General features: G+C 69.9%; 120 protein-coding genes and 4 pseudogenes (2 of these 124 running past the window's edge). 73 read left to right on the top strand and 51 right to left on the bottom strand.

Features of this window, described 5'->3' with window-relative positions; translation table 11 throughout:
* The 6 genes and pseudogenes from Acor_RS46275 to Acor_RS43230 all read left to right on the top strand — a co-directional run.
* Positions 1 to 255: pseudogene (locus Acor_RS46275) on the top strand (response regulator transcription factor) (its annotated part extends 159 nt beyond the left edge of the window); the annotation flags it as partial.
* Between the two features lie 100 nt (positions 256 to 355).
* Entirely contained in the window at positions 356 to 1,627 is a 1,272-nt protein-coding gene (locus tag Acor_RS15135; RefSeq protein WP_155337264.1) for a sensor histidine kinase, read from the top strand.
* 58 nt (positions 1,628 to 1,685) lie between these two features.
* A complete protein-coding gene (locus Acor_RS43245) occupies positions 1,686 to 1,937 on the top strand; it encodes a COG4705 family protein (protein WP_218034297.1) in 252 nt (83 codons plus the stop codon).
* Positions 1,922 to 2,140: a hypothetical protein gene (locus tag Acor_RS43240; protein ID WP_218034296.1), complete on the top strand. Its 219-nt coding sequence runs from the start codon at positions 1,922 to 1,924 to the stop codon at positions 2,138 to 2,140. Before Acor_RS43245 ends, Acor_RS43240 begins: the two co-directional genes overlap by 16 nt.
* A 4-nt stretch (positions 2,141 to 2,144) precedes the next feature.
* A pseudogene (locus Acor_RS46270) lies at positions 2,145 to 2,315 on the top strand (hypothetical protein); the annotation flags it as partial.
* A gap of 13 nt (positions 2,316 to 2,328) precedes the next feature.
* A complete protein-coding gene (locus Acor_RS43230; protein WP_218034295.1) occupies positions 2,329 to 2,508 on the top strand; it encodes a hypothetical protein in 180 nt (59 codons plus the stop codon).
* A gap of 3 nt (positions 2,509 to 2,511) precedes the next feature.
* On the opposite strand, the gene Acor_RS15125 is transcribed toward Acor_RS43230, so the two are convergent.
* Positions 2,512 to 3,087 carry a TetR-like C-terminal domain-containing protein gene (locus Acor_RS15125; protein ID WP_155337263.1) on the bottom strand — a complete coding sequence of 192 codons (576 nt, stop codon included), beginning with the start codon at positions 3,085 to 3,087 and terminating at the stop codon, positions 2,512 to 2,514.
* 77 nt (positions 3,088 to 3,164) lie between these two features.
* On the opposite strand from Acor_RS15125, the gene Acor_RS15120 reads away from it, so the two are divergent.
* Complete coding sequence (locus tag Acor_RS15120) at positions 3,165 to 3,650, top strand: FBP domain-containing protein (protein WP_155337262.1); 486 nt, start codon at positions 3,165 to 3,167, stop codon at positions 3,648 to 3,650.
* Positions 3,651 to 3,653: 3 nt separating this feature from the next.
* Here Acor_RS15120 and Acor_RS15115 read toward each other — a convergent pair whose 3' ends face one another.
* Positions 3,654 to 3,974 (bottom strand): ArsR/SmtB family transcription factor, encoded by a 321-nt coding sequence (locus Acor_RS15115; protein ID WP_246238658.1) that lies wholly within the window; start codon positions 3,972 to 3,974, stop codon positions 3,654 to 3,656.
* Positions 3,975 to 4,057: 83 nt separating this feature from the next.
* On the opposite strand from Acor_RS15115, the gene Acor_RS15110 reads away from it, so the two are divergent.
* Positions 4,058 to 5,065, top strand: coding sequence for a cation diffusion facilitator family transporter (locus Acor_RS15110; protein ID WP_155337260.1), 1,008 nt, complete (start codon positions 4,058 to 4,060; stop codon positions 5,063 to 5,065).
* Between the two features lie 19 nt (positions 5,066 to 5,084).
* Here the strand turns inward: Acor_RS15110 and Acor_RS15105 are convergent, their stop codons facing one another.
* Entirely contained in the window at positions 5,085 to 6,095 is a 1,011-nt protein-coding gene (locus Acor_RS15105) for a LacI family DNA-binding transcriptional regulator (RefSeq protein ID WP_155337259.1), read from the bottom strand.
* Positions 6,096 to 6,284: 189 nt separating this feature from the next.
* Here Acor_RS15105 and Acor_RS15100 point away from each other — a divergent pair, with 189 nt between their 5' ends.
* From Acor_RS15100 to hydA, 14 genes are read left to right on the top strand one after another with little or no spacing between them, the layout of a single operon-like run.
* Positions 6,285 to 7,244 (top strand): dihydrodipicolinate synthase family protein, encoded by a 960-nt coding sequence (locus tag Acor_RS15100; RefSeq protein WP_155337258.1) that lies wholly within the window; start codon positions 6,285 to 6,287, stop codon positions 7,242 to 7,244.
* On the top strand, positions 7,241 to 7,513 hold the full coding sequence (locus tag Acor_RS15095; RefSeq protein ID WP_155337257.1) for a (2Fe-2S)-binding protein: 273 nt from the start codon (positions 7,241 to 7,243) through the stop codon (positions 7,511 to 7,513). Before Acor_RS15100 ends, Acor_RS15095 begins: the two co-directional genes overlap by 4 nt.
* On the top strand, positions 7,503 to 8,873 hold the full coding sequence (locus Acor_RS15090; protein ID WP_155337256.1) for an FAD/NAD(P)-dependent oxidoreductase: 1,371 nt from the start codon (positions 7,503 to 7,505) through the stop codon (positions 8,871 to 8,873). The genes Acor_RS15095 and Acor_RS15090 overlap by 11 nt, the downstream gene beginning before the upstream one ends.
* On the top strand, positions 8,870 to 10,039 hold the full coding sequence (locus Acor_RS15085) for an NAD(P)/FAD-dependent oxidoreductase (protein ID WP_218034294.1): 1,170 nt from the start codon (positions 8,870 to 8,872) through the stop codon (positions 10,037 to 10,039). Before Acor_RS15090 ends, Acor_RS15085 begins: the two co-directional genes overlap by 4 nt.
* Positions 10,036 to 11,301: a metal-dependent hydrolase family protein gene (locus Acor_RS15080; protein WP_155337255.1), complete on the top strand. Its 1,266-nt coding sequence runs from the start codon at positions 10,036 to 10,038 to the stop codon at positions 11,299 to 11,301. Before Acor_RS15085 ends, Acor_RS15080 begins: the two co-directional genes overlap by 4 nt.
* Entirely contained in the window at positions 11,298 to 13,349 is a 2,052-nt protein-coding gene (locus tag Acor_RS15075) for a hydantoinase/oxoprolinase family protein (RefSeq protein WP_155337254.1), read from the top strand. The genes Acor_RS15080 and Acor_RS15075 overlap by 4 nt, the downstream gene beginning before the upstream one ends.
* Positions 13,342 to 15,060 (top strand): hydantoinase B/oxoprolinase family protein, encoded by a 1,719-nt coding sequence (locus tag Acor_RS15070; RefSeq protein ID WP_155337253.1) that lies wholly within the window; start codon positions 13,342 to 13,344, stop codon positions 15,058 to 15,060. Before Acor_RS15075 ends, Acor_RS15070 begins: the two co-directional genes overlap by 8 nt.
* A 6-nt stretch (positions 15,061 to 15,066) precedes the next feature.
* A complete protein-coding gene (locus tag Acor_RS15065) occupies positions 15,067 to 16,641 on the top strand; it encodes an ABC transporter substrate-binding protein (protein WP_155337252.1) in 1,575 nt (524 codons plus the stop codon).
* A gap of 6 nt (positions 16,642 to 16,647) precedes the next feature.
* Entirely contained in the window at positions 16,648 to 17,691 is a 1,044-nt protein-coding gene (locus tag Acor_RS15060; protein ID WP_155337251.1) for an ABC transporter permease, read from the top strand.
* On the top strand, positions 17,688 to 18,512 hold the full coding sequence (locus tag Acor_RS15055; protein ID WP_155337250.1) for an ABC transporter permease: 825 nt from the start codon (positions 17,688 to 17,690) through the stop codon (positions 18,510 to 18,512). Before Acor_RS15060 ends, Acor_RS15055 begins: the two co-directional genes overlap by 4 nt.
* Positions 18,509 to 19,336 (top strand): ABC transporter ATP-binding protein, encoded by an 828-nt coding sequence (locus tag Acor_RS44330; protein ID WP_155337249.1) that lies wholly within the window; start codon positions 18,509 to 18,511, stop codon positions 19,334 to 19,336. The genes Acor_RS15055 and Acor_RS44330 overlap by 4 nt, the downstream gene beginning before the upstream one ends.
* Positions 19,333 to 20,151, top strand: a complete 819-nt coding sequence (locus Acor_RS44325; RefSeq protein WP_155337248.1) for an ATP-binding cassette domain-containing protein — start codon at positions 19,333 to 19,335, stop codon at positions 20,149 to 20,151. The genes Acor_RS44330 and Acor_RS44325 overlap by 4 nt, the downstream gene beginning before the upstream one ends.
* A complete protein-coding gene (locus Acor_RS15040) occupies positions 20,148 to 20,525 on the top strand; it encodes an allophanate hydrolase-related protein (RefSeq protein ID WP_170316939.1) in 378 nt (125 codons plus the stop codon). The genes Acor_RS44325 and Acor_RS15040 overlap by 4 nt, the downstream gene beginning before the upstream one ends.
* Positions 20,522 to 21,904, top strand: a complete 1,383-nt coding sequence (gene hydA, locus Acor_RS15035) for a dihydropyrimidinase (protein ID WP_155337247.1) — start codon at positions 20,522 to 20,524, stop codon at positions 21,902 to 21,904. Before Acor_RS15040 ends, hydA begins: the two co-directional genes overlap by 4 nt.
* A 4-nt stretch (positions 21,905 to 21,908) precedes the next feature.
* On the opposite strand, the gene Acor_RS15030 is transcribed toward hydA, so the two are convergent.
* Positions 21,909 to 22,451: a TetR/AcrR family transcriptional regulator gene (locus Acor_RS15030; RefSeq protein ID WP_155337246.1), complete on the bottom strand. Its 543-nt coding sequence runs from the start codon at positions 22,449 to 22,451 to the stop codon at positions 21,909 to 21,911.
* Between the two features lie 40 nt (positions 22,452 to 22,491).
* Here Acor_RS15030 and Acor_RS15025 point away from each other — a divergent pair, with 40 nt between their 5' ends.
* Positions 22,492 to 23,658, top strand: a complete 1,167-nt coding sequence (locus Acor_RS15025) for an MFS transporter (RefSeq protein WP_479688457.1) — start codon at positions 22,492 to 22,494, stop codon at positions 23,656 to 23,658.
* 149 nt (positions 23,659 to 23,807) lie between these two features.
* Positions 23,808 to 24,557, top strand: coding sequence for a dienelactone hydrolase family protein (locus Acor_RS15020; RefSeq protein ID WP_155337245.1), 750 nt, complete (start codon positions 23,808 to 23,810; stop codon positions 24,555 to 24,557).
* Here the strand turns inward: Acor_RS15020 and Acor_RS15015 are convergent.
* Complete coding sequence (locus Acor_RS15015) at positions 24,541 to 25,023, bottom strand: Lrp/AsnC family transcriptional regulator (RefSeq protein WP_218034293.1); 483 nt, start codon at positions 25,021 to 25,023, stop codon at positions 24,541 to 24,543. The genes Acor_RS15020 and Acor_RS15015 overlap by 17 nt on opposite strands.
* Positions 25,024 to 25,123: 100 nt before the next feature.
* Here Acor_RS15015 and Acor_RS15010 point away from each other — a divergent pair, with 100 nt between their 5' ends.
* The gene (locus Acor_RS15010; protein ID WP_155337243.1) at positions 25,124 to 26,161 is read left to right on the top strand and encodes a Glu/Leu/Phe/Val dehydrogenase dimerization domain-containing protein; all 1,038 of its coding nucleotides are present in this window, start codon (positions 25,124 to 25,126) and stop codon (positions 26,159 to 26,161) included.
* A gap of 72 nt (positions 26,162 to 26,233) precedes the next feature.
* Positions 26,234 to 26,590, top strand: a complete 357-nt coding sequence (locus tag Acor_RS15005) for a PRC-barrel domain-containing protein (protein WP_155337242.1) — start codon at positions 26,234 to 26,236, stop codon at positions 26,588 to 26,590.
* A 46-nt stretch (positions 26,591 to 26,636) separates the two neighbouring features.
* Here Acor_RS15005 and Acor_RS15000 read toward each other — a convergent pair whose 3' ends face one another.
* On the bottom strand, positions 26,637 to 26,885 hold the full coding sequence (locus tag Acor_RS15000; protein WP_155337241.1) for a hypothetical protein: 249 nt from the start codon (positions 26,883 to 26,885) through the stop codon (positions 26,637 to 26,639).
* Positions 26,886 to 27,034: 149 nt separating this feature from the next.
* Here Acor_RS15000 and Acor_RS14995 point away from each other — a divergent pair, with 149 nt between their 5' ends.
* A complete protein-coding gene (locus tag Acor_RS14995; protein ID WP_155337240.1) occupies positions 27,035 to 27,235 on the top strand; it encodes an ATP-binding protein in 201 nt (66 codons plus the stop codon).
* On the top strand, positions 27,232 to 27,423 hold the full coding sequence (locus Acor_RS43220) for a hypothetical protein (RefSeq protein WP_155337239.1): 192 nt from the start codon (positions 27,232 to 27,234) through the stop codon (positions 27,421 to 27,423). Before Acor_RS14995 ends, Acor_RS43220 begins: the two co-directional genes overlap by 4 nt.
* A 38-nt stretch (positions 27,424 to 27,461) precedes the next feature.
* On the opposite strand, the gene Acor_RS14985 is transcribed toward Acor_RS43220, so the two are convergent.
* From Acor_RS14985 to Acor_RS14975, 3 genes are all read right to left on the bottom strand, one after another.
* The gene (locus tag Acor_RS14985) at positions 27,462 to 27,734 is read right to left on the bottom strand and encodes a hypothetical protein (RefSeq protein ID WP_155337238.1); all 273 of its coding nucleotides are present in this window, start codon (positions 27,732 to 27,734) and stop codon (positions 27,462 to 27,464) included.
* 263 nt (positions 27,735 to 27,997) lie between these two features.
* The gene (locus tag Acor_RS14980; protein WP_155337237.1) at positions 27,998 to 29,002 is read right to left on the bottom strand and encodes a DUF2278 family protein; all 1,005 of its coding nucleotides are present in this window, start codon (positions 29,000 to 29,002) and stop codon (positions 27,998 to 28,000) included.
* A 473-nt stretch (positions 29,003 to 29,475) separates the two neighbouring features.
* Positions 29,476 to 29,826 (bottom strand): winged helix-turn-helix transcriptional regulator, encoded by a 351-nt coding sequence (locus tag Acor_RS14975; protein ID WP_246238657.1) that lies wholly within the window; start codon positions 29,824 to 29,826, stop codon positions 29,476 to 29,478.
* 120 nt (positions 29,827 to 29,946) lie between these two features.
* Here Acor_RS14975 and Acor_RS14970 point away from each other — a divergent pair, with 120 nt between their 5' ends.
* Positions 29,947 to 30,825, top strand: coding sequence for an SDR family NAD(P)-dependent oxidoreductase (locus tag Acor_RS14970; protein WP_218034292.1), 879 nt, complete (start codon positions 29,947 to 29,949; stop codon positions 30,823 to 30,825).
* 315 nt (positions 30,826 to 31,140) lie between these two features.
* Here Acor_RS14970 and Acor_RS14965 read toward each other — a convergent pair whose 3' ends face one another.
* On the bottom strand, positions 31,141 to 33,264 hold the full coding sequence (locus Acor_RS14965; RefSeq protein WP_155337234.1) for an alpha-L-fucosidase: 2,124 nt from the start codon (positions 33,262 to 33,264) through the stop codon (positions 31,141 to 31,143).
* 832 nt (positions 33,265 to 34,096) lie between these two features.
* On the opposite strand from Acor_RS14965, the gene Acor_RS14960 reads away from it, so the two are divergent.
* From Acor_RS14960 to Acor_RS43210, 3 genes and pseudogenes are all read left to right on the top strand, one after another.
* Complete coding sequence (locus Acor_RS14960) at positions 34,097 to 34,813, top strand: SDR family oxidoreductase (RefSeq protein WP_155337233.1); 717 nt, start codon at positions 34,097 to 34,099, stop codon at positions 34,811 to 34,813.
* A gap of 52 nt (positions 34,814 to 34,865) precedes the next feature.
* Positions 34,866 to 35,060, top strand: a pseudogene (locus Acor_RS46265) (NAD(P)H-quinone oxidoreductase); the annotation flags it as partial.
* Positions 35,015 to 35,515, top strand: coding sequence for a zinc-binding dehydrogenase (locus tag Acor_RS43210; protein ID WP_308805651.1), 501 nt, complete (start codon positions 35,015 to 35,017; stop codon positions 35,513 to 35,515). The pseudogene Acor_RS46265 and the gene Acor_RS43210, both read left to right, overlap by 46 nt.
* Here Acor_RS43210 and Acor_RS14950 read toward each other — a convergent pair.
* A complete protein-coding gene (locus Acor_RS14950) occupies positions 35,508 to 36,809 on the bottom strand; it encodes a hypothetical protein (protein WP_155337232.1) in 1,302 nt (433 codons plus the stop codon). The genes Acor_RS43210 and Acor_RS14950 overlap by 8 nt on opposite strands.
* A 589-nt stretch (positions 36,810 to 37,398) precedes the next feature.
* Here Acor_RS14950 and Acor_RS14945 point away from each other — a divergent pair.
* The 4 genes from Acor_RS14945 (at position 37,399) to Acor_RS14930 (ending at position 41,115) form a co-directional block, all read left to right on the top strand.
* Positions 37,399 to 38,430, top strand: a complete 1,032-nt coding sequence (locus tag Acor_RS14945) for a polysaccharide deacetylase family protein (protein ID WP_246238655.1) — start codon at positions 37,399 to 37,401, stop codon at positions 38,428 to 38,430.
* A gap of 208 nt (positions 38,431 to 38,638) precedes the next feature.
* Entirely contained in the window at positions 38,639 to 39,613 is a 975-nt protein-coding gene (locus Acor_RS14940) for an SPFH domain-containing protein (protein ID WP_155337231.1), read from the top strand.
* A 41-nt stretch (positions 39,614 to 39,654) separates the two neighbouring features.
* Complete coding sequence (locus Acor_RS14935) at positions 39,655 to 40,332, top strand: GntR family transcriptional regulator (protein ID WP_218034289.1); 678 nt, start codon at positions 39,655 to 39,657, stop codon at positions 40,330 to 40,332.
* A gap of 51 nt (positions 40,333 to 40,383) precedes the next feature.
* The gene (locus Acor_RS14930; RefSeq protein ID WP_246238654.1) at positions 40,384 to 41,115 is read left to right on the top strand and encodes a dihydrofolate reductase family protein; all 732 of its coding nucleotides are present in this window, start codon (positions 40,384 to 40,386) and stop codon (positions 41,113 to 41,115) included.
* On the opposite strand, the gene Acor_RS14925 is transcribed toward Acor_RS14930, so the two are convergent.
* The 3 genes from Acor_RS14925 to Acor_RS14915 form a co-directional block, all read right to left on the bottom strand.
* Positions 41,056 to 41,550: a beta-class carbonic anhydrase gene (locus tag Acor_RS14925; protein WP_155337229.1), complete on the bottom strand. Its 495-nt coding sequence runs from the start codon at positions 41,548 to 41,550 to the stop codon at positions 41,056 to 41,058. The genes Acor_RS14930 and Acor_RS14925 overlap by 60 nt on opposite strands.
* A 186-nt stretch (positions 41,551 to 41,736) precedes the next feature.
* A complete protein-coding gene (locus Acor_RS14920; protein ID WP_155337228.1) occupies positions 41,737 to 43,143 on the bottom strand; it encodes a hypothetical protein in 1,407 nt (468 codons plus the stop codon).
* Between the two features lie 168 nt (positions 43,144 to 43,311).
* Positions 43,312 to 44,139 carry an NmrA family NAD(P)-binding protein gene (locus tag Acor_RS14915; protein WP_155337227.1) on the bottom strand — a complete coding sequence of 276 codons (828 nt, stop codon included), beginning with the start codon at positions 44,137 to 44,139 and terminating at the stop codon, positions 43,312 to 43,314.
* 782 nt (positions 44,140 to 44,921) lie between these two features.
* Between Acor_RS14915 and Acor_RS14910 the strand changes: the two genes are divergently transcribed.
* Positions 44,922 to 45,554, top strand: coding sequence for a hypothetical protein (locus Acor_RS14910; protein ID WP_155337226.1), 633 nt, complete (start codon positions 44,922 to 44,924; stop codon positions 45,552 to 45,554).
* A gap of 19 nt (positions 45,555 to 45,573) precedes the next feature.
* Here the strand turns inward: Acor_RS14910 and Acor_RS14905 are convergent, their stop codons facing one another.
* Positions 45,574 to 46,329 carry an MgtC/SapB family protein gene (locus tag Acor_RS14905; RefSeq protein WP_246238653.1) on the bottom strand — a complete coding sequence of 252 codons (756 nt, stop codon included), beginning with the start codon at positions 46,327 to 46,329 and terminating at the stop codon, positions 45,574 to 45,576.
* Positions 46,330 to 46,730: 401 nt separating this feature from the next.
* Here Acor_RS14905 and Acor_RS14900 point away from each other — a divergent pair, with 401 nt between their 5' ends.
* Positions 46,731 to 47,297, top strand: coding sequence for a TetR/AcrR family transcriptional regulator (locus tag Acor_RS14900; RefSeq protein WP_155337225.1), 567 nt, complete (start codon positions 46,731 to 46,733; stop codon positions 47,295 to 47,297).
* A complete protein-coding gene (locus Acor_RS14895; RefSeq protein ID WP_155337224.1) occupies positions 47,294 to 48,175 on the top strand; it encodes an SDR family NAD(P)-dependent oxidoreductase in 882 nt (293 codons plus the stop codon). The genes Acor_RS14900 and Acor_RS14895 overlap by 4 nt, the downstream gene beginning before the upstream one ends.
* A gap of 74 nt (positions 48,176 to 48,249) precedes the next feature.
* Here Acor_RS14895 and Acor_RS14890 read toward each other — a convergent pair whose 3' ends face one another.
* Positions 48,250 to 48,783 (bottom strand): YceI family protein, encoded by a 534-nt coding sequence (locus Acor_RS14890; RefSeq protein WP_155337223.1) that lies wholly within the window; start codon positions 48,781 to 48,783, stop codon positions 48,250 to 48,252.
* Positions 48,784 to 48,874: 91 nt separating this feature from the next.
* On the opposite strand from Acor_RS14890, the gene sigJ reads away from it, so the two are divergent.
* On the top strand, positions 48,875 to 49,762 hold the full coding sequence (sigJ, locus tag Acor_RS14885; RefSeq protein ID WP_155337222.1) for an RNA polymerase sigma factor SigJ: 888 nt from the start codon (positions 48,875 to 48,877) through the stop codon (positions 49,760 to 49,762).
* A 149-nt stretch (positions 49,763 to 49,911) separates the two neighbouring features.
* On the opposite strand, the gene Acor_RS14880 is transcribed toward sigJ, so the two are convergent.
* Positions 49,912 to 51,483 carry a gamma-glutamyltransferase family protein gene (locus tag Acor_RS14880; RefSeq protein WP_155337221.1) on the bottom strand — a complete coding sequence of 524 codons (1,572 nt, stop codon included), beginning with the start codon at positions 51,481 to 51,483 and terminating at the stop codon, positions 49,912 to 49,914.
* Positions 51,484 to 51,692: 209 nt separating this feature from the next.
* On the opposite strand from Acor_RS14880, the gene Acor_RS45430 reads away from it, so the two are divergent.
* The 5 genes from Acor_RS45430 (at position 51,693) to Acor_RS14860 (ending at position 54,218) form a co-directional block, all read left to right on the top strand.
* Positions 51,693 to 51,827 carry a hypothetical protein gene (locus Acor_RS45430; protein WP_281353222.1) on the top strand — a complete coding sequence of 45 codons (135 nt, stop codon included), beginning with the start codon at positions 51,693 to 51,695 and terminating at the stop codon, positions 51,825 to 51,827.
* A 33-nt stretch (positions 51,828 to 51,860) separates the two neighbouring features.
* The gene (locus Acor_RS14875; protein WP_246238652.1) at positions 51,861 to 52,544 is read left to right on the top strand and encodes a class I SAM-dependent methyltransferase; all 684 of its coding nucleotides are present in this window, start codon (positions 51,861 to 51,863) and stop codon (positions 52,542 to 52,544) included.
* Positions 52,545 to 52,631: 87 nt separating this feature from the next.
* A complete protein-coding gene (locus tag Acor_RS14870) occupies positions 52,632 to 53,384 on the top strand; it encodes an SDR family NAD(P)-dependent oxidoreductase (protein WP_155337220.1) in 753 nt (250 codons plus the stop codon).
* 31 nt (positions 53,385 to 53,415) lie between these two features.
* A complete protein-coding gene (locus Acor_RS14865; RefSeq protein WP_155337219.1) occupies positions 53,416 to 53,751 on the top strand; it encodes an ArsR/SmtB family transcription factor in 336 nt (111 codons plus the stop codon).
* Entirely contained in the window at positions 53,748 to 54,218 is a 471-nt protein-coding gene (locus tag Acor_RS14860; RefSeq protein ID WP_155337218.1) for an SRPBCC family protein, read from the top strand. Before Acor_RS14865 ends, Acor_RS14860 begins: the two co-directional genes overlap by 4 nt.
* Positions 54,219 to 54,531: 313 nt before the next feature.
* Here the strand turns inward: Acor_RS14860 and Acor_RS14855 are convergent, their stop codons facing one another.
* The 10 genes from Acor_RS14855 to Acor_RS14810 form a co-directional block, all read right to left on the bottom strand.
* A complete protein-coding gene (locus Acor_RS14855) occupies positions 54,532 to 55,410 on the bottom strand; it encodes an NAD(P)-dependent oxidoreductase (RefSeq protein WP_218034288.1) in 879 nt (292 codons plus the stop codon).
* A gap of 92 nt (positions 55,411 to 55,502) precedes the next feature.
* Complete coding sequence (locus Acor_RS14850; protein ID WP_155337216.1) at positions 55,503 to 55,898, bottom strand: carboxymuconolactone decarboxylase family protein; 396 nt, start codon at positions 55,896 to 55,898, stop codon at positions 55,503 to 55,505.
* A complete protein-coding gene (locus Acor_RS14845) occupies positions 55,895 to 56,287 on the bottom strand; it encodes a cupin domain-containing protein (RefSeq protein ID WP_155337215.1) in 393 nt (130 codons plus the stop codon). The genes Acor_RS14850 and Acor_RS14845 overlap by 4 nt, the downstream gene beginning before the upstream one ends.
* Positions 56,288 to 56,315: 28 nt before the next feature.
* Complete coding sequence (locus Acor_RS14840; RefSeq protein WP_218034287.1) at positions 56,316 to 57,251, bottom strand: NAD(P)-dependent oxidoreductase; 936 nt, start codon at positions 57,249 to 57,251, stop codon at positions 56,316 to 56,318.
* Positions 57,248 to 58,096: an SDR family NAD(P)-dependent oxidoreductase gene (locus Acor_RS14835; protein WP_155337214.1), complete on the bottom strand. Its 849-nt coding sequence runs from the start codon at positions 58,094 to 58,096 to the stop codon at positions 57,248 to 57,250. The genes Acor_RS14840 and Acor_RS14835 overlap by 4 nt, the downstream gene beginning before the upstream one ends.
* 21 nt (positions 58,097 to 58,117) lie before the next feature.
* Positions 58,118 to 58,900 carry an N-acyl homoserine lactonase family protein gene (locus Acor_RS14830; RefSeq protein WP_155337213.1) on the bottom strand — a complete coding sequence of 261 codons (783 nt, stop codon included), beginning with the start codon at positions 58,898 to 58,900 and terminating at the stop codon, positions 58,118 to 58,120.
* On the bottom strand, positions 58,897 to 60,366 hold the full coding sequence (locus Acor_RS14825; RefSeq protein ID WP_155337212.1) for a flavin-containing monooxygenase: 1,470 nt from the start codon (positions 60,364 to 60,366) through the stop codon (positions 58,897 to 58,899). Before Acor_RS14825 ends, Acor_RS14830 begins: the two co-directional genes overlap by 4 nt.
* A gap of 12 nt (positions 60,367 to 60,378) precedes the next feature.
* Positions 60,379 to 60,945 (bottom strand): carboxymuconolactone decarboxylase family protein, encoded by a 567-nt coding sequence (locus tag Acor_RS14820; RefSeq protein WP_155337211.1) that lies wholly within the window; start codon positions 60,943 to 60,945, stop codon positions 60,379 to 60,381.
* Positions 60,945 to 61,853: a cupin domain-containing protein gene (locus Acor_RS14815; protein WP_155337210.1), complete on the bottom strand. Its 909-nt coding sequence runs from the start codon at positions 61,851 to 61,853 to the stop codon at positions 60,945 to 60,947. Before Acor_RS14815 ends, Acor_RS14820 begins: the two co-directional genes overlap by 1 nt.
* Positions 61,854 to 61,874: 21 nt before the next feature.
* On the bottom strand, positions 61,875 to 62,639 hold the full coding sequence (locus Acor_RS14810; protein ID WP_155337209.1) for an HpcH/HpaI aldolase family protein: 765 nt from the start codon (positions 62,637 to 62,639) through the stop codon (positions 61,875 to 61,877).
* 248 nt (positions 62,640 to 62,887) lie between these two features.
* Here Acor_RS14810 and Acor_RS14805 point away from each other — a divergent pair, with 248 nt between their 5' ends.
* From Acor_RS14805 to Acor_RS14765, 9 genes are all read left to right on the top strand, one after another.
* On the top strand, positions 62,888 to 63,679 hold the full coding sequence (locus Acor_RS14805) for an IclR family transcriptional regulator (RefSeq protein ID WP_170316938.1): 792 nt from the start codon (positions 62,888 to 62,890) through the stop codon (positions 63,677 to 63,679).
* A gap of 125 nt (positions 63,680 to 63,804) precedes the next feature.
* Positions 63,805 to 64,857, top strand: a complete 1,053-nt coding sequence (locus Acor_RS14800) for an extracellular solute-binding protein (protein ID WP_155337207.1) — start codon at positions 63,805 to 63,807, stop codon at positions 64,855 to 64,857.
* Between the two features lie 3 nt (positions 64,858 to 64,860).
* The gene (locus Acor_RS14795; RefSeq protein WP_155337206.1) at positions 64,861 to 65,769 is read left to right on the top strand and encodes an ABC transporter permease; all 909 of its coding nucleotides are present in this window, start codon (positions 64,861 to 64,863) and stop codon (positions 65,767 to 65,769) included.
* Positions 65,766 to 66,557, top strand: a complete 792-nt coding sequence (locus Acor_RS14790; RefSeq protein WP_155337205.1) for an ABC transporter permease — start codon at positions 65,766 to 65,768, stop codon at positions 66,555 to 66,557. Before Acor_RS14795 ends, Acor_RS14790 begins: the two co-directional genes overlap by 4 nt.
* Complete coding sequence (locus tag Acor_RS14785) at positions 66,554 to 67,645, top strand: ABC transporter ATP-binding protein (protein WP_155337204.1); 1,092 nt, start codon at positions 66,554 to 66,556, stop codon at positions 67,643 to 67,645. Before Acor_RS14790 ends, Acor_RS14785 begins: the two co-directional genes overlap by 4 nt.
* Before the next feature lie 16 nt (positions 67,646 to 67,661).
* Positions 67,662 to 68,591, top strand: a complete 930-nt coding sequence (locus tag Acor_RS14780) for a DUF6282 family protein (protein WP_218034286.1) — start codon at positions 67,662 to 67,664, stop codon at positions 68,589 to 68,591.
* The gene (locus tag Acor_RS14775) at positions 68,588 to 69,388 is read left to right on the top strand and encodes an N-acyl homoserine lactonase family protein (RefSeq protein WP_155337203.1); all 801 of its coding nucleotides are present in this window, start codon (positions 68,588 to 68,590) and stop codon (positions 69,386 to 69,388) included. Before Acor_RS14780 ends, Acor_RS14775 begins: the two co-directional genes overlap by 4 nt.
* Positions 69,385 to 70,194: an SDR family NAD(P)-dependent oxidoreductase gene (locus Acor_RS14770; RefSeq protein ID WP_155337202.1), complete on the top strand. Its 810-nt coding sequence runs from the start codon at positions 69,385 to 69,387 to the stop codon at positions 70,192 to 70,194. The genes Acor_RS14775 and Acor_RS14770 overlap by 4 nt, the downstream gene beginning before the upstream one ends.
* Before the next feature lie 2 nt (positions 70,195 to 70,196).
* Entirely contained in the window at positions 70,197 to 70,976 is a 780-nt protein-coding gene (locus Acor_RS14765; protein ID WP_218034285.1) for a carboxymuconolactone decarboxylase family protein, read from the top strand.
* A gap of 14 nt (positions 70,977 to 70,990) precedes the next feature.
* Here Acor_RS14765 and Acor_RS14760 read toward each other — a convergent pair whose 3' ends face one another.
* The gene (locus tag Acor_RS14760) at positions 70,991 to 71,131 is read right to left on the bottom strand and encodes a hypothetical protein (protein WP_155337201.1); all 141 of its coding nucleotides are present in this window, start codon (positions 71,129 to 71,131) and stop codon (positions 70,991 to 70,993) included.
* A 76-nt stretch (positions 71,132 to 71,207) separates the two neighbouring features.
* Positions 71,208 to 72,182 (bottom strand): NAD(P)-dependent alcohol dehydrogenase, encoded by a 975-nt coding sequence (locus Acor_RS14755; protein WP_155337200.1) that lies wholly within the window; start codon positions 72,180 to 72,182, stop codon positions 71,208 to 71,210.
* Between the two features lie 433 nt (positions 72,183 to 72,615).
* Here Acor_RS14755 and Acor_RS14750 point away from each other — a divergent pair, with 433 nt between their 5' ends.
* Entirely contained in the window at positions 72,616 to 77,001 is a 4,386-nt protein-coding gene (locus tag Acor_RS14750) for a glycosyl hydrolase family 95 catalytic domain-containing protein (protein ID WP_174876147.1), read from the top strand.
* Between the two features lie 60 nt (positions 77,002 to 77,061).
* On the opposite strand, the gene Acor_RS14745 is transcribed toward Acor_RS14750, so the two are convergent.
* From Acor_RS14745 to Acor_RS14735, 3 genes are all read right to left on the bottom strand, one after another.
* The gene (locus tag Acor_RS14745; protein WP_155337199.1) at positions 77,062 to 78,141 is read right to left on the bottom strand and encodes a DUF5685 family protein; all 1,080 of its coding nucleotides are present in this window, start codon (positions 78,139 to 78,141) and stop codon (positions 77,062 to 77,064) included.
* Positions 78,142 to 78,161: 20 nt separating this feature from the next.
* Positions 78,162 to 79,277 (bottom strand): winged helix DNA-binding domain-containing protein, encoded by a 1,116-nt coding sequence (locus Acor_RS14740; RefSeq protein ID WP_155337198.1) that lies wholly within the window; start codon positions 79,275 to 79,277, stop codon positions 78,162 to 78,164.
* A gap of 85 nt (positions 79,278 to 79,362) precedes the next feature.
* Entirely contained in the window at positions 79,363 to 79,938 is a 576-nt protein-coding gene (locus Acor_RS14735) for a DinB family protein (protein ID WP_246238651.1), read from the bottom strand.
* Positions 79,939 to 80,038: 100 nt separating this feature from the next.
* Between Acor_RS14735 and Acor_RS14730 the strand changes: the two genes are divergently transcribed.
* The gene (locus tag Acor_RS14730; RefSeq protein ID WP_155337196.1) at positions 80,039 to 81,028 is read left to right on the top strand and encodes a helix-turn-helix transcriptional regulator; all 990 of its coding nucleotides are present in this window, start codon (positions 80,039 to 80,041) and stop codon (positions 81,026 to 81,028) included.
* On the opposite strand, the gene Acor_RS42200 is transcribed toward Acor_RS14730, so the two are convergent.
* Positions 81,029 to 81,640 (bottom strand): hypothetical protein, encoded by a 612-nt coding sequence (locus Acor_RS42200; RefSeq protein WP_170316937.1) that lies wholly within the window; start codon positions 81,638 to 81,640, stop codon positions 81,029 to 81,031.
* 137 nt (positions 81,641 to 81,777) lie between these two features.
* On the opposite strand from Acor_RS42200, the gene Acor_RS42195 reads away from it, so the two are divergent.
* Positions 81,778 to 82,302 carry an ATP-binding protein gene (locus Acor_RS42195; RefSeq protein ID WP_170316936.1) on the top strand — a complete coding sequence of 175 codons (525 nt, stop codon included), beginning with the start codon at positions 81,778 to 81,780 and terminating at the stop codon, positions 82,300 to 82,302.
* A gap of 148 nt (positions 82,303 to 82,450) precedes the next feature.
* Entirely contained in the window at positions 82,451 to 83,704 is a 1,254-nt protein-coding gene (locus Acor_RS14715; protein WP_155337193.1) for an FG-GAP repeat protein, read from the top strand.
* Positions 83,705 to 83,728: 24 nt separating this feature from the next.
* Here the strand turns inward: Acor_RS14715 and Acor_RS14710 are convergent, their stop codons facing one another.
* On the bottom strand, positions 83,729 to 84,913 hold the full coding sequence (locus Acor_RS14710; RefSeq protein ID WP_155337192.1) for an erythromycin esterase family protein: 1,185 nt from the start codon (positions 84,911 to 84,913) through the stop codon (positions 83,729 to 83,731).
* 162 nt (positions 84,914 to 85,075) lie between these two features.
* On the opposite strand from Acor_RS14710, the gene Acor_RS14705 reads away from it, so the two are divergent.
* Positions 85,076 to 85,618 (top strand): dihydrofolate reductase family protein, encoded by a 543-nt coding sequence (locus tag Acor_RS14705; protein ID WP_155337191.1) that lies wholly within the window; start codon positions 85,076 to 85,078, stop codon positions 85,616 to 85,618.
* A 138-nt stretch (positions 85,619 to 85,756) separates the two neighbouring features.
* On the opposite strand, the gene Acor_RS14700 is transcribed toward Acor_RS14705, so the two are convergent.
* Genes Acor_RS14700 through Acor_RS14690 form a run of 3 tightly spaced genes read right to left on the bottom strand, consistent with a single transcriptional unit; the run spans position 85,757 to position 87,416 of the window.
* Positions 85,757 to 86,500, bottom strand: coding sequence for an SDR family oxidoreductase (locus tag Acor_RS14700; protein WP_155337190.1), 744 nt, complete (start codon positions 86,498 to 86,500; stop codon positions 85,757 to 85,759).
* 57 nt (positions 86,501 to 86,557) lie between these two features.
* Positions 86,558 to 86,989 (bottom strand): nuclear transport factor 2 family protein, encoded by a 432-nt coding sequence (locus Acor_RS14695; RefSeq protein WP_155337189.1) that lies wholly within the window; start codon positions 86,987 to 86,989, stop codon positions 86,558 to 86,560.
* 22 nt (positions 86,990 to 87,011) lie between these two features.
* Complete coding sequence (locus Acor_RS14690; RefSeq protein WP_155337188.1) at positions 87,012 to 87,416, bottom strand: cupin domain-containing protein; 405 nt, start codon at positions 87,414 to 87,416, stop codon at positions 87,012 to 87,014.
* A gap of 288 nt (positions 87,417 to 87,704) precedes the next feature.
* Between Acor_RS14690 and Acor_RS14685 the strand changes: the two genes are divergently transcribed.
* The 4 genes and pseudogenes from Acor_RS14685 (at position 87,705) to Acor_RS14675 (ending at position 90,062) form a co-directional block, all read left to right on the top strand.
* Positions 87,705 to 88,604, top strand: coding sequence for an RNA polymerase sigma-70 factor (locus Acor_RS14685; protein WP_246238650.1), 900 nt, complete (start codon positions 87,705 to 87,707; stop codon positions 88,602 to 88,604).
* 212 nt (positions 88,605 to 88,816) lie between these two features.
* Positions 88,817 to 88,972 (top strand): annotated as a pseudogene (locus Acor_RS46260) (histidine kinase dimerization/phospho-acceptor domain-containing protein); the annotation flags it as partial.
* A gap of 59 nt (positions 88,973 to 89,031) precedes the next feature.
* Positions 89,032 to 89,217, top strand: a complete 186-nt coding sequence (locus Acor_RS46255) for an ATP-binding protein (protein WP_422664807.1) — start codon at positions 89,032 to 89,034, stop codon at positions 89,215 to 89,217.
* Positions 89,218 to 89,237: 20 nt separating this feature from the next.
* On the top strand, positions 89,238 to 90,062 hold the full coding sequence (locus tag Acor_RS14675; protein WP_155337186.1) for a sensor histidine kinase: 825 nt from the start codon (positions 89,238 to 89,240) through the stop codon (positions 90,060 to 90,062).
* Positions 90,063 to 90,069: 7 nt separating this feature from the next.
* Here the strand turns inward: Acor_RS14675 and Acor_RS43205 are convergent, their stop codons facing one another.
* Positions 90,070 to 91,692: a fibronectin type III domain-containing protein gene (locus Acor_RS43205; RefSeq protein ID WP_246238649.1), complete on the bottom strand. Its 1,623-nt coding sequence runs from the start codon at positions 91,690 to 91,692 to the stop codon at positions 90,070 to 90,072.
* Between the two features lie 281 nt (positions 91,693 to 91,973).
* On the opposite strand from Acor_RS43205, the gene Acor_RS14660 reads away from it, so the two are divergent.
* Positions 91,974 to 92,537, top strand: coding sequence for a GNAT family N-acetyltransferase (locus Acor_RS14660; protein ID WP_155337185.1), 564 nt, complete (start codon positions 91,974 to 91,976; stop codon positions 92,535 to 92,537).
* 7 nt (positions 92,538 to 92,544) lie between these two features.
* Here the strand turns inward: Acor_RS14660 and Acor_RS14655 are convergent, their stop codons facing one another.
* The 8 genes from Acor_RS14655 to Acor_RS14625 form a co-directional block, all read right to left on the bottom strand.
* On the bottom strand, positions 92,545 to 93,306 hold the full coding sequence (locus Acor_RS14655; RefSeq protein ID WP_155337184.1) for an ABC transporter permease: 762 nt from the start codon (positions 93,304 to 93,306) through the stop codon (positions 92,545 to 92,547).
* A complete protein-coding gene (locus Acor_RS14650; RefSeq protein ID WP_155337183.1) occupies positions 93,303 to 94,112 on the bottom strand; it encodes an ABC transporter ATP-binding protein in 810 nt (269 codons plus the stop codon). Before Acor_RS14650 ends, Acor_RS14655 begins: the two co-directional genes overlap by 4 nt.
* Positions 94,113 to 94,233: 121 nt before the next feature.
* Positions 94,234 to 94,656 carry an SHOCT-like domain-containing protein gene (locus Acor_RS14645; RefSeq protein WP_155337182.1) on the bottom strand — a complete coding sequence of 141 codons (423 nt, stop codon included), beginning with the start codon at positions 94,654 to 94,656 and terminating at the stop codon, positions 94,234 to 94,236.
* A gap of 11 nt (positions 94,657 to 94,667) precedes the next feature.
* Entirely contained in the window at positions 94,668 to 94,928 is a 261-nt protein-coding gene (locus tag Acor_RS14640; RefSeq protein ID WP_170316933.1) for a hypothetical protein, read from the bottom strand.
* Complete coding sequence (locus tag Acor_RS14635; RefSeq protein WP_218034283.1) at positions 94,925 to 95,302, bottom strand: DUF2089 domain-containing protein; 378 nt, start codon at positions 95,300 to 95,302, stop codon at positions 94,925 to 94,927. The genes Acor_RS14640 and Acor_RS14635 overlap by 4 nt, the downstream gene beginning before the upstream one ends.
* Before the next feature lie 55 nt (positions 95,303 to 95,357).
* Positions 95,358 to 95,636 carry a hypothetical protein gene (locus Acor_RS43200; RefSeq protein WP_218034282.1) on the bottom strand — a complete coding sequence of 93 codons (279 nt, stop codon included), beginning with the start codon at positions 95,634 to 95,636 and terminating at the stop codon, positions 95,358 to 95,360.
* A gap of 192 nt (positions 95,637 to 95,828) precedes the next feature.
* Positions 95,829 to 95,957: a hypothetical protein gene (locus Acor_RS45425; RefSeq protein ID WP_281353221.1), complete on the bottom strand. Its 129-nt coding sequence runs from the start codon at positions 95,955 to 95,957 to the stop codon at positions 95,829 to 95,831.
* Between the two features lie 139 nt (positions 95,958 to 96,096).
* Positions 96,097 to 97,371, bottom strand: a complete 1,275-nt coding sequence (locus Acor_RS14625) for a dioxygenase family protein (RefSeq protein ID WP_218034281.1) — start codon at positions 97,369 to 97,371, stop codon at positions 96,097 to 96,099.
* Between the two features lie 102 nt (positions 97,372 to 97,473).
* Between Acor_RS14625 and Acor_RS14620 the strand changes: the two genes are divergently transcribed.
* The 4 genes from Acor_RS14620 (at position 97,474) to Acor_RS14605 (ending at position 99,825) form a co-directional block, all read left to right on the top strand.
* On the top strand, positions 97,474 to 97,926 hold the full coding sequence (locus Acor_RS14620) for a carboxymuconolactone decarboxylase family protein (protein ID WP_155337180.1): 453 nt from the start codon (positions 97,474 to 97,476) through the stop codon (positions 97,924 to 97,926).
* A 29-nt stretch (positions 97,927 to 97,955) separates the two neighbouring features.
* A complete protein-coding gene (locus Acor_RS14615; protein WP_155337179.1) occupies positions 97,956 to 98,246 on the top strand; it encodes a hypothetical protein in 291 nt (96 codons plus the stop codon).
* Positions 98,247 to 98,339: 93 nt separating this feature from the next.
* A complete protein-coding gene (locus tag Acor_RS14610; protein ID WP_246238648.1) occupies positions 98,340 to 98,786 on the top strand; it encodes a nitroreductase family deazaflavin-dependent oxidoreductase in 447 nt (148 codons plus the stop codon).
* 259 nt (positions 98,787 to 99,045) lie between these two features.
* A complete protein-coding gene (locus Acor_RS14605) occupies positions 99,046 to 99,825 on the top strand; it encodes a methyltransferase domain-containing protein (protein ID WP_155337178.1) in 780 nt (259 codons plus the stop codon).
* A gap of 187 nt (positions 99,826 to 100,012) precedes the next feature.
* Here Acor_RS14605 and Acor_RS14600 read toward each other — a convergent pair whose 3' ends face one another.
* The 4 genes from Acor_RS14600 to Acor_RS14585 form a co-directional block, all read right to left on the bottom strand.
* The gene (locus Acor_RS14600; RefSeq protein ID WP_170316932.1) at positions 100,013 to 100,987 is read right to left on the bottom strand and encodes a methyltransferase; all 975 of its coding nucleotides are present in this window, start codon (positions 100,985 to 100,987) and stop codon (positions 100,013 to 100,015) included.
* A 406-nt stretch (positions 100,988 to 101,393) separates the two neighbouring features.
* Positions 101,394 to 101,744: a DUF3703 domain-containing protein gene (locus tag Acor_RS14595; protein WP_155337176.1), complete on the bottom strand. Its 351-nt coding sequence runs from the start codon at positions 101,742 to 101,744 to the stop codon at positions 101,394 to 101,396.
* On the bottom strand, positions 101,741 to 102,538 hold the full coding sequence (locus Acor_RS14590) for a cation efflux transmembrane domain-containing protein (RefSeq protein WP_155337175.1): 798 nt from the start codon (positions 102,536 to 102,538) through the stop codon (positions 101,741 to 101,743). The genes Acor_RS14595 and Acor_RS14590 overlap by 4 nt, the downstream gene beginning before the upstream one ends.
* Positions 102,535 to 102,945 (bottom strand): ArsR/SmtB family transcription factor, encoded by a 411-nt coding sequence (locus Acor_RS14585; protein ID WP_155337174.1) that lies wholly within the window; start codon positions 102,943 to 102,945, stop codon positions 102,535 to 102,537. Before Acor_RS14585 ends, Acor_RS14590 begins: the two co-directional genes overlap by 4 nt.
* 192 nt (positions 102,946 to 103,137) lie before the next feature.
* Between Acor_RS14585 and Acor_RS14580 the strand changes: the two genes are divergently transcribed.
* The 4 genes from Acor_RS14580 to Acor_RS14570 all read left to right on the top strand — a co-directional run bounded on the left by Acor_RS14580 (position 103,138) and on the right by Acor_RS14570 (position 106,892).
* Positions 103,138 to 103,590, top strand: a complete 453-nt coding sequence (locus Acor_RS14580; protein ID WP_155337173.1) for a VOC family protein — start codon at positions 103,138 to 103,140, stop codon at positions 103,588 to 103,590.
* A 209-nt stretch (positions 103,591 to 103,799) separates the two neighbouring features.
* Complete coding sequence (locus Acor_RS14575; RefSeq protein WP_246238647.1) at positions 103,800 to 105,332, top strand: MmpA family trehalose lipid delivery protein; 1,533 nt, start codon at positions 103,800 to 103,802, stop codon at positions 105,330 to 105,332.
* A gap of 137 nt (positions 105,333 to 105,469) precedes the next feature.
* Entirely contained in the window at positions 105,470 to 105,601 is a 132-nt protein-coding gene (locus Acor_RS45420; protein WP_281353220.1) for a hypothetical protein, read from the top strand.
* Between the two features lie 94 nt (positions 105,602 to 105,695).
* A complete protein-coding gene (locus tag Acor_RS14570) occupies positions 105,696 to 106,892 on the top strand; it encodes a glycosyltransferase family 4 protein (protein ID WP_246238646.1) in 1,197 nt (398 codons plus the stop codon).
* A gap of 14 nt (positions 106,893 to 106,906) precedes the next feature.
* Here Acor_RS14570 and Acor_RS14565 read toward each other — a convergent pair whose 3' ends face one another.
* Positions 106,907 to 107,644: a class I SAM-dependent methyltransferase gene (locus tag Acor_RS14565; protein ID WP_155337171.1), complete on the bottom strand. Its 738-nt coding sequence runs from the start codon at positions 107,642 to 107,644 to the stop codon at positions 106,907 to 106,909.
* Between the two features lie 108 nt (positions 107,645 to 107,752).
* On the opposite strand from Acor_RS14565, the gene Acor_RS14560 reads away from it, so the two are divergent.
* Positions 107,753 to 110,378, top strand: partial view of an alpha-(1->3)-arabinofuranosyltransferase domain-containing protein gene (locus Acor_RS14560; RefSeq protein WP_155337170.1) — the 5' portion only. The gene runs 1,499 nt beyond the window's last position; the window shows 2,626 of its 4,125 coding nt (coding positions 1-2,626); the start codon lies at positions 107,753 to 107,755; its stop codon lies beyond the right edge, outside the window.

Here is a 110,378-nt window from a genome sequence, read left to right as displayed (position 1 = left end):
CTGGTCAAGCCCTTCGCGTTCGCCGAACTCATCGTCCGCCTGCACGCCCTCGCCAGGCGGGCCATCCCGCCCGCGGCCCCGGCGGGGCTCCGGCTCGACCCCGCCCGCCACGCCGTCTCCGAAGGAGAGCGGACCATCCGGCTCACCCCCATCGAGTTCCGGCTGCTCGCACCTCTGCCGGCCCGTCCCGGCGAGGTCGTCCGCCGCCGGGCGCTGATCACCGCCGCGTGGCCGGACGGCGCCATCGTGCATGACAACACGCTCGACTCGTGCGTCACCCGCCTGCGCGCAAACTGGCGCGACTCGGGACGCCGGCCACCATCACCGCCGCGCGCGGAGTCGGATACCGGCTCTCGTGATCCGCCGCCGTCTGATCGTCGTCACGACCGCCTCCGTGGCCGCGGCCCTGCTCCTGCTGACGGCGGGCCTCTGGATCGTGCTGTCCCGCGGCCTCGACCACGACGCCGATCTCGTGCTCCGGTCCCGTGCCGAGGCCGCGATGACCACCCTGGAGCTCATCCCGCTGGGCCTGGCCGTCGAGGACCCGCCGCTGGACCAGATGATCGACGACAACGCATGGGTGTTCGACGGGGCCGGACGGGTGCTGGCTCAGCCGCGCGCGCCCGCCGACGTGGCGCGCGCCGCCGCGTCGCTCCGGGGGAGCGCCCGCCCGGCCGGTCGCGACGTGGGCGGCGTCCGGCTGCTCGCGGTGCCCGCCCCGCAGGGTGGGTCGGTCGTGGTCGGCGTCTCGCTGCGCCCGTACCGGGACAGCGGGCGGATCGGGCTGCTCGCGGCACTCGTCCTGGACGTCATGGTGCTGGGTCTCACGGTGGCGCTGACCCGGCACGTCGTCCGGGCCGCGCTGCGCCCGGTCACCGCCATGACCCGGCAGGCCCTGGAATGGAGCGAGCACGACCTGGACCACCGGTTCTCCTGGGGACCGGCGCGTGACGAACTGACCGGGCTGGCCGCCAATCTCGACGTGCTGCTCAATCGCGTCGCGGTCAACCTGAGGCACGAACGGCTGCTCAGCGCCGAAATCGCCCACGAACTGCGCACGCCGCTCGCCCGGCTCCGCGCCGAGGCCGAGATAGCCCTGCTCAGGCCCCGCCCGGCCCCGCAACTGCGCGAGGCGCTGGAGGGGGTCGTCACGCACGCCGGCGAGCTCACCGAGGTGGTCGACACGCTGCTGGCGTTCTCCCGGACGACGCCGGGCTCGTCCGGATGCCGGGTCGCCGACGCACTGAACGGAATCGAGGACGACGTCGCTCTCACCTATGACTGCGCGCCGGGCCTGCGCGTGAGCTGCGCGGCCGATCTGCTGGCGCGCATCCTGGCGCCGCTGCTGGGCAACGCCCGCGCCTACGGCTCACGCGGCGCCCTCGCGGTCGGCGTCGAGGGCACCACCGCGACGTTCACGATCACCGACGCCGCGCCGGGCGTCCTGGCGGGCGAGGAAGAGGTCATCTTCGAGCCGGCCCGCCGGGGCAGCGCGGCGCACCTGGCCCCGGGCTCGGGGCTGGGCCTGGCCCTGTCCCGGCGGCTGGCCCGCGCGGCCGGCGGCGACGTGACGGCTGTCACCTCACCGTGCGGCGGGCGCTTCCAGGTGCGGCTGCCCCTCGCCTGAACACGGTCAGGTGAACATGGTCAGGATAGTGTCAGGCGGCCGGTGCGAACCTGCGGCCATGACGACTCCCCACCTCACCAAGGTGCCGCGGCTCACCCTGTACTTCTGGGTCATCAAGGTGCTCTGCACCACCGTCGGCGAGACCGCCGCCGACTTCCTCGACGTGCACCTGGATCTCGGCCTGACCAACACCACCTACCTCATGACCGCGCTGCTGCTGGCCGCGCTCGTCATCCAGTTCTCGGCCCGGCGCTACGTGCCCGGCTCTACTGGCTCGTCGTCGTGCTGGTCAGCGTGGTCGGGACCCTGATCACCGACAACCTCACCGACAATTTCGGCGTCCCGCTCGAAGTGACGACGGTCGCGTTCGCCCTCGCGCTCGCGGTCATCTTCGCCGGTTGGTACGGCGTCGAGCGCACCCTGTCGATCCATTCGATCCGGACGATCCGGCGGGAGGCCTTCTACTGGGCGGCCATCCTGTTCACCTTCGCCCTGGGCGCCCGCGGCCGGTGACCTCGTGGCCGAGTCGTTCGACCTCGGCTACGCGCTGTCGGGCCTGGCCTTCGCCGCCGCCATCGCGGCCGTCGCGCTCGCGCACTACGGGTTCGGGCTGGCCAGCGTCCCGGCCTTCTGGGCGGCCGACATCCTCACCCGCCCGCTGGGCGCCTCGATCGGCGACTACCTCTCCCAGCCGGCGGACAGTGGAGGTCTCGGGCTGGGCGCTCGGGGGAGCGTTCGCCGACCGCCCGGTTCTCGGCGGAGAGGTCGGAGATGTAGACGCCACCGTCGTCACCAGCGGCGTATTCCTGGCGACGATCCTCGGCTTCGTCCTGTACCTGAGCCTGAGCCGTACGGACGAGATCCCGGTGACCGCGCGGTAGCCGTCACGCGGTCTGCACCGGCCAGTTGCGTAGCGCGACGTCGAGGGTGTCGAGGGTCCGGTTCCAGGACTCGTCCGCGGCGCGGGCGTGATGGCGGAAGCCGCCGGTCTGTTCCAGGCTCACGAAGCCGTGGAAGGTGCTGCCCAGCAGGCGGACCGCGTCGGTCTGGTCGGGTTCGGCCAGGGAGTAGCCGCGCAGGATCGCCCGGGTCATGTCGGAGTGGCGGCGCGCCGCGCTCGCCCGCGCGGTCTCCGGGTCGAGTTCGACCTGCATCGCCGCGTACCTGCCGGGATGTTCCCTGGCGTAGTCGCGGTAGGCGTTGGCGAAGGCGACCAGCGCCTCCTTGCCCGCCCGGCCGGCCAGCGCCGCCGCGACCAGGTCGGCGAGTTCGGCCAGGGCCAGCACGGCCACCCGGACCCGCAGTTCGTGCGCGTTTCTGATGTGCGAGTACAGACTGGCGTCCTTCACGCCGAACCTGCGCGCCAGCTCCGAGACGGTGACGTTCTCCAGCCCCACCTCGTCGGCCAGTTCCGCCGCCGCCTCGGCCAGCCGCTCGACCGTCACTCCGGCACGTGCCATGAACCACTCTCCCTAGGACTCCTAGGATTCTACATAATAGTTTGCCCGTTCAGCATATGTACGGTAGCTCTTTGGCTATGAGACAGATTACCGAAGTGGAGATCCGCGCCTCTCTTGTCAACTGCACCAAGGGCGAGGTCAAACGGCTGGCCGTGCCCAGGGATCTGGACGCCCGGCCCTGGGCTGACCTGGACTTCCTGGGCTGGCAGGATCCCGCGTCGCCGGGCCGCGCCTACCTGATCGCCGAACAGGGCGACCGCCTGGTCGGGGTTGCACTGCGGCGGGCCACGGCGCATGCCGGATTTGTACGGCGCAGCATGTGCTCGATCTGCCTGACCACGCACACCGGCGACGGCGTCTCGCTGATGACCGCCCGCCGGCCCGGCGGCAGCGGCGACTCCGTGGGCGCCTACATCTGCACCGACCTGGCCTGCTCCCTCTACCTGCGCGGCAAGAAGGACGCCGGACCCGGCGGCAGGATGCCCGAGTCCCTCACCCTCGAAGAGAAGATCGGCAGGACGGCGGTCAACGTGACCGAGTTCCTCCAGAAGGTGACCCAGTGATCGCTAGTCATGCCGGGGCTGGCCGGAGATTTCATGGTCGGCGTGGAAGAGGGCTTCCTTGATGAGGGAGCGCACGTGGGAGTCGCGCGCCCGGTACAGGACCCGCCGGCCGTCCCTGCGGGTCCGTACCAGACCGGCGTACCTCAGTTTGGCCAGGTGCTGGGACACCGAGGGACGCGCGACCTGAAGGGACTCGGCGAGCGAACCGACGTCGTACTCGGCGGAGGAGAGCAGCCACATGAGCCGCAACCGGGTGCCGTCACTGAGTAACCGGAAGGCGGCGACGGCCGTCTCGACCTGCTCGCCGGTGGGTTGTTCCTGCACAGGGTTGGCACCTGATTCGTTGTCGCGTGCGTACATGACTACATATAATCGCAGAAAGGGTGCACCGGGCAAAGGAGTGCGATATGTCCGACCAGCACGGTCACGGCCACGGATCCCGCGCGTGGCGGGGCCTGCGGCACGCCCTGGCCCCGCACAGTCACGACAGCGCCGACAAAACCGACGCCGCGCTGGAGTCCAGCAGCCGCGGCCTGCGGGTGCTGGGCATCTCCTTCGCGGTGCTCGTGATCACCGCCGTCGTCCAGGCGGTCATCGTCGCCTTCTCCGGATCGGTCGCCCTGCTCGGCGACACACTGCACAACTTCGCCGACGCCCTGACCGCGATCCCGCTGGCCATCGCCTTCTCCTTCGGCAGACGCGCCGCCACCCGCCGGTTCACCTACGGGTACGGCCGCGCCGAGGACCTGGCCGGAATCGTCATCGTGCTCCTGATCGCCGCATCGGCCGGACTGGCGGGGTACGAGGCCGTTGGCCGCCTGCTCCAGCCCCAGGACGTGCACGCCCTGGCCTGGGTCGCGGGCGCGGGCCTGATCGGCTTCATCGGCAACGAACTGGTCGCGCGCTACCGGATCAAGGTCGGCCGCGAGATCGGCTCGGCCGCGCTGGTCGCCGACGGACTGCACGCGCGCACGGACGGTTTCACCTCGCTGGCCGTGCTCATCGGCGCGGGCGGAGCCGCCCTGGGCTTCCCGATCGCCGACCCGATCGTGGGCCTGGCGATCACGCTGGCCATCTGTTTCGTCCTGCGCGACGCCGCCAGGGAGATCTACCATCGCCTGATGGACGCCGTCGACCCTGCCCTGGTCGAGCAGGCGGAACAGACCCTGCGCGCCGTGCCGGGCGTCCTTCGGGCCGGTTCGGTACGGCTGCGCTGGATCGGCCACGTACTCCACGCGGAGGTGGACATCCGCGTCGACCACCACCTCTCCCTGATCGAGGCGCACGCCGTCGCGGTGGAAGCCGAACACCAGCTCATCCACCACCTGCCCCGGCTGAGGGCGGCCACCGTCCACGCCGACCCCGACGGCCCCGAGGGCGCCGACCACCACGCCCGCCTGCTCTCACACCGTTAGGTACTCCGGCTCGGTGAGTTCAGCGCGGCGGCGCGCAGGACGCACGGACGATGAGCTTGGCTCCCACCCGGTAAGCGCGACCGGTTCCGTGCTCGCGCGGAGAGCGGTTCTCGATCTGCTGGAGCAGCAGGTCCATGGCCAGCTCGCCCAGTTCCCGCGCGCCGTTGTCGACCACGGTCACGGCGGGCTGCCACCAGCGCAGCCACGGAATGTCCTCATAGCAGACCAGTGAGAGCTGCCCGGGAATGCCGACCCCGGCGGCCACCAGCGTCGGCAGGACGCCGAACACGGCTTCGTGGTTGGCCGTGAACAGGGCCGTCGGATTCTGGCGGAGCAGGCGGGCGGTCGCCTCGGCGCCGAAGGCGGGATCGAAGGCCCCGCGCTCGACGAGGGCGGGGTCGACCGCCCGGCCGCGTTCGCGCATCGCCTGCTCGTAGCCCGCGAAACGTTCCCGCCCCGAGTTGGTGGTCAGTTCGCCGCCGATGAAGGCGATCCGCTCGTGCCCGAGGTCGAGCAGGTGGGCGGTGGCGGCGTGGGCGCCTTCGCGGTCGGCGGCCAGCACGCTGGGGGCGGCGCTCTCGGCGGCGGCCCGGATGACGCTGACCATCCCGATGCCCTCGGCCAGGAGCGCGTTGGTCAGGGCCGCGTTCTTGCCGGTCCCTATCATGATCAGCCCGTCCACGCCGTACGTGGACAGGGTGCGCAGGAACGACTCCTCGCGCCGCGGGTCGGCGTCGGTGATGCAGAGCATCACCTGGTAGTTCTCGGCGGCGGCCCGCCGCTGCACCACCTCGGCGATGGTGTGGAACGAGGCGTTTATGAGGTTGTTCAGGACCAGGCCGATGAGGTGGGACTGGCGGGAGCGCAGGGTGCTGGCGGCGCGGTTCGGCCGGTAGCCGAGCTTGGCCGCCGCCTCCTGGACCGCGGCCCTGGTCTCGGGGGAGATCAGCACGGAACCGCTCAGCGCGCGTGACGCGGTGCTCCGTGACACGCCCGCCGCGCCGGCGACGTCCTTCAACGTGATCGCCATCCTGCTCCTCGCTGGGATCGATCCCATCCTATTCCACGATCTTCCCAGAAAGGATTCGGCTCCGTGGTGTTTCTGGCGGAATTTATCCAGGTAAAAAACACGATTTCTGCTTGACCGCAACTGGGTCACTGCCGCAACCTTATGCAATCGATCCCACAAGCGGAGCGTAGCAGAGAGGCCGGGGGACCCATGGACCGCGACGACGTCAGCTGGCGGGGCTACTGGCCCGCGGCTCCGACACCCTTCACCGCGGCCGGAGCGCTGGACGAGCAGGCGTGGCGCGCGCTGCTCCAGCTCTACGCGGCGCAGCGGGTGCACGGCGTCCTGGTCAACGGGAGCACCGGTGAGTGGTTCAGCCAGACCCCCGCCGAGCGCCGCCGCGTCACCGAAATCGCCGTCGCCGAACTCTCCGGCCGCGCCCCGGTGGTCATCGGCGTCACCGCCTACACCGCCGCCGAGGCGATCGACCTGGCCAGGCACGCGGCCGAGACGGGCGCCGACGGCGTGCTCGCCACCCCGCCGCCCTACGTCCACCCGGGCCCGGACGAGATCCTCGCCTTCTACCGTGCGGTCAGCTCGGCCACCGACCTGCCGTTCATGGTCTACAACTGGCCGCGCGGCGTGAGCGTCGACATCTCCGCCCACCCCGGGCTCATGCGGCGACTGGCCGACCTCGACCGGGTCGTGGCGATCAAGGACAGCACCGGCGACTGGCTGCGCATGCTCGCCACCGTCGAGGCCGTCAGCGAGCAGGTCCGGGTGTTCGGCAGCTTCCTGCACCGGCGCGGCCTGGCCGTGCTGATGGAACTGGGCGGTGACGGCAACATCGACGGCGGCGGCCTGGGCGCGCCGTTCGCGGTGCCGTACTACGAGGCGGTCGCGGCGGGGAACGCCAAGGCCGCCCGCGGCTGGGCCGACCGCTACGCCGGGCTCTCCGCCCGCCTGATCAACCCCGACTACAGCGGCGTGCACGGCACGCCGATCGCCCAGCTCAAAGCCGCCATGGCGATCCTCGGCCAGCCGGGCGGGCAGGTCAGGCCGCCGCTGCTGCCGATCGCCGACCCGGCGGCCATCGACGCGATCGGCGCGGTCCTGCGGGAGTCCGGCCTGGCCGAGACGCTCGCCCAGGGGGGAGTGGCCGCGCGATGACCGCCCCCAGGAGTGCGACGATCATCGTCGACGGCCGCCCGGTGACCGCCGTGGCGGGCGTCAGCCTCACCGCCGCGCTCGTCGGCGACCACCGGTGGGCGCTGCGCCGCAACCCGGTCGACGGCGGGCCGCGCGGCCCGTTCTGCGGGATGGGCGTCTGCTTCGAGTGCGAGGTGACCGTGGACGGCGTGCCCTCGGTCCGCGCCTGCCTCACCAGGATCCGGCCCGGCATGCGGGTCGACACCACCGGAGCGCCCAATGATCGTTGAGCGTGACGTCGTCGTGGTGGGCGGCGGGCCCGCGGGGCTCACCGCCGCCGCCCGGCTGGCGGCGGCCGGGCTGACCGTGACGATCCTGGACGAGCAGCCCGAACTCGGCGGCCAGTACTACCGGCGGCCCGCGCCCGAGGTCGCCCGGCGCTGGGGCGACCACCGCCGCGAAGGCGGCGAACTGATCGCCGGAGTGCGGGCGGCGGGCGTGGAGTGCCGCACCGGCCATCTGGTCTGGGGGCTGGCCGACGACGACCGGACGCTGCTCGCCGAGGACGAGGCCGGGCGGCCGGTCCGGCTGCGGGGCCGCCACCTCGTGCTCGCCACCGGCGCCTACGAGCGGTCCTTCCCCTTCCCCGGGTGGCAGCTCCCCGGCGTGACCACGCCCGGCTTCGCCCAGCACCTGGCGGCGGGCGACCACACCCCGATCGGGGAGCGGGTCGTGCTGGCCGGCTCGGGGCCGTTCCTGCTGCCGGTCGCCTGCTCGCTGCTCGCGCTCGGGGTGAAGGTGGCCGGAATCGCCGAGGCGGGCACGCCGTACCGGCCGGGAAGGCGGGCGCTGGGCACGCTGCGCCACCCCGCGCGGCTGCGCGAACTGGCCGGGTACGCGGCGCGGCTGGCCCGCGCCCGGGTGCCGGTCTGGCAGGGCGCCGTCGTGCTCCGCGCCGACGGCCACGACCGCGTCTCCTCCGTCACCCTGGCCGCCGCCGGCCGCCCCGGCCAGGCGATCCGCACCGTCGAGGCCGACGCCCTCTGCGTCGGGTACGGCTTCCGCCCGCAGACCGACCTGGCCCGCCTGCTGGGCTGCGAGGTCACCGCCGACCCCGGCACCGGCGACGCGATCCCGGTCACCGACCCGGCCGGCCGCTCCTCCCGCCCTGACGTGTACGTCATCGGCGAGGCCGCCGGGATCGGTGGCGCGCCCACGGCCCGGGCGCGCGGCCTCGCGGCGGCCCACGACATCCTCGCCCGCGAGACCGGCCACCCCGTCCCACCGGCCGAGGCGCGCCGGGTCGCCACGGCGGCCCGCCGCCTCGGCCACTTCACCGCGCTCACCGACGCGCTCTACCCCAGCCCGGCCCAGCTGCTCGACGCGCTGGTCCCCGCCCTGGCCGACAGCACGATGGCCTGCCGCTGCGAGTCGGTCACCGCCGGCGAACTCCGCGCCGACGCCGCCGGAGACGTCAACGCCGCCAAAGCCAGGACCCGCGCGGGCATGGGCCCCTGCCAGGGACGGGTGTGCGGCTTCGCCGTCGCCGGCCTCGTCAGGGGCGGCGCGGTCTTCCCGTCCCGGGTGCCGATCCGCCCGGTGCGGATGACGACGCTGCTCGAACTCGCCGCCGAAGACGGACCGGCATGATGCGCGCCGCGGACGTCGTCATCGTCGGGGCCGGGGTGCTGGGCGCCGCGGCGGCCTGGCAGCTGTCCCGCGCCGGGCACCGGGTCGTGATCTTCGACCGGGGCGCGCCCGGCCGCGAGGGCTCCGGGACGACGGCGGGCAACCTGCACGTCCAGGCCGTGCACACCCGCCGCCCCGGCCAGGAGGTCCCCATCGACAGCGCCAGGTTCCTGCCGCTGCAACGGGCGGCCAGCGACCGGTGGGAGAGCGTCGAAGACGACCTGGGCGCCTCGGTCGAACTGCGGCGAAGCGGCGGGTTCACCATCGCGGAGACCCCTGACCAGTGCCAGGAGCTGAAGGAGAAGCACACCTGGGAGGCGGCGGCCGGGATCCCGACCGAGGTCCTGGACGGCGACGCCGCGCGGGAGGCGCTGCCGCTGCTCGGGCCCACGGTCACCGCCGCCACCTGGTGCGCCAGCGACGGCTACGCCAACCCGCTGAAGGTCACCCCGGCCTACCTGGCGGCGGCGGCCGGGCACGGGGCCGAGCTGGTGCCGTACGCGCCGGTGCGGGAGATCGCGCGGCGCGGCGGGACCTGGCGGGTCACGGCGGGAACGCACACCGTGGCGGCCCCCGTGGTGATCGACGTGGCCGGGCCGTGGCTGGGTGAGATCGCCGCGCTGGCCGGGATCCGGCTGCGGATGACGCCGGTGGCGATCCAGATGCACGCCACCGTGCGCGCCCCCGTCACCATGTCCCACCTGGTCCAGCACATCGGCGAAGGGTTGTCGGTGAAGCAGGTCACCGCGGGAAACCTGCTCATCGGCGGCGGCTGGCCGGCCAGGGCCCTCAACCTGGCCGGCCGGAGCGTCACCAGCGTGGACAGCCTGCTCGGCAACGTGGCCCTGGCCGTACGGGTGCTGCCTTTCATCCGGGACCTGCGGCTGCTGCGGGCCTGGGCGGGGCCGCTGGCGGCCACCCCCGACGAGATGCCGCTGATCGGCGAGGTGCCCGGCGAGCCCGGCTTCCTGGTGGCCGGCGGGACGTACGCGTTCACGTTCGCGCCGCTGTGGGGCGAGACGCTGCGCGGCCTGGCCGAGGGCGCGCCGCCGCCGGTGGAGATCGCCGACCTGGGGCCGGACCGGCTCATGACCCAAACGAAGACGCACGAAGGGAGACAGCGATGACATCCGGAAGACGCGCGCGGCTGCCGGAGCCCGAAACGCTCTGGCTGACCGGCGGGCACGTGGTGGACGTACGTTCCGGGCGGGTCCGCCGGGACGTCAACGTGGTGGTGACGGCCGGGCGGATCGAGCGGATCACCGCCGCCGCCCCGCCGCCGGAGGCGGCCACCGTCGAGCTGGGCGGCAGATACGTGCTGCCCGGCCTGATCTCGGTGCACACCCACCTGTCGGTGCTCTACCCGTTCTCCGACACCGACGAGTCGGAGGACTCGGGCCTCACGGCGCTGCGGGCGCTGTCCCGCGCCCAGGACGCCCTCTACGCGGGGGTCACCACGATCCGCTGCGTGCACGAGCAGAACCGCGCCGACCTGCTGGTGCGCACGGCCGCTGAACAGGGCTGGGTGGACGCGCCGCGCATCGTCGGCGCCGGCCGAGCGATCTCCACGACCGGCGGCCACGGCCACGGCAGCGCCTGCTCCTACGCCGACGGCCACGACGGCTTCCTGCGCGCCGCCAGGCAGGAACTCGCGGCGGGCGCCGACCTCATCAAGGTCTTCATCACCGGCGGGATCGCCCACCAGGGCGAGTCGTTCACCGGCGCGCAGATGACGCTGGAGGAGATGCGCGCGGTCGTCCGCGCCGCCGAGGAGCACGGCGCCTACGTCACCGCGCACGCCGGATCCGGTTCTGCGATCAGGGAGGCGCTGCACGCGGGAGTGCGCGGCTTCGAGCACGCCTACGAACTGGACGAGGACACGGCCGCGCGGATGGCGGAGCGGCGGGTCTACCTCACCCCGACCCTGTGCGTCACCCGCTGCCCGGACTGGATGGCCGAGCACGACTTCACGCCGTGGCAGATCGAACGCGCGCTGGAGGTCGGCCCCGGCCACCTGGCCAGCATCCGCCGGGCCATCGCCGCCGGCGTCGCCGACCCCGCCGACCCGCAGGCCCCCGGCATCACCATGCTGGCCGGCACCGACTACCCGCCGGGCGAGCCGATCGAGGACACCGTGGTCGCGGTCCGCGAGATGGAGTTCCTGTCCGAGGCCGGACTCGACCCGGCCCAGACGCTGCGCACCGGCACCCTCGACGCGGCCCGCCTGGTCGGACTGGCCGGCCAGGCGGGCTCCGTCGAGGAGGGCTACCTGGCCGACCTGATCGTCACCGACCGCGACCCGCTCGGCGACATCTCCGCGCTGCGCCGCATCCCCTTCGTCATGCAGGCAGGCCGGATCATCCGCGACGACCTTGGAGGCGCCCGGTGAAATCGGCGATCCGCTTCGCGGTGGACATCGGCGGCACGTTCGTCGACGCCATCGCCTACGACGAGACGACCGGCGAGCTGCGGCTGCACAAGGCCCCGACCACCCCCGGCTCACCTGCCCGCGGCGTGCTCGACGCGGTCGGCGGCCTCGCGGACCGGCTCGACGACGTCGAGGCGTTCGTGCACGGCACCACGCTCGGCCTCAACGCCATCCTGCAGCGGCGGGGCGCGGACGTCGGGATCATCACCAACGAGGGCTTCCGCGACCTGCTGGAGATCGCGCGGGCGAATGTCCCCTCCCTGCACATGTACGACTTCGCCTACGCGCCCCCGCCGCCGCTGGTGCCCCGCCGCCACCGGACCGGCGTGCCCGGCCGGATGGACGCACAGGGCGCCGAGGTAACGGAACTCGACGAGGACGCGGTTCGCGAGGCAGGCCGCCTCCTGGTGGAGGAGCGCGGGCTGCGCTCGCTGGCGATCTGCTTCCTGCACTCCTACGCCAACCCCGCGCACGAGCGCAGGGCCGCCCGGATCCTGCGCGAGGCCTACCCGGACGTGTCGGTCTCCACCTCGACCGACATCACCCGGGAGTACCGCGAGTACGAGCGCACCAGCACCGTCACCCTCGACGCCTACATCAGGCCGGTGCTCAACGACTACATCGGCGCCCTGGAGGGCGGCCTGGCGGACGCCGGGCTCACCCGCCCGCTGCACATCATGCGCTCGGGCGGCGGCGCGATGACCGCGGAGCTGGCCCGGCGGGCGCCGCTGATGACCGTGCTGTCCGGCCCCGCCGGCGGCGTGGTGGGCGCGTCCTTCCTGGCCCGCGAGCAGCACCTGCCCAAGCTGATCTCCTTCGACGTCGGCGGCACCAGCGTGGACTGCTGCGTGATCGAGGACGGCGAGCCCGGCGAGGTGCACGAGGCGGCCATCGACGGGTTCCCGCTGCTCATCCCCATCTTCGACATCCGTACGGTGGGCGCGGGCGGCGGCTCGATCGCCTGGATCGACGAGGGCCTGCTCAAGGTCGGCCCGCACAGCGCGGGCGCGGTGCCCGGCCCGGTGGCGTACGGCGCGGGCGGCACCGAGCCGACGGTCACCGACGCCGCCCTGGTGCTCGGCTACCTGGACCCCGCGGCGTTCCTGGACGGCGAGATGAGCATCGACGCCGAAGCCGCCCGCGCCGCCATCCAGACCGAACTCGCCGTCCCCCTCGGCGTGACCGGCACCGAGGCGGCGGCGAGCGTCTTCCGCGTCCTGCTGGCCCGCACGGTCGGCGCGCTGCGCGAGATCACCGTGGAGCGCGCCCTGGATCCGCGCGAGTTCGCGCTGCTCGCCTACGGCGGCGCGGGCCCGCTGCTCGGCCCGATGCTGGCCCGCGAGATGGGCATCGCCACCACTCTCATCCCGCAGGTCCCGGCCGCGTTCTCCGCCTTCGGGATGCTGATGTCGGACCTGGAGTACGGGTTCGCCACCACCGTGCTGCGCCCGCTGAGCGACGCCACCCTGGCCGCCGCCGAGCCCGCCTTCGCCGAACTGGAGCAGCAGGGCGAGGAGGTGCTGTCCACCCAGGGCATCAAACCCGAGGACCGCACACTGATCCGCCGCCTCGACGTGCGCTACCACGGCCAGGAACACAGCCTCGGCATCGACCTGCTCCCCGGCGACACGGCCGCCACCGTGCTGTCCCGCTTCAACGCCCAGCACGAGGCCAGATACGGCCACGCGATGCCGGACGCCGGCCAGATCCTCACCCTGCGGGTACGCGCCGTGGGAAAGCTGGCCAAACCGGGACTGCGCGAACTGCCCGCCACCGGCTCCGGCAGCGCGGAACCCGCCGGTTCCCGCCCGGCCTACGACGTCGCGACCGGCCAGGTCACCCCCTTCCAGGTGTACCTCAGGGGTTCGCTGTCGCCCGGCCACACGCTGCGCGGCCCGGCGATCGTCGAAGAGGGCACCTCGACCACCGTGATCTTCGCCGACCAGCGGCTGACGGTCGACGGCTACGGACAACTGCTGGTCACCGGCGCAGGAGGCAACGATGACTGAACCTCTGGACGGAGCCACCGTCGAGGTGATCCGCAATTACCTGGTCTCGGTGGGCGAGCAGATGCGCCGCACCCTGGTCAGGGCCGCGTTCAACCCGGTGATCTACGAGGTGCTGGACTTCGGCATCTCGATCTACAACGCCGAGCTGGAGCTGACGGCGGAGGCGGCGGGGATCACCTCCTTCCTCGGCGCGAACGACTACGCCATCGTCAAGGGCGTCGAGTACGTCGGCCGGGAGAACCTCCGCGAGGGCGACGTCTACCTGCTCAACTATCCGTACTGGAGCGGCGCCCACTCCTACGACGCGATGCTGTTCGCCCCGGTCTTCCGCCCCGGGCACGAGGGCCCCGCCGCCTACCTGGCGGTGCGCGCGCACTGGATGGACCTCGGGGCGAAGGCCCCCGGATACGTCCTGGACTCCACGGACATGCACCAGGAAGGCCTGATCTTCCCCGGCACGAAGATCGTCAGCGGCGGCGAAGTCGTCCGCGACATCGTCGAGCTCATCCGCTTCAACTCCCGCCTGCCCGACCTGACCATCGGCGACTTCCACGCCCAGCTGGCGGCGCTGCGCACCGGCGAGAACCGGCTGGCGCAGGTCTGGGAGAAGTTCGGCGGGCCGACCGTGGACCAGGCCGTACGCCAGATCATCGAGCACGGCGAGCGGGTCGCGCGCAAGGCCGTGGCGGCGCTGCCCGACGGCAGCTGGACGGCGTTCGACTACTGCGACGACGACGGCATCACCGACGACCTGATCCGGATGGAGGTCAAGGTCACCATCGACGGCGAGCACATGGAGGTCGACTTCAACGGCTCGGACGGCGCGGTCGTCGGGCCGGTCAACCTGCCCATCGGCGCCACCGAGAGCCTGGCCAAGGCCATCTACAAGGAGCTGACCACCGCGCGGGAGCCCTCCAACGCGGGCCACTACCGGGCGCTGGACATCAAGGCAGACCCCGGCAACTTCTTCCACGCCGTCTACCCGGTCGCGACCTTCACCCAGTGGAGCGGCATCGTCGCCTTCGAACTGATGCACAAGGCGCTGGCGCAGGTGCTCGACTCCATTCCGGCCTCCTCGGGGGGCGACGAGCCGGGGTTCATGGCGCTCGGGCACGATCCGCGTACCGACGCCGACTATGTGATCAGCAACAACGAGGGCATCGGCTGGGGCGCCGGCAGGGACCACGACGGGGCCAACGCCCAGCAGCACCCCTCGCAGAGCGTGGTGCGCAACACCCCGGTCGAGGTGCTGGAGCACAAGGCGACCCTGTTCCACGAACGGCTCGAACTGATCCCCGACTCCGGCGGCGCGGGCCGGCACCGCGGCGGCCTGGGCGTGCTCAGGGAGGTCCGCTACCTGGCCGACGGCGAGGTGCTGTCGATGAAGAAGAAGAGCAAGACCCGTCCCTGGGCGCTGCACGGCGGCCAGGAGTCCGAGCCCAGCGAGATGGTGCTGTGGCCGGAGACCGAGCGCGCCAAACGGGTCGGCATGTACCGGGCGGCGATGAAGGCGGGGGACCGGTTCGTGAACCGGACCGCGGGCGGCGGGGGATACGGCGATCCGCTGGAACGGAATCCGGCCGCCGTGGTGGCCGACGTGCTGAACGGATACGTCAGCGCCGAGGTCGCCGGACAAGTCTACGGGGTGATCGTCGATGAGACCGGCGGCTGGCGGCCCACCCCCGCCAGAGCCGAAAACCACGAAGGGTAACAGCCGATGCACCGCTCCCATATCCCTCCCAAACTCATCTCCCTCCTGCTCCTCGGTTCGCTGGCCGTCGCGGCGTGCGGCGGTTCCGGGGAGCCGACCGGCTCGGCCGGATCCGCCGACCCGCGCAAGCAGACGCTGATCATCGCCGAGAACGAGCCGCCGGCCACGTTCGACCCGGTCCAGGCGGACAACTCCACCGTGGACGAGGTGGTCATCCCCGCCTACGACACCCTGGTCCGCTACGAGGGCGACAAGCTCAGCCCCTCGGTGGCCACCGAATGGGCGTTCGCCGCCGACGGGAAGAGCCTCGACCTCACCCTGCGCGGCGACGTCACCTTCCACGACGGCGCCAAGCTGACCGCCGCCGACGTGGCGTACACCCTGGACCGCATCGCCAAGCTCAAGATCGGCGTGGCCTCGCTGATGAGCGCCTACGACTCGGCCACGGTCACCGACGACACCCACCTGACGATCAGGCTGAAGCAGGCGTACTCGCCGTTCCCGGCCGCGCTGACCAGGGTCTACCTGCTCAACTCCGCGCTGGTGAAGACCAACGCGGGCGCCGACGACGGGCAGCGCTGGCTGGCCTCCAACGACGCCGGGTCTGGGCCGTACAAGCTGGCCGGGTACACCGCCAACCAGGAGGCCAAGTTCACCCGGTTCGACGGCTACTGGGGCGGCTTCACCGGCCAGGCCACCAGCGTGGTCTTCCGCTACCTGCCCCAGGCGGCGACCCAGAAGACCTCGCTCACCAGCGGCGACGTGGACATCGCGATGGACATCGACCCCAACGACTGGGCCGGGCTGGAAAGCTCGGGCTACACGGTCAACAAGTCCGACACCAACGTCCAGCTGTACGTGTTCTTCAAGATGAAGGACTCCCCGCTGGCCGACAAGGCGCTCCGCGAGGCCATCGCCTACTCCTACGACTACGACCAGCACGTCTCGGCGATCCTCAAGGGCGCAGGCAAGAAGGCCGTCGGCGTGCTGCCCAGCGCGATGTCCTGCTTCGACGCCACCGTGCCGCAGCCCGCCCGCGACCCGGAGAAGGCCAAGAGCATCCTCGCCGCCGCCGGCCTGAAGAACGTCACCCTGACCATGACCTACCTGAAGGCGACGGCCGAGATGGAGCAGGCGGCCACGCTGCTCCAGTCGAACCTGGCCGAGGTGGGCATCACCCTCAACCTTGAGGCGATCACCTACCCGCAGTACGTGGAGAAGCTGAAGAGCAACGCCACCACGCCCGACCTCGGCATGATCTACGCCTTCCCGCCCTACCCGGACCCCGACTCGATCCTGTACCTGCTGTTCGACTCCACCTTCATCAACAACGGCCAGAACAGCGGCGGCTACGACAATCCGGCGATCGACACCCTGGTCCGGGGCGCCCAGCAGCAGACCGACCTGGACCAGCGGTGCACGGCGTACCAGGAGGCCCAGCAGAAGATCGCCGCCGACGTGCCCTCGATCAACATGTCCAATCCGCAGTACGTGACGGTCCTGCGCGCCGGGCTGAACGGCTACCAGTACCAGCCGGCGCACCACCAGACCGTGGACGTCTACCAGATCCAGGTCGGCTGACCTGTCATGGGCCGCTTCCTGCTGCGCCGCCTGGTCACCAGCGTCGTCGTCCTGGCCGGGCTGGCGGTCGTCACGTTCCTGATGACCCAGGTCCTGCCCGGCGACCCGGCCAGGGCCGCGGCGGGGCGGAACGCGACGGCCGAACAGGTCGCCGAGGTCCGCGTGCGGCTCGGTCTCGACCAGTCGCTGCCCGACCAGTTCACCGGCTACCTCGGGCGGCTGCTCCACGGCGACCTCGGCACCTCGGTCTTCACCCAGCGGCCGGTGCTGGACGACGTGGCCGCCATGCTGCCCGCCTCGGTGGAACTGGTGCTGGCCGCGATGGCCATCAACATCGCGGTGGCAGTGCCGCTGGGCGTCTACGCCGCCTACCGGCGCGGCCGGGCGGCGGACGTCGCCGCCCGGCTGATCACCCTGCTCGGCGCGGCGGTGCCGGTGTTCTGGCTGGGGCTGATGCTCCAGCTCGTCTTCGCGGCCCAGTTGCGCCTGCTCCCGCTCACCGGCCAGCTCGCCTTCGGCCAGGAGGTGCCGAAGATCACCGGAATGATCTCGCTCGACGCTCTGCTGTCCGGGAACTGGGCGGCCTTCGGCGACGCCCTGCTCCATCTCGTGCTGCCGGCGGTGACGCTGGCGGCGGCGTTCGTCGCCGTGGTGGCGCGGACGGTCCGCTCGTCCGTGATCACCACGCTGGACTCCGACTACATCACGCTGGCCCGCTCGACCGGCGCGTCCGAGCTCCGCGTGGTGGTCCGGCACGGCCTGCGCAACGCCCTGGTCCCGGCCAGCACGATTCTCGGCATGCAGCTCGGCTGGATGCTCGGCTCCACCGTGCTGGTCGAGGCCATCTTCGGCCGGACCGGCATCGGCGCGTACGCGGTGACGGCGGTCCTGCAGAACGACCTCTACGCCGTGATCGGCACTGTCCTGGTGATCGGAGTGGTCTTCGTGGTGATGAACGTCCTCGTGGACCTGGTCCAGCTCTGGCTGAATCCGCGGCTGCGCCAGGCCGGCAGCCGGGAGCGGCGGCCGGAGATCGCGGTGCGGGCATGACGCGCCGGATCATGGCGGTCGACCGGATCGCCCTGGCGGTCGCCGCCCTGATGGTGGCGCTCGCCGTGGTGGGCCCGCTGCTCGCTCCCCACGACCCCTACGCCGTCGACCTGGCCGACGCGCTGCAGGGCCCCTCGGCCGCGCACTGGTTCGGCACCGACGTCAACGGGCGCGACGTGCTCAGCCGGATCCTGTACGGCGCCCAGGTCACCCTGCCCGCCACCGTGATCGTGATCGCCGCCGCCACCCTGATCGGCACCCTGGTCGGCACGGTCGCCGCGCTCGGCGGCAAGGCGCTGGACGAGGTGCTGATGCGGATCACCGACATCGGCCTGTCGCTGCCCTCGATCATCCTCGCCCTCGGCCTCGCCGCCGCGCTCGGCTCCGGCCTGCGGTCGGCGGTCGTCGCCCTGGCCCTGACCTGGTGGCCCGGCTACGCCAGGCTGGTCCGCACCCTGGTCCGCGAGGTCAAGGACGCCGAGTACGTGGACGCGGCCCGCACGCTCGGCGTCTCCCGGGCCAGGCTCGTCTTCCGGCACATCCTGCCCAACGCCCTGAACAGCCTCTACGTCCAGACCACGCTGGACGTCTCCGCCGTGATGCTGGTCATCTCCGGCTTGTCCTTCGTCGGGGTGGGCGCGCAGGTGCCGTCGGCCGAATGGGGAGCCATGATCGCCGCGGCCGCCAACAACCTCACCAACGGCTGGTGGGCGGTGGCCTTCCCCGGCCTGGCCATCATGCTCACCGCCGTCGCCTTCAACCTGGTGGGCGACTGGCTGCGGGTACGCAACGACCCGACCATCCGGGAGGGGGTCCGATGACGTCCGCTCTGCTGTCCGTCCGGGACCTGCGGGCGTCCTATCCGGGGCCCGCGGGTCCGGTGCAGGTCGTCCACGGCGTCGATCTCGACCTGGCGCGGGGCGAGAAGCTCGCCCTGGTCGGCGAGTCCGGCTCCGGCAAGTCCGTCACCGCCCGCGCCATCCTGCGGCTCGACACCGACGCCACGCTGAGCGGGCGGGTCGAACTCGACGGCGCCGACCTGCTCACGCTGCCGCCCCGCCGGATGCGTGCCGTCCGCGGCGCCCGCATCGGCCTGGTGTTCCAGGATCCGCTGGCCGCGCTCAACCCCGTCATGACGATCGGCTGGCAGATCACCCAGCCGCTGGTCATCAGGGGCGTGCCCAAGAAGGCCGCCAGGCGGCGCGGCGTCGAACTCCTGGCCCGCCTGGGCGTCCGCGACGCCGAGCGCCGCTTCGACGACTATCCCCACCAGTTCTCCGGCGGCATGCGGCAGCGCGTCGTCATCGCCATCGCGGTCATCGCCGACCCCGACCTGCTCATCGCCGACGAGCCGACCACCTCCCTGGACGTGCGCGTCCAGGCGCGGGTGCTCGAACTGCTGCACGAGCTGACCGACGAGCGCGACATGGCCGTCCTGCTGATCACCCACGACCTCGGCATCGTGGCCGGCTTCGCCGACCGGGCCGTGGTCATGCGGCACGGCCGGGCGGTGGAGACGGGCCCGGTCGACGACATCTACCGCAGCCCCAGGCACGAGTACACCAGGGCGCTGCTGGCCGCCGTTCCCAGAATCGGCGGCGACCACACCCGCCCGCTGGTCACCATCAAGGAGGGCGGACAGTGACAGAGCCGACCGAGCCACTGCTGCGGGTGGAGAACCTGACCAAGAGCTTCGCCGGGCGCCGGGTGCTGTCCGGCGTCTCCTTCGAGGTCGCGCCCGGCGAAGTGCTCGGCCTGGTCGGCGAGTCCGGCTCCGGCAAGTCGACCACCGCGCGCTGCGTCGCCCGGCTGACCGAACCCGACGCCGGGCGGATCACCCTGGGCGGGCGCGACGTGCTCGCCGCCGGAGGCCGCGAGCTGCGGGCGCTCCGGCGCGACATGCAGATGGTCTTCCAGGATCCGTACTCGTCGCTGAACCCGCGGATGACCGTGGCCGCGCTGATCGAGGAGCCGCTCGCCGTGCACGGGCTCGAACCCGACCGGCGGCAGCGCCGGCGGCGGGCCGCCGACCTGCTGGAGACGGTGGGCCTGTCGGCCGAGCACCTGGACCGCCACCCCCGGTCCTTCTCCGGCGGGCAGCGGCAGCGTATCTCCATCGCGCGGGCGCTGGCCGTGCGGCCCCGGCTGCTCATCTGCGACGAGCCGGTCTCCTCGCTGGACGTCTCGGTGCAGGCGCAGGTGCTCAACCTGCTGCGCGACCTTCGGCAGCGGCTGGACCTGTCGATCCTGTTCATCGCGCACGACCTCGCGGTCGTCTACTACCTGTGCGACCGGGTCGCGGTCATGGAGCAGGGCTCCCTGGTCGAGATCGGCACCCGGGCGGAGGTGTACGGGAATCCGCGGCACCCGTACACCAGGTCACTGCTGGACGCCGTGCCCGTACCTGACCCGGCGGTCGAACGGGCCCGCCGCACCACCGATCGAGGGAGCCACCCATGAGAATGTTCGTGAACGGGCAGGCGATGTCCGGAGGCAGCCTGAACACCGCCCTGAGCGGCGCACGCTTCCTCGGCCCCGCCGAGACCGCCCCCCGCTACCGGTTCTATTCGGTACGGGACGAGTTCCCCGGCCTCTACCCGGTCGCCGACGGCGTGGCCGTCCCCGGCGAGGTGTACGAGGTGACCTACGAGATCCTGCGCGAGCACCTGCTGCCCCGCGAACCGCCCGAACTGGAACTGACGGTGATCGAACTGGCCGACGGCTCCGGCTGCCTGTCCATGCGGATGCGCGAGGAGACGCTGACCTGGCCCGGGGTGACCGACATCAGCGCGGCCGGCGGCTGGCGCGCGCATCTGACCGCGAGCGCGCGATGATCCGGGCCGAGACCGTGGTGCGCGGCGGCACGGTGGTCGAGGCGGGCTGGTCCGCGCCCGCCGACGTGTTCATCGCCGAAGGCCGGGTGACCGCCCTCGCCGTGCCCGGCACCCCCGCGCCGCGCGGCGTCACCGAGATCGACGCGGCCGGGCTGCTGGTCCTGCCCGGCGGCGTGGACCCGCACTGCCACGTCGGCTTCACCTCCGGCGAGTTCACCTCACTCGACGACTACGCGCAGTGCACGACGGCGGCCGTGTTCGGCGGCACCACCACGATCGTCGACTTCGCCATCCCGCGCCCCGGCGAGAACCCCGCCGACGTGGCCTACACCCAGCGGGCCAAGGCCGGGCAGGGCCTCTGCGACAGCGCGCTGCACGCCTGCGTGACCGAGTGGGACGAGACCGTGCCCGGCCAGCTCGGCGCGCTGGTCGCCGACGGCGTCGCCACGGTGAAGATGTTCACCACCTACCGCGGCGAGACGATGGCGAACGAGGACACCATCCTGCGCACCATGAAGACGCTGCGCGACCTCGGCGGCATGGTGGTGATCCACTGCGAGGCCGACCACCTCATCGAGGACGCCCAGACCCGCTGCGCGGCCGACGGCGCGATCGGCGCCGAGCACATGGCGGCCACCCGCCCGGAACTGGCTGAGACCGCGTCCGTGGCCGAGGTGCTGGCCATCGCCGAGTCGCTGCGCGCCCCCGTCTACTTCGTGCACCAGTCGACCGCCGAAGCCGTCGAGCTGGTGGCGGCGGCCCGCCGCCGCGGCGTGCGCGCCTTCTCCGAGTCGGTCGCCCACCATCTGATCCTCGACGACACCCGGTACGGCGGAGCCGCCCCGGAACGCTTCGTCTGCTGCCCGCCGCTACGCCCGCGCCCGGCCGTGGACGCACTCTCCCGCCACCTGTTCACCGGCGAGATCACCACGATCGGCAGCGACCACTGTTGCTACGACCTGGCCCAGAAACGCTCCCGCCGGACCGACGTCCGGGCCATGCCCAACGGCCTGCCCGGCGTCGAGACCCGCCTCCCCGTGATCTTCTCCGCGTACGTCGCGGGCGGCGGCCTGCCTGCCAGCCGTTTCGTCGCCCTGACCTCGGCCAACCCCGCCCGCGCCAACGGCCTGTACCCCCGCAAGGGCACCCTGATGCCCGGCGCCGACGCCGACCTCGCGATCTGGGACCCGGCCGCGCAGTGGCAGGTGACCAGCGACGCACTCCACATGGCCACCGACTACACCCCGTACGAGGGCATGCTTCTCACCGGCCGCCCGCGAACCGTGCTGGTCGGCGGACGGGTCGTCGTCCACGACGACGTCCTGCTCGACCCGACGCCGCGTGGCCGGCACCTGCCGGCGGGGCCGATCCTGGTCTGAGCGGTCAGCGGAAGGCGCCCGAGATCTCGTCCAGGGCGGCGGACATGATCTCGCTCAGCGGGCGGGACTGGCTCTCCTCGACCCAGACGTGCGTTGAGACGCGCAGCGCGGCCAGGAAGGCGGCGGCCATCACGCGCGGGCGCAGGTCGGCGTCGGCGCCGCCGTCGCGTTCGGCGATGGCGTGGGCGAGCTCGCGTTCCAGGCCCGCGTGGTCGGCCAGCTGCCTGGCCAGCAGGCTGGGGTGCCGGCGGGCCAGGCGGGTGCGGGCGACCCAGTCGCGCTGGGGTTCGCCGAGGTCGTGCAGGAAGTCGCCGATCGCGCCGCGCAGGGCGGTCCAGGCGGATTCGGTGCCGGGGCGGGCGCGCAGGCGCTGGACGAGGGCCTGGATGCGCTGCTGCTCGCCGTACAGGACGGCGTCTTCCTTGCTGGCGAAGTAGTTGGAGAACGTCCGGCGCGAGATGTTGGCCGCGTCGGCGATGGCCTCGACGGTGACGCCGTCCAGGCCGTGCTCGACGGCCAGGCGCAGCTGCGGGTTCGCCCAGAACACCGGTCAGCTCATCGCGTTCCGCGCGGTGCAGGGGCTCGGCATGGGCGCGCTGCAGGTGCTGGTCCAGGTCGTGATCGGGGCGATGATCAGCCCGAAGGAGCGCGGCAGGTACAACGGCTACCTGGGCGGCGTGATGGCCCTTGCCACCGTCGCCGGGCCGCTGCTCGGCGGGCTCATCGCCGACACCTCGTGGCTGGGCTGGCGCTGGTGCTTCTTCATCGCGGTGCCGTTCACCATCGCGGCGTTCGCGCTGCTGCAGAAGACACTGCACGTGGTGACCGTCCGGCGGCCGGACACCAAGGTCGACTACGTGGGCGCGACGCTGATCGCGGCCGGCGTGAGCGTGCTGCTGATCTGGGTGACGTTCGTCGGCAACTCCTTCGACTGGGCGTCCTGGCAGACCGCCGCGATGGCCGGCGGCGGCGCGGCGATCCTGGCCCTGGCCGCCTGGGTGGAGTCGCGGGTCGCGGAACCCGTCGTGCCGCTGCACGTCATCCGGCGGCGCACCGCGGCCCTGGCGATCCTGGCCAGCTTCGCGGTCGGCATGGCCATGTTCGGCGGCTCGGTCTTCCTCGGGCAGTACTTCCAGATCGGGCGCGGCTACAGCCCCACCGAGGCGGGGCTGCTGACGATCCCGCTGATGGTCGGCGTGCTGTTCTCCTCGACGATCTCGGGGCGGCTGGTGTCGCGCAGCGGGCGGGTCAAGCCGTACATCGTGACCGGGGCGGCCGTGCTGGTGGCCGGGTTCCTGGTGCTGTCCACGCTGGACCACGAGACCCCGCTGCCGCTGGTGTCCGGCGGGATGATCCTGATCGGCGTCGGGGTCGGCATGTCGATGCAGAACCTCGTGCTGGCCATCCAGAACACCGTGCCGCTGCGCGAACTCGGCGCGGCCAGCGGGACGATCACGTTCTTCCGCTCGCTGGGCGGCACCATCGGGGTGTCGGTGCTGGGCGCGGTGCTGGCCAACCGGGTTACCGCGAGCATCGCCGAGGGCCTGGGCAAGGCCGGCCTCCCGGTTTCCGGGTCGGGCGGCGGCTCGCTCAACGTGGCCGCGCTGCCGGAGCCGGTGGCGACCATCGTCCGGGCCTCGTACGGCGACGCGACCGGCCACATCTTCCTGATCTCCGCCGCGATCGGAGCCGCCGGGCTGGTGGCCGCGCTGTTCCTGAAGCCGGCCCAACTCCGGGACAGTGTCGACCTCTGATAATGTCACCCGCACGTGATCGGCCCGAGGAGGTGAGACCCATTAACCGCTGTATCAGGTTGGGTGCTCCCTCTCTCCGGGCTGTCCGGTTCATCTGACATAGGTGGCCATTGGGAGCGCCCGCAGGCATCCCGAAAGGCAACGAACCTATGGAATTCACCTCGGAGACGACCGCGAACGGCGTCTCGGAACTCTCCTTCACCGTCGATGACATCCCCGGCGTGCTCTGGTCGCCTGCCGACGCCACCGGCAACCACCCCTTGGTGCTGCTGGCCCATGGCGGCGGCCAGCACAAGCGGGCCCCCGGGCTGGTGGCCCGCGCCCACCGTTACGTGACCGCCTGCGGCTTCGCGGTGGCGGCCATCGACGCGCCGGGGCACGGCGACCGGCCGCGAACCGAGCAGGACGAGCAGTTCACGGCGGGCATCAGAGCACGGCTCTCGGCCGGTGAGCCCATCGGCCCGCAGGTCGCCACCCACAACGCCGCGCTCGCGGCGAAGGCCGTCCCCGAGTGGCAGGCCACCCTGGACGCACTCCAGAAAGCCGGCCACGCCGGCGGGCCGGTGGGCTTCTGGGGCTTGTCCCTGGGCACCGGGATCGGCGTGCCGCTCGCCGCGGCCGAACCGAGGATCACCGCCGCCGTACTCGGCCTCGCCGCCGCGGAAACCCTGGCCGAGGCGGCGGCCCGGGTCACCGTCCCGGTCGAGTTCCTGCTCCAATGGGACGACGAACTGGTGCCGCGCGACTCCTGCCTGGCCCTGTTCGACGCCTTCGCCTCCCCGGAGAAGACGCTGCACGCCAACCCCGGCCGCCACCTGGGCGTACCCGCGTTCGAGCTGGCCAGTTCGGAGCGGTTCTTCACCCGTCACCTCGGCGAAGGGGTCACTCAGCCGAGGTAGGTGAGGGGAGCCTGGAGGGGGCTGTGTCGTGTTCCTGCTGGAAGATCACCGAGGTACGGAAGCCGGCGATCTCACGGCGTTTGCTGAGCCGGTCCAGCAGGAACGCGTGCAGGTGATCGAGGTCCTGGACGGCCACGTGCAGGAGGAAGTCGTCGCCGCCGGCCAGCACGAAGACGCTGAGCACTTCGGGCAGGGCGTTGGCGGAGTCCTTGAAGGTGTCGATGACGGCCCGGCTGAGCGGGCGTACCTGCACGGAGACCAGGGCCTGGACGCTGCGGTTGAGCGCGGCGGGCGCGATGTCGGCGTGGTAACCGCGGATGACGCCCCGGCGGGTCAGCGCCCTGACCCGTTCCAGGCAGGTTGAGGGCGCCACGCCGAGCCTGCGGGCCAGTTCGCGGTTGGACTGCCGCGCATCTGTTTGGAGAAGCCGGATGATCTCCGAATCAAGTTCGTCCACGACCGGCATTTTGCCAGCCATTCCGGCCGTTCGTTCGATCGGTGCCCTGTCCGGTGGCCAACTGCCCGATTCTTGAGCTCCGATGCCGCTCAGCTGGAGGGACCAGGGCATGTCCACGCTCGACCACGAACAGGTCGTGATCCGCACCGGGCCGCGCTCGGGCCTGCCGGTCATCGTCGCCGTTCATTCGACCGCGCTCGGCCAGGCTGTCGGCGGCTGCCGGCTCTGGCACTACGCCGACTGGCGGGACGGTCTCACCGACGCGTTACGCCTGTCCGCCGGGATGACCGCCAAGTGCGCGATGGCGGGACTGGCCAACGGCGGCGGCAAAACCGTCGTCGCCGTCCCAGCAGGGATCACACTCGATCCCGGCCTCCGCCGCGACGTGCTGTACGACGTCGCCGAGGCCATCGAGTCCACCGGCGGCCGGTACGCCACCGGACCCGACGTCGGAACCACACCGGCGGACATGGCGGTCATCGGGGAACGCACCGCCGGCGTGTTCTGCAAGCCGCCGCACCTGGGCGGGAGCGGCGACTCCTCACCGCACACCGCGACGGGAACGCTCGCCGCGCTCCGCGCCGTCTGCCGGCGGATCCACGGCACCTCGGACCTGGCCGGCCGGCGCCTGGCCGTGGTCGGCCTCGGCCGGGTCGGCGAGCGGCTCGCCCGCCTGCTCGCCGCCGAAGGAGCCGAGCTTCTGGTGAGCGACATCGACCCCGGCAAACACGCGCTGGCCGCGGAACTCGGCGCGACCTGGAGCGACCCCGAGCAGGCCGTCACCGCGGCCGTCGACATTCTGATACCGGCAGCCCTCGGCGGAGTTCTCACCGAGCAGGTGGTCCCGGAGCTGCGCTGCCGCGCCGTCGCCGGCCCCGCCAACAACCAGCTCGCCACCCCCGCGGTCGCCGACCTGCTGCACCGCCGCGACATCATCTGGGTGCCGGACTACGTCGTCGGCGCGGGCGGGGTCATCTACGCGCTCACCACGGAACTCCATCGCGCCGACGACGCACTCGCCCGCGTCGAGGCCATCGAAGGCACCGTCAACGACCTCCTGCACACCGCGGAACGCCTCGAAGTGACCCCCGCCCAGGCCGCACTCGAACTGACCCGGCTCCGCCTCAGCACCGCACGGCATTCGTGAGCGGTTTTGTTTACCTCTCCGGAACGGGGCAGTGGATGAGGGACATCGTCTGACCAAAGAGGAGATGCCCTTATGACGAGCGAGAACCTGTGGTCCTACCGTCCCGACGTCCACGATGGAACCAAGAGCCTCGACGTCGTCGGCTTCGATGTGGAAGCCACCGACGGCAAGATCGGTTCAGTGGATGAGTCGAACGACTCGGTGGGTGACAGCTACCTCGTCGTCGACACCGGGTTCTGGATCTTCGGCAAGAAGGTCGTCCTCCCGGCCAGCACGGTCACCGAGATCGATCCTCAGGAGCGCAAGGTCTTCGTGGCCCGCACCAAGGAAGAGATCAAGGCCGCGCCGGAGTTCGACGAGACGACCTACAAGGAGCCGGGCTACCGCGACCAGCTGGGCGGTTACTACGGCCCGCTCAACATGCCCTAGATTTCCGCTTCTCAGCCCGCGCCCGTGGCCACGGGCGCGGGCTGAGTCATGTCGTGACCGCCAGCGCGGTGCACGCCGGCACCGCGAGCGGCGCGACCATCAGGGCGGTCCAGAACGGACGGCCCTCGTCATATCGGTGCTCATCACGCTCGGCGTGTGGCGGTTCGCCGAGGACGACGCGCACCGGCGGGTGGAGAGCGTGGCCCGCCAGGTCGCCTCGACCGTGCTCGTGCCGATGGCCGAGCAGAACTTCGTGCGGCTCAATCGCCACGGCCGCGAAAATCCGCGCGAGCACGTCTCCTCCCGGCCGACCCCGTCGCCCGTGACTTCGCGAGCGCGCTCCACGATCTCGCCGCCCGCGTCAGGGACAGTACGTCCTCCGGACCCGGCCCGGCCGTCGAGATCGACGTCACCGCCGACCACCTGGACGAACAGCTCGCCATCGTGCTGTACCGGGTCACCGGCGAATTACTCCGCAACGCGTTCCGGCACGCCCACGCCCGGACGGTCCGCGTGCACGTCGCCGCCCCCGAACCCGGCCCGGCCACGGCGGTCGAACTGACCGTCACCGACGACGGCGTAGGACTCGACCCGCATCAAACCCGCCGGCCGGGGCACATCGGCCTGCAACTGGCGAGAGGGTGATCGCTGACAACGGGGGCCGGTTCGCCGTGACCAGCGAGCCGGGCACGGCCACCGTCGCGACCATGTCCGTGCCCTGCCTGCGCACTGCGAATCAGCTGGAGCTCATCGCGCACCCGGCACCCCGCAGGCGCGGCGCGGCCCTACTGTCGATCTTGCGCCGTGGGAAGGCGTCGCCCGGGGCCAGGTAGCACGCATCAACCGTCGGCCCGGCTCCGGCGTCGTCCGCTCAAATGGACACGCTTGGCGCAGCCGGAGGCACCGACTGGTGCGAAACAGCGGGAAGCGGGACGCAGTCGTACTGCGGGCATGGTGTGGTGAAGCACTGCTTGGGCGCCGGTACGCAGGCGTGCCCCGGCGGGCACGCGCCCAGGCATTCGACGGTCGGGTCGGGCGGGCAGGTCGGCTGGGCATGCGGGTCGGCCGCCCCGGCGAACGCCGCCGATGGCACGGCCGACAGCCCGGCCCCGAGCATGGCGACCACGATGAGTTTGCGGATCATGTCTCCCCCGAAAGACGTCCCGACAGACACGATCATGGTCGCATGCGAATGTCACCTGACCTGGGAGAACGGTCTTGGGCGCGGCGCACCGACCACCTGGCAAGATCGCGAACCTTTGACAGCGTTACGGCACCGGCAAGCCGTCTCACCGCCGGAGACGCCGCTCTGCTTCCCACCGAACCGGCGTTTGGTGCCACCGCGGACCGAGACGGCGTTCGGTGGTGTCGGCCTTGGCGGTGGGATCTGCCGGACCTGGCGTTCGGTTAGAAGTTGATCGTCCAGCCCTCGCGAGCGGCTTGGTCTTTGGTGTACGAGACGCCGTGGACCTTGAGACCGGTGGGGTCGAGCAGGGTGATGGCTCCGCCGCTGTTGCCCAGTTGCAGTCCGGCCGTGACCGGCTGGCGGAGGGTCTCGCCGGGTTCGATGGAACCTGTCAGTGGGAGGGTGCGTTTGGCCTGGTCGGCGAGGTGCCAGCCGTCGAGGGTGATGGCAGCGGGGGAGGCGTTCAGGAGGGTGACGGTCTCCGGTTCCGGGGCGGGGCCGACGGGGTTGACCAGCGCGGCGGCGATTCGCAGGGGCAGGTCTCCGGGCTCGGGGCGGCCCGGCGCGGTGCCGATGGTGTGACCGGTGGTGTCGTCGGTGTGCCAGGCCTGGGACTGGAAGGCCAGGAAGATCGCGATCCACCGGTTCTCGCCGGGCAGGTGGATGAGGATGCCGCCGTCCTGCCAGACGCCGTCGTCCCGGCGGAACTGCGCGCTGTTGCCTTGGTTCATGTGCACGTCGTGCACGCCGTTGCCCGGCAGGAAGCCGAAGATCTTGTCGCGGGTGGACTCCTCCGGGCCCCACCGCTCACCGAAGAGATAGACCCCCGACGCGGCGTCGTTGATGGCGCGCTGGACGTAGTGCTCAAGCTTGTCGGCGAGGTCGTTGTCGCCGCCCGGCAGATCCGGCGGCAGGGGACGCATCAGCGCCGGGTCGAACAGGTTGCCCCGGATGTAGTCCAGGCTCGCCTGCCCAGGCTGGGAGGCCAAGGCCGTCCATCCGCTGCCCGCGGCGGGCAGCAGCGCGGTGACGGGGTGGGTGAAATCCTCGTTGGCGAGATAGAGCAGTTCGGAGGGCGCCTGCTGCGACTGCACGTTGACCGAGGCCCGGTAGTCGACGCCCGCGTTGTCCCGCAGATGGATCTGGTAGTGCGGGGTGTCGGTGTTCCCTTCACGACGCCGGTCCACAGGACGGCCGGCGAGCACACCGTAGGAGCGCAACGGCATTGTGAAGCTCCAATCAGAAGCACGGGTTCACACGGAAATCGAAGCCCAGGAACAGGCCAGGCCGAATATCCGACCGCGACCCCACCCCGGCCTAGAGAATAACCTCGACGACGGCCGTGGGTACGGGCTTCGCTCTGACGTTGCGGAATCGGCCCGATACAACGGGCCACGATGGGTTTTTCGCCCAATAGCGTGCCGAATATCGATAAGCAGCCGAACTACCCTCTTTGGCACCGGTGGGGTGAGGGCCGTCACCTGCGTGAACGGAGCCAGATACGGCGAGCGGTTCGGTGGCTCACTCATTCACTCAACCTGCCGCGGGCCCGTCGGGACCAGTGCCTTGCGGCTGTCCACGACCGGTGGCGGGGCGTCCAGAGCAGCGTGTGCTCATGAGGCCCGAGTTCCGGAACATGACGTTATAACCCCCCGGCTACGCCGGATCGTCAAGAGGGCGAACGTGGCCTGACACGGCACTAGGCACTGGTGTGATGGGAGCGGGCTTCATTCATTTCGGCCTCGTGGCGTACTGCCCAGTCGGCCAGGGCTGACAGGGGTTCCAGCAGGGTTTGGCCGAGAGGGGTCAGGCTGTACTCGACGCTGGGGGGCACGGTGGGATGTACCTCGCGTCGCACCAAGCCGTCGGCTTCCAGGGCGCGCACTGTACGGGTCAGCATGCGCTGGCTGATGCCTTCGATCGCGCGGTGCAGCTCGTTGTACCGGTGGGGACGGCTGCCGAGCAGAATCAGCAGCAGCATGCTCCATTTGTCACCCAGACGTCGGAACAGGTCCCCGACCGGGCACGCTTCGAGGTCATCGATCGGCACCGGACGAGGCAACTCGTTAGCTAGCACCGAGGGAACACCAGTGTGCGTACCGGACATGAAACTGCCTTCTTTCCGCTCTGACGTGGCAGTCCGACTATTGGACCAGCCGATCGCAAGCCTATGGAGGACACAATGCCGGGCCAACAACGGAAAACCGTGATCATAAGCGGGGGGACTGACGGCATGGGGCGCGCGACCGCCCTGGAACGACTGGCGAGGGGCGACCGCGTCACTGTGATCGGCAGCAGCGAGGCCAAGGGGCGCGCGCTGCTCGACCATGTCGCGAATCCGAACCTGCGGTTCCTGCGAGCGGACTTGTCCTCGATCGCCGAGGTCGAGCGGGTCGTCGCCGACATTGCCGAGCGCCATGACGCTATCGACGCGCTGGCATTGTTCGCCAACCGGATAAGCCCGAAGCGCAGGGAGACAGTGGACGGGCTGGAGTTCACGTTCGCCCTGTACTACCTGAGTCGCTATCTGCTCGGTTCTCGTTTGCGGCCGCTGTTGAATGCTGCCCCCGCTCCAGTAGTCATCAACGTCGCCGGGGTCGGCAACACCGCGGGCCGGATCTTCTGGGAGGATCCCCAGTTGACGCGCCGGTACGGCCCGGTGCGTGCCCAGCTCCAGGCCGGACGGGCGAACGACCTGCTCGGCGTCGCTTTCGCCAATCAGGCCGAGAGCAAGGCGCGCTACGTTCTCTATCACCCTGGCTTCACTCGCAGCGGGGCCGACAACCACCAGAATCCGCTGGTCCGCGGGGCGATCAAGCTGCTCGCGACCCTTTCCGCGCGCCCGGTGGCCGACGCAGTCCGGCCGATCGTCGCGTGGATCGATCATCCGCCGATCGACCCGCTCTCCGCGATCGACCGGGGCAGGACGGTCGACAAGTCCCTGAAGACGCTCAACCCTGACGATGCTACGCGCTTGGTCGCCTACACCGAGGACCAACTTCGCAGTCTCCGCGACCTCCGAACGCCGGAAGCACCTCAAGCCGGGTGACGCGATCACGAGACACGAGATGCGACCGCCCGCCGGAACGGCGATACATCATCGAGATCATGCGCCCTCCCACCCGAAGGGACGTGCTCGGCCTGTTCTTTCTATTCCCCACGGTCATTCTCATGGTCTCCGACGAAGGCTGGCAGTGGCGTTGTGGCGGATCTTCCCGGTGCACGCCGGACTCGCCGTTCAAGCCACTGTCAACCTCGTCGGACTCCCCTCAGTTCCTGGGGTGGCCTGAGCGTGCTCGCCGCCCAGGTCACTGCTGCGATCCGTAGCAGCGGGCCCCTGCTACGGATACGCGCCGCATTGCGGTCAGCGAATGACGTCGAAAGCGTCGACCAGCATGTATTGGCCTGATCGTTTGACGCCGCGCAAGGTGTGCGTTCCTTGCGACAGTCCGCGGACGCCCCAGATGACCTGGGCGGCCTGGCGGGTGGGGTTGGTCGTGTCGATGGTGCCCCGCAGGACGCCGTCGAGGTAGATGTCGACGATGCCCTGGTCGGAGTACTTCTCAGATAGGAAGTCGATGCCGGTGCCGGTGAAGGTGTAGGTGAAGGACGCGCCGTTGGTGTTGGTGTACTGCACGTCGTCGTTGACGTCGCCGTAGCCCCGGCCGCTGCTGGTGGACCAGCCGGAGCTGTAGGTGGCCGCGTCGCCGTTGACCCGACGGATTGCGGGGTCCGTGCTGTACAGCTGCGACTGGGGCACGATCTGGGCCGGGGTGTTGGGGCTGCTCCAGGCGAGCTTCATGAACGCCTCGCCGGTCCGTTCGGTGTAGTCGAGGCGGATCTCGTGGCCGCGGCCGGCGACGAGGGTCGCGCTGCCCTGGTTGACGGCGGCCGTGTGGGGGGTGTTGTTGTCGATGATCAATTGGCCGTCGATCCATAGCCGGACGGTCTCGTCGGAGCCGGTGGTAAAGGTGTAGCGCTCGGAGTAGCGCGGCTCGATCGTGCCGGTCCAGCGGGCGGAGAAGTTGTCGGTGGTGATCAGCGGCGACGGAGAGCCGCCGTACCGCCAGGCGTAGTTGGCGGTCGGGTCGGTCCGGATGACCGCCGGGCTGCCGGTGAACGTGGTGTTGTTCCAGTACGCCGCCTTGAGTCCGGTGCCGGTCCCGACCACCCTGGGTGCGGTCGGGACGATGTCGGCCTCGATGACGGTGGCGATGGTGTTGGTGGCCGCGCCGCTCGGCAGGAAGTCATAGCCGTCACCGGCCGCCCGGACGGTCACAGGCGAGCTGCTGCCGATCATCCGTGCGCCGGTGACGGTGAACGGTGAGCGCTGGGTGAGGTGCAGGGTGCCGGCCCAGTTGTTGACGATCAGGTAGAGCTTGTTTCCCTTACGGGTGACGCGGCCCCAGCTCGGCTGGGTGACCAGGCCGGTGTGGCCCGCGCCGTGGATCGCCGTCGCATTCGTGGCCATCCACGTCCCGATGCCGCGCAGGCCGTCAGCCTGTCCGGTGGTGACGGCGCCGGTGTCGGTCGGGCCGATGTTGAGCAGCAGGTTGGCGCCGTTGCTCGTCAGGGTGGCCAGGTCGCGGACCATCGTGGTCGGGGACTTGAAGTTCGTGTCCCAGGCCGCGTAGCCCCAGGTGTTGTTGATCGTGATGCACGACTCGTTGAGCTGGATCGACGGCGGGGAACCGGCGAGCGCCTGCTCGGGGGTGCCGAAGTCGCCGTCGATGGCGCGGCGCTTGCCCACCCGGTTGTTGATGATCGTCTGGGGGGCGATGCCGCGGACGTACCGTTCGAGATCTTCACCGTTCTGGGCCGACCACGGGTTGGTGGGGTTGGACTCGGTCCACTCACCGTCGAACCACAGCACAGCGGGGTCATAGGCGGTGACCAGCTCCTGGAGCTGGGCTTTCATCTTGGTGATGTACGCGGGGAAGTTCCCGGTGAAGTCGGGGTCGTGCCAGTCCCAAATCGAGTAGTAGAAGCCGAGCTTGATGCCGTTGGCGGTCGCGGCCGTCTTCAGTTCGCGCAGGATGTCGCGGTTGAAGCCGGAGTGGTCGCGGATGTTCCACCGGTTGACCGCCGTGGGCCACATCGCGAAGCCGTCGTGGTGCTTGGAGGTGATGACGATGTACTTCTGGCCCGCCTGCTTGGCCAGCTGCACGACGGCGTTCGCGTCGAACGCGGTGGGGTTGAATGCGGCGGCCTTGGCCTCGTAGTCACTCCACGGGATGTTGCACTGCCGCTTGATCCATTCGACCTCGCGGCAGTTGTTGTACTGACCCCTGTACATCGCATAGGGGCCGAAGTGGATGAACATGCCGAAGCGCGCCTCGTCGAACCAGCGGGTTCGCGACGAGGTCAGCGCGTCGTCGACGACGTAGTTGTCGCCGGGCGCGGCGGCGGCCGGCGCTGATGGCATGGAGACCAGTGCCGTCAGCGCGACGAGTAAGGACAGTGCTGTTCGGGCGAATCTTGACCGCATGGAGTCCTCTCCTGTGACTGGGATGCGATCAGTTCGCCGCTGCGTGCACGCCGCTACAGGCGGCAGCGAACCAAACCAAAAGTGCGGTGCCATATTGATCCCCTGAAACATCCGATCTGTCAAGCAAGAAGTTGAGGTTGTTAGAGAGGGGTGTTGGCGCTAGCATCCGGCCGAACAGGCGTTGCCTCGAAACCGACGGTGATTGCCGCGCCCGATACATTGGATGTCTGAAGGAGGGCGTTGTCTCGCGAGAAGAACGTGTTTTCCGCACGGCGCGTACGGACCGGTGAGGTGTCGCCCGTGCCGGCCTTTGAGGCCAGTACGAAGGATCGGCCGGTTCCGGCTCGCGGCAAGGAGACCGGAGAAGCGTTCCTCCAGCACGCTCATGCCAGGGCTGACGGCTTGACGTCGACGCGGGTGATGAGGAAAGGCGGCCGCTTTTGGCCAGTGCCCCGGCACGGGTAGGCAACCTGGCACTGCCCCGGCCGAAATAAGGAGCTGACCAACCTAACGATCACCGCGATCGGGGAAGAAAGGCCGAGGGACGGATCTGGATCACGCGTTTATTCGCGAGCCCGCGCGGGATCGGCAGAACCTCGCCCCCCGCGCGGGGGCCGGCGGTACCCCGATACATGCACGTCACGTCCGATTCGGCGACGCCACCACCAGAAGGCGACCCCGTGTTTTGACGATTCCTAAACAAGCGAAATACCGCCACCAAACCTTGCCTGGGCGTCGCTCGTCCAATCCTTTCGGGAATCTTATATTCCGGCAGGACCAACTTAATCCGCCCGTCGCTAATGTCGGGAGAAAGGGAAGGAAAGGGTTCGGCGTGGCACTGTCCTTGGAGGAGCGCACCGTTCTGGTGGTCGGACGCGGAAGCGGGATAGCCCGCGCCATCACGCTGGCCGCACGGGCGCGAGGGGCCAGAGTCGTGGTCGCCGGGCGCGACCGAGGGGAACTGCGGGCCGCCTACGAAGATCCCGGAGTGGCGGCGGAAACCGTTGACGTCACCGACGAGACCACCATCGCGACGCTCGCGGAGCGGCTCGGCCAGGTGGACCACGTCGTGTCGACCGCTTCGGCACGCGCCCGCGGGAAGCTGGCCGACCTCGACCGCGAGGCGCTGCGCTCCTCGTTCGACACCAAGGTGATCGGTCCCATCATGCTGGCCAAACATTTCGCGCCACGGATGGCCGACGACGGATCCTTCATCCTCTTCTCCGGAGTCGCCGCCTTCAAGCCCGCCGTCGGTTTCCTCGGCGTGGCGGCCACCAACGGAGCGGTCGATTTCCTCGCCCGCTCACTGGCTCTCGAACTCGCCCCGATCCGGGTCACCGCGATTTCCCCCGGTGTCGTGGACACCGGCATCTGGGACGCACTCGGGGAAGCCGGAAAACGCGCCTACTTCGACGACCTGCGCACCCGCAACCCAGCTCGCCGCATCGGCACCGTCGAAGACGTCGCCGACGCGGTCCTGTACGCGATGACCAGCCCCTTCCTCACCGGCGTGACCCTACGCGTCGACGGCGGAGAGCCATTGATCTGACGGGCCGTTCAACGTCGGATCGCGAAGTCCCGTCTTCTTACCGGAGATCATCATGCGTGCGATCGTGATCGAGAAGTTCGGCGGGCCGGAGTGCCTTGTCTATCGGGAACTGCCGGAACCCGAGCCCCTGGCCGGTCAGGTCGTCATCCAGGTCAAGGCGTTCGGCCTCAACCACGCCGAGATGCACATGCGCCGGGGCGAGTGGGCCGAGGCCGCCAAGGTGAGCGGCATCGAGTGTGTGGGCCTGGTGCGTGCCTGCCCCGGTGGAGAGTTCCCCCTTGGCGCCAAGGTGGCGGCGCACTGGAAGGGCCGGGGCTTTCCGGGCGGATCGCCGAGGCCGGGCGGCTGGACGCCGTACTCGATCTGGTGGGAAACAGCACCATCCTGGACTCGCTCGCGATGCTGCGCCGGGGCGGCCGTGCCTGCCTGGCCGGATGGCTCGGCGGCCTGGACCCGATCGCCGACTTCAATCCGCTGCTCCAGATGGCGAGCGGCGTCTACCTGACCTTCTTCGGCAGCTTCGTCTTCGGCACTCCCGGCTTCCCGCTGTCGGACGTGCCACTCCAGGAGATCGCCGAGCAGGCGGCGGCCGGCCGCCTGCGCGCGAAGCCGTCCCACGTCTTCGACTTCGGCGAGGTACGCGAGGCGCACCGCCTGATGGAAGCCGGTGCCGCAGGGGGCAAGATGGTGGTCGTCATGTGACACCGTCCAGGGAGTGCGGGCTGAAGATCGCGTACGCGCCGCCGCCCTGGGCGCTGTTGAGCAGCGGGCCGCTGTTCATCCGGGCGGAATAGCCGATCACCTTCCCTTCGAGCACCGGCACGACCACATCGTGCAGATAGGTGCCATCATGCGTCTCCACCGACGCGGCCTGCACGTGCTCCTGAACCAGCCAGCCCTGACGGCGGGGATCGCGCACCGCCCGAGCCCAGGACCGCGCGTCCTGCTCGGCGCCGATCAGTACGTCTCTGCCATGGAAACTGTAGGGAGCCTTCAACACCAGGCGTTCCCGCCCGTCGATCACCTCGTCGCACTCGACGCCGTCCCCGAGTTTGCGGCTGTACGGCACCAGAGCATCCAGGCAATCCACGTTCGCACCGCCGAAAAGCCGGCGAAAACGAGGATCGGACAGCACGGCGAGGCAGAGTTTGTTCTCCGACACCCACCGCTGCCCCAGCGGATTGGGCACGACCAGCGTGCCTTCGACGAGACGGGCGCAGAACCGGTCCCACCGCCGTACTTCTTCCGGATCGAGCGGAATGTATTTGAGGTAACCCAGCCGGACATCCTCGACGGCGTCGACGTCGCACGGCTCAGTCTCCACGACCTTCCGGCCGCATCTGGTCAGCTGCCTGCGCGCCTGGTCGAGCTCGAACTTCGTGCTCTCGTGGGAGTGGAAGAGCGCGATCCGCCGCAGGTCCCGCGGGACCATGTGGTCACGCCCGAACCGAAGCAGCCAGCGGGCGAACCAGTCGTCGCCTTCGAACGGCGCGGCGTGCGGCGCCCATTCGGCGAGCGTCGCGCCGAGCTTGGACGTACGCCAGAACCGGTTGAGCATGCCCGAGGAGATCACGCCCCCCGGACTGCTCGGATTGCACTCCAGGACCCGGACCGTGTCGAGCGTGCTGCCCAGCAGGTCCAGCCGGCAGTAGTCGACACTCAGCAGTTCGGGGGCGGGTTCCATCATGATCCAGCGGTGCAGGGGAGCGGGGACGGCCAGGAAGTCCTGCAGCGCGCGGTCGGCGGGATACTGCCTGACCAGCTGGTTCAGGCATTCGACCAGGCCCTGGACGCGGCGCCGCAGCTCGGGTTCGGCCGCGGGGTGGAGTACGGCGAAGGCCGGCCGTACCTGAATGGGCTTGTGCGCGCGTCCCGGCAGGGCCAAACCCATCAGGGATTCGGACGACACCCGTTCGAGGACCTGCTGCCATGCCTGGTCGAGCGTCGCCGACAGGGCGCTCGCCGAGCCGTGGCCCAGAGATCGCTCCGGATCCATGAGCGGAACGTCTTTCCCGGCCATGGCATCCAAGCATCGACTCGGTGGCAACCCCGATACTCCCGGCACCAGACGACCCTCCTTTGGCTGTACGGGCAATCCGGGTCGAGATACGACATCGACCACATATAGCAACATTCTAGATACTCAAGGTAACCATCTCGGCAAGCTCCAGCCCGGAGCGGCCCAAGAATTGCCTGGGAATCGGCAGGCCGGGGCGATCGCCGCCGCGCTCCCCATGCTTGTGGCCGGGCCTTAACGCGACCGACTCAGACGATCAGTTCATTCTGAAAACTTTCGGGCATGTTGCACCATTTCATAGCGCTCTACATGCACTGAAACGGTTAATCACCCCGAAACGTTTCGCGGATTTCTTGACACGTTTCGTAACAATCATCAGAATGACTCCTCAGACAGGGCTCCTGCTCGCCTCACCCGGGTGACCAGCGACAGAACCGCAGGTCAGTGCGGTTCTGCACATCTCCGCACGGTTGTGTCGCAGCCGTGCGCACATCTCCTTTGCCGATCGATGTTCCACAGCCACGCACCACGCCCCCCAGCCGATCAGCGTTCTACGGGAGGAACCAGCATGATCGAAAATGCGGCCGCCACCGGGAGAAGCCAGGTACGCCGCTCGCGTATCCGGACTTCACTCGTCATGGGCTTTCTCACCGTCCTCGGAGTGGCAACTGTCGTGACCTCCTCGCCCGCGGCCCAGGCCGCCGACTGCAGCGCGGGGTATGTCGGGCTCACCTACGACGACGGACCCAACCCCAGCAACACCAACAACCTGCTGAACGCGTTACGCCAGAACGGCCTGCGGGCGACCATGTTCAACATCGGCCAGAACGCCCAGAACAACCAGGCGCTGGTCCGCGCCCAGCGGGATGCCGGCATGTGGATCGGCAACCACAGCTACACCCACCCCCATCTGATCAACATGAGCAGCGCCCAGATCCAGTCCGAGCTGCAGCGCACCCAGCAGGCCATCCAGTCGGCCACCGGGACCGCGCCGAGGTTGTTCCGCCCGCCGTACGGGGAGAGCAACGCCACGCTCCGCTCGGTCGAGCAGCAGCTCGGCCTGCGGGAGATCATCTGGGACGTCGACTCCCAGGACTGGAACGGCGCCAGCACCGCCGCGATCGTCCAGGCCGCCGGGCGGCTGCAGAACGGCCAGATCATCCTGATGCACGACCAGTACGCGACCACGCTCAACGCGATCCCGCAGATCGCCGCCAACCTGAGCAGCCGCAACCTGTGCGCCGGCATGATCTCGCCCACCACCGGCCGGGCCGTGGCGCCTGACGGCACCACCCCGACCAACCCGCCGACCTCACCGCCTCCGGGTGGCGGCGGCAGCTGCACCGCGACGCTGTCCGCGGGCCAGAGCTGGAGCGACCGCTACAACCTCAACGTCGCGGTCTCAGGTTCCAGCAACTGGACGGTGACGATGAACGTGCCGTCCCCGGCGAGGATCATCGCCACCTGGAACATCACCGCAAGCTACCCCAGCGCCCAGGTGCTGACCGCGCGGCCCAACGGCAGCGGCAACAACTGGGGAGTCACGATCCAGCGCAACGGCAACTCGACCTGGCCGACGGTCTCCTGCCGAGTGGGCTGACAGACCGGCCCCCCGCGCCGGTCGGTGGCGCGGGGGGTCCCAGGAGAAGCCATCGCGACTGATCTACTTTGTAAAGCCGGTGGCGCGGTGAAGTTACTCGCCACCCCAAGCACAAACCCTCGACAGCGGGGGAGCCGGATCTGCCTGTACGCCCGGCCTTCCAAAATCGCCTCTTATAGAATTGTTCAACAATACTTACATTGAACATATGGCCAAGTTCTTGATCGGTGTTCTACTCGCTGCCCTGACCGGGCTCGCGCTGATCACGTACACGACCGGGTTCACCCAGACGGACGCGGGAGTCGTCGCCGTCATCCGCGACGGCGGGCCGCTCGACGAGAGCGGCATCCGCCAGGTGCTCAACCCGGCCACCGGACCCACCTGGACCGGCTTCTGGTCCACCGCGCACAACTACCCGGCCCAGCAGCGCATCTACACGATCACCTCGGACGCCAAACGGGCCACGACGCTCGGCGTGGACGAGGTCATCGTGCCCAGTGGCGACGGCGTCAACGTGGGCGTGGAGGGCACGCTCTACTTCACGCTCAACCTCGACCACGAAACCCTCAAAGCCTTCGACGACCGGTACGGAACCCGCACCTACATCGGCGGCGACGACGACGACATGCTCTACGCCTGGGACGGCGACGAGGGCTGGAGCGCCTTCTTCAGCCAGGCGGTCCGTCCCGTCATCTACAACACGCTGCGCGTGCAGATCGGGGCGCTGCGCTGCGAGGAGCTGGTGCCCACCTGCGCCTTCCTCAACGGCGCCGACACTCCCGAGCCGAGCACCGGCCTGGCGAATCTGGCCCGGGTGCAGTCCGGGGTGAACGCCAGTCTGGAGCGGGAGATCCAGGCCATGCTGGGCGGGCCGTACCTGACTGGATTCCGGTTCAACCTGGTCCGGATCATGCTGCCCGCCGAGGTGCAGCAGAGCATCACCAGTGCTCAGGGCGCTCAGACGGACATCCGTCAGGCCGAGGCGAGGGCCGAGCAGGCCGAGATCGACGGCCAGGCCCTGGTGACCAGCGCCGAGGCCGAGGCGGACGCCAACCGGGCTCGCCAGAAGGGCTACCAGGCGTGCCCCGCCTGTGTGGAGATCGACAAGATCAGGGCGTTGCCGGACGGCATCACGGTGTACGCCCCCGGCAATCCCGATGGCGTGGACGTGGGCAGCAAGTAGGGATTCGACAATGAGGGCGAACTAGTGATTTTCTGCTGACTGTGAGTGAACCAGGCTCCTTGGACGCGTACGAGGAGACCCGCCCGTTCCGGGTCCGGAGCAGTACGGCCGAGTGGGCCGCGGCGATCCTGCGGCGGCGGGTCACCCAGGGTGGCCTGCTGCCCGGCAGTCGTCTGGTCGAGGACGAGCTGACCGCCGAGCTGGAGGTTTCGCGGAACACCCTGCGGGAGGCGTTCCGCCTGCTCGGCCACGAGCGGCTGCTGGAGCACAAGCTCAACCGGGGTGTCTATGTGCGTGTTCTGTCCCCGGCGGACGTCGCCGACATCTACCGGGTCCGGCGCATGATCGAGGGCGCCGCCGTCCGCCGGCCGGACAAGGATCCCATCGCTTTGACCGCTCTGCGGGATGCGGTCGCCGACGCCGAGCGGGCTGCCGCCGAGGGCCGCTGGCTCGACGTCGGCACCGCCGACCTGCGGTTCCACCAGATCATCGCCTCTCTCAACGGCAGCCAGCGGGTGAACGCGATGATGGCGCAGCTCTTGGCCGAGCTCCGCCTGGTCTTCCATGCCATGGACCCGCGCGTGCTGCATGCGCCTTTCCTGCCGCGCAACCGCGAACTGCTGACCCTGCTGGAGTCCGGCAGGAGCGCCGAGGCCGAACATCTGCTCGCGACCTACCTGGACGAGGCCGAACGCGTATTGCTGGCGGCGTGCGCCTAAGCGCCTCGGCGTCAGGGTCGATTCGGGGACGTCGTGTTCGTGTAGGGGTGAATGACCCCGACGATCAGGAAGAGGTACGGCATGGGCAAGGTCATCGTGATCGAGCACCTGACACTCGACGGCGTGATGCAGGCCCCGGGTCACCCCGATGAGGACCCCCGAAACGGTTTCCGGCATGGCGGCTGGGCCACCCGGGCCCAGGATCCGGCCATGCAGGAGGCGGTGGGCGCCCGCATGTCGAGCGCGTGGTCCCTGCTGGCGGGGCGTACGACATATGAGCGTTTCGCCGACTATTGGCCGCGCCAGGCGCCGAACCCGTTCACCGAGGCGCTCGACAGGGTCCAGAAGTATGTGGCCTCCACGACGCTGGCCGAGCCGCTGCCCTGGCGGAACTCCACGCTCCTCAAGGGCGAAGCGGCCGACGCCGTGGCCGGGCTCAAGGAGGAACTGGCAGAGAACCTGGTGGTCTTCGGCAGCGGCGTGCTGGTCAGCTCGCTGCTGGCGGGCGGCCTCGTTGACGAACTCCTCCTGCTGATCCACCCGCTGACTCTCGGTTCCGGCCGGCGGCTGTTCCCGGACTCGGGCTCCGGCCTGACCACGTTTGATCTGGTCGATTCCGCGACAACGGCCACTGGGGTGATCATCGCTACCTATCAGCCGGTGAAACACTACGCGACAAGGGCGGGTGGCGCCGAGCCGGGGGAGTTCCGGCTCGGCGGTTGGTCACGCCTTGACCTCGCGGAGGCGGCCGGTCTCGACCTCGTAGACGAAGCCGCGTACTGAGTCGCGGTGGGGGATGAACGGGTCGGACTTGATGCGGGCGATCGACTGCGCGACGTCCTCGTCCAGGTCCGTGAACGCTTCGGCGGACCAGTCGGGCTTGATGCCGACCTCGGCGCGGATGCTCTCCTTGAAGGCGTCGTCGGTGAAGGTCAGCATGCCGCAGTCGGTGTGGTGGATGAGGATGATCTCGGTGGTGCCCAGGAGGCGCTGGCTGATGGCGAGGCTGCGGCGCTCGTCGGCGGTGATGACGCCGCCGGCGTTCCTGATGACGTGCGCGTCGCCTTCGCGCAGGCCGAGGAGTCCGTAAACGTTGAGGCGCGCGTCCATGCAGGCGACGATCGCCACTCCTCTCGCGGGCGGGAGGGGGAGGTCGCCGAAGGTGAATGAGGCGGCGTAGCGCTCGGCGTTGGCCACCAGTTCATCAGTGACGCTCATCAGGTCTCTCCGATCTCAGGACAGGTTCACCACTATTCAAGTAGGTATTTGGCAATCCGTCGAGGCATCCGCCTGGCATGCCCGGTATCGGATGACGGAGGCGTCGCCGTTCGGCCCGGCTCGGCTGTCCAGGTCACAGCCGGTCAGCACGGTACGGCAGTCCGCGCACACGAACACTTTCAATGCTCAGCGATTCGTCTGGGGGTCAGCAGGGCCGCGATGGCCGCCGCGAGCAGGGGCAGTCCGACGGCCAGCGCGGCGATGACCGGCCAGGGCACGTCGAAAGGCGGTCGCTTGCGGATCCCAGTCGGCCGAGGTGGTCAGCGGCCATCTCAACAGCAGACCGATGGCGCAGCCGGCGGCGGCGCCCAGGATCGTGCCGCAGGCGGTGCCGACCCCTGCACGGCAGACGGCCAGCCACCGCAGGGCCGCGGACGAGCCGCCCCTCGCCCTCAGCAGGACGCGCGTGGACCGCGACCCGGCGGACGTCCAGCCGGTCGCGACCAGCGCGCTGCCGAGGGCGATCACGGCCATGACCGCGACGAACGCCTGCCAACCGGTCGAGGGCTGGAATCCCCGTTCGACGTACACGGTCGCGGTCCCGCCCAGACGTTCTTCGAGCCGTTCCTGCTCAAGCGGCGAGATCCGATGGACGCCGGGATCGACGATCAGCTGCTCCGGCACCAGATGGAAGCCGAGGTCCTGGATGACCTTCGACGGAATGAAGATCGCCTCGACTTGAGGATCGGCGGGGCGGGCGGTGACGGCCGGGACACTCTGGCGCGGGTAGGCGTCGTAGTCGCCTGGCTCGCCGGAGAGGTTGTGCACGATCGTCAACGAGCTGATCGCGAGGTTCTCCCCCGTGACGACCACAGCCGTGTCCTCGCGGAAAGGCGCGGACGGGTCCCCGGTGAGGTAGCGCAGCAGTGCCTGATCACCGACATGGACAGGGGTGAGCAGCCCGCTGGCGACGTCGGGAACGAAATATCCGAAATCGGTCTCATCGTGGCTCAGGACGATGGACACGGTGGGCAGCTCACGCTGGACGGCCGCCTGAACCGTGGCCGCCTGGTCGTTCCTGAATTCGTCCACCACGAGAGCTCCCGGACGGGCTCGCGGCTGGTATTCCACCCTGTGCAAGGCCGTCATGGCGGCCGAGACGATCAGTACGGCGACCGTAAGGGCTGTGATCACCATGGTCAGCGCGACCGCGGCCGCCGTGAGGACGGGACGCTCGCCCATATCGCGGGCCGCCAACCGGAACGGCACCGGCAGCCGTACGGCGAGGCGCTCGAACGTGCGCAACAGCCAAGGGATGAAGGGACCGAGCCCGAGGAGGAAGACTCCCGCGCCCAGGAACCCCAGGAGGATGGTCCCCGCCGATCCGAAGTCGTCGTAGTGCTGGTCCTCGTGGATGGCCGACGCGGTTTGCGCCATGACGGCCAAGCCGATCGCTGCCAAGGCGACGCCCCAGAGCCGGCGGCCGGAGCGTACGGGCGCAGAAGTCGATCGCGCCGCGAGGAACACGGACCCGCACATGAGTGCAGCGGGAATACCCAGGACGACGATGAACACCGCGATCGTCACGATCACGGGGGCATGATACGGCGCAGTGGGGCGAGGGTGCTGACGCTCGTGATCAACGAGTTGGGCACCCTCGCAACCATCGTCCCGGTAGTGGTGGTGCGAGAAGGTGAAGATTGTGGAGCAGTTGAGCGACACGGTGCCACTCACAGCGGTCATCCCCGCGAGAGGTAGGTGCTAGGCCTCCGCGCGGAAGTGGGCGGCGTGTTCGGTGGCCCATTCTGCGAATGAACGCGGCTCGCGGCCGGTGATCTCACGGACTGCGGGTGAGATGGAGGTGGACTCGGGTGGTGGGCTGCTCTGCCAGGAGGTGAGCAGTTCGATTAGTTCCTCGCCGTGTCCCGCCTGCCGCCAGCGTTGGCGGGCTTGCTCCTGGGTGAGTTCGACGAGGCGGAGCGGACGGCCGGTCGCCTCCGCGATCACGGCCAGGCGCTGGCGCTGGCTGAGCGTCTGAGGGCCCGTGAGGACATATGTCTGGCCGCCGTGGCCGCCGTGCATGAGTACCGCGGCGGCCACGGCGCCGACGTCGGCCTCGTCGACGATCCCGCCCGGAACGTCGGCGAACGGTTCGCGGACTTCGCCTTCTGCCCTGATGGCCGGTGCCCAGCCGAGTGTGTTGCTCATGAAGTCAACCGGCTGCAGTCCGGTCCATTCGAGGCTGCTCGCCGCGAATGCCTCTTCCACTGGGCCCACCTGGCCGTTCCACAGGAGCGCGACCCGCCGCACTCCCGCTTCCTCGGCCAGTTTGGCCAGTTCCGGTCCGGTTCGCAGCGTGGCGTAGTCGTCGCCGCCTATGGTCAGGAGATGCACGCCCTCGACACCGTCGAAGGCGGGTCCCAGCGTTCCGGGATCGGTGAGATCGCCCCGCACCACCTCCACCTGCTGCGGCAGGCCGGCCCTGTCCGGATCCCTGGTCAGCGCACGTACGCTCTGACCTGCCCGGAGTAGGTGGCGGACCACGTGCCGGCCGGCCTTGCCCGTCGCTCCGGTCACCAGAAACGTCATTGCTTGCCTTTCTTTGGGTGAGATGTCGACGCTATGTCTCATCCCGCCTCTGCCGCATCGGACTATGGGCTTAGGACTTCTGAAACACGCCGTATCGGGCGGCGGTCCCGGGCGAGCGTGAGGTGTGTTCTCCAGCGTCTACCGTATGAGAGAGTGACCTTCACGCCTGCGCAGACAAGCGCAAATCAGCTTAATTGCTGTTAATTCCGCAAACGTCCGCTGGATGGCTTTTCGTCGTTGGCGATGTCGCGATCAGTACTTTCTGCCGATCGATGGCTAGTCGCTCGACCGAATACCCGATTTGCGCGCACCGCGCGGAATCAATAAAATCTCGATTCCGGTCAAGCTCTGCAGCCCGAATGATCGTCGAGGCAGGTGCGCGTAGTGATTCGCCGCGTTGGCGATAGCGAGATGGCGGAGAGTCCGAGCGGAAATTCGAATCCTCCGCGCTCATCCAGGCGCGGGGGAACTGTCCTTACCGAGCCGTGGGCGATCAAATTGTGATCCCGCGTGGCTGGCCGTTCGCCCACTCGACCTGCAAAGACAGGGACCACGACATCAATTTCCACCATCAAGAACTCACGTCGGCGGGGCTCGAAAGATTCTCGGGCTTCTGTGCAACAACAGACAGGGGGGAATCATTCATGGTCAGGATTGAAAAGCCCGGTTCTGTGCCTTCGTAGTCGGGGTAGCCATACGGGAAGTGTCCGTGGTGCGCTGCGTCAACAATATGTCGGTGGTGGCCTCTTGCCTGAGATTCCTTGTGATGCCACCCTGGCCGCATGCCCTCCGACGTCGAGCGTACCCTTCGACCAGCCTGGCGCTTTCCGTTGCTCTTCTTCGGTGCTTTTGCCGTGGCGATCGCACCGCTCTACTACGGACGTTCAGCTGACCTGCTGCTTCGGGGAAGTGCCTTTGATTTCCTGTGGTTGATGGGGTTGGCGGTCGGCGCCGTTCTGACTCAATGGTGGTACAGGCGACGCGGCCGACCGGCCAGCCTGCTCCCGATCGTGCTGTGGGTGGTTCTGGGATTCGCCCCGATCCTGTGGAGGTTGTCCTCGCTGGTCTGGCTGTGGCCGTTCTTCGTCAGGTACGACTTCGGCCTGCTGGCGATCGGGATCGGCCTCATCGCGCTGGCGGTCTACGAGCGGAGCCGGTTCCTGTGGGTGCTCACTCTGGCGTACACGACACTGGCCGCGTTGGGTGTGGTCTATGACATCGAGAACGTCTACTACGACGTTCTCGGCATGTTCGGCGTACGGGACCAGGACATGCCTTTCGACCTGATGCAGGTGACACCTGTACTGCTTCCAGGATTGCTCCTTCTTGCTGGGGGACTGCTCGCCTCACGTACCCGCAAGCCGGACGGCCGGCAGCGGGGGACAGGGCCCAACCGCATGAACGAGCCACGGTGAGGCGACCCCCCACGATTCGTCAGTCGTCCTCTCTGAACATCGCGCAGGCCAGGACACCGGGAACGGAGGACAGTTGGGCGGCCAGTTCGGCGGGGTCGCCGCGGCCGAGAACGCCGAGGGAGATCTGCACCGCCTGCCCCGAGACGTCCTGGCCGGGTGCGTGGGTCACGGGGACGGTCGTGGCGGACGTGGTCAGCGTGGTCAGGTCGGTGATGGAGAAGCCGGCCTGGCCGCACAGGTCGACCAGGTCGCGGAGCAGGCCGCTGCCCTGGCTGTAGGTGATGCGGTAGTGGGTGCTCCGGCCGCTCAGCCGTGGCAGCCGATGCGTGAGCGGGTGGATGAGGTAGCTGACCGCGAAGTAGGCCAATGTCGTGATCACCGCCAGCACGGGCAGGCCCGCCGCGGCGGACGCGCCCACGGCGGCGGTCATCCAGATGGTGGCGGCGCTGGTCAGCCCTCGCACCGAACCGCGCTGGACAAAGATGATCCCGGCTCCGATGAAGCCCAGCCCGGAGACGATCTGCGCGGCCACCCGTGACGGGTCGAGCACCACCCTGCCGGGGTCGAGTACGTCGGCGAAGCCGTACTTGCTCATGAGGGTGAACAGCGCGGCGCCCATGCCGACCACCGTGTAGGTGCGCAGCCCGGCGGCCTTCTGCCTGATCTCCCGCTCCAGGCCGATCGCGCACGACAGCGCGAACGCGGTCCCGAACTCCCCGACCTGCGTCCAATCCTGCCCGAACCAGTCCCCGGCCTGCATAAAGCCCCCTGTCATGCCCCCATCCCACTTCTACCGCGCCGCCCCCGGCACTTGGTGCCGCGCCACCCCGGCGTGCTGAACGATCGCCCGCGCCGTCATCGATCCCGGCCGCCTCGCCGCGGCCCTCGGCCGGAGTGCCGAGGGGGTGGCGAGGGGGTGGCGAGGGGGTTAGGGTCCAACGGCCCGACAGGTTCCTGGGCTCAACCTCTGCGCCCGACACCATCCCCCGCCGACTTCGGGGCCGTCCGCGAGCCCACCATCGACCGTGGCTTCGAGGCCGTCCCGTCCGCGACGCCCGCGTCGGCCGGGGCTTCGGTGGCCATCCCGGCCGCGCCACGCTTCCGGTTCTCCAACCGAGTGGGCGTGGTTGACAATATGTGCCGCTTCTGTAAATCTTGACATGCCAAGGAGGAGCGATGACCGCACACGGAACGCAGCGCCGGGATCTCGATATCCTCAGCGCGTCCTCGGACCGGTTTCTCCGGTTCGGATTCCGCAAGACCTCGATGGATGACGTGGCTCGCGCCGCGGGGCTCTCACGTCAGGGCCTCTACCTGCGCTTCCCGACCAAGGAAGCCCTCTTCGACGCGACCATCGACCATCTGATCGACCAGGCCGCTGAGGCGGTCCGCCGTGAGCTCGGACGAGACGGCCACGCTCTGGAGGACCGATTGACTGCCGCGTTCGCCGCGCTCGCCGACATTCACACCGACCATCTCGACGAACTCCTGGAGGTGGCGGCGGCGCGTCGCGAGGGAGCCCCTCCGGCTCTTGAGCAGTCCATCATCGCGGAGTTCGCGACGGCCCTGGCGGAATCGCTCCCGGAGGACGTCCCGGCGGCCGACCGCTCGGCCCGGATCCTCTACGCGACATCCCACGGGCTCAAGCGGCTGACGAGCTCACCCGAGGAGTACGTCGACCTCATGCGCCACGCGGTCCACCTGATGAGCGATCGGCGTACACCCGCGGGAGACCGGCCATGAGGAAGACCGTGCTCATCACCGGCGCCACCTCGGGCATCGGCCAGGCGAGCGCCGCCCGCTTCGCCGCCGAGGGCTACCAGGTCTTCGCCACCTACCGCAAGCCCGCCGACCTGCCGGCGCTGCAGGGGCGCGAGAACATCCATCCCGTGGAACTGGACGTCACCGACGCGGCCCAGCTTGAGGCGGCCGTTGAACTGATCGCCCGGGAAGTCGGCGAGGACGGCCTGTACGCGATCGTCAACAACGCCGGGATCACCTACGCCGCCCCGTTCGAGTTCGCCGACGAGAAACGCGCCCGTGAAGTGATGGACGTCAACCTCATGGCGCCTTTCCGCATCACCAAAGCGCTGCTGCCACTGCTGATCCGCCACAACAGCCGGAACGAGGTTCGCTCCCGGGTAGTGAACGTGGCCTCCTGGGCCGGGCTGATGTCCTCGCCGTTCATCCCGTTCTACAACGCGTCCAAGTTCGCCCTCGTAGGGCTGTCAGAGTCGATGCACTACGACCTCGGCCTGCTGGGCGTCCACACCGTGCTCGCGGTCCCCGGCATCACCAGGACCCCGCTGCTGGAGAAGACGACGAGCGGAGGGATCGAAAGCCTGAACCAGATGCCCGCCGCCGGCCGCGAACGCTACCGCGACATGCTGGATCACTACGCGACGATGAGCGCAAGCTCACGCGACTCCCGGCTCCTGCCGACCGCCGAGCGGATCGCCGGCAAGCTTCACCGCATCGTCGACAGGCCGAAACCACGATTCAAGTACCACCTGGCGCCCGACGCCTGGCTCGTCGACGAGCTGGTGACCCGGCTGCTGCCCTGGCGGCTACGGGCGGCGATCAACGCGCGCGCCCACCGACTGGCCCTTCATCCAGGATGACGGCAGCCCGTTGATCAGGATGGCGGTGACTTCGAACACAAGCGCCACCTTCTACCCCACGCCGGGCCATCGGGTCAGGACTGCCGGAGGGCGGTGGCGTCGAACTCCAGCGTCACCTTCTCGCTGAGCAGGATGCCGGTCGCGGCGTTCCAGTTCACTGCCCAGTCCATGCGGTTGATCGTGACGCTGCCCTTCAAGCCGACCCGGGAGGGGTCGTTCTGGTCGCCGGTCAGCGCGAAGTCCACGGTGACCGGCTTGGTCACGCCGCGGATGGTCAGGTCACCGGTGACCTTGAAGCTGGTCTCGCCGACCTGTTCCACCGAGGTGGAGGCGAAGGTGATGGTCGGGTGGCTGTCCACGTCCAGGAACTTGCCGCGCAGGTGTTCGTCGCGCCACAGGTGGCGGGTCTGGATGCTCTTCGCCTGGATCGTGAGCTCGGCGCTCGACTTCGACGGGTTGTCGCCGTCCAGGTGCGCGCCGCCTTCGAACTCGTCGAACCGCCCGCGCACCCTGGTGGCCATCGCGTGCCGGCCGACGAAGCCGATCCGCGTGCGGGCGGTGTCGAGGACGTAGTCGCCGGTCAGCTCGCTGAGTTTGGAGGTTGTCATACTTTGGCTGCTCCTGGAGTCGCTCATGTGTCACATCCGACGGATTTGGGGGGTCACCTATATGACACCCAGCGGCGGAGGAACGTGACTGATGAGCGAGTCCGACTGGCTGGCGGAGGGCTTCGAGAAGAACCGGATCCGTCTGAGGGCGGTGGCCTACCGGATGCTCGGCTCGCTCGCCGAGGCCGACGACGCCGTCCAGGAAGCCTGGCTGCGCGCCAGCCGGTCGGACGCCGAAGGTGTCGACAGCCTCGGCGCCTGGCTGACCACCATCGTCGCCCGGGTGTGCCTGAACGTGCTGCGCGCGCGTACGACACGGCGTGAGGAGCCCGTGGGCGTGCACGTCCCCGACCCGGTCATCAGCCGTACGGACGGGATGAACCCTGAGGATGAGGTGCTGCTGGCCGACTCGGTCGGGCTCGCGTTGCTCGTGGTGCTCGAAACACTGACCCCCGCCGAGCGGCTGGCGTTCGTCCTGCACGACATGTTCGACCTGCCCTTCGACGAGATCGCCCGCATGGTGGGGCGTTCCCCGGCCACGGCGAGGCAACTCGCCAGCCGGGCCCGGCGCCGGGTGCGCGGGGCCGAGATCGCGGCCGCCGACCCCGATATCGGCCGCCAGTGGGAAGCCGCGGACGCCTTCTACGCCGCAGCGCGCCGCGGCGACCTCGACGCACTCATCGCCGTCCTGGCGCCCGACGCCGTGCTGCGATCCGACGGGGGCACAGCGCGTCCGGACGCTTCCGTGGTGGTCCACGGCGCGGCGGCAGTCGCCGATCAGGCGCTCAAATTCCACCAGCCCTCCGCACTGGTCCGGCCCGCCCTGGTGAACGGAGCCGCGGGCGTCGTCATCACCATGGCCGGTCAGCCGATCGCGGTCATCGGCTTCACCGTCGCCCACGGCAAGATCGTGGAAATCGACGCGATCGCCGACCCCGACCGCCTCCGCCGACTCGACCTGGCCGTCCTTGACGACTGACGAGGGGTGCGAACCTTCCCGAAACCACTCGCCCACGGCTGCTCCGGCTGGACGGCTCCCGCAGGACAAATGGGTATGGCGAGGCGGCCGTCTGGTCCGTCGTCCTGCCCTTCCCGTGGCTGTCCACCCGAAGTGCTTCCGGGCGGCGATCAGCCGCGCTCGCGGGCCGCTGGGGTCCCGGTTGCGCCGAGGGCGGTGCCGATGCGGGCGCGCGGGTCCGCGGCCCCCGCGAGCATGCCGGAGGGCAGTACGTCGATGAGGTGCGCGTGCCCGAAGCCGTCGCCGTACGGTTCGGGGCGGATCGGGTGACCGCGCTCGGCCAGGCCGGGGGCCCAGGGGGCGCCGTCCTCGACTTCGACGACGACCTCGGCGCCGTGCCAGGTGTCGAAGCCGGTGCTGTGGTCGACGCCGAGTGCCCAGCGGGGGGCGTCGATCACCTCGCCGGGGGTCTGGCCGTGGGCCAGGAGGCGGGTGACGAGTTGGAGCAGGATCTGCGGTTGCGCGTCGCCGCCCATCGTCCCGAGTACCGTGCGCAGGGATCCGTCGGGGCGGGTGATCAGGGCGGGGGAGAGGGTGTGCGGGGGGCGGCGGCCGGGGCCGTACTCGGTGGGGTGGCCGGGGGTGAGTGAGAAGCCGATGCCGCGGTTGTGCAGGTTGATGCCGGTGTTCGGTTCGAACAGCAGGCTGCCGAATCCGGCGGCGTTCGACTGGATCAGCGAGACGCCCATGCCGTCGCCGTCCACCGCGCACAGGTAGGTGGTGTCGCCGCGGGCCGCCGCGCCGCCCAGCCCGGCCGTGCGCCGATCGGGGTCGATCAGGGCGCGGCGGTCGGCGGCCGAGCCGAGCGGGGCCTGCCCGCCCTCGTGCAGCACGTCGGGCCGGTCGTGCCCGGCGGCGCGGGCGGCTTCGATGAGCAGGTGCGCCCAGCGCGGGTCGGCCGGATCGGCGGGCAGTTCGAAGCCCGCCAGTACGGCGAGCCCGAGCAGCAGCAGGTAGCCCTGCGAGTTCGGGGGGATCGTCCACACGCCGTGCCCGAACGCGGTGACCTGCAGCGGGGTCACCCAGTCGGCGTTGACTCTGGCCAGGTCGGCTTCGGTGTATTCGCCGGCGCCGAGGGCGAGCAGGCCGCGGCCGAATTCGCCCTGGTAGAAGCCCGCGCGTCCGCTGGTCGCGATCGCGTCGAGTGCCCGTGCCGCGCCGGGCCGCCGGATGAGGTCGCCGACCGAGCGGACTTCGGCGTAGTCGCCGGCTCCCGGTAGCGACCCGATGAACGGCGCTCCGGGCACGAGCAGCGGTGAGGCCGGGAATCCGTCGGCGGCCAGGCGTATGGCGGGAGCGAGGACCACGTCGAGGGGGAGCCGCCCGTAACGCTCGTGCAGCGTCAGCCAGCCGTCCACGCAGCCGGGCACGGGCACCGACCGGATGTCGTACAGGTGGGGCATCCGGTGGTGACCTTCGGCGCGCAGCCGCTCCGGGTCGGCGCCGCTGCCGGCGCGTCCGGAGGCGTTCAGCGCGCTCACCCCGGTGCCGTCGTGCACCAGCGCGAACAGATCGCCGCCCAGCCCGCACAGGTGCGGGGCGGTGACCGCCAGAACCGCGTTGGCCGCCACCGCGGCGTCGGCGGCGCTGCCCCCTCGGTCAAGTGCGGTGACGCCCGCGGAGGAGGCGAGATGGTCAACTGTGCAAACCATGCCGTTAACGGCGTACCGGGTGTCAGTCATATCAGGACATTAGGCTTTCCCGATCGTCGTGCGGAACGCGACCCCGGTCGCGGGCTCAGGGGATCGCCCGAGACCGGCATGCATTCAATGAGTTCCAACTGCCATTCATGCGTTACCGCACATTTATTTTCAAGTGATATATTGAGAAAAAATATTCTGCGGCGCGATTAATATCGTCATTCCCACAGCTCGAAAGGGAATGAGCCGACATGAATAACGAGGAACCAAGCCAGACCGCCCTCCTGGCGGCGGCGGGACGCGCGGCCCACCTGGTGGTGGACCAGAAGCCTTTCCTCTTCGAGGACACCGTCGCCTGCGCGCTACTGGGTGACGCCGCCGAGTAACTGATCGGCTATCACCGGACCTACGGCGACCACTTGATCCTGTCGGGCGTCCGCGCACAGGTCACCACCCGAAGCCATTACACCGAGCGCCGCCTGGCCGAACTGGCGTCCCGCGGCCTCACCCAGTACGTCATCCTCGGCGCGGGACTGGACACTTTCGCCTACCGTTCGCCCCTGGCCGCGCAGCTCGCGGTCTTCGAAGTCGACCATCCGGCCACCCAGCGATGGAAGCGCGGCCTGCTGGCGGCCGCGGGGATCACCCCGCCGGGCGGCCTGGCCTTCGTCGGGGCCGACTTCGAAAGCGACACCCTCGGCCGGCGACTGGTTTCCGGCGGCTTCGATCCCGCCCGGCCCGCCTTGGTGAGCTGGCTGGGCGTCAGCATGTACCTGACCGGCGAGGCGATCGCCGCCACGCTCGCCGAGATCGGCCGCCTCTCCCCGGGCAGCGAACTGATCATGGAGTATGCCCTGCCGCCCGCCCTGCGCGACGACCGGGGCGCCTCCTACGCCGGAATCGCCATGGCGGCCTCCGCTGAGCGAGGGGAGCCGTGGCTGAGCTTCTTCACTCCGGAAGAACTGTCGGCGACGCTGGCCGTACACGGCCTGAAGGTGGCCGAGCACGTCCGCCAGGAGCAGGCCGTGACCGCCGGGCTCTGGCGGCGGCACGACCCGCTCGTGCCGGCCGACGTCTGCCGCCTGGTCCGCGCGACAACCTGACCGGGCAGCCCGGTGGGCGATTTTGACGTGACTGGCTGAGGGCTCTATATTCAACCCACAAGTTAATTAACCGGGAGGTTGAATAGCATGATCCTCGAGAACAAGATCGCTGTGGTGTACGGTGCCGGGGGCTCGATCGGTGGTGCGGCGGCCAGGGGCTTCGCCCGCGAGGGGGCCCGCGTCTTCCTGGCCGGTCGCACCTCCGCCACGCTCGACAAGGTCGCCGCCGACATCCGCTCGGCCGGCGGCGCGGCCGAGGCGGCGCTGGTCGACGCGCTGGACGAAGAGGCCGTCGACGCCTTCGCCGGCACGGTCGCCGAGCGGGCCGGCGGCATCGACGTATCCTTCAACGCCATCGACATCCAGGACGTGCAGCGGCCGCTGATGGAGATCACCGCCGAGGAGTTCGCGCGGCCGATCGCGAACGCCGCGAGAACTCAGTTCCTGACCACCAGGGCCGCCGTCCGGCACATGATCCCGCGCGGGTCCGGGGTGATCCTGATGTTCGGCGGCAGCGGCCCCCAGACGATTCCCGGCCTGGGCGGCTTCAAGGTGGCGCTCGACGCCATGGAGGGCATGCGGCGGCAGTGGGCCTGCGAGGCCGGCCGGTACGGCATCCGCGTCGTCACCATGGTCACCGGCGGCGTGCCGGAAAGCCTGCCCGCCGACTTCGCCGACAGGGACGAACTGGCCGCGAGCCTGACCGAATCGACCCTGCTGAGGCGGACCGCTACCCTGGCCGACGTGGGGAACGTGGCCGCGTTCGTGGCCTCCGACCGGGCCAGGACCATGACCTCGGCGACCGTCAACCTCTCCTGCGGCGCGATCGTCGACTACTGACCCCTTTTCGAAGGACCCCGAAGGACCCCGGATGCCGGACGACCAGCTCAGCCTCACCTTCGCCGCCCTGGCCGACCCGACCAGGCGTGCGATCCTGGCCCGGCTGGCCGACGGCGAGGCGACGGTCAACGAACTGGCCGAGCCGTTCGACATGAGCCTTCAGGCGGTCTCCAAACACCTCAAGGTGCTGGAGCGGGCCGGGCTCATCAGCAGGGGGCGCGACGCCCAGTGGCGGCCCTGCCGCCTGGAGACGGCCCCGCTGGACGGCGCCTCGGAATGGATCGCCCGCTACCGGGGCAACTGGACCGACAGGTTCGACCGCCTCGACCGGGAGATCAAGCAGATCCAGCAGGAAGGACGACCATGAGTGACACCGCGTTCGTCATCGAACCCGGCCGCCAGGACATCGTCATGACCCGCGTCTTCGACGCACCCCGCGAGCTGGTGTTCCGGGTCATCACCGACCCGGAACTGCTGCCGCGCTGGTGGGGGCCACGTTCCCTCACCACCCGCGTCGACCGCATGGAGGTCCGACCCGGCGGCCACTGGCGCTGCCTCAACATCGACACCGACGGCATCGAGTACGCCTTCGGCGGCGTCTACCACGACATCGTCGCCCCGGAGCGCTTCGTCCGCACCTGGGCGTTCGAGGGCGCACCGGCCGACGTGGCACTGGAGACCGTCACCCTCGTCGAAACCGAGGGCAGAACGACGTACATCGCCCAGTCCGTGCACCAGTCGGTGGAGGCCCGCGACGCGATCGTGCGCGCGGACGGCGCAAGGGGCGGCCGCGAGTCCATGGACCGACTCGCCGAAGTACTCGCCACCCGCTGACCTCACGCGCTCTCCCGGTAGAGCGACGCCTCACACGTCGGCCCGAACACAACTCGCACTACCCCGTCCGGCACGACGCACGTGTCCGCACGGTAGAGCACCACCTCAGCACCCGCTGATGCCACGTGTCCGCACGGTAAAGCATCACCGCACCACGCGCTCACCTCAATGTCCGCCCGGCGGAGCGACGTCTCACCGGCTGGCTCGAACACCAGCCGCCAGGGGTCGTACTACCGGGTCCGGTTCATCGAGTTGCCGCATCGTCTCGCGTGTGGCGGCAGGTGATGCCCCGGGGGAGGAGCTGCGGCGGCCGTCAGGTCACTTCGTTGTCCTGCTGGATCTGGTGCAGGCGCCGGACGATTTCGGTGTGGTCGGCGGTGGGAGGTAGGTGGTCGGCCGCGTCTGACCACAGGTCGGTGGAGGCGCGGCCGAGTCGTGATGCGATGCCGGTCGCTTCGGCGAGTTCGACCGCGATGCGCATGTCCTTGAGCATCAGGCGCAGGGCGAAGCCTGAGTCGAAGGTGCCGGGGAGGACGAAGTTCGGCCATTTGTTCTCGGTTGAGCCGCTGCGCCCGCTGGAGCCGTTCACGGCCGTCAGCATGGTTTCCGGGTCGAGGCCGAAACGTTGCCCGGCGAGCAGGGCCTCGGCGGTGATGAGCAGGTGGGTGGCGGACATCAGGTTGTTCAGCGCCTTCATCGCGTGCCCGGCTCCGGCCGGACCGAGCCGGAGCATCCGGCCGCCCAGGATCGCCAGGAGCGGGGAGACCCGGGCGAGGTCGCCGGGGTCGCCGCCGGCCATGATGGTGAGGGTTCCGTCGACCGCGCCCTTGACGCCGCCGGAGACGGGCGCGTCGACCAGGCGCGCTTGCCGTTCGGCGGCTCGCGCGGCCAGTTCGCGGGTGCGCAGCGGCTGCGAGGAGCCCATGTCGATCAGCACGGTGCCGGGGGCGACGGCGGCGAGCAGGCCCGCGTCGTCCAGCACCGCCGCCACCACGTCGGAGTCGGGCAGCATCAGCACCACCGCATCGGCGCCCTCGGCCACCGCCGTGACGTCCCCAGTGACATCGATGCCCGCGGGGGCGGCCCGGCGGGCCGTCTCGGCCATGTCGTACGCCCGGACGCGGTAGCCGGCCGAGGCCAGCCGGATGGCCATCGGCAGGCCCATCCTGCCCAGCCCGATGAAACCGACCACGGCCCCGGGCTGTACCGGTTTGGCTGATGGTTCAGCGGGGGCTGTGACGGTGCCAGCCATGGCCCCAGGCCGTATCGGCTCGGCTGGGGTCTTCATGGGATTGTCACGCCCTGCTCGCGTAGTTCCGTGAGGGTTCGTTCCGCGATGCGGAAGGATTCCAGGGCGGCGGGGGCGCCGACGTAGACGGCGGCCTGTAGTAGGGCCTCTTGGATTTCTGACTCGGTGACGCCGTTGGCGATCGCGCCGCGCACGTGGACGGCGAATTCGTGGCCGCGGTTGAGGGCGGTGAGCATGGCGAGGTTGAGCAGGCTGCGGGTGCGCGGGTCGAGGCCCTCGCGGGTCCAGATTTCGCCCCAGCAGTATTCGGTCACCAGTTCCTGCACGGGGCGGCTGAAGTCGCTCACCGCGGCGAGTGAGCGTTCGACGTGCTCGGTGCCGAGTACTTTCTTGCGCATCGCCAGGCCGGCCTCGAAGCGTTCGGGGTTCATCGTGACTCCTCGGTTGGGTAGTCCTCGTCGCGGACCTCGCCGTACCAGCGGGTGGGGCCGATGGAGATGGCGGTGTGGGTCAGCAGCGTGGTCTCGGTCGCGCCGTGCCAGTGGCGTTCGCCCGGGGGGACCCAGACGGTGTCGCCGGGCAGTAGTGGGCGGGGGTGTTCCCCTTCGGTGCAGACCCAGCCCTGGCCGGCCAGTACCTGCAGGATCTGGCCGTGGGTGTGTTCGTGCCAGTTGGTCCTGGCGCCGGGGGTGAAGGTGACGATGTTGATGGTGTTGCCGTCGGTCGTCGGCAGGACCGAGTCGGCCCAGACCGTGCCGACGAAGGTGTCGGATTTGAGGACGGAGGCCGTCCCCTCGGCGTGGCCGCGCACGATTCTCATCGTGGGCGCCGCTTCTTGGGCTTGTCTCTCATGTGGTCACCGTTCCTTCGGGCTCGTCGTGCAGGCGGACGCCGCCGGTGATGTCGCCGATGGCGTCCACGACGCGGTTGCTGATCTGGTCGGCGTAGCCCAGGTTGGCGGCGAGGCCGAAGCTGGCGAGCGGGCCCGCCGAGTTCAGCGACGGCACGCCGAGGGCGCGCAGGTGGTCGACGTAGAGGATCACGTCCTTGGTCATCAGGGTGGAGGTGAGCCCGCCCTCCAGGTAGTCGCCTTCGACGATGTGCGGGAAGCGGTTGGCGGTGGCCCAGTTCGCGCCGCTGGAGGAGTTGAGCACGTCCAGGAGCGTGCGCAGGTCCAGGCCGGCTTTGCGAGCGGCGACCATGACTTCGCTGGTGGCCGCCAGGCTGACCGCGTTCAGGAAGTTGTTCAGCAGCTTGGCCGAATGGCCGGTGCCGGACGGCCCCATGTGGAAGATCTTCGCGGCGAAGGCCGTCAGCGTGGGGCGGGCCTGGTCCAGGGCCTGTTCCTCGCCGCCCACCATGAGGGTCAGGACGCCCTTCTCCGCGCCGGCCGCGCCGCCGGAGATGCCGGCGTCCAGGTAGCGGGCGTCACGGCCGGCCAGGGCCGCGGCGATGCGCCGGGTCGAGTCGGGGGCCGCGGTGCTGAGGTCCACGACGATCTGACCGGGCCGGGCGTGGGCGAGCACGCCGTCCTCGCCGAGCACCACGGCCTCCACCGCCCGGCTGTCAGGCAGGGAGAGCAGAACCAGATCGTTTTCACGGGCGACCTCGGCGACGTCGGCGGCGGGGGTCGCGCCGGCGCGTTCGGCCGCGCCCGCCGCCGGGTCGTACCCGAGGACGGAGTGGCCCGCCTCGACCAGCCGCCGGGTGATCCGGCCGCCCATGTTCCCGAGGCCGATGAAGCCGGTGCCGTTCATCGGGTCTGCTCCATGAGTGTCGTTCATCGGGCCCGCTCCACGATCACGCGGGCGGCGGCGTCGACCGGGCCCGGATCCCAGGCGCCCGCCCCGCCGCCGGGGCGTACGGTGTTCACCCAGGCCGAGCCGCCGTCCACCGAGAGCACCTCGCCGTTCACGTAGGAGGCGTCGTCGCTGAGCAGGTAGGTCACGGCCGCGGCGACCTCCTCGGGCGTGCCGGTACGGCGCTGCGGGACGGTGGCGCCGCGCCGCGCCAGATCGTCACCGGCTCCGGAGACGCCGCCGGAGCCGGCGAACAGGCCGGTCGGGACGAGGCCGGGCGCGACGGCGTTCACCCGCACGCCCTGCGGGCCGCCGTACATGGCGGCGCCGCGCATGACGCCGAGCACGCCATGCTTGGACGACTCGTACGGCAGCAGGTCATGGCTGCCGCGCAGGCTCGCGATGGACGCGGTGATGACGATGGCACCGCCGCTGCCCTGCGCCGCGTACCGGCGGAACGCGCCCCGCACGCCCAGGAACACGCCGCGCAGGTTGACCGCCACGACCCGGTCGAAGTCCTCGATCGCGATGTCGGGCAGCCGGTCGAAGGTGCCGATCACGCCCGCGTTCAGATGGTGCAGGTCGACGCGGCCGAACCGGTCCACGGCCGAGGCCAGATACGCCTCGGTGTCCTCCTCGCGCGAGACGTCCGCCTGGACCGCCAGCGCGGGACCGGGCAGCGCCGCCGCGACGTGGCGGGCGGCGTCCCCGGCGAGGTCGACCACGACCACCGACGCGCCCTCCGCCGACAGGCGTCTGGCCGTGGCCGCGCCGATGCCGGACCCGGCGCCGGTGACCACGGCGACCCTGTCCTCGAATCTCCTGTGCACGTATATCTCCTTTCTGGCGGGTCAGCTGACGCGGACCGCGAAGCCCGGGTCGGCCCGATCCCAGGGGGTGAACCGGGTCAGCACGTCCGGGTCGTGCCCGGCGACGACGGCGACGTCCGCTCCCGCCAGTTCGCGGACGGTGTCGAGGCCCCGGTACATGCCGGTCAGGTTCGCGAAGACGGCGAACGGCCGGTCGAGGCCGAGTTCGTCGTAGTAGTGGACGGCGTCGGAGGCGAGCAGCACCGGGCCGCCCTCGCCGTCCACCAGGGCGACGAGCTGGCCGGGGGTGTGCCCGCCGACTTCGACGATTTCGACGCCGGGGGCGAGCGGGTGGCGGTCGCCGAGCCGGGTGATCCGGCCGGCGTCGTCGAGGTGGCGCAGCGCCTGGATGTCGGCGGCTTCGACGGCGTGCGCGAACTGGGGGCGGCCCGCGTAGGGCCCGGTCCAGAACGTCAGCTCGCGGTCGCTGATCGCGATCTCGGCGCGCGGGAAGAGGCCGGTCTGGCCGGCGTGGTCGTAGTGGCCGTGCGTGAGGACGACGGCGTCGACGTCGGCGGGGTTCACGCCCAGGCGGGCCAGCGCCTCCGGCACGGGGCACAGCGTGGTCCGGCCGCGCGCGTCGCCGACCTCCGGGGTGAAACCGGTGTCCACCATGATGGTCCGGCCGCCGCCGCGCACCAGCCAGAAGTAGTAGTCCATCCGGACATCGCGGTCGGGTTCGCCATATATCCAGCTGTTGGCGTACAGGTGGCTCGCCCGGGTGTGCCGGGTCGCGTAGCGGACCGCGAGAACTTCGTAACTCATGACCGTCCCTGGTAGATCAGCGCGGCCCGCGGCAGGGTCCGGCAGAGCAGGTAGTAGACGAAGTGGGTGCGCGGCCACTGGGTGACGTTCGCGCCCGACGGCGAGTGGTAGTAGTTGTGGCAGCCGGAGTCCATCGCTGAGGCGTGATCTGCGAGCTGGCGGTCCAGCCAGCGCACGTGGCGGTCCAGGACCTCGGGGCGGGTGTCGACCGCTTTGGCGCGTCTGCGGAGCACGGTGCGGATGGCGCGCACCGCCACTTCGGCCTGGCGTTCGAGCTGGGCGATGATGGAGAAGCCGCCGTTGGTGTTCGGGCCGTACAGGATGAAGAAGTTGGGGAAGCCGGGCACGGTGACGCCCAGGAAGGCGCGCGGGCGGTCGCCCCAGAAGTCCTGGAGGTCCGTGCCGTCGCGGCCGGTCACGGTGAACTGGGACAGGAAGCGGGTCGGCTGGAAGCCGGTGCTCAGGATGAGGACGTCGGCCTCGTGCTCGACGCCGAGGTCGTCGACGACGCCCTTGGGGGTGACCTCCTTGATCGCGTGGGGGACCAGCTCGACGTTCGGGCGGTTCAGGGCGGGATAGAAGCCGCTGGCGAAGATCGGGCGTTTGCAGCCCCACGGGTAGGCGGGGGTCACGGTCGCGCGCACGGCCGGGTCGTCGATGGCGGCGCCGATGTAGCGCAGGCATCGCTCGCGCATCCGGCGCTGCTCCCGCCCGGCCAGGTCATAACCCTTGAACCGGCGCGCCGACTGCAGGAAGAGCCTGAACCGGTAGAGCCTGCGCAGCGCGGGGAAACGCCGGAAGCGGGCCCGTTCCGCGGGGGTGAAGGCCCGCTCGCCCTTCGGCTCCACCCAGCCGGGCTCCCGCTGGAAGACCCGCAGCCGCTCGACCTGCGCGGCGATGGCCGGCACGATCTGGACCGCGGTCGAGCCGGTGCCGACGATGGCGACCCGCCGGCCGGTGAGATCCACTTCCTGATCCCACCGGGAGGTGTGGAAACTGGTCCCCTCGAAGGTGTCCAGCCCCGGCCACGCCGGGTAGCGCGGCACGTTCAGCAGGCCGACCGCGCTGATGACGAAGCGGTAGGGCCGCTCCGCGCCGTCGCTGGTGCGCACCCGGTGGCATCCGGACGCCTCGTCCCAGGTCACCGACTCCACCCGGACGCCGAAGCGGAACCGGGCTCTCAGCCGGAACTGCTCCACCACCGACTCGGCGTACTCGCGCAGCTCCGGCTGGGTGGCGTGGGTGCGCGGCCAGTCGCGCGGGGCGAAGGAGAAGGAGTAGGCGTGGGAGGGGATGTCCACCTCGCAGCCGGGGTAGCGGTTGTCCCACCAGGTGCCGCCGGGGCCCGGCGACTGCTCGAAGACGGTGAAGTCGTCGATTCCGGCCTGCCGCAGTTTGACCGCGGCGGCGATGCCGCCGAACCCGCCGCCGATGATCGCGACTGCGCCGATCGCGCTATCGGGCATCACAGACCCCTTTCACGGGCTGGGCGGCGTGACGCCGAAGACGGCGAGCTGCGTGGCCGTGAGCAGGTAGTAGCCGACGAGCACGGTGATCTCGAACAGGCCCTGCGCCCCGAGCAGGGCGACCGCCTGCCCGTAGGCGGCCTCGTCGAGGTCACCGGAGTCGATCAGAGTGCGGGTGACCGTGTACGCGACGAGTTCCCGCTCGTCGGTCAGGCCCGGGTCGCGGCCCGCGCACAGGTTCTCGATCTCGGTCTCGGAGAGCCCCGCGCCGGGCGCGGTGAGGCGGTGGGCGTAGATCTCGTACGGGCTGTCGCGGTGCTGGGCGACCAGGAACGTGACGATCTCCCTGATCCGGTGGCTGACCGACAGGTCGAACCTGATGGCCTCGCCGAGCATCTCGAACGCCTCGCCGAGGGCGGGACTGAGCAGCCAGGCGTTGGTGGGCCCCAGCAGCCGGCCCGCCTCGTCGACGATCGGGTACGGCGTCCTGCCGACCCGCCGCCCGCCGGTCAGCCGCTCGTAGATGGCCCACTGCCGGGCGGTCAGCTCACTGGTCTCGAACAGCCGGAGCCTGCTCATCACGCCTCGCCCGGCATCGGATAGTCGGCCGCGTTCAGCACCCAGCCGTCCATCCGCGAGAAGTCCAGCCGGGGCGGCGCGAAGATGTCGATCAGATGGTTGACGCCCGCGCCGACCGCCTGGCTGGTGTGCAGCGCCGGCGGCGGGATGACGGTGAGCGACGGGCTGCCGCAGCGCTCGTGCTGGTCGTCTCGCCACTCGCTCAGATCCGTGCCCCACGGCCAGCGCAGGTGGTGGACGTAGTCGCCCTCCAGGACCAGCGAGCACTGCTCGAAGTCGTCGTGCTTGTGCGGGGACATGCGGGTGGTGTCGCGCGGGCCGGTCCGCGGGTGGATGTAGTTCACCATGAACGTCGAGCACCGGAAGAGCCGGAACGGCGGTTCGGCCAGGCCCGGCACGTCCAGGTCGTAGGTGCGCAGCCGGGGGCCGCCGGCCGGGTCGGGCCAGGCGGTCAGGGGGGCGACGTTGGGGTGCGGTTCGCGGTAGGACTCGGCGTTGGCGGCGGCGGCCCATGGCGGTGCGGTGCGCGCGGTGAAGATCGTGACCACCCGGCCGTGGCCGCTGAGCCGTACCGTGGCCTGGGCCGGGGGGAGGAAGCTGAGGGTTCCGCCGGGGACTTCCGTGGTCTCGCCGTTCAGGCTGATCAGGGCGGTGGTGGTGGTTTCCGGCATCAGGACCGCGGACTCGTCGCCGCCGCCGGGGAGGGTGAACTCGGTTTCGCCGGCCAGGTCGGTGTAGCCGATGACGAGGTGCTGGCTGCGGCCGTACCAGGTGCGGGCGCCGCCTTCGGTGGCGGTGGGGGGCAGTTCGTAGAACTTGACGTGGTCGGCGTCGGCGGCGGGACCGGCCGGCGCGGTGGCGGTCGCTCCCGGCAGCGCGGAACGCGCGTCGCTGGGGTCGTAAGGCATGGGAATGGTCTCCTCTGGGGGTTAGTGCAGGGGGAGCGGGCCGGCCGCGGCGCGCAAGTCGGCCGCGGCCTGGCCGAAGATGCCCGCGTCGTTGCTGATCATGACGAAGGTGAAGCCCCGATCGGCCGCCGCCCGGGCGGCGGCGGCGTCGCGGGCCGCGGTGCCGCAGGGCAGGCCGCGGGCCTTGGCGCCGGCGAGCAGGCGGTCGGTGTGCCGCCGCAGGCCGGGATCGTCGGCGGGCAGGCCGGTGGCGAGCGTCAGGTCGCCCATGCCGAGGAAGACGCCGTTCAGGCCGGGAGTGTCCAGGATCTCCTCGGCCTGCTCCAGCGCCCCCGGGTCCTCCAGCTGGGGGATGCGCAGCGTCTCCTCGTCGCCGCGCCTGAGGTATTCGGCGGTGCCGTCGAGCCCCCAGGCGCCGGCGCGGGAGGTGGTGCCCAGGCCCCGGGTGCCGCGCGGCGGGAAGAGCATGCCGCCGATCGCGCGCTCGGCGTCGGCGCGGCCGGTGACGTGCGGCACCAGGATGCCGTCCGCGCCGGTGTCCAGCACGCGCTGCAGGTGGCTGCCGCCCGCGTCGGGAACCCGGACCAGGGCGTGCAGGCCCAGGCCCTGGGCGGTGAGGACGGCCCGGTAGGCCGACTCCAGGCTGATCGGGCTGTGCTCCATGTCGACCACGACGAAGTCGAAGCCCGCGCGGGCCAGCAGTTCGACGGTCTCCAGCGCCGGGATCTTCACCCAGGTGCCGACCAGGCACCGGCCGGCGTCGCGAAGCCGTTCAAGCATGCGCATGGAGGTCTCCTGTCCATCTCTCGTGTCACCGCTATGCGGGATGGATGTCCTGCATGTCGGGATCGGCTTGACCGTAGGCTTTGGCGACGAACCGCGTCAAGAGCCCCATACGGCGCAAAAGTTTCCCAGGTGAAATGTTCTGGAAATCTTGACGCACCCCAAAGGGCGTGCCCTACAGTCCGGCGTATCGGATAAGTGGACAGCCGCCCCGAAGTACGGGACAGAACGCATATTGGAGGGCCCGCGCAGTGGCATCCCACCTTGAGGAGACCAAGCCCGCGAAAGAGGGGCTGGACATACCCAGCGGTGACATCCAGGTCGTCGCCCGGGTGGTGCAACTGCTGCGGCTGCTCGGCGAGGCCGGGAGCATCGACCTGGTCTCGGCGGCACAGGAGCTGCAGGTCGGCAAGTCCACGGCCCACCGCTACCTGGCCTCCATGGAGAATCACGGGCTGCTGCAGCGCCGCAGCCGCAACCGCTACGAGTTCGGCACGCTGCTGGCCGAGCTGGGCACGATGGCGCTGTCCCGGCTGGGCGTGGTCAACCTGGCCAGGCCGGTGATGGAACAGGTCAGCCTCCGGGTCCGGCACACGGTCGTGCTCAGCATCTGGAACGGCCGGTGCCCGGTGGTGGCCCAGGTCCACGAGGACAGCAGCCGCACCGCCCACGTCGTCATAAGGGTCGGCAGCACGCTGCGGGCCGGGACCGCCCAGGACTGCGTGTTCCGCGCGTTCCAGGACGAGTCCTTCCACCGCCACTACCGCGAAAGACCCGCGGACCTCGCCCAGGACCCGGTCGGCGGGCTGGAGGAGGTGCGCCGCAGCGGCGTCGCGATCCGGTCCAGCTCCTCGGAGGGCGTGCGCGCGGTCGCCGTGCCCGTCCGGGACGCCGGCGGGATGGTCGTCGCCACCCTGGCCGTGGTCGGCGTGACCTCGCTGGTGCCCGAGGAGGACGACAGCGACGTGGTGATGGTCCTGCGCGACGGCGCGCGGGCCATCACCCAGGCGCTGCGGGCCTCGCTCGAAGTCGCGGGCGACTGACCACTCAAGCCGGATCGGCCCCAGGGCCGGAACGGTCACAAACAAGCGGGTGATCGGGGGCGAACCCGGGATCATCCGACGCTCTGCGCGAGCGCGATGATCTATCGCTCTAGAAAGGCAAGAACATGAGGCATGAACACCTGCGCACCCTGCTGGTGACCGGCGCGCTCCTGGCCGCCACGGCGGCCTGCGGCGGCCAGAGCGGAACCGAGGCCGCGGCGAAGACCCTGACCTGGGCGAGCACCGGCGGCCAGTTCCAGGCCGATGAGAAGAAGGCCCTTCAGGAGCCCTTCACCGCCAAGACGGGCACCACCTTCGTCAATGTCAGCCCCGCCGAACCGGCCCAGGTCAAGGCCATGGTGGCGGCCGGCAAGACGACCTGGGACCTGGCCAACATGAGCTGGATCTACGCCGGCGCGTACTGCGGCGAACTGTACGAGAAACTCGACGACCCGAGCCTGGACCGGAGCAAGTTCCCCCCGGGCACCACCCACGACTGCTTCGTCCCCACCTACCGGTACGCGAACGTCTTCAGCTACAACGCCGACGACTACAAGGCCGACCCGCCCACCAAGATCGACGACTTCTTCGACGTGGCCCGCTTCCCCGGCAAGCGGATCGTCCAGGACTACCCCAAGAGCGGCCTGCTGGAAGCCGCCCTGATCGCCGACGGGGTGGCCCCCGACCAGGTCTACCCGCTGGACCTGGACCGGGCCTTCCGAAAACTCGACACCATCAAGGACTCGCTGGTCTTCGCGCCCAGCTACGGCGCCGTGCAGCAGATGCTGGTGGACCGCCAGGGCTCGATGGTGATCACCGTGACCGCCCGGTCGATCGTGACCGCCCAGAGCGGCGCCAACCTGAAGGCGGTGTGGGACTTCACCACCACCGACATCGGCGCCCTGGTGATCCCGAAGGGCTCGCCCAACAAGGCCCTGGCCCAGCAGGGCATCGCCTTCGTGACCGAGCCGGCCCAGGCCAAGGCGTACGCCGAGCTCACCGGAACCGCGCCCGCGCGGACGGACGTGGACATCTCCAGCATCGCCTACAGCGACCTGCAGAAGTCCTTCAACGCCTTCCTGCCCGACCGCGGCCGGCTGCTGGAGCAGGACAAGCCGTGGTGGATCGCCAACACCGACGCCGTCGTGAAGCGCTGGACGAGCTGGAAGGTCAGCTAGCCGATGCCGGCCATCACCACCGCCGCCGCTCCGGAGGCCCCGCCGTCGCCCGCACCGGGCGGCCGGCGGCGGGCCGCGGGACCGCTGCTCCTGCTGCCCGCCCTGGTGGCGCTGACCCTGTTCTTCGTGCTGCCGCTGCTGAGCATCCTGCTGGACAGCTTCACCGACCCCGAGCCCGGCCTGGGCAACTACGCCTCGCTCTTCACCGACGGCTACACGCTGCGGGTGCTGGGGCGCACGCTGCTGGTGGCGCTGGTGGTCACGGTGGCCGGGGTGACGCTGGCCTACCCGTACGCGTACATGATGACGCTGGCCGGGCAGACCGCGCGGGCGGTGATGATCACGGTCGTGCTGGTGCCGTTCTGGACCAGCATGCTGGCCCGCAACTTCGCCTGGATGGTGCTGATGCAGGACGGCGGCGTGGTGCAGGGCCTGCTCGGCCTGGTCGGGCTGGGCGAGGTCACCCTGCTCGGCACGACCACCGCAGTGGCCATCTCGATGACGCAGGTGCTGCTGCCGTTCATGGTGCTGCCCATGTTCAGCGTCATGCAGCAGATCGACCGGCGGCTGCTGCTGGCCGGGCAGAGCCTGGGCGCCAGCCGGCTGGCCACGTTCCGCAAGGTGTACTTCCCGCTCTCGCTGCCGGGCGTCGCCGCGGGCGCGTCGCTGGTCTTCGTGCTGGCGCTCGGCTTCTACGTCACCCCCGCCCTGCTCGGCTCGCCGCAGAGTTCGCTGATCGCCCAGGTGATCAGCGTACGGACCCGGGAGCTGCTCGACTTCGGGGGAGCCGGCGCGATGGGCGTCTTCATGCTGGTGGTCACGCTGGCGGTGCTGGCCGCCAGCCGCCGCCTGACCGGTCCCGGCGCCGCCGCCGGCGCGGCCCACGCGATAGCCGGAAGGAACGACCGATGACCGCCCGCCCCTGGCTGAAGATCGTCGCGGTGCTGATCGGGCTCTTCCTGACCGTGCCGACGATGGTCGTCCTCCCGATGAGCTTCTCCTCGGCCAAGACCTTCAGGTTCCCGCCCGAGGGCTGGTCCCTGGAGTGGTACGAGCGGCTGTTCACCTCGCCCGAGTGGACCGTCGCCATCCAGAACTCGCTGCAGGTGGGGCTGATCACGGCGGTGTTCGCCACCGTGCTCGGCACCGCCGCCGCGATCGGCGTGACCCGGCTGGGCGAACGCGCCCGAGGGCTCGCCGTCGGGTTCCTGCTGTCGCCGATCATCATCCCCAACATCCTGATCGCCCTGGTGATCTTCTCGGCCTTCCTGCGGCTCGGCCTCACCGGCAGCCTGTTCGGCATCGCGCTCGCGCACACCGCGCTGGCCCTGCCGTTCGTGGTGATCGCGGTGACGGCGCGGCTGCAGGGCATGGACCCGGCCCTGCAGAAGGCGGGCGGCAGCCTCGGCGCGACCCCGTTCTCGGTCTTCAGGAAGGTCACCCTCCCGCTGGCCATGCCGGGCGTGCTCTCCGGCGCGGTCCTGGCGTTCGTCACCTCCTTCGACGAGGTCGTGATCGCGCTGTTCCTGCAGTCGCCCACGGCCATCACCCTGCCCGTGCAGATGTTCAACAGCGTGACCGTGCAGATCGACCCGACCATCTCGGCCGCCTCCAGCCTCATGGTGCTGGTGGTCAGCGTGCCCATCCTGCTCGGGCAGGTGATCGGCGCGCGCCGAGGAAGAAGAGGAACACCGCGATGACCACTCCCACCTCCGACGGCGGGCGGATCGAACTCACCAGCCTGTGCAAGCGGTACGGCTCCGGCCCGCTGGTCGTGGACGACGTGACCCTCGACATCGCCTCCGGCGAGTTCCTCACCCTCCTCGGCCCCAGCGGATCGGGCAAGACCACCACCCTCAACATGATCGCCGGGTTCACCGACGTGACCTCCGGCGGCATCCGGCTCGGCGGGCGCGACATCGCGCCGCTCCCGCCGCACAAGCGGAACTTCGGCATGGTCTTCCAGAACTACGCCCTGTTCCCGCACATGACCGTGGCCCAGAACATCGCCTTCCCGTTGCGCGAGCGCCGCGTCCCCAAAGCCGAGATCGCGCGGCGGGTGGCGGAGGTGCTGGAACTGGTGGACCTGACCGGCATGGACGGCCGCCGCCCCGACGAACTCTCCGGCGGGCAGCAGCAGCGGGTCGCGCTGGCCAGGGCCGTCGTCTTCTCGCCCAGCGTGCTGCTGCTGGACGAGCCGCTCAGCGCCCTGGACCGCAAGCTCAGGCAGAGCCTGCAGCAGGAGATCAAGCGGCTGCACCAGGAGCTCAAACTCACCTTCGTCTTCGTCACCCACGACCAGGACGAGGCGATGTCGCTCTCGGACCGCATCGCCGTCTTCAACGACGGGCGGATCGAGAAGGTGGGCACCCCCGCCGACCTCTACCGCAACCCCGGCACCCGGTTCGTGGCCCGCTTCCTGGGCGAGTCGAACCTGTTCGACGGGAGCCCGCGGCCGGGCGGCGGCTACGAGTGGCACGGCTGCAAATGGGCCGCCGACGACAGCGCGCCACCCGGGCACGACCTGGTCGTACGCCCAGAACGGCTGCGCCTGGCCGGCACGCCCGGCGAGGTGCCCGAGCGGGCCAACCGGGTGCCCGCGACCGTGACCGGCCTCTACTTCCAGGGCACCCACCAGCGGGTCGAACTCGACTACGGCCACGGCAGCACCGGCAGCGCCGTGCTCCCGCCCGACGCCACCGGGGCCGAGCTCCGGCCCGGCGGCGGCGTGATCGCCTACTGGGATCCCGGCCACCAGGTTCTGGTGACCAGGGATCCCCGCACTTGAGAAACAAGGAGAACTGATGACCCTGCTCGACCCCGAGCTGGACGGCGACCGGCTGGACGCCGACCCGGAAGCCGACGCCCTGCTGGTGGGGGCCGTGGACCTGCACCAGCACCCCGGCCCCAGCCCGTTCCCGCGCCGGATGACCATCCTCGACGCGGCCAGGGACGCGGCCGGCGCGGGCTTCAAGGCCATCGTCGCCAAATCCCACCACCACAGCATGGTCACCGACATCCTGGCGCTCGGCCCGGCCGGGCTCGACGACCTGCCCATCGCGGTACGCGGCGGCGTCGCGCTCAACCGGAGCGTCGGCGGCCTCAATCCGTACGCGGTCGAGCTGGCCCTGCGGATGGGCGGGCGGGTGGTGTGGTTCCCCACGCTCTCCTCGGCCGCGCACATCCAGCACCATGCCGCGCACGACACCGGGTTCCCCACCCCCACCGTCGCGCTGCGCGCCGACACGGTGATCACCATTCTCGGCGAGGACGGCGAAGTGCTGCCCGAGGTGCGCGACATCCTGTCCGTCATCGCGGCCGAGCGGGCCGTGCTGACCTGCGGCCACCTGGGCGTGGCGGAGACCAGCAAGCTGATCGGGGCGGCCCGGCAGGAGGGGGTGGACCGAATCCTGGTCAACCACCCCTGCTTCGTGGTGGGCGCCTCCACCGAGCAGGCCGCGGAGTGGGCCCGCCAGGGCGCGCACATCGAGCACTGCCTGGTGATGTACTTCGGCCGCCCGGAACGCCGCCGCGACCTCGGCGAGCTGCTGGCGTTCATCAAGGCCGCCGGTCCCGCACAGACCGTGCTGTCCTCCGACTCCGGCCAGAAGACCAACCCGCTGCCGGTGACGCTGTTCCGGCGCGGCGCGCGCGGCCTGCTCGACGCCGGCCTGCCCGAGGACGACATCCGCCGCATGCTCGGGGCGAACGCCGGCGCCCTGCTCTTCCCATGACCGGCGCGGCGAGCTACGAGGTGCTCGCGATCCGGTACGCCACCCGTACCGGTTCCCGCGCCGAGATGTTCCTCAACCACCATGTGTACGGCGAGCCGGACGGCCCGATCGACATGGACTTCTACCTCTGGGTGGCCAGGAACGAGCAGCACACGGTCGTGATCGACACCGGGTACGCCGCCGCGGGCCCCACCAAGCGGAAACAGCGCACCGAGCTGGCCGAGCCGATGGCCGCCCTGGCCGCCCTGGGGGTGCGCCCCGAGGACGCGCCGCAGGTCATCGCCACCCACGCGCACTACGACCACATCGGCAACCTGGCCGCCTTCCCCGAATCGGAGATCGTGATGGGCCGCGCCGAGTTCGACTTCTGGACCGGGCCGTACGCCGGGCGGCGTCAGTTCGCGTACACGACGGAGGCCGCCGAGCTGGCCCACCTGGGGGACATCCGCGACCAGGGGCGCGCCACCTTCGTGGATCGGGCGGTGACCGTCGCCCCCGGCATCGAGGTGGTGCCCGTCGGCGGGCACACCCCCGGGCAGCTCGTCGTCCTGGTGGCCGTCGAGGGCGGGCAGGCCATTCTCACCTCCGACGCCGCCCACTTCTACGAGGAGATCGAGCTGGACCGGCCGTTCACCTACCTGACCGACCTGGCGGACACCTACCGCGCGTACGAGCTGCTGCGCGAGATGGCCGCCGATCCCGGCCGAGTGCTGGTGGCCGGGCACGACCCGGACGTGCTGCGCCGTTTCCCGCTCCTGGACGGCGCGGGCGGCCAGGTCGCCCGCGTGACGCCATGACCGGCGGGAGGTTCGCCGGGAAGGTGGCCGTCGTCACGGGCGGCGGCAGCGGGATCGGCGCCGCCAGCGCGCGCCGCCTCGCCCGGGAGGGGGCGTACGTCGTGGTGGCCGACGTCGACGGCGAGTCGGCGGCCAGGGTGGCGGGCGAGCTGCCGGGGGAGGCGGTGGCGGTGACCGCCGACGTCTCCACCGAAGCCGGGGTGGACGCCTACATCCGCGCGGCCGTGGATCGTTTCGGGCGGATCGACCTGCATCATCTGAACGCCGGGGTGCTCGGCACAATGGCGCCCCTGCCCGACGTCGACCCCGCCGACTTCGATCACGTGATCGCGGTGAACCTGCGCGGATCCTTCCTCGGACTGCGCGCCGCCTTCCGCCGCTACCGGGAACAGGACGGCGGCGGGGCCGTCGTCGTCACCGCGTCGATCTCCTCGCTGCGGGGGGCCGATGACCAGCTGCCGTACCAGACGTCCAAGCACGGACTGCTGGGCCTGGTGCGCGGCGCCGCCATGTACGGCGGGCCGCGGGGAATCCGGGTGAACGCGGTCGCCCCCGGACTGATCCCCACCGGCATCTTCGCCGCCTCCGGCCACGCCGACCGCGCCCAGACCCTGGCGCTGCGCGGCGGCACCACCCCGATGCGGCGCGTCGGCACCGTGGACGAGATCGCCGGCGTCGTCGCGTTCCTGCTCGGCGAGGACGCCTCCTACGTCACCGGGGAGGTCGTCTCCGCCGACGGCGGCGCGTTCATGGTAAACACCGTGGTCCGCTCCGGCGGCTCGGGCGCCTGGACCCCACAGGACTGACATTGCTCACAAGAGAGAAGGACACGATGGCGCTCACGCCACGCCTGCAGGAGATCAAGGACGAGTTCGTGCGGGTCCGCGGCACCTGGGGGGACGCGTGGGAGCACATCCTGCGCCTCGACGCCGGCTTCCTGGAGTCCTACCTGCGCCTTTCATCCGTGCCGTGGCGCAGAGAGGTGCTCCCCCCGGTGGTCAAGGAGTTCATCTACATCGCCGCCGACGCCGCCGCCACCCACCTGTACACACCCGGCATCCGCCAGCACGTCCGCGCCGCCCTGGCCCACGGCGCGACAGCCGAGGAGATCATGGAAGTGCTGGAACTCACCAGCACACTCGGCATCCACGCCGCCAACATCGGCGTGCCCCTACTCCTGGAAGTCCTGGAAGAGGAGGGCCTGCGCACCGGCCCCGCCCCCCTCGACGACCGCAGAGAATCCCTGAAAGCCGCCTTCACCGAACGCCGCGGCTACTGGCACACCTTCTGGGACGGCCTCCTGGAACTCGACCCCGACCTCTTCGAGGCCTACCTCGACTTCTCCGGCGTCCCCTGGACCACCGGCGTCCTGGAACCCAAAATCAAGGAATTCGTCTACATCGCCTTCGACGCCTCCGCCACCCACCTGTACGCCCCCGGCCTCAAACTCCACATGCGCAACGCCATCGGCTACGGCGCCACAGCCGAGGAGATCATGGAAGTACTGGCCATCGTCAGCGTCATCGGCATCCACGCCGCCACCGTCGCGGCCCCCATCCTCGCCGAGGAACTCGCCGCGACCCGCTGAAGCGCCGGGCCGGATCACGGCAGGCCGATCCGGTCCAGGCGGTGGCGGATCACGGCCATCGCGTCGTCGGCGCTCCGCTGCCCCAGGAGGACGCCGGTTCCGATTGTGCCGGGCGTCGGCCATGCCGTACCGCTGGAACGGCCTGATCTTGTCAATGAGCGCATCCTCACCCTGGCCGAGAATGCGGCCGTCTCCGGTGCGGATGGCGGATGAGCGACTTCGTCACTCCGGTCAGACGGTGACGATGACCTTGCCGGCGGGGTGGCCTTCGGCGAGGTAGCGGATCGCGCTGGAGGTGTCGGCCAGGGGGTAGGTGCGGTCGATGACCGGGGTGACCGCGCCGGATTCGATCAGCCGTCCCAGTTCCTCCAGTTCCTGGGCGCGCTCCCTGGAGGCCAGGCCGCGCAGGTGCTGGCTGGTGAACAGGGTCATCAGGGGTGCGCGCAGCTGGCGGGTGTAGCCGCCGAGCAGCCCGCCGGCGTCATGCCCGCCGCCGGTCAGCACCAGCGTTCCGCGGGGGGTCAGGGCGCGCCGCAGCAGTGGCAGCGGGCGGCACCCCGCGATGTCGATGATCACGTCGTAGCGTGGCCCGTCGCGGTCGATCTCGTCGCGGGTGTAGTCGATGACCTCGTCGGCGCCGAGCGATCGCACCAGGTCCACCTTGCCGGTGCTGCACACGCCGGTGACGTGCGCGCCGAACTCCTTGGCGATCTGCACCGCGAACGACCCGATGCCGCCGGCCGCGCCGATGATCATGACCCGCTGCCCGGCCTTCACCCGGCCGCCGTCGCGGACGCTCTCCAGCGCGGTCACCCCGGAGATGGGCACCGCCGCGGCCTGCTCGAACGACAGCCTGGGCGGTTTGGCGGCGAGCCGCTGCACCGAGACGGCCGCGTACTCGGCGAACGTGCCGGACGGGCTGGTGCCGTACACCTCGTCCCCTGGCTGCACGTCCCGCACGTCGGGCCCGACCGCCGCCACCACTCCGGCCAGCGCCCGGCCGAGCACCGCCACCTTGGGCCGCCTCAGCCCGAACGCGAGCCGGGCGGCGTACGGCCGGCCGGTCATGCAGACCCACACGCCGGGATCCACCCCGGCGGCACGCACTTGGACCAGCACCTGGCCGGCCCCGATCGACGGCTCGTCGACGTCGCGCAACTGGAGCACCTCGGCTGAGCCGTAGACGTCCTGGGCGATCGCTTTCATGTCGTCCCCCTTTCGATGTACAGAATCTTTGACACGCCGAAAGTATCAAATCCTTTACCTGATGTCTAGAAAGTTTTACATCACCAGCGGTCGGAGGCGAGCATTCAGGCCATGAGAGTTAGCGGACGATACGTCGGATGTCTTGGCCTGGTCAATCAGAGTCGAGCAGAAGATTGTTCTGATTCCCTCCGGTTGTGGAGGGGTGGAACATGCCCAGAATGCTCTCGTAAGGGGGGGTGAGCTGCGGTGGTCAAGTTCCGCCGGGGGAGGCGAGCGGTGGGAGGTGATCACTGACGTCTGATCACGAGTGGGAATACATCGGACCGCGAGTCTTGTTGCGGCCAGATTTCGGTGCTATTTCCTTATTTCGGACCCCATGTGATCGGAGGAATCTGTGATTAACTCTCCTCGGCGAAGATTAGGAATCTCCCTGGTGGCCGCGTTAGCGCTGGCTGTCGGGTTGACCGTACCGGTGCAGGCGCAGGCCGACCCTGAACCCGCCGCCGCCAATGCAGTTCAGACACCCGATGACTTAACCCTGTGGTACGACAAGCCCGCGACCGATTGGGAGACCCAGGCCCTGCCGATCGGCAATGGCCCGTTGGGCGCCAAGGTCTTCGGCGGCGTGGCCACCGAGCAGATCCAGTTCAACGAGAAGACCCTGTGGAGCGGCGGCCCAGGTCAGGCCGGGTACGACTACGGCAACTGGAAGACCCCGCGCCCCGGCGCCATCGCCGAGGTCCAGCAGCAGCTCGACCGGGACGGCCGGATGTCGCCGGACAGCGTGGCGGCCAAGCTCGGGCAGGGCAAGTCCGGTTTCGGCTCGTACCAAACTTTTGGCGACCTGTACCTGGACATCCCCAACGCGCCGCAGAGCACCACCGGCTACCGCCGCGAGCTGAGCCTGCGCGACTCCGTGGCCCGGGTCGGCTACACCGCCGACGGGGTCGCCTACTCCCGCGAGTACTTCGCCAGCAACCCGGGCAACGTGATCGTGGGCCGGCTCTCCGCCGACCAGGGCGGCAAGGTCTCCTTCACGCTGCGGCACACCTCGCCGCGCAACGACAAGACCGTCACCGCCGCCGACGGGCGGCTCACCATCCGCGGCGCGCTGACCTCCAACCGGATGAAGTTCGAGGCCCAGGCCCAGGTGATCGTCCAGGGCGGCACCCGGGTGGACGCCGGGGACCGGATCACGGTGACCGGCGCCGACAGCGCGGTGTTCGTGCTCTCGGCCGGCACCGACTACGCGGAGACGTACCCGGCCTACCGGGGCGAGGACCCGCACGCCGCCGTCACCGCCGCGGTGGACGCCGCCGCGGCCAAGAGCTTCGACCAGCTCAAGGCCGCCCACGTCGCCGACTACCACAAGCTGTTCGACCGGGTGAAGCTGGACCTCGGCCAGACCACGCCCGCGATCCCCACCGACCAGCTCCGCAGGAACTACACCGGCGGCTCCGCCACCGAGGACCGCGCCCTCGAAGCGCTGTTCTTCGCGTACGGCCGGTACCTGCTGATCTCCTCCTCGCGCGAGAACGACATCCTGCCCGCCAACCTGCAGGGCGTGTGGAACAACGTCACCAACCCGCCGTGGGACGCCGACTACCACGTCAACATCAACCTGCAGATGAACTACTGGCTGGCCGAGCAGACCAACCTGCACGAGACCACCAAGCCCTACGACAAGTACATCGCCTCCATGGTCGCCCCGGGCCGCAAGACCGCGCAGGACATGTACGGCGCCCGCGGCTGGGTCGTCAACAACGAGACCAACCCGTTCGGCTTCACCGGCCTGCACAACTACCCGGCCTCGTTCTGGTTCCCCGAGGCCGCGGCCTGGACGACCCAGCACATGTACGACACCTACCGCTTCACCGGCGACGTCGACTACCTGCGCGACACCGCGTACCCGGTGATCAAGGGTGCGGCCGAGTTCTGGCTGGACTTCCTGCACGTCGACCCGCGTGACGGCAAGCTCGTCGTGTCGCCCAGCTTCTCCCCGGAGAACGGCCAGTTCTCGGCCGGCGCCTCGATGTCGCAGCAGATCGTGCACGAGGTCCTCAGCAACGCGCTGGCCTCGGCCAAGAAGCTGAACCTCGACCCCGAGTTCCAGGCCGAGGTCACCACGGCCCTGAGCAAGCTCGACCCCGGCATCCGGATCGGTTCCTGGGGCCAGCTCCAGGAATGGAAGACCGATTGGGACTCGCCCACCGACACCCACCGGCACGTCTCGCACCTGTTCGGCCTGCACCCGGGCAACCAGATCACCGCGGGCACCCCGGCGGGCGAGGCCGCGAAGATCTCCCTGAACGCGCGCGGCGACGGCGGCACCGGCTGGTCCAAGGCCTGGAAGATCAACTTCTGGGCGCGGCTGCTGGACGGCGACCACGCCCACAAGATGCTCGCCGAGCAGCTCAAGTCCTCCACCCTGGACAACCTGTGGGACACCCACCCGCCGTTCCAGATCGACGGCAACTTCGGCGCCACCGCCGGTATCGCCGAGATGCTGGTGCAGAGCCAGCACGACGTGGTGCACGTGTTCCCCGCGCTGCCCAGCACGTGGAAGAACGGCTCGGTGACCGGCCTGCGCGCTCGCGGCGACGTCACCGTCGACGCCGCGTGGAAGGGCGGCGCCCCTGACACGATCACCATCAGGCCCGGCAAGACCGGCCCGATCAAGGTCAAGTCGTCCATCGTCACCGGCCACTACCGGGTCTCCGACGCGCAGGGCAACAGCGTCACCCCGCAGCGCGACGGCGACGTCCTGAGCTGGGAGGCGCAGGCGGGCCAGGCGTACACGATCGAGAACGAGTCCGCCGTCACCCTCAAGGCGCCGGCCGCGGCCTCGCCCGGCGTCCCGTTCGACGCCGAGGTCACCGTCACGGCCATCCGCGAGCGTGAGGTGCCAGCCTCCGACGTGACCCTCACCCTGCCGGCCGGGTGGACCGCCGTGCCGGCTTCCCGGCAGCTGCCGGCCGCCTCGCCCGGTTCCCCCCGCACGGCGACCTTCACCGTCACCCCCGGCCCGGCCAGCGGCTCACGCCAGGCGCAGATCATCGCCAACGTCGCGGGCGAATCCTGGCGCGGCTCGGCTTCGGCCGTGCTCGCCATGACCCCCTGCTTCTCCCCGCCGACCGGCTCGGTGCTGGTCGCCTGGGACCCGAGGCAGGGCGCCACCGTCACCGACTCCTCCGGCAACGGCCGCCACGCCAGCGTCGCCGGCGGCACGGCCACCTACGACAGCACCGCGCCGACCGGCAGTGGGCTGAACCTGACCGGTTCCACCTACCTGGTCACCGGCAACACCCTGCTCGGTTACCTGCCCGAGGCCACGTTCGCGGCCGAGGTGAAGATCGGCGGCACCGGTTACCGGCGCCTGTTCGACTCCCAGCCGTCCGGCAACCCCGGCACCGACGGGATCCTCATCGACGTGACGCCCAGCAACCAGCTGCGGCTCATCGGCGCGGGCGCGGGCGTCACCCTGAACACCGCGCTGCCCACCGGCCGCTGGATCGACCTGGTGGTCACCCTGGACCGGACCGGCCTGATCACCGTCTACGTGGACGGCGAGCAGAAGGCCACCGGCCAGGCCACCTCCGACGGCATCACCGGCTGCACCTCCCGTTCGCTGCGCTTCGCCGCGGACCAGGGCGGCGGCCAGCGCATGACCGGCGGCGTGGACCGCGCCGTCATCATCGCCAAGAAGCTGTCCTCGGCCGAGGTGAAGAACTGGAAGCAGCTGGCCGACAAGTTCGCGCCGGTCACGACCGCGACCACCGACCCGGCGCAGCCGGCCGGCGGCTGGTTCACCGGTGCGGCGCTGGTCTCGCTGTCCGCCGCCGACGAGGCGCAGGGCACCGGGCTCGACCGGATCGAGTACCAGCTCGACGGCGGCGCCTGGACCGGCTACGCCGAGCCGGTCGTCATCACCGGCGACGGCCCGCACACGCTGGCCTACCGCGCCACCGACAAGGCCGGCAATGTCGAGGCCGTCAAGACCCTCGCGGTCAAGGTGGACGCGACCGCGCCGGTGACCACCGCGGAGCCCGCTCCTGGGAACGACGGCGGCTGGCACGGCGACAACGTGCCGGTGGTCCTCACCGCGACGGACGACACCTCCGGCGTGGCGGGCACCGAGTACTCGCTGGACGGCGGCGCCTGGACGCCGTACGCCCAGACGGTCAGCATCACGGGCGAGGGGCAGCACGAGCTGCGGTACCGCTCGACCGACAAGGCCGGGAACGTCGAGGAGATCAAGGCCGTCACGGTCAAGATCGACGACAGCGCGCCCACCGTGCTGATCACCGGTGTCGCCGACGGCACCAGGTACGGCGACAGCCTGGACCTGTCGATCGGCTGGGAGGCCATCGACGCCGGGTCCGGCGTGAAGACGGTGACCGGCACCCTGGACGGGCAGCCGCTCCAGCCCGGGACCGTCCAGTCGCTGTACAAGCTGGCCCTGGGCGAGCACACGCTCGTCGTCACCGCCGTCAACAACGCCGGCAAGCAGACCGTGCAGACGGTGACGTTCTCCGTGTGGACCTCGACGGACGACATCTCCGCGCTGATCGACCGATTCGAGGCCGAAGGCAAGCTCACCGCCGGCGGCGCGGCCAAGCTGCAGGACCGGATCTCCAAGGTGATGGTGTCCGAGGACAAGGGAAGAGAGCGGGACAAGAAGAAGATCGTCAAGAAGCTCGAAAGGTTCGTGGAAACCGTCAACGACCCGAAGAACGTCTCCAACGCCGAGGTGAAGGCCACGCTGCTGCGCGACGCCAACGCGCTGCTCGTCGAGAACGGCGGCACACCGGAGAGCTGACGGTAGCGATCCCAGGTCCCCCGCGGCGCATGCCGCGGGGGACCTTTTTCTTGTACGCCTCTAGCAGTCGCAACTGCAGCAGTCACAACAACCCGAGCAGCCGTCGCCGCACTGCCCGCAGCAGTCGCAGCCGCCGGGGTCGCAGCGCTCACCGCACGACTTGTAGCGGTCCTCGTCCCACGGCGGCCGGTACAGCCCGCAGGTGCAGCAGGACGCCGACACGCACAGCAGCGACAGCAGCCCGCCCGGGTTCGGCTTCAGCCGCGGATCACGCGGCGGCGCCTTGGGGCGCTCCGCCTCGCCGAAGACCCGGTCGACGGCGCGGCCGGTCTCCTTGACCAGCAGCGCGCTGACCAGGTGACGTCGCTCCAGGTCCAGGTCGGCCACCGCGAGGCGCAGTCCGTGCGCGGCGTCGTCGCAGCGCCGCCGCGCGTCGGCCAGATCCGTGCCCGAGGCGATGAGCGGGTTGTAGGCCCCCTGGTCGCGGTCGCGGGCCAGGTCCTCGACGGCGTCCAGCAGGTGGGCCAGGCGGCCGAAGTGGCGTCCGGCCTCCTCCAGCGCCTCCCGGTTGCCCGGCTTGCCGGCCAGCATCGCGGTGTGCCCGAAGGCGGCGGCGACCGCGGCCTCGGTGGGGGCGGTGAGCTGGAGCAGGCGCGGAGCCGGTAGGCGCTCCAGCCGGGTCTGCTCCTGGACGGCCGTGAGCAGCGGGCCGGGGTCGAAGCCGAGGGCGGCAGCCGTACCGGACCCGGCCGCCGACCAGCGGTCGGCCATCCGTCCCGCGCCGGCCGCCACCAGCGGGCGCGCGTAGACGCCGTCGCCGTCCTCGATGTGGTCCCTGAGCTTGCCCGAGGCCAGCAGCAGCGACACGGCCGCCGCCAGCCGTACCCCGCCGGCCGCCACGACGTCGGCCCCCTTGAACCCGCGCAGGGCGCAGGCCGCCGCGCGCCGGTGCGGGGAGGAAACCGGCGCCTGCGCCTCGGTGAGTACGGACACCAGCAAGCCGTCGTAGTTGGTCACCAGCCGGGAGGCGTGCCCGTGCTCGTCCCTGAGCGCCAGGCAGAGCCCGCACAGATGCGCCATCCACTCCTTGAACAGCCCGCCGCACATTCCGTGCCGGCAAGGGCGAACAATCCCGAACATATGCCTCAGCCTGCCAGGCTTCACTTGTCGCGCACTTGCAAACGGCGAGCCTCGGCGATCTGTATGCGGTCGCTCTCGCCGCCGGACAGAAACGATGCCAGCGCCTGCCCCTGGTCGGCCACGGCGGTGCGATCGGTGTGGGAGAAGGTGCGCAGCGGGGTGACGATCACGGTGCCGGCCTCGACGATCCAGGTCGCGGCGACCCGGCCGTCGACCAGGACGACGCGGGTACCGGCCACCGACAGGCCGCGGTGGGCGTCGTCGACGATCCGGCCGCGGTCGTGGTAACCGAGGAGCGCGTTGTCGAACGCCGGCAGGAACCGCACCGGCGCGGGTGTGCCGGGGTCGGGGCGCGGCGCGTCCGGGAGGTCCAGCAGTTCCCGGCCCCGTTCGTCGCGGAAGGCGACCAGCTCCTCGCGTACGGCGGTCACCGCGGCCGGCAGTCCGGCGAGGCCGCACCAGGCGCGCAGGTCGGCCGTGGCGGCGGGGCCGAACGCGGCCAGATAGCGCAGTACCAGCGCTTTGCCGACCGGATCGGTGCCGTCAGGGGCGGGCGGGTCGATGTCGCGCCCCAGCCAGTCGGAGAGCAGGGCGTTGCGCACTCCCGCTCTGGTGCGCCAGAGCCCGCGCGGCGGCAGCTGCGCCGTCGGGACGAGGGCCAGCAGCATTTCGCCCAGCGCCCTCGGCTCCGGCGCCGGCCAGCGCTCGGCCAGGGCCCGCGCCAGCTCGGCCATCGAGCGGGGTTCGCCGTCGGCCAGCACCGCCCGGCCCGCCGCCGCGAGCTCGTCGAGGTCGACCCCGGCCAGCTCGGGCCGGTAGACGCCGAGTACGCGCTGGCGCAGCATGGCGTCGTGGCGGGCCCGCCAGGCCAGGACGTCGTCGGCGGCGACGAGGTGGACGGTGCGGCGCATGAGGTGGGTCCGGACCACGCGCCGCCGTACCAGCAGGTCAGAGAGCACGGCCGGGTCGAACGCGCGCAGCCGGGACCAGAGCCCGACGAACGGTTCCTGCGGCTCCTGCGCCTGCAGGCCGCACACGTGCGCGACGGCGTCCAGGACCGGCAGGTCGGCGCGATCGAGCAGCAGCTGGCGGGCGAGTGTCGCGCGGTTGAGCGCCCGGGTGACGAGAACGGTCATCCGGCGGCACGCTCGCCGGACCTGTCGCGCGTCTTCACGGTGAAGCCGTTCCTTTCGATTTCAGGCAGGATTCGGTCCTTCACGCTCAGGTCGCTGTCTGCCCGTCGAGGGACTCGCGCAGGATGTCGGCGTGCCCGGCGTGCTGCGCCGTCTCAGCGACGACGTGCATCAGCACCTGGCGCACGCTGCGGACCGCTCCCGGCTCGTGCCAGGGCGCCTCCGGCAGCGGGTGCGTCGCCGACAGGTCGGGGACGGCGGTGACGAGCTCCTCGGTGCGGGCGGCGACCCGCTCGTAACGCGTGAGGATCCCGGCCATCGTCTCACCGGGCAGCATCCGGAAGTCGTTCTGGCGGTCGATCGCCCACTGCGGCACCTCGCGTGCGGTGCCGCCCATGAAATCGGCCCAGGTGACGCCGTCTGGCAGGTCGAGGCGCATGGCCGAAGAACCGTCGACCACGAAGCGCAGCCACGCCTCCTCCGTGGACGCGGCGTGCTTGATCAGCCCGCCCAGGCACAGCGCGCTGACCGTCGGGCGCTCGCCGAGTTGCTCGTCGCTGAGCCCGCGGACGGTGTTGGTCAGGGTGGATCGCGCGGCCGCGAGCGCGGCGAGCAGGTCGCCCCGCTCGGCGTCGAGGGTCGCGGAAGTCGTGGTGACGGTCACGGCGTTAGAACCTTTCGGGTTGTCGTCATTGCCTGGTACGCCACACACTCGCAGGAGAAGAGGACAGGATGTGGCCGCTTCTCCGGGCAAAATGGGGAGCATGCCGAAGACTTCCGCGCGACTGCTGGCGTTGCTCTCGCTGCTCCAGGCCCGCCGGGACTGGCCGGGGGCGCTGCTGGCCGAACGGCTGGACATCAGCCCGCGCACCGTGCGCCGTGACGTCGACCGCCTGCGCGAACTCGGCTATCCCATCGTGGCCTTCAAGGGCCCGGACGGCGGCTATCGGCTCGACGCCGGCACGGAGTTGCCCCCGCTGCTGTTCGACGACGAGCAGGCCGTCGCCCTGGCCATCGCACTCCAAGTCGCCACCACCACCGGGGTCGGCATCGAGGAGGCCGCGGCTCGCGCGCTGAACACCGTCCGGCAGGTCATGCCCGCCCGGCTGCGCCGCCGCATCGACACCTTCCAGGTCACCGCCGTCGAGCGGAGCGCCACCTGGCCGGACCCCCAGGTCGGCAGCGGCGTGCTGATGGCACTCGGCGCCGCCGTCCACGCCCGCGAGGTGCTGCGCTTCGACTACACCCCCGCCATCCCGGACGACAACGGCGCGCAGACCCCGCCCCGCCGGGCGCAACCCCATCACCTCGTCACCTGGAGCGGGCGCTGGTACCTCGTCGCCTGGGACCTCGACCGCGAGGACTGGCGCACCTTCCGCGCCGACCGGATCACCCCGCGCACCCCCACCGGCCCCCGCTTCACCCCGCGCGAACTACCCGGAGGCGACGTGGCCGCCTTCGTGGCCGGCAGGTTCCGGGGCGTGGACGACTCCGGCCACTGGCCCTGCCGGGGCGAGGTGATCATCGGCCTGCCCGCCGCCGTCGTGTCCCGCTACACCCGCGACGGAGTCGTCGAGGAACTCGGCCAGAACCGCTGCCGGCTCATCCTGAGCTCGTGGTCCTGGCACGGCCTGGCCGCGAGCGTCGGCAAGTTCGACGCCGACATCGAGGTCGTCGGCCCGGCCGAGCTCAAGGACGCCTGCGCACAACTGGCCCGCCGCTACGCCAAAGCCGCGACCGGACACGATTCGTAGCTAATGATCTCGGTCGATATCGCGATATGTGGATGTGGATGAGGCTGAGCGGTCGCGCGACCTGCCCGAGGCGATGCGCGCAGGGGTCCGGGCGCGGATCTCCCGGCTGGCGCGCGCCACCGGATCCGAGGCGCGCAGATGGACTCCGCCCACGCTGATCGCGATGCTCGCGGCCGGCGCCTTCGCGCCGTTGCTGGTCAGCGGCGTGGGTGCGGCGGCGATGGCGGCGGCGGGCGTGGCGGCGCTCGCGTCGGTCGGCGGCAACGTGCTCACCGACGTGATCCGTGCCGTTTTTTCACGCGCATGAGTCCCTCCGACGAGCCGGGCGCCGGCGAGGCCGACCTTGAGGAGCGGATCCGGGACATCCTGGAGGAGGGCGGCGAACGAGGAGAACGGCTCCGTACCGAACTGGCCGGAGTGCTCGCCGAGATCGGGGCCGTGGGGGCCGCCGTCCAGGCAGCTGTCGAAGCGGGCGGGCGTGACCTGCAGACCGCCCTCGCCACGGGGCTGGAGGAACTGGGCACGAGGTTCGGCGAATTCGGATTCGTGCTCGCCGACCTGAGGGCCGAACTGCGCTCGATCCAGGCGGGGATGGACGAGCAGGGCGCCCACCTCCTGCGCGTGATCGCGGATCTTGAGATTTCGGTCGGACTGCAGTACCGGCAGGCCGCCGACAGCAGGCTTCTGCTGGATCAGGTCGCCGCACTCCGCGACCGCGGGACTCCGCCCGCCGGAAGCGCCGGCTCCCGGTGGACGGGCGGGTCGCCGTACGGGGACTCGTGCCGTTCGGGCAGGCGGACGCCGAGGTGTTCTACGGGCGGGAGTTCGTCACCGCCAGGCTCGTGGCCACGCTGGCGCAACGTCAGGGCGAGCCGGGGCCGCTGGTCGTCACCGGCGCGTCCGGGGTGGGCAAGTCGTCGTTGCCGCGGGCGGGGCTGATCCCGGCGATCGGGCGGGGCGAGCTGTCACCGGCCGCCCGTGACTGGCCGCGCGTGCTGATCGAACAGCCCGCCGCCGATCCGATGCCGCGCCTGGCCACCCGGCTGGCCGGTCTCGCCGGGCTTCCGGCTCCGGGCGTGCTCGCGGCGCTCCGTGAGCGCCCCTCGCAGGCGCACCTTCTGATGCGGCAGGCGGTCGAGGCCGACGCGCACTGGCGCGGCTTGGCCGACGATCCCGGCGGCCGGTTGCTCCTGATCATCGACCAGTTCGAGATGATCTTCCAGCAGCGCCTGGACGAGCAGTCGGCGTTCATCGCCGCGCTGCTCGGCCGATGAGTAACCCTGTTCCGGGGCCGTCCGCGGGGACCTTGCGGGACCGCCAAACTTTTCAGCGCGCATTGGCGTCATATCCGGCATCGACATCAACGACGCACCCACCCTGGTCACGACGCGACGCCGTCGCCGGTTCCGGCCGTTGCCGGTCGTGGCGGTCGCCATCGGCCTTGCCCTTGTCGCGCTGTTCCTGCTGCGCGACCCCGCCGTCCCGGTCCCGGTTGCTCAACCCGCCGCTGAACCGAGGCCGGTCGGTCTGAACTCGGCGGATTCGTCCGCCGTCGGCTGCGATGGCCGCAACGTGCTGGCCGGGGACGCGCGGTCGCTCTGGCTGATCGGTGTACGGCGGGCCCGGATTGTCACCCCCGCCAGGCCCATTGCCCTCATGGTCGCCAACCTCGATGAGGACAGGTGCCCGGACGTCATAGCCGGTCTCGCCGACGCCACCGTAATGATCATTTGGGGCACGAAACACGGGCAAGCTCAGACCAGAATCCTGCGCCCGCCACCCGGCCGCGGTGCCAGTGACTTCGGCCGCTCGCTGTCGGCGTACCGCAACATCCTCGCCGTCGGCGCGCCCAACGACGACGACCCCGGCGCGCCCGCCTCCGGCGCGGTCTACCTGTACGCTTTCGCCGGCCGCGAGCCCGCCGACTTCCAGCGCATCAGCCAGAACACCCCGGGCGTGGCAGGGAACAGCGAGTCGGGCGACCATTTCGGCTGGTCGCTGGCCGCCGGTCGGTCCCCGGAGCGCCCTGGTGCCGTCCTCGCGGTCGGCGTCCCCGACGAGAACACCGACGGCGCCGAAGCCGAGAACGGCGTCGGCGTCAAGTCCGCGGGCGCGATGGTCCTGCTCATCAACCCGCTGGCCGACGCCCGGCGCAGCCGCAAGTACACCTACGCCCAGGGCGCCGTGCCGGGCGCCCGGTACGGCTACGCCCTCGCGGCCGGCAACCTCGACGAGGACAGCTACCTCCTGGTGGGCGCCCCCGGCGCGGACGCCGTCGACGTCATCAAAACCGACGGACACCGCCCCCTGGAAGTACAGAACACGCTGTTCCCCCCTAAACCGGGCGTTGGTTTCGGCACCGCCGTCGCCATATCCGACGGACGGGCAATCGTCGGAATGCCACAAGCCGAAGACGGACGCGGAGCCATCAGCGTCGGCGGGACGAACCCGAAAACCCCGGCCACCCTGCTCACCGCCCCGGACGGCCGCCCCGGCGACCGCTTCGGCACCACCGTCACGATCACCGCCAACCTCAAGATCACCGTCGGGGCCCCCGGCGCCGCCGCCGTCACCTTGTACGACCTGGACACACTGGCACCCCTCAACCAGCTGACCACACCACCGGACACCGCCGGATTCGGCGGCATTCTGGGCCACCACGCGCCGCCCTGGTGACGGTTGAAGGTTCTACCCGCGGGCTCAGATTTCCTTGATGAAGACGAGGGCGTCGATCTGGCCGATGGTGGCCGGGTCGATGGAGAAGTACGTGTGGTCGGCCGGGACGCGGGGTGCCGGCTTCCGGTCGAGGGTCGTGGCGAGGAGGCCGGGATCGATGACGGCGCGGGTGTCGGGGAGGGTCGACAGGAGTCCTTCGAGGGTGTCGGGAGGAGGGACATCGGGGCCGCGGGTGCCGAAGGTGGTGGCGGCGAAGGCGTACTGGTCGCCGAGGCGGGTGGCGATGATGGCGCCGGCGCTCCACCACTGGAGTGGCAGGTCGGCCAGACGCAGGTGGCTCTTGTCGCGCTGCAGGTGGCGGTTGTGGGCGAAGGCGAGGGTGGGGCCGCGGCGGGACTCGCGGGTGACGACGGCGTCGAGGTTGTCGGCCATCATCGCGTCGCGCAGGCACATGAGCGCGTCGACGCGGGTGGGCGCGGGGTCGGCCAGGCCGGCGTGGTAGCGCAGGAGCGCGGCCGCGGTGCGGGCGTGCAGGTCGGCGCGCCACCAGTCGTCGGGGGAGGTGGCGGCCGTCAGGTGGGGGGAGTGCGCGGTGAGCAGCACGCGCAGGTCGTCGGCGATCAGGCGCAGTTCGCCGGCCTCGGGGGTGCGGCCGACGGACTGGGCGGGATCCATGAGGGCGGCCGGGTTGGTCCAGCGCTCGTCGGGGCCGAGCAGCTCGTCGAGGGTCTCGCGGTTCCAGGCCAGGTCGAGGTGGGCGGCGAGGTAGTCGTGCAGCGCGGTCAGGGCCGGGCGTGGGCCGGCGGCGCCGGTGATCTCCAGGGGGCCGTCGCAGCCGTAGAAGCGGAGCCGCTCGTACGGGGGACGCTGCTCGTTGCAGGCGCGCATCCAGCGCAGGAGTTCGTGGTTGGCGGGTGAGGCGCCGAAACCGTGGCTGAAGCCGCGGCTCATCACCTCGTCGAGGGTGCCGATGCCGTCGGTGACGTACGCGTCGGCGGTCAAGGCCATCAGGCAGTCGCTCTCGATGGCGATCGAGCGGTAGCCCTCGTGTTCGACGAGGTGGCGGAAGAGCTCGTTGCGCAGTTCGAGGAAGGCTTCGACGCCGTGGGTGGGCTCGCCGAGGCCGAGCAGGCGGGTGGCGGGGGACAGGAGCGCGGTGAGGGCGCCGCCGGTGAACTGACGGGCGGCGTCCCGGATCGAGGACGTCATGGGTTCGACTTTATCGTTGAACCTTCTGTTTAAACTTTGGCGGTATTTTCGGCTGCCTATGAGGCCGTACCTTCAAAATGCGGTTTCATTGAGCTGGCACGGTAGCACGCATGTTCGATATTGTGCGTCGGCAGACATCCCGACATCCGAAAGGCGAAAAGGATGAGAAAGCTCATCGAATCGACGTTCGTGACGCTGGACGGAGTCATTGACTCGCCGGAGCAGTGGGGCGCGCCGTACTGGGATGAGGAGCACGCGGCCTACGGTGAGGAGCTCTTCTCCGCCTCGGACGCGCTGCTGCTCGGCCGCGAGACCTACGAGGCGTTCGCCGAGGTGTGGCCGAAAATGGAGAAGACCGAGGGCGACGACGCCGCCCGAATGAACGCCCTCCCGAAATACGTCGCCTCCCGGACCCTGAAGGAGGCGACCTGGAACGCCACGATCATCGAGGGCGACGTCGCCAAGGAGGTCGCCAGGCTGAAGGAAGAGCCCGGCAGGAACATCCTGAAGTACGGAACCGGCGAGCTTGACCACACTCTCCTGGAGCACCGGCTCGTCGACGAATACCATTTCTGGTTATTTCCCGTTATCGCCGGTGGCGGTCGGCGTCTCCTCGACGGGCTCGACACCACCCACCTGAAGCTGGTGGGTACCAGGCCGTTCGCCTCCGGCGTCGTCGTTCTCATCTACGCGCCGAAAGAATAGGCAACGAAACGAGGCCATGCCGTTTCAGCAACGGCATGGCCTCGCGTGTATCGCGGCTTATCGGCTGCTGCCGACCATGACGTCGGTGGCCGACCGGCTGGGCGTGAGGCACTCCTCGCCATCACCAGCTCGTCCCGGTTACCCCCGGCCGACGAACGGCATCCCGGTCGCTGTGATCGTGAGGAACAGCACGTTCGTGTCCAGGGGGAGATTCGCCATGAAGAGCACCGCCTCCGCGACGTGCGCCGGGTCGAAGGTGGGTTCCACGGCCTGGGTGCCGTCCGCCTGGGCGACCCCCAGAGCCATGCCGCCGGTCATCTCGGTGGCCGCGTTGCCGATGTCGATCTGCCCGCAGGCGATTTGATGAGGCCGTCCGTCCAGTGAGATCGACTTGGTCAGGCCCGTCAGCGCGTGCTTGCCGGCCGTGTAGGCCACGCTCGCCGGGCGGGGGGTGTGCGCGGAGATCGAGCCGTTGTTGATGATCCGGCCGCCCTGGGGGCGCTGCTCCTTCATCAGCGCGACCGCGTGGTGCGCGCACAGGAACGTGCCCGTCAGGTTGACGTCCACGGTTCTGCGCCAGTCGGCGAGTGAGATCTCGTCGACGGCTCCCGGAGGGCCGAAGGTGCCCGCGTTGTTGAAGAGCAGGTCCACCCGGCCCCAGCGTTCGCGTACCGCGTGGAAGAGGGCGGCCACCGAGTCCGGGTCGGTGACGTCGGTGGGTGTCACCAGCGCGCCGGGGTGGTCCTGGGCGGTTTCGCGCAGCGCCTCCGCCCGCCGACCGGCGAGCGCGACCCCGTACCCGGCGTTCAGGAGGGCCCTGCTGACCACCCGGCCGATTCCCGAGCCTGCGCCTGTCACCACCGCGATGCCGCCTGCTGTCATCGTTCCTCGATACGCGATGTGGGTTGTCCCTGCACGTGATCAACGTACAGGCTGCGGTCATGGGCGGTGCCAGCGCCGCAGCTTGTCGGGGTTCAGGACGATCCATACGGCGGCGACCTCGGTTCCGGTGACGGTTACGCTGACCACCGCCACGGCTTGGCCCGCCCGGCGCAGGACCAGACCTGTCCGGCCGTTCACGGGCTCGACGGTGGTCGTGGTGTCCGGCTGGCCGGTCGGCAACGCGGTGAGGAACCGGGCGGACGCGTCGGCGCCGCGGGTCGGGCGTACGGCGGCGCGCAGTTTGCCGCCGGTGTCGCTCACGACGGTCGCTTCCGCGGTCAGAACCGCTTTCAGCGCCGCCGTGTCGCCCCTTGCGCACGCCGCGGCGAACCGGCGCGCGACGCGATCATGGCTGGCGGGCGGGAGCCTGGTCATGAGCGGATGCCGGCGTTCGTCGAGCATCTCCGCTGGCGTTCTCACCTCGGTCATGTCCTGCACCCACAATCCGTGCTCAGGACGGGGGAGCGCTGCGGCGCTGGGCGAGCTCCTCGTCGTCGACCAGCGTGAGCATCGGCTGGCCTGGCTCGCACAGCATGGTGACGGTGAACCGGAGCGGGATGTCGTCGCGGTTGTTGCCGTCCTGGTGGTGGATGACGTCGCCGCCCGGCTCCCAGAACACCTCCCCGGCGCGTACGACCCGCTCCGGCTCGCCCTCCAGTTCCAGCAGCATCTCGCCTTCCAGCACGTAGCCGAACGCCGGCCCGGAGTGCCGGTGCGGCGGAGTGCCGGGGTCGCCGGGCGGGTACTCGACGACGATGGTCATCGCGTGCGCGCCCGCCGGGATGAACGGCGGTTCGGCTTCCTGCAGAACGGTCACCGCCGTCTGCCACGCGGTAGATCTCGGCTTGTCGGCCATGGAACGTTCCTTTCGTAAATGGGCGCTATTTTCGGCCGATCCAGTCGCGGTAGCGGATCGTGCCCATCAGCTAAGACAGGAAGGTCTTCGGGCTTGTGACAGCTGCCGCGAAATTCATTTCAGGCCGTGAATGGCATCATCCTAATGATCAAGAGCGCTCGCCCCCGGCTGCGGCTCGCTTGTCGGGTACGCCTGGAAGCCGCCAAAGAAGATCTTCTGGCCGCTGTCCTGGCCTCGCCGCGCAAGGGGTAGGCGGCAGGTAGGGGTCCGAGGATTGGGGCGGCGACAGTGGCGGACAGCGTGCCGGCGGACGAATCCGGCGGGCCGGAAGATCTTGAACGCGCCGCCGAAGTGTTCGTGGATGTACGGCCGCGGCTGTTCGGTATCGCCTACCGGATGCTGGGCAGCGTCACAGAAGCCGAGGATCTGGTGCAGGACGTCTGGCTGCGCTGGCAGAGCTACGACCGCGCCGCGGTGGACAACCCGGCCGCGTTCCTGGCGACGGCGACCACCCGGCTGGCCATCAACGCGAGCCAGTCCGCTCGGGTGCGACGCGAAACCTATATCGGCTCATGGCTGCCCGAACCGGTCGACACGGGCGCGGACCCGTACCTCGGCGCCGAGCGGGGGGAGGCGCTGGAGTTCGCGGTCCTGCTTCTCCTGGAGCGGCTCTCGCCGACCGAACGCGCCGCATACGTGCTGCGGCAGGCCTTCGACTACCCCTACCGGCAGATCGCCGACATCATCCAGGTCACCGAGGCGGCTGTACGGCAACTGGTCAGCAGGGCCCGCAAGCGCGTACTCGCCGAACGTCGCAAGCCGGTGAGCAGGGCAGAGCAGCGCAGGCTGCTGACGGCCTTCGTCGCCGCCGCCCGCTCCGGCGACCTGACCACGCTGGAGGAACTCTTCGCCGGGGACGTGATCAGTTACTCCGACGGCGGCGGCGTCGTGCGCGCCTCTCGTTTCCCCGTGGTCGGCGCGCCGCGCGTGGCCAAGTACGTCAGGGCGTTCGCGAGCCGCTTCTGGACCGGAGTCGACGTGCGGTACGCGAGCACGAATGGGCAGACCGCCGCCCTGCTGAGCCGCGACGGACAGGTGTTCGCGGTCCTCACGGTCGACGCCTCCGCGGCGGGCGTCGGCCAGGTGCTGTGGATGATGAACCCGGCCAAGATCACCGCGGTGTCCTGACGGCGTCGCAGGTAATGGTTCGCGTGGACCTGTCACAGGCCCGCGGGCTGCCCTGTCATAGCTGACGACCGGATGGCAACGCATGCCCCGGCGGCGAAATCCCCCGAAGACGGAAGGAAGTCTGTGTTGTGACTGCACAGCCAACACCCCTGTTCGACCGCGAGGTCCCCCACCCGCCTGCCGACGGCCTCATCGCGAGGCCGATCCAGCTCATGATGCGCGAACTGCAGAAGAAGCAGCGTTTCGCGTCCGACGCCTCCCACGAGCTCCGTACGGCGATCGCCGGGTTGCGCACGGAGCTGGAAGAGGCCCGCCTGCATCCCGATCAGACCGACCTCGGCGACCTGATCGCCAGCGCGCTGCGGGACGTCGAGCGACTGGACGCGATCATCACCGATCTGCGTGTCCTCGCCGGCATGGAGGCCGGCTGGAGGCCGCGCGCCGGCTCGACCACGCCGGCACCGGCCTGGGCCTGGCCATCGCCCGCGAGATCGCCCAGGCCCATATCGGCAGCCTGCGGGCCGGGGAGTCCGAGACCGGCGGCGCGTGCTTCGTGCTGCGGCTTCCGCTGGCCGGGCCGGGACGGCGCCGTCGCGCGGCGATGGACCCGTGAGCGCCAGAAGGGGGATTCTGATGGAACACAGCGCCGACCACGCCGCCCTGTTCGCGGCCATTCCGGGCCCATGCCTGGTCATGTCGCCGGATTTGAACATCGTGGCCGTGAACCAGGCCTACCTCGACGTCTGCGGACGCCGGCGAGAGGACGTACTGGGCCGGCATGTGTCCCATGACCGCACTCAGTTGCTGGGACGGCAACGGCAATTCGCGGCCGACGCCTCACACGAGTTGCGCACGCCGCTCACCGCGCTGCGCGTACAGGTGGAGGCGGCGCAGCGGCACCCGGACGACATCGACCTGCCCGATCTGCTGAAGCACGTGACGGATGACCTCGGCCGGCTCGAGGACATCGTCGACGACTTGCTCCTGCTGGCCACGATCGAGTCCGACCTCGACAGATCGCGGGAAGAAGTGGACCTGACCACCCTGGTCGAGACGGCGGCGGCTCAGTGCGTCCAGACTCATGATGTACGGCTCAGCGTCGAGCCGGCGGTGACCGTGCAAGCCGCCTCCGGGCAGCTCGCCCGCCTGCTCGCCAACCTGCTGGACAACGCCCTGCGGCACGCCGCCCACCGGCTGAAGGTCGACCTGCGCCGCACCGGCGGTCACGCGGAACTGGCCGTGGCCGACGACGGGGAAGGAATCTCCCCCGCCGACCGCGAGCGGATATTCGACCGATTCGTCCGCTTGGACACCGCCCGCAGCCGCGACTGCGGAGGCACCGGCCTGGGCTTGGCCATCGCCCGTGACATCGCCCAGGCCCACCAGGGCACCCTGCACGTCGAGGACGCGGCCGACGGTGGCGCCTGCTTCGTGCTCCGCGTGCCGCTTGTCCGCTGAGCGCCTGTCAGGCGCAGGTGTATCCGGATGGCAGGGCGGTGTTGCCGTTGGGGCGGCTGACCTGGAAGCCGACGCTGGTGGTGCTCGCGCCGGGGGCCAGCGTGCCGTTGTGGCCGACATTTCTGATGGTGACGCTTTGCCCGCTGACCGTGACCGTGCCGTTCCAGGAACCGGTCAGGGTGTGCCCGGCGGGCAGGGTGAGCGTGACCGTCCAGCCGGTGATCGTCGCGGTGCCCGTGTTGGCGATCGTGAGCGGCTGGATGACGTAACCGCTGTTCCACTGGGTCTGGACCGTCGGGGTGGCGGTGCAGGTTCCGGTGGTGCCGCCGGTCTGGGTGGTGATCTGGACGGTGTTGGAGACCGGGGAGAGGTTGCCCGCGGCGTCGCGCGCTCTGACCTGGTAGCGGTAGGTGGTGCCGGCGGTCAGGCCGGTGTCGCTGAAGGAGGTGGCGGTCGCGGTGTCGGCCTGGGTGAAGGCGCCGCCGCTGGCGCCGGGGGCGCGCAGGATGTCGTAGCCGGTGACGCCGGTGTTGTCGCTGGAGGCCGTCCAGGACAGATTCGTGCCCGTGGTGGTGGTGCCCGACGCGGTCAGGGCGCCGGGAGCCGTCGGCGGGGAGGTGTCGCCGCTGGTCGTGGTGGTGAAGGTGACCAGGGTGGAGTTGCCGGACAGGTTGCCCGCACCGTCACGCGCCCGGACGTACAACTGGTACTGGGTGCCGGCGGTCAGTCCGGTGAGCGTGACCGAGTTGGTGGCCGACTGGCCGATCTGCGGGTCCGTGGCGCCCTGCTCGCGGTAGAGGTTGTAGCCCGCCAGGCCGCTGCCGCCCGGGTCGGTCGACGCGCCCCAGGAGATGGTCGCGGCGGAGGCGGTGACGTTGGCGGCCGACGGGGCGCCCGGCGTCGTCGGGGGAGTGGTGTCGGTGGGCGACGGCGACGGGGTGCCGTTGCTCAGGCTGCCGGGCACCGATTGGAGCGCGTTGTACCAGACGGCGGCCATCTTGTTGTAGCCGCCGGCGTTGGGGTGCACGCCGTCCGCGAGGTCTGCGGTGGTGAGCGCGCTGTACATCTCGACCAGGTGCACGCGGCGGCCGGCGCTGGCCCTGGTCTGGACGATGCCGGGGATGGCCGCGTTGAAGGTGCGGACGGCGGCGTCGGCGCCGGACAGGGGGATGATCGTGGCGACGAACAACTCGGTGTTCGGGGCGTTGGTGGTGATGCGGTCGATCAGGGTGGCCAGCCGCGCGGGGGCGCCGCTGGGGTTCTGGAACATGTCGTTGGTGCCGATGTGCAGCAGCATGGTGCGAGGGGTGTAGGTGCGCAGCCAGTTGACGATGTTGGCGTCGATCTGGTCGATCCGCCAGCCGGAGTGCCCCTCGTGGTCGTGGTCGCCGAGGCTGGCCGGGCCGTTGAATCCGGAGCCGACGAAGTCGACGGTGTAGCCGCCGGACACCACGCGCTGCCACAGGTTGATCCGGTAGCCGCCCGGCACGGTGAGCCCGTCGGTGATGGAGTCGCCGAGCGGCATCACCCGTACCCCGCCGTTGGACTCGGCGCTGGCCGAACCGGTGGCGAACACCGCCGCCGCGATCAGCGCCACTCCGGCCGTGAGCCCGCTGAGCAGGCGTGTCATGTTCCCCATGGAAGCCGCGTCCTTTCTCCCCGCGACCGCGGATGACGCATGCGGTCGCAGTACTGAATCCGGAAGACGTCGGCACCATCGGAACAAGGGCCGACCGACCGCGGAATCAGTGTGTGAAGCGCTCCGAATCGTGTCAACGCGACGATGGAAACGATTCGGCGATCGTCGGCAATGAGGCGCTGAGCTGCATCTATGGAATTCGACAGCGTGAAACATTCGGAAGCTCAGGGCGACCTGGCCGATCGATGTCATGGTCACGGTATAGAAGGGGTATGACGTACGAACGGGCTGATCTTCCCCTGGCTGATCTCGTTCTGCGCCCCTGGAGCAGGAACCTGGGCGGATATGACCTGCTGGCCGCGGTGGCCGAGGCGGCCCGCGACCCCCGGCTGGCGCTGTGGAACCCGATCCCGGTGACCGACCCGGCCAGCGCCGGCGAGTGGATCGACACCCTGGCCGCCAGGTGGGACGCGGGCGCCGCCACCCCCTTCGCGGTCATGGACGCGACGACGGGCGGCCTGCTCGGCGCGGTGACCCTGCGCTGGGTCGACCGCCCGGACAACCTGGCCATGCTGGGCTACTGGACCGTCCCGGCCGCCCGCGAGCGCGGCGTCGCGACCAGAGCCGTACGGGCGATCACCGGCTGGGGCTTCGGCGTCGCGGGCGCCCGCCGGATCGAACTCGCCCACGGGGTCGGCAACGAGGCCTCCTGCCGGGTGGCGACCCGCTGCGGCTACCCCGCCGAAGGCACCCTGCGCCGCTCGCACCGCTTCGGCGACGGTGAGTACCACGACGAGCACCTCCATGCCCGCCTCGCCACCGACCCGCCCCTCTGATTCTCGGCTAGGAGATCCTGCGGCGGTAGGTGACCATGGCGAAGGCGTACGCGAGGACGAGGAGGCCGAGACACCAGGCGAGCGCGATCCAGATGTCGGCGCCGACCGTCTGCTGGGCGAACAGGTCGCGGATGGCGTTGACGATGGAGGTCACCGGCTGATGCTCGGCGAAGGCGCGTACCGGGCCGGGCATGCTGTCGGTGGGGACGAAGGCCGAGCTGATGAACGGCAGGAGGATGAGCGGGTAGGAGAACGCGCCCGCGCCGTCCGCGGACTTCGCGGTGAGGCCGGGGATGACGGCGAGCCACGTCAACGCCAGGGTGAACAGGATCAGGATGCCGATGACCGCGAGCCATGCCAGCGGTCCGGCCGATGAGCGGAAGCCCATGAGGAGGGCGACGAGCACGACGACCGCGAGTGAGATCAGATTGGCGACCAGTGAGGTCAGCACGTGTGCCCAGAGCACGGACGAGCGTGCGATCGGCATGGACTGGAATCGCTCGAAGATGCCGCTCCTCATGTCCAGGAAGAGGCGGAACGCGGTGTACGCGATGCCCGAGGCGACCGTGATGAGCAGGATGCCGGGCAGCAGATAGCTCACATACGAATCAGTTCCTGAGTCGATCGCGCCGCCGAGCACGTAGACGAACAGCAGCATGAAGGCGATCGGCATGATCGTGGTCGTGATGATGGTGTCCACGCTGCGCGTGATGTGGCGCAGGGATCGTCCCAGCAGGACGCCGGTGTCGCCGAAGAAATGCTTGGTCATCGAGATTCCTTACGCGTCGTCGCCGGCGTCGCGTCCTTGCCGTCGGCGCCGACGAGCGCGAGGAAGACGTCCTCGAGGGTCGGTTGCTTTTCGACGTATTCGACCTTGGCGGGCGGAAGCAGCTGCTTGAGTTCGGTGAGGGTGCCGTTCACGATGATCCGGCCCTCGTGGAGGATCGCGATCCGGTCGGCGAGTTGTTCGGCCTCGTCCAGGTACTGCGTCGTGAGCAGCACCGTCGTACCCTGGCCGGCGAGTTCCTTGACGGCCTGCCACACCTCGATGCGGCCCTGGGGGTCCAGCCCGCTCGTCGGCTCGTCGAGGAAGATGACCGGCGGATTCCCGATGAGACTCATCGCGATGTCGAGCCGGCGGCGCATGCCACCCGAATACGTCGACACCTTCCGCGCGCCCGCGTCGGTCAGCGAGAAACGATCGAGCAGGTCATCCGCGATGTTGCCCGGAGCCTTGAGGTGCCGTAACCGGGCGACCAGCACGAGGTTCTCCCGCCCGCTGAGGATCTCGTCGACGGCGGCGAACTGCCCGGTGAGACTGAAGGACTCCCGCACGTCCGCAGCCTGGGTGGCGACGTCGAAGCCGTTGACGCTGGCGGTCCCCGCGTCGGCCTTGAGCAGCGTGGACAGGATTTTCACGACCGTGGTCTTGCCCGCTCCGTTGGAGCCGAGCAGGGCGAAGATGCTGCCCCGCGCCACGTCGAAGTCGACGCCGCGCAGCACCCGCAGCTCCTTGTACGATTTCTCCAGGCCCTGCACGTGGATCGCAGGCGCCTGGACCTGATAAAGTGTCACACGGATATCCGTTCATTCTTTCGTCACGATTGTCGCCCGTGACATGTTTGATGACATGGATTAGCCACTCACGGCTGATCCACTCGGGTAGTTCCGCACCCTCCGTCCAACTGGACGGCGTCTACTCGCAGAAGATGCGCACCTTGGCATCGGTCTGGTCGATCTCCACGAGCATCTCGTCGAGGTGCTCCACGAACGCCTCAAGCTGTTCGGGCTTGAGCTGCGTCAGGTCGAACGGCACGCCCGACTTGTTCAGTTCGGCGTTGGCCTTGCCCAGTGCCTGCGGCGGGATCAGGGCCGCCAGCTGTACGCCGGCCCGCAGCAGCTGCAGCGGCACCCGAATGTTGACCCGCCCCATCTCACCGTTCTCCAGGGCCTCCACCACCACTCGCAGGTACTTCGCCTTGCCCCTCGGCCGGGCGGTGAGACCCGACGCCACCGGCGACTGGTCCCGTTCGAGCGCGGCGATGAGCTGCTCCGCCTCCTCCGCGGTGATCTTGCCCTCGGCCAGCATGTCGAGGATGTCCTTGCGCTGCTCATTCATTGGAACCTCTCCTATCGGATAATTACCAGCACAGCCGTACGGTCCTGCTCGATGTCGAACCGGGTGCCGGGCAACGCGGAGATGATGCGCCAACCGGTGCCGAGCGCCCGCACCACATCGACGTGAAACACGACGCAGGCCACGACCACCCCCAGTACGGCCAGGATGACGATCGGTGCGAACACGAGCGCCGCGGGGAGCACCGGAACCCAGATCCGGATGGGACGACGGTCCGGGCGTTTGACCCGCACGGTCACCAACTGCGGCATCACGTCCGGCCATCCAGTTCGGACAATGCCTGCTGTGCGGTGATCTCGCCGCGGCGCAACCGATCGACGACGTCCGCCTGCGACGGCGCCGGATCGGTCTCGACGAAGTCGAGCATCTGCGTGATCCGCTTCAGTCGTGCTTTGATCGTCGGGTAGCTCACCCCGAAGATCCGTTCCATCTCCTTGATGGAGCCGTGGCACCGCACGAACGCCGTGACGAAGACCTGGTCCTCGACGTTGAGCTGAGCCAGTTGCGGTAGCTCGAACTCGCCCTCGATCGCGACGCCGCTGCCTTCCAGACGCACCCGCTCCACGACGAACGGCTGGCCCCGGGTCAGGTTCGTGAGCTCCTGCCAGTCCATCGCCTGCTCTCTCATATCTAAAGTTATACCCGGCGAAACTTCAACTTTCAAGAAGTTGATCTTAACTTTCTTAAACCAGCGCCGATTCAGGGCAGATCACGACGCGGCCGGGAGGCCGGCCCGCGACCGCGGAGTAGGCGTTCCTGCCCTGCTCCAGGGTGAAGGTGCGCGCGATGGGAAGCGGGTGCAAGTCACCCGCCTCGAAATAGGGGGAGAACCGGGAGAGCCGTTCGGCGGACCGGACGCAGTCGAGCTTCCTGCTGTCGGCCCCCAGCATGCGTACTTCATTGTGGTAGAAGTCGATCAGGTCGATTTCGACGGTCCGGGTGCCGACCGCGCTGATGACCACGAGCCTGCCCCGTGATGCCAGCGAGGCGAGGGCTCTCGGCGTGCGATCCGTCGCGGGTGAAACCCACGTCGCCACCTGTTCCCCAGACTTCGGCGCCGATCCAGTCCGGTGGCCCTCGCAGGACCACTCCGGCGAAGTCCCGGCCGGGGACGCGGGGCAGGACCGTGCCTTCCATGGCGCCGGCGACGTTCTTCAGGTCGAAGGATTCACCGAGGCCGCCTTGACCGCGACCAGGCAATCGCCGCCGCCGGGATCGGAAACATCGACGACTTCCAGGACGTTCTCGGGTGGCCCGAAACGAGTGAAACGTAGCGCGCGCATGACGCGCTCCCTTCCGGGAGATGGGGCACCCATCCGCCGTACACTGCGGGTGCGTTCGCGAGCAACCGGAACACATCGAGGTCGCCACGGCGCGCCATGAATTTCCGGAACGGCAGCGGCGCCTGCCGGGACCTCCCGCCTAACCGGCGTTCGGGCTCAGGGTGAAGGTCCAGTCCACGGTCTGGAAGGGCTCCTTGACGACGGTCCCGTCGGGAGCGGTGCCGGGTTCGCGCTGGACGAAGTCCACGACCAGCGAACGTTTGACCGCGAAGACGGCGTCGTGGTTCAGGTAGGGATCGTCGCTGCGGACGAGCATGGTGATCAGAGGCTCGTAGCCCTCCGCGTGCAGCCAGAAGTGGATGTGCTCGGGCCGCATCGGCGAACGGCCGGCGGCGCGGATGATCTCGCCGCCGGGCCCGTCGGTGGGCACCGGATAGTACCGGGGGGCGATCGACCGGTACCAGAACCGGCCCTCCTCGTCGGTGGTCAGCAGCGCTCGCATCGCCAGGTGGCCGTGCAGTCGTTCGGCCTGCTGCACGTCGTAGTGCCCCTCCCCGTCGCTGTGCCAGGTGTCCACCCGCGCTCCGGCGACGGGGTCTCCGGACCGGGTGGCGACCCTGCCGGTGAAGAACAGGGGCATACCCGGGACGCGGCCCGCGGAGATGTCGGCGCCGTTGGGCACGGCCGGCCGGCCTTCCACGTAGAAGGGCCCGAGGAGGGTGCTGTCGGTGGTGCACGGCCCACTGTGGTCGTTGATCAGGTCGACCAGGACGCTTACTCCGAGAATGTCGGAGAGCAGCACGTACTCCTGGCGCGTCGCAGTGGTGATCTTGCCGACGCGTTCCAGGAAGTCCATCGCGGTGAACCATTCCTCGCCGGTGAGCCGCACCTCACGGGTGTAGTCGTGCAGATGCCGGACCAGCGCGACGAACAGTTCCCGGGTACGCGCGTCGCGGCAGCCGTCGAAGGTGCTCTGCACCTCCTCGGTGATCGAGTTCTCGGTCAGGTCGATCGACATGACCTTCCCCCTCCTGTGCTGGCGACCGGTCCCATCACGCAGACGCGAGCGAGACGGTCCTTGTACGAGACTGCCCCCCAATTCGAGACTAGCCCCAGGTCTCGCGGGGTGCCCGGCGGAGAGATCGGCTGTGCAAAGCGACGACAACGTCCGGTCGGCGGCGTCAACCCCGCGCAGAACCCTGCGGATGGCGGTGATCGAGGCGTGGATCTGCGACCTGGCGGTGTCCGGCCGGTCGTGTCCCCACATCGCGTCGATCAGCCGTTCCAAGCTGATGACCCGGCCGGCGTTGAGCAGGAGATAGCCGAGAACCGCCCGGTGACGTGGGGCGATGCCGGTCAGCGGGGTTCCGTCGGCGATCACCTGCATCGGCCCCAGAAGGGTGAAGCGCAGCATCTTTCCCCCCATCGCCGTCGCATCGTGCACGCATCGCGAATCTATCAATACGGGCGTACATCCTCATTTCTGTCAGCAACACCAAAGAGACAGGAAACCACCATGCAGGCTCGGATGAAGAACTGCGCGACGATCATCCCCAGCGCGATGCGGCCCATCCAGGAGCTGATCAAGGCGGCCCAGAGCACCGGCGTCGATGAGGAGCTGCTGGACCTGGTTCACCTGCGGGTGAGCCAGATCAACGGGTGCAGCTTCTGTGTCGACGGCGGCCTGAAGACCTTGAGGAAGCGCGGTTCGAGCGACGAACGGATCGGGCTGGTGAGCGCGTGGCGCGAGACGCCGTACTACACCGACGCCGAGCGTTCCGCGCTGGAGCTGGCCGAGGCCGCCACCCAGCTGGCCGACCGCTCCGACGCGGTGCCCGACGAGGTCTGGGACAACGCCGCGGATCACTTCGACGAGAAGCAGCTCGCCGCGATCATCCTCATGATCGCCGTGACGAACCTCTTCAACCGCCTCAACGCCCCCATCCGCCAGATCGCAGGCAGCTGGTAAGCCCCCACCCCACAACGAGGAGACGTCCCATGCCCGCCGTTCGCTCGCACCGCTACTCCGTCGCCGAGGCCGACCGTGAGGAATTCCTGGCCCGCCGCAGCTCGCTGATCGCCACCGTCAGGAAGACGCACCCGGGGCTCACGGTGGCCCTGCTCGTCCAGCTCGATGACGGCACCTACAGCGACGTCTGGCGCTGGGAGACCGCCGACCAGCTGGGCGCCGCGCTCGCGGCCATCCCCATCTTCCCCGAGGCTCCGCTGACCATGGCGCTCACCAAGGACGCCACGGCCCAGAACGGCCAGATCATCGACGAACGCTGAGTGGTCATCCCATCAGGAATCGAGAAGCGGCTTGAACGAGCCGTACCTAGTGTGACCGGCATGGACATCAAGCCGACTGACTGGAGGTAGCCAGTGGCACAGGACCAGCAGGGTACGCCCGGGGCGCTGTCGCGCTGGATTCAGCGGAAGATGAACGCCCGGATGAACCGCAAGATCCGAGGAGGGCGCGGTGAGTTCATGGGCATGGACGTCCTGATCCTGAACACGGTGGGTCGCCGAAGCGGGCAGCCGCGGGAGACGCCGCTGGCGTGGTTCGCCGACGACGAGGACGCCTGGCTGATCGTCGCGTCGGGCGGCGGGAGCCGGCACCCGGACTGGCACGTCAACCTGGTGACGCATCCCGACCGGGCGTCGATCGAACTGCCCGGCCGGGCTGCCGTCCCGGTGACGCCGTACGTGCTCGACGGGGCCGAGCGTGAGCGAGCCTGGAAGTCCATCACGGCCGCCCAGCCCCGCTATGAGAAGTACCAGCGCAAATCCGACCGGATATACCCGGTGATCCGCCTCACCCCACGGTGACGCATCCGCGCCCGCCGATCATGGAGCGGCTGCGGTCGTTTCGTGCCCGGGTCGCGCTGGTCCGCCGACCCCGGCACGAGTGGACGTCCCGCCCGGCGGAGTTCCGCAAACCGGCCGCCGCGCTGGATCAGGCGAAAGAGGAACTGCACCTGGCGCTGGGCCTTGGGGGAGATCTGGATAGTGAAGCCCGAGCGCCAGGTGCACGAGATCTCGACACCTCTTCCTCGGGAACTGCATCTGCGTTTGGTTGGCTGTGAGCATGATCGACAGCGGCTCTTTGTCTCGTCCTGACCCGATCGCCTATCTCGACCAGGTGGCCGCGAGCGCATCGGGCCGGGTCTATAAGCAGCAGGTGCTGGAACTGCTTGATCTCCAGCCTGGGCAGACCGTGCTCGACATCGGGTGCGGGCCAGGAACTGATCTGGCGGCGATGGCGGCGGCCGTCGGACCGGCCGGCCGGGTCATCGGCGTTGACCGGGATCCGGTGATGATCGCGCAGGCTCGTGCTCGCCTGACTGGACAGCCGTTGATTGAGGTTCGCCCTGGCGATGTGCATGCGCTGCCGTTGGAGGACGGCAGTGTCGATCGAGCTCGCACCGACCGTGTGCTTCAGCATGTGGCGGATCCGGCAAAGGTGCTGGCGGAGTTTCGCCGGGCGGCTCGCCCGGGAGGGCGGATTGTCATGGCCGAACCCGACTGGGAGGGACTGCTGATCGACTCCCCGCAGCTGGCCATGAGCCGAGGGCTGTGCCGGTTCTTGGTCGAGGAGGTGATCCGTAACGCGACCATCGGCCGCAGCCTCGCCCGGCTGTGTATGGAGGCGGGTCTCGTGGTGCGGTCCGTGGTGACGGTGGCACCGGTGTTTCGCGACTTCACCGTGGCCGATCAGGTGTTTGGGCTGCGACGCAATGTGGCTCGGGCCATCGATGCCGGCTATCTCGATCCCAACGCCGCGGGGTGGATCGAGGACCTCGGCTCTCGCCCGTTCCTGGCCTCGGCCTTGTTGTTCTTGGTGGCGGCTGAAATGCCCGCCGATTGATCGCGTGTGCGATGACCTGCCGCCGCAACCGCTCCCGGAAGACTCCCCATTCCTCGTCGGTCAACGCGTAGGCGCGGGCCTGCTCATCCCTTGGGCTGTCGCGCCTTCTCTGGACACGACAAAAGCCCAGACTCACGGCGCGACTTGTGAGACCAGCTCGCGGCGGGCGTAGTGATCCAGGAGTCGGCTATCGATCACGGCTTGCCCGTTCAGGTCGTTGGCCGCAGTCGAAGATGGCCTGTCCGAGTGGGGTGGTGTGAACGTTGGCGAAGTCGAGTCCGGCTTCGGCGGCAATGGCGGTGTAGTCCTCGATGGTGCGTTCGCGGCCGCCGCTGAGTACGAGCATGCGCAGGTTCATTTCGGCGAACATGGCCGGGTGGTCACCGGCGCTGCCGAGTGACTCGATCACGACGACGCGGCTGTGCGGTCCGGCCGCGTCGGCGCACCGGCGCAGGATCAGTACGGCGTCGTCGTCGCCCCAGTCGTGGATCACACCGCTGAGCACGTACGCGTCGGCTCCGGCGGGCAGCGGGTCGAAGAAACTTTGGGCGGCGAACTCGCACCGTGTGTTCAGGCCGCGCTCGGTCAGGTACTGCCGGCCTCGGGCCACTGTGTCCGGGAGATCTACGAGCGTGGCGCGGATGTCCGGGTTGGCGCGCAGGATTTCGGCGAGCAGGGCGCCGGTGCCGCCGCCGACGTCGACCACGTGCCGTGTCCCGGACCAGTCGAATCCGGTGGCCGCGTCGATGACGTACTCCGTCCCGGCGGCCATTGACGCGTCGAATGACGCGCTCATCTGCGGGTTCGTGGCGAGATGGTGCCAGAAGGGGGCGCCGAAGACCGTCTCCCACGCTGGTTGCCCGGTGCGGACTGTGTGCAGCAGGCCGGTGAACGCCAGGTCCATCTGCCCGCCGAAGCCACCCAAGTCGAGCCATGCTCGCATCCCGGCGGGGTGGTCGGACGCCAGCAGCGCGGCAGGCTCGTTGACGGCGAAACTGCCCGGTTCCCGTTCGACGAAGACACCTCGGCAGGTCAAGTGACGCAGCAGCCGGCCCAGGGCGTCCGCGTTGGTGTCAGAGCGGCGGGCGAGTTCCTCGACGGGGACCGCGTCGCCGGCCATCAGGTCGGTCAGCCTCAGCGTGGCCGCGACCCGCACTGCCATTGGCGTGACCAGGTCCGTTACGGGTCCCAGCACCTCCCACGCCGCTCCCCATTCGGATGGCTGGCCGTGGTGATCGGCTTCGCCGGTAGTCACGCCTCGACACCCCCTTCGTACGGGACCGGGCTTGTTTGCCCGAAAGCTACCAGGCGACTGGTCTGCGCTGTCGGCGCGAGCCCGCAGTGACCGGCCCGGCAGGCTTCCAGCGTGCGCGCCGCGGTGTGCCGGGCCCGGATCCGGTCGGCGATCCTCGCGTCCATCCGCTCTATCACGCCCTGCAACCGCCACCGCTCGCTGTCGCATGTCGCGCCTCCCGCATCGTGGGTGGGCCAGAGCCGCGACATCTTCCAACGTCAGCCCGCGCGGGCTCATCCGGGGCGTCGGTGGGCTAGTGAGTGCCCTGGGGAGATCACCTCGCTGTCAGGAGCTCGGCCAGGTCGGGGGGCAGGGGCATGGGCTGGGTGAGGCCGACGCGGGCGCGGCCGGTGTTGCCTTCGGGGTAGCGGCCCAGCGCTGAGCCAGGCGCGGCCACGATGATGCGCACCACCTGGCCGAAGGCTTCACGGCGGTCGCGCTGGGCGATGGCCAGGGCGAACATGGCGAGGTGGTTGCGGGTGTGGGGCCAGGGCCAGGGCTGGGAGATGATGTGTGCTCGCTCCAGATGCCGCCAGCGCGCCGCGGCATCAGAGGTGGCTCGGGCGGCGGTCATCTCGGCGTGGTAGGTGGCCCGCACGGCGGCGGGCATCGGACGGCCGATCATCGGGCGTTCTCCTTCTCTGCGGTGCAGCAGTCGTCCGCGCACCCGGTCGAGGCGCGCAGTGTCCCCATGCGTGCTGTGGGATCTGCGAAGGCGGTGCGGTAGTCGTTCGCGCACCCGGTCGAGGCGCCCAACTCGTCGACGCGGGTGACGGTGGGGCTGGGGATGGTGCAGCAGGTGTCGCCGCGCCAGGCCTCGCGGCCTTCCTTGACCGCGACGGCCGCGATGACCAGGGCGGCGATCGGATCGGCCCACGACCAGCCGAACAAGCTGTTGAGCGTCAGGCCCACGAGAAGGACCGCCGACAGGTAGGTGCACAGCAGCGTCTGCTTGGAGTCGGCCACCGCGGAGGCGGAGCCGAGTTCGCGGCCGGCGCGGCGCTGAGCGGCCGACAGGAACGGCATGACGAGCAGTGACAGGGCGGCCAGGACCAAGCCAGGGGTGGAGTGTTCGGCCGCACCGATACCGGCCAAGGCGCGCGCGGCATCGACGGTGACGTACGCGGCCAGTGCGAAGAACGAGATCGCGATGACGCGCAGCGCGGTCTTCTCGCGCTTCTCGTGGTCGGTGACCGAGAACTGCCAGGCGACCGCGGCAGCCGAGGCGACCTCGACGACGGAGTCCAGGCCGAAGCCGATCAAGGCGGCCGAGGAGGCGATGGTTCCCGCCGTGATGGACACGGCGGCTTCGATCACGTTATAGGTGATGGTCGCAGCCACCAGCAGCCGGACACGGCGGCGCAGGACGGCACGCCGGGCCGACGCGGACCCGAGGCCGGGCAGGTTCAGCGCGTTCATGCGACGGGCTCTCCCTCCATCGGCGCGGTGGCGTGGCGGTCGAGGCGGGCGGGGTCGGAGGCGGGGCAGAGCGTGACGGTGTGACCGGTGGCGGCCAGTAGTTGCTCGGCCGCGCCCAGTAGGTCCAGCAGTTCGGGGCGGGTCAGCGCGTAGAACGACTGGCGGCCCTCGGCGCGGTAGTCGACCAGCCCGCAGTCACGCAGGCATGCCAAGTGCCTGGAGACTGTGGATTGGGCCAGGCCGAGCTGGTCGGTCAGGTCCACCACTCGCGCCTCGCCCCGGGCCAGGCGCTGCACGATCTTCAGCCGGGTTTCATCGGCCAGCGAGTGGAACAGCGCCGCCGCCGGGGGGATGCCGGCGGCGATCTCTGCGTTGACACAGGGACCAGCGTCACTATTAATCGCCATGTGGCGATGATAGCCCGAAACTGTTATGTGTTGGCAAGGGTGTTCAGGCTCGACTCCCGGCCCTCGCCAGGGGTGACGCCGCGCAGCCTGTTTAGGCGGGTCGTCGGATCCGCCCGGTTTCGCGGCGATTCAGGCGTGCGGAGTGAGCCGTTGGGTTGCGACAGAGGTCGTGTAACTAATATAACTGGTTACATGGCATTGAACTGGAAGCTCGTCGTTGACAGCACGAATGCGCCCGCACTCGCGGACTTCTGGGCCGCGGCACTGGGCTATGAGGTGGAAGATCCCAGCGCGCTCATCGAGCAACTGCTGGCCGCCGGTCACATCAACGAAGAAGCGATCGCCGAACACAACGGGCACAAGATCTTTCGCGGCTTCGCCGGTATCCGCCATCCCGAGGATCCGTTCGACGAGACCAGCGGCGTCGGCCGCGGTCGGCGACTGCTCTTCCAGGATGTCCCCGAGGGCAAGACGGGCAAGAACCGCCTGCACATTGATGTCCACGGTGAGCCTGGTGGCCTCGACAAGCTGGTGGCGCGGCTGGAGGACCTGGGCGCGACCCGCGTCCGCGAAGTGAACAAGGGACCTGCCGGACACTGGTGCATCATGCAGGACCCGGAAGGCAACGAGTTCTGCGCCGCGTAGCACCTTTCACGGCGATTCCGTCAACTCCAAAACCCACCACGCCGCCCCTGCGATTTGCGGCGCACCGCGCAGCTCTCGAACGGCTGAACACCTCGGTACCGCACCCCAGTTACGGCGGCACCGAGCAGCTCTCGAACGGCTGAACGCCTCGATACGGCACCCCAGTTACGGCGGCGCCGCGGAGTTACAGCTCAATATCATCGGCGACAGTGATCCCGGAAATCAGCGTCGGAAAGCAGCGCTCCCTCCTCGTACGGCTTTCGCCGGCCCTGCTCGGAGTGCTGCTAGGCATGCTCGCCCTCGGTCCCGCCCTGGCGCCGGGCTTCACCCTCCGCTACGACATGGTCTTCGTCCCCGATCCACCCATATTTCGGGACTTAGGGGGATTCCCCAGGTCGGTTCCCAGCGACCTCGTCGTGGCCGTCCTGTCGTACCCGATCCCCGCCATGCTCGTCCAGAAGCTCATCCTGCTCGGGATCTTCCTGCTGGCCGCGACGGGAGCGGCGGCGCTGGTGCCCCGCGACCGGACCGCCGCCCGCCTGGTCGCCGCCGCCTTCTACGCCTGGAACCTGTACCTGGCCCAGCGCCTGCTACTCGGTCAGTGGGCGCTCCTCCTGGGATACGCCGGACTGCCATGGGCCGTCCGCGCCGCCGCCCAAAGCGGGGTACGCCGGTTCGCGATCGCCCTGATCCCCGCAGCCGTCGGCGGCTTCCAGGCCATGCTGGTCACCCTGCTCGCGGTACTACCGGTCACCGCCCGGCACCCCGAACGATGGCGCGCGATTGCCACCGCCAGCACGGTCGCCGCCGTGTTCAGCCTGCCATGGCTCATCCCCGCTCTGCGCTCGGGCGCGGCCACTGATCCCGCCGGGGTGGACGCCTTCGCCGCCCGCGCGGACGGCCCCTTCGGCACCGTCGGCAGCCTGCTCTCGCTGGGCGGCATCTGGAACGCCGAGGCGGGCGTACCGGGCCAGGGCTCCTGGGCGTCGGCGACCATCCGTCTCCTCGTCTCGGCCATCGCCATCTGGGGTTTCGCCCGGCTGCTCAGGCGCAGCCGCGACCCGGCGCTGAGCGGCTTGGCCGTCGCCGCCGCGCTCGGGCTCGGGATCGCCTGCCTCGGCGCCTTCCTGCCGGACGCGCTGAAAACCCTGATCAGCTGGTGGCCGGCCTTCGGGCCACTCCGGGACGGCCAGGTGTACCTGGCGCCGCTGGCCCTGGTTCTGGCACTCGGGCTCGCGTCGTTCGCGCGCGGCAGGTTCGGCCTGGCCGCGGTCGTGGTGCCCGTGCTGGTGTTGCCGACGCTGGCGATCGGGGCCTTCGGGAGGCTGACGGCGGCCGACTATCCGGCCGAATGGCGGCAGGTGCAGCGGATCGTCAACGCGGATCCCGCCCCGGGCGCGCTGGTGTCGCTGCCCTGGCGGGCGCATCGGGTGTTCCGGTGGACGGGCGGCCAGGTCATCCTCGACCCGGCGACCAAACTCTTCGCCCGCCGGGTGGTCTGGAACGACACGCTGATGATCGAATCGCGGGAGTCCGGGACGATCGCAGTCACCGCCGAGGACCCGCTGGCCCGCCGGGTGGGCGCGCTACTCGCAGAACCGGGACCGGCCGCCCCCCGGCTGGCCGCCGCCGGGATCCGCTACATCCTCGTCAGCCACGCCAACGAGAACGAGTTCCTGTTGAAGCTCCAGGACGTGACCCCGATATTCCGTGGCGAAAGCCTCCTCCTGTTGCGCCTGTAACCAGCAATAACCCGAAATTTCGGCCCATACCAAGCGGTAGCTTCATTTATCACGGTTTGGGAAGGTCTCTGGCCTATTACCTGTATCACGTTCTACTCTCGGCACACTGCGCTGGAACCTGCAGAAGGGAGAAGCCGGTGTTGAAGGTGTTCGTGGCTGTGGCGATCGGGGCTGTGCTCGCGGGACTCGCCTCGGCGGCCGTCATCAATGTCGCCTCGCCAAGCTTGGAACCCCCGGACAAACCTCTCTACAACTACGGCACCCGCTGACCTTTCCCGTCCGCGGCGGAGATCCCCTTCAGGTCTGACCTTGGCGTGAGCCATGCCCGAAAGCGCCGCTCCGGGAGGAGACGCCGTGGAAAACATGAGCAATTCTCAGATCAGCCCTGGCTTATCGGGCGCTTGGGTTGCCATTCTGAACTTCCGCGAACCACTCCAGTCCGTCGCGGGCGGCGCCGAGGAGTACGCCTGGCGGGTCGCCACCCACCTGGTCACCGCCGGCGCCCACGTCTCGTTCGTCACCGCCCGCGAACCCGACCAGCCGAGATTCGAGATACGGCAAGGCGTCACGCTGCATCGGATGGGCAACCGCTACACCCTCTACCCGCTCGCCGCGCTCTGGCTGCTACTCCACCGCCGCCGCCTCGACCTGGTCGTGGACTGCATGAACGGCATCCCCTTCTTCGCCCCCGCCGTACTGCCCCGCCGGACACCGGTGATCTCACTCATCCACCACGTGCACGACCGCCAGTTCTGGGCCTTCTTCCCGCCCTGGCTGGCCCGGATCGGATGTTTCGTCGAAGGCCCGGTGGCGCGCCGCCTCTACCGCCGGTGCCGTACGGTCACCGTGTCCGAATCGTCGAAGCGCGACCTGCGGGAACGACTCGGCTGGACCGCGCCGATCCAGGTCATCCCGAACGGGGGAGCGACCACCGCCGAAGAAGTCCCGCCCGACCCGGCGCTCGGCGAACCCGCGCTGGTCTTTCTCGGGCGGCTGGTCGCGCACAAACGGGTGGCGCGCGTGGTCGAACTGGCCGACCTGCTCGCCGACCGGTGGCCGGGCCTGCGGGTGCACGTCATCGGCCGGGGGCCGGAGTTCGAGCCACTCACCCAAATGGTGGGAGCCCGCCAATTATCCGGAAAAGTCGCCCTACATGGTCACCTGCCGGAAGAGGCGAAGTTCCGCCTGCTCGGCGCGGCGACCCTGCACGTCACCGCCTCCGAGTTCGAGGGCTGGGGCCTCACCGTGATCGAGGCCGCCGCCCTCGGCGTCCCCACCGTCGCGTACGGCGTGGCGGGCTTACGCGACTCCGTCCGGGACGGGCTGACCGGCTGGCTCGCGGCCGAAGGGGAACACCTGGCCGACGTGGTGGACCGCGCGCTGAAGGAACTCACCGAACCGTCGGCCCGAGCCGAGATCGGCGCCGCCTGCCGGTCCTGGGCGCAGGAGTTCACCTGGAAACGCACGGGCACCATGATGGCGGCCCTCGTGGAATCGGAACTGGCCGCGCGTTTCGCCCCCACGATCGTCGAACCCCGCGTCGCACCGGAAATTTCCTGACTTATCGGCGGCATCTATCGACGGCGGAGCACGAGCACCAGATTCCACGTCACGAACTCGCGAACCCCCGGAACCCTGGTCACCCACCACGCCCACGACGGCAGATACCGGGGCAGCACCGCGACCACCTCCGCCTGCGTCTGCCGCCGCGCCCAGCGGACCGCGGACGCGATCGACACCCCGAACATGCTCTCGCCGTACACATTCTTGGGCGGCCGCCCATGACGGCGCAGGTAGCGGCGCGCGGCGCGGTGCCCGCCCAGGTAGTGCCACGGCGAGGTCTCGTGCCCGCCCCACGGCGACAGCCAGTTGGTGAACGACAGGTACACCAGCCCGCCCGGCCGGGTCACCCGCACCATCTCCTCGGCCATCAGGTACGGATCCGGAACGTGTTCCAGCACATTGGACGAGAAGCACACGTCCACCGTCCCGCTCCGCAGCGGCAGCCGCAGCGCGCTGCCCAGGACGGCCCCCGCCGGCATGACCCCGTTCCGCGCGGTCATCTCCCCGGCGTCCACGTCCACGCAGACGATCCGCGCCCCCGCCCCCCGCAACGCCTCGGCGAAATATCCGGCACCACCCCCGACGTCCACCACGAGCTGCCCGTCCAGCGGGACGAAGGCGCTCAGCTGGGCGACCGTGTCCCGGGCGAGCAGGCCGTAGAAGAACTCCGGATCGCGCTGCTCCCGGCGGAACGCGGCGAACAGCCGTACCGACCTGGCGAGGTCGGCGCGGAAAGGCGGGATGTCCACGGCGGGCAGCTTACTGGTACCTGTTTCAGTCGCCGATGGGGTGTTCCGTCACAATTCGGGGAACGGCCTGGCTCTTGACTGGAACGAGTTCTAGCCTCAGGGCTACTCGTGCGTGACTCGGAGGAGATCTTGATCGTTCCGGAGCAGGCCGGCTCCCGGTTCCGCCGCCGGTCGCGCCTGCTCGCCGCCTGCCTGGCGCTCGTGGTGATCGCCTTCTCGGTCGCCCCCGAGAGGATCATCTCGGAGACCAAGCTGGACATGCCGATCAGCCCGTGGAGCTTCCTGACCCGGGCCCTCACCCTCTGGGACGGCACCCATTTCGGATATATCCAGAACCAGGCCTACGGCTACCTCTTCCCGATGGGCCCCTTCTACGTGGCCGGAACCGAGCTCGGCCTGCCGCCCTGGGTGCTGCAACGCCTCTGGATGGCGCTGGTCCTGTGCGCCGCTTTTCTCGGCCTCGTGCTCCTCGCCGACGCGCTCGGCATCGGCACCGCCAACACCCGCGTCATCGCCGGGTTCGCCTACGCCCTCGCCCCGCACGCGCAGGCCCTGATCGGCGTCAACTCCTCCGAGTTCCTGCCCAGCGCGCTCGTCCCCTGGATGCTGATCCCGCTGGTCAGGGGAGCGCGGGAGGGGGCGAGCCCCCGCCGGGCCGCCGCGCTGTCCGCGCTGGCGTTCGTGTTCTGCGGCGGCGTCAACGCCACCGCCGAACTGGCCGTCCTGCTCATCCCGTTCCTCTACCTGATCACCCGCCGCCGGGGCCCGCGCCGCAACCGCCTGCTGCTGTGGTGGCTCGGCTGCACCGCCGCCGCCTCCTTCTGGTGGCTGGCGCCGCTGGCCATCATGGGCTGGCACGCCTTCTCGTTCATGCCGTACACCGAGAACGCCGCCGCCACCACCGGCGTGACCTCGCTCACCAACACCCTGCGCGGCGCCGCCAACTGGATCGGCTACCTGCCCATCGACGGCCTGCCCTGGTGGCCGGCCGCCTACGAGCACTCGGTCCGCCCGTGGCTGGTGGTGCTCACCGCGCTGGTGGCCGGTCTCGGCCTGGTCGGACTGGTACGGCGCGACCTGCCCGAACGCGCCTTCCTGATCCTGCTCGTGCTGGCCGGTACGGCGATCATGGTCACCGGCCACCTCAGCGTGGTCGCCAACCCGCTGGCAGGGAACCTGCGCGACCTCTTCGACGGCACGCTGGCGGTGTTCCGGAACATCCACAAGTTCGACGCACTGGTCCGGCTGCCGGTGGCGCTGGGGCTGGCCTACCTGCCGGTGTCCGCCGTGCCCCGGTTCCGGGCGCCGATCGCGGCGACCTCGTCCGTGCTGCTCGGTGTCACGTTCCTGCCGATCGCGACGGCAGGGCTGGCCGCTCGCGGGTCGTACCAGGAGATTCCCGGATACTGGCGGGAGGCGGCGACCTGGCTGAACCAGAACGCGGGCGACTCGATGGTGCTGGCGCAGCCGGGCGCGCGGTGGGGGGAGTACTTGTGGGGGCGCCCGATGGACGAACCCCTGCAACCTCTGCTGAAAGTGCGCTGGGCCAGCCGGATGATCGTGCCGTGGGGGTCCGCGGGCCTGACCCGGCTGCTGGACGCGATCGATCAGCGTTTCGCCACCGGGCAGGGTTCCGCGGGTCTGGCCGAGGTGCTGCGCCGGATGGGGGTCGGCTATGTCCTGGTCCGCAATGACCTGGATAAGTTCTCCATCCGGGGCGCCTGGCCGCCGCGCGTGCACGAGGCGGTCGCGGAGGCCGGGCTCACCCTGGTCAAAGGTTTCGGCCCGGTGGTCGGCGACCCGAAGACCGCGAACGCGACAACCTGGTTCAACCAGCCGTACCAGGCGCTGGAGGTCTACCGGGTCGACCGCCCGGCGCCGCTCGCCGCGACCCTGACCGGTGATCCGCTCCGGGTCACCGGCGGTCCTGAGGCGCTGCTCACGCTGGCCGATTTGGGGTTGCTCACGGACGGGCGGCCGGTGCTGCTCGGCGACGACCCCGGTGCCGCGTCGGTGCCGGGGAGCCGGACGGTCGTCACCGACACATTGCGCCGCCGTGAGGTGGCCTTCAGCGAGCTGCGCTTCGCGAGCTCCCCGACGCTCACGGCGAGTGAGGAGTTCCGGCGGCCGGCCGCCGAGCATGATCTGCGTGATCCCGGCTGGGATTCCTTCACATCCCCGGCCCGCCTGGCTGGGATCAAGGCGATCACTGCGTCCTCCTCGGCTTCCGACGTGACCGCACTGCCGGACACGCGGGACACCGGCAATCTGCCGTTCGCGGCCGTGGACGGCGACGCACGCACGTCGTGGCGGTCCGGCGGGTGGGACGGCGCGGTCGGCGAGTGGCTTCAGGTGGACCTGGTCAGGAAGCTGGCGATTCCGCAGCTGGCGGTGGCCTTTACTCAGTTCGTGGGGCCTGCCGTGACCGAGATCGAGGTGGAGACCTCGACCGGGAAGGTCCGGCAGACGGTAAAGAACACCGGCGCGGTCCAACTCGTGCACATTCCTCCAGGAGTGACCGACCGGGTGCGGATCACCGTGACCCGCGTCGCCTGGCGGCCGAAGTCGAACGTCGGCAGCCGAGTGGGCATCACCGAACTGGCCATCCCTGGCGTCGTTCCCGGGCGGACCGTGCTCGTGCCGGGAGTGGCCGCCAACCGGGTCATTCCGACATACGTGCTGGGGGGCAGCACCGGGGCGGCGCCCGGGTGCATGCAGGGGTCGTTCATCTGGA

It is taken from the genome of Acrocarpospora corrugata, assembly GCF_009687845.1.
GTDB classification, from domain to species: domain Bacteria; phylum Actinomycetota; class Actinomycetes; order Streptosporangiales; family Streptosporangiaceae; genus Acrocarpospora; species Acrocarpospora corrugata.
This window is presented reverse-complemented; position numbering and strand designations above follow the sequence as displayed.

Coding starts and splice junctions, on each gene's coding strand:
- Acor_RS43245 (WP_218034297.1), top strand. CDS start 1,686: ATGACGACTCCCCACCTCACCAAGGTGCCGCGGCTCACCCTGTACTTC.
- Acor_RS15125 (WP_155337263.1), bottom strand. CDS start 3,087: ATGGCACGTGCCGGAGTGACGGTCGAGCGGCTGGCCGAGGCGGCGGCG.
- Acor_RS15120 (WP_155337262.1), top strand. CDS start 3,165: ATGAGACAGATTACCGAAGTGGAGATCCGCGCCTCTCTTGTCAACTGC.
- Acor_RS15110 (WP_155337260.1), top strand. CDS start 4,058: ATGTCCGACCAGCACGGTCACGGCCACGGATCCCGCGCGTGGCGGGGC.
- Acor_RS15105 (WP_155337259.1), bottom strand. CDS start 6,095: ATGGCGATCACGTTGAAGGACGTCGCCGGCGCGGCGGGCGTGTCACGG.
- Acor_RS15100 (WP_155337258.1), top strand. CDS start 6,285: ATGGACCGCGACGACGTCAGCTGGCGGGGCTACTGGCCCGCGGCTCCG.
- Acor_RS15095 (WP_155337257.1), top strand. CDS start 7,241: ATGACCGCCCCCAGGAGTGCGACGATCATCGTCGACGGCCGCCCGGTG.
- Acor_RS15090 (WP_155337256.1), top strand. CDS start 7,503: ATGATCGTTGAGCGTGACGTCGTCGTGGTGGGCGGCGGGCCCGCGGGG.
- Acor_RS15085 (WP_218034294.1), top strand. CDS start 8,870: ATGATGCGCGCCGCGGACGTCGTCATCGTCGGGGCCGGGGTGCTGGGC.
- Acor_RS15080 (WP_155337255.1), top strand. CDS start 10,036: ATGACATCCGGAAGACGCGCGCGGCTGCCGGAGCCCGAAACGCTCTGG.
- Acor_RS15070 (WP_155337253.1), top strand. CDS start 13,342: ATGACTGAACCTCTGGACGGAGCCACCGTCGAGGTGATCCGCAATTAC.
- Acor_RS15065 (WP_155337252.1), top strand. CDS start 15,067: ATGCACCGCTCCCATATCCCTCCCAAACTCATCTCCCTCCTGCTCCTC.
- Acor_RS15060 (WP_155337251.1), top strand. CDS start 16,648: ATGGGCCGCTTCCTGCTGCGCCGCCTGGTCACCAGCGTCGTCGTCCTG.
- Acor_RS15055 (WP_155337250.1), top strand. CDS start 17,688: ATGACGCGCCGGATCATGGCGGTCGACCGGATCGCCCTGGCGGTCGCC.
- Acor_RS44330 (WP_155337249.1), top strand. CDS start 18,509: ATGACGTCCGCTCTGCTGTCCGTCCGGGACCTGCGGGCGTCCTATCCG.
- Acor_RS15040 (WP_170316939.1), top strand. CDS start 20,148: ATGAGAATGTTCGTGAACGGGCAGGCGATGTCCGGAGGCAGCCTGAAC.
- hydA (WP_155337247.1), top strand. CDS start 20,522: ATGATCCGGGCCGAGACCGTGGTGCGCGGCGGCACGGTGGTCGAGGCG.
- Acor_RS15025 (WP_479688457.1), top strand. CDS start 22,492: ATGGGCGCGCTGCAGGTGCTGGTCCAGGTCGTGATCGGGGCGATGATC.
- Acor_RS15020 (WP_155337245.1), top strand. CDS start 23,808: ATGGAATTCACCTCGGAGACGACCGCGAACGGCGTCTCGGAACTCTCC.
- Acor_RS15015 (WP_218034293.1), bottom strand. CDS start 25,023: ATGCCGGTCGTGGACGAACTTGATTCGGAGATCATCCGGCTTCTCCAA.
- Acor_RS15010 (WP_155337243.1), top strand. CDS start 25,124: ATGTCCACGCTCGACCACGAACAGGTCGTGATCCGCACCGGGCCGCGC.
- Acor_RS15005 (WP_155337242.1), top strand. CDS start 26,234: ATGACGAGCGAGAACCTGTGGTCCTACCGTCCCGACGTCCACGATGGA.
- Acor_RS14985 (WP_155337238.1), bottom strand. CDS start 27,734: ATGATCCGCAAACTCATCGTGGTCGCCATGCTCGGGGCCGGGCTGTCG.
- Acor_RS14980 (WP_155337237.1), bottom strand. CDS start 29,002: ATGCCGTTGCGCTCCTACGGTGTGCTCGCCGGCCGTCCTGTGGACCGG.
- Acor_RS14970 (WP_218034292.1), top strand. CDS start 29,947: ATGGAGGACACAATGCCGGGCCAACAACGGAAAACCGTGATCATAAGC.
- Acor_RS14965 (WP_155337234.1), bottom strand. CDS start 33,264: ATGCGGTCAAGATTCGCCCGAACAGCACTGTCCTTACTCGTCGCGCTG.
- Acor_RS14950 (WP_155337232.1), bottom strand. CDS start 36,809: ATGGATCCGGAGCGATCTCTGGGCCACGGCTCGGCGAGCGCCCTGTCG.
- Acor_RS14945 (WP_246238655.1), top strand. CDS start 37,399: ATGATCGAAAATGCGGCCGCCACCGGGAGAAGCCAGGTACGCCGCTCG.
- Acor_RS14940 (WP_155337231.1), top strand. CDS start 38,639: ATGGCCAAGTTCTTGATCGGTGTTCTACTCGCTGCCCTGACCGGGCTC.
- Acor_RS14930 (WP_246238654.1), top strand. CDS start 40,384: ATGACCCCGACGATCAGGAAGAGGTACGGCATGGGCAAGGTCATCGTG.
- Acor_RS14925 (WP_155337229.1), bottom strand. CDS start 41,550: ATGAGCGTCACTGATGAACTGGTGGCCAACGCCGAGCGCTACGCCGCC.
- Acor_RS14915 (WP_155337227.1), bottom strand. CDS start 44,139: ATGACGTTTCTGGTGACCGGAGCGACGGGCAAGGCCGGCCGGCACGTG.
- Acor_RS14910 (WP_155337226.1), top strand. CDS start 44,922: ATGCCCTCCGACGTCGAGCGTACCCTTCGACCAGCCTGGCGCTTTCCG.
- Acor_RS14905 (WP_246238653.1), bottom strand. CDS start 46,329: ATGACAGGGGGCTTTATGCAGGCCGGGGACTGGTTCGGGCAGGATTGG.
- Acor_RS14900 (WP_155337225.1), top strand. CDS start 46,731: ATGACCGCACACGGAACGCAGCGCCGGGATCTCGATATCCTCAGCGCG.
- Acor_RS14895 (WP_155337224.1), top strand. CDS start 47,294: ATGAGGAAGACCGTGCTCATCACCGGCGCCACCTCGGGCATCGGCCAG.
- Acor_RS14890 (WP_155337223.1), bottom strand. CDS start 48,783: ATGACAACCTCCAAACTCAGCGAGCTGACCGGCGACTACGTCCTCGAC.
- sigJ (WP_155337222.1), top strand. CDS start 48,875: ATGAGCGAGTCCGACTGGCTGGCGGAGGGCTTCGAGAAGAACCGGATC.
- Acor_RS14880 (WP_155337221.1), bottom strand. CDS start 51,483: ATGACTGACACCCGGTACGCCGTTAACGGCATGGTTTGCACAGTTGAC.
- Acor_RS45430 (WP_281353222.1), top strand. CDS start 51,693: ATGAATAACGAGGAACCAAGCCAGACCGCCCTCCTGGCGGCGGCGGGA.
- Acor_RS14870 (WP_155337220.1), top strand. CDS start 52,632: ATGATCCTCGAGAACAAGATCGCTGTGGTGTACGGTGCCGGGGGCTCG.
- Acor_RS14865 (WP_155337219.1), top strand. CDS start 53,416: ATGCCGGACGACCAGCTCAGCCTCACCTTCGCCGCCCTGGCCGACCCG.
- Acor_RS14860 (WP_155337218.1), top strand. CDS start 53,748: ATGAGTGACACCGCGTTCGTCATCGAACCCGGCCGCCAGGACATCGTC.
- Acor_RS14850 (WP_155337216.1), bottom strand. CDS start 55,898: ATGAACCCCGAACGCTTCGAGGCCGGCCTGGCGATGCGCAAGAAAGTA.
- Acor_RS14845 (WP_155337215.1), bottom strand. CDS start 56,287: ATGAGAATCGTGCGCGGCCACGCCGAGGGGACGGCCTCCGTCCTCAAA.
- Acor_RS14840 (WP_218034287.1), bottom strand. CDS start 57,251: ATGAACGACACTCATGGAGCAGACCCGATGAACGGCACCGGCTTCATC.
- Acor_RS14830 (WP_155337213.1), bottom strand. CDS start 58,900: ATGAGTTACGAAGTTCTCGCGGTCCGCTACGCGACCCGGCACACCCGG.
- Acor_RS14825 (WP_155337212.1), bottom strand. CDS start 60,366: ATGCCCGATAGCGCGATCGGCGCAGTCGCGATCATCGGCGGCGGGTTC.
- Acor_RS14820 (WP_155337211.1), bottom strand. CDS start 60,945: ATGAGCAGGCTCCGGCTGTTCGAGACCAGTGAGCTGACCGCCCGGCAG.
- Acor_RS14815 (WP_155337210.1), bottom strand. CDS start 61,853: ATGCCTTACGACCCCAGCGACGCGCGTTCCGCGCTGCCGGGAGCGACC.
- Acor_RS14810 (WP_155337209.1), bottom strand. CDS start 62,639: ATGCGCATGCTTGAACGGCTTCGCGACGCCGGCCGGTGCCTGGTCGGC.
- Acor_RS14800 (WP_155337207.1), top strand. CDS start 63,805: ATGAGGCATGAACACCTGCGCACCCTGCTGGTGACCGGCGCGCTCCTG.
- Acor_RS14795 (WP_155337206.1), top strand. CDS start 64,861: ATGCCGGCCATCACCACCGCCGCCGCTCCGGAGGCCCCGCCGTCGCCC.
- Acor_RS14790 (WP_155337205.1), top strand. CDS start 65,766: ATGACCGCCCGCCCCTGGCTGAAGATCGTCGCGGTGCTGATCGGGCTC.
- Acor_RS14785 (WP_155337204.1), top strand. CDS start 66,554: ATGACCACTCCCACCTCCGACGGCGGGCGGATCGAACTCACCAGCCTG.
- Acor_RS14780 (WP_218034286.1), top strand. CDS start 67,662: ATGACCCTGCTCGACCCCGAGCTGGACGGCGACCGGCTGGACGCCGAC.
- Acor_RS14775 (WP_155337203.1), top strand. CDS start 68,588: ATGACCGGCGCGGCGAGCTACGAGGTGCTCGCGATCCGGTACGCCACC.
- Acor_RS14770 (WP_155337202.1), top strand. CDS start 69,385: ATGACCGGCGGGAGGTTCGCCGGGAAGGTGGCCGTCGTCACGGGCGGC.
- Acor_RS14755 (WP_155337200.1), bottom strand. CDS start 72,182: ATGAAAGCGATCGCCCAGGACGTCTACGGCTCAGCCGAGGTGCTCCAG.
- Acor_RS14745 (WP_155337199.1), bottom strand. CDS start 78,141: ATGTTCGGGATTGTTCGCCCTTGCCGGCACGGAATGTGCGGCGGGCTG.
- Acor_RS14740 (WP_155337198.1), bottom strand. CDS start 79,277: ATGACCGTTCTCGTCACCCGGGCGCTCAACCGCGCGACACTCGCCCGC.
- Acor_RS14730 (WP_155337196.1), top strand. CDS start 80,039: ATGCCGAAGACTTCCGCGCGACTGCTGGCGTTGCTCTCGCTGCTCCAG.
- Acor_RS14710 (WP_155337192.1), bottom strand. CDS start 84,913: ATGACGTCCTCGATCCGGGACGCCGCCCGTCAGTTCACCGGCGGCGCC.
- Acor_RS14705 (WP_155337191.1), top strand. CDS start 85,076: ATGAGAAAGCTCATCGAATCGACGTTCGTGACGCTGGACGGAGTCATT.
- Acor_RS14700 (WP_155337190.1), bottom strand. CDS start 86,500: ATGACAGCAGGCGGCATCGCGGTGGTGACAGGCGCAGGCTCGGGAATC.
- Acor_RS14695 (WP_155337189.1), bottom strand. CDS start 86,989: ATGACCGAGGTGAGAACGCCAGCGGAGATGCTCGACGAACGCCGGCAT.
- Acor_RS14690 (WP_155337188.1), bottom strand. CDS start 87,416: ATGGCCGACAAGCCGAGATCTACCGCGTGGCAGACGGCGGTGACCGTT.
- Acor_RS14675 (WP_155337186.1), top strand. CDS start 89,238: ATGGAACACAGCGCCGACCACGCCGCCCTGTTCGCGGCCATTCCGGGC.
- Acor_RS43205 (WP_246238649.1), bottom strand. CDS start 91,692: ATGACACGCCTGCTCAGCGGGCTCACGGCCGGAGTGGCGCTGATCGCG.
- Acor_RS14660 (WP_155337185.1), top strand. CDS start 91,974: ATGACGTACGAACGGGCTGATCTTCCCCTGGCTGATCTCGTTCTGCGC.
- Acor_RS14655 (WP_155337184.1), bottom strand. CDS start 93,306: ATGACCAAGCATTTCTTCGGCGACACCGGCGTCCTGCTGGGACGATCC.
- Acor_RS14645 (WP_155337182.1), bottom strand. CDS start 94,656: ATGAATGAGCAGCGCAAGGACATCCTCGACATGCTGGCCGAGGGCAAG.
- Acor_RS14635 (WP_218034283.1), bottom strand. CDS start 95,302: ATGAGAGAGCAGGCGATGGACTGGCAGGAGCTCACGAACCTGACCCGG.
- Acor_RS45425 (WP_281353221.1), bottom strand. CDS start 95,957: ATGCGCGCGCTACGTTTCACTCGTTTCGGGCCACCCGAGAACGTCCTG.
- Acor_RS14625 (WP_218034281.1), bottom strand. CDS start 97,371: ATGCTGCGCTTCACCCTTCTGGGGCCGATGCAGGTGATCGCCGACGGA.
- Acor_RS14620 (WP_155337180.1), top strand. CDS start 97,474: ATGCAGGCTCGGATGAAGAACTGCGCGACGATCATCCCCAGCGCGATG.
- Acor_RS14615 (WP_155337179.1), top strand. CDS start 97,956: ATGCCCGCCGTTCGCTCGCACCGCTACTCCGTCGCCGAGGCCGACCGT.
- Acor_RS14605 (WP_155337178.1), top strand. CDS start 99,046: ATGATCGACAGCGGCTCTTTGTCTCGTCCTGACCCGATCGCCTATCTC.
- Acor_RS14600 (WP_170316932.1), bottom strand. CDS start 100,987: ATGGCAGTGCGGGTCGCGGCCACGCTGAGGCTGACCGACCTGATGGCC.
- Acor_RS14595 (WP_155337176.1), bottom strand. CDS start 101,744: ATGATCGGCCGTCCGATGCCCGCCGCCGTGCGGGCCACCTACCACGCC.
- Acor_RS14590 (WP_155337175.1), bottom strand. CDS start 102,538: ATGAACGCGCTGAACCTGCCCGGCCTCGGGTCCGCGTCGGCCCGGCGT.
- Acor_RS14585 (WP_155337174.1), bottom strand. CDS start 102,945: ATGGCGATTAATAGTGACGCTGGTCCCTGTGTCAACGCAGAGATCGCC.
- Acor_RS14580 (WP_155337173.1), top strand. CDS start 103,138: ATGGCATTGAACTGGAAGCTCGTCGTTGACAGCACGAATGCGCCCGCA.
- Acor_RS14570 (WP_246238646.1), top strand. CDS start 105,696: ATGAGCAATTCTCAGATCAGCCCTGGCTTATCGGGCGCTTGGGTTGCC.